The following is a 113,613-nucleotide window of genomic DNA, read 5'->3' as shown; positions in this document are numbered from 1 at the left end:
TCCAGGTTGCTTAAGCGTGCGTCGTTATCGGTTGGCCAACGTTCACTCTTGGTAAATACACGGTTGTTCTCGCCCAACAGAATCATGACGGTGGAGCCCATGCCCAACAGCTTTATCTCGAAATCATCCAGGCGCTGGTCAATCGTGCCTGACGAATCGGCTGTCGAATCGGGCGTCGAATCAACGTGCTCGTCAGCGTCACCTTTTTTGGGCGGGCTGCTGGCGCCGGGCAAAAACGGTGGCGGCAATACACCAGGGGCGTAAGAAGACTTGATCCGCTCTCCGGCGGCCACGGAGCCTGCATAGGCTGCTACGTTGATCGGCGCGCTGACCATCCCGGTGATACCGGCACTGATAGCCGCATCACGAGCAACGCGCAGGGCGCTTGGCCCGGTATCAATCACACCGGCCTTGACCAGTCTGTCGGCATCAAAAACTCGCTTGGCAGCCTCCGCCACACTGATAGGCGCCTGCTTGCGCAAATTGGCCATCATCAACTCGTCATTGGCCTTGATTTTATTGATCTGCATGACAGTGCTCCCCGCGTCCTTGAACCCACCGCCCTGGGGCTTGGGTGCAGGCCCGGGCTTGCCCGGCGGCGCGGGTTTAGGATCTGGTTTCGGCTTGGGCGGCACTGGCGGACGTGGGCGCGGTGGTAACGGCGGCGGCACAGGAGCAGGAGCAGGTGGTGGAGATGGAGGTCTCGGCCCAGTACTTCTCTATGCCAATCAATCAGCGGCGATAGCGCTATGCGCAAAATCAGCAGAAACCGGAAGCACTCACATAAGCACGTCATAAAAAATTACTTCACCCGCAAGAAAAGCCCGCACTCTTCAATCAGAGTGCAGGTCAATCTGAGTGCAGGCGTTCAGCGCAGCGTCGACCTCGTTCCCGCCAATCGCCTAACCCGTGACACGCGCCGGCCTACTAGTTGGCACTGCCCGATACTTTCCCCTTTAAGACACCGAACAGTGCCGTCAGGGCCGCCAGCCTGGAATCGATGACAGCTGTGCGGGTCTTTATATCGTCGCTATCACCGCCCGAGGTAGCAGGTTGAAACTTAACGCCGTAATTTTGTGCATCCTTAACCAGTTCGGGCTCGCAATAGTCAAGTATTGCATCGAGAGAATCCAAACGTTCCTCATCGGTTTGCGCTGCCCATTTGTCCGATGGCCCAACATGCCCTTCGCCCCGCAGATTGGCTAAGGTATTGGCCACTTGAAATACACTTGTCTGTTTACGATCGACGAGCTTTCCTTCATCAACGGGGGCGCCCTCAGCAACGGTGACACCCTCAGCAACGGTGACACCCTCAGCAACGGGGGCACCCTCAGCAACGGGGGTTGCACTGAGGTGAGGCTTAATAGTTTCATTGATAGCTCCGATGGTCACAAAAGCAACTATCGTAACTGGCAAAGTAATCGATGAAGTCACCAGTGCATTTTTATACGCCTTACCCAGCTCAAACTTGGACTCAGCCCCTGAGGCTTTGCTTAAATCCGCCGCATTTTCCTCAAGCGCTCGAGAAGAGAACGGTGGAACCTCTTGCCCATCGACTCGACCCGGTGTGGGCTGACCGAACAACTTGTCACGGGCTTCAGCATCTTTTTGCGTTTGCCACTTTTTCCTGTTCGCTTCTCTATAGTCAACCACTTGCGAAGCAGTGGCATTTGTATCAGGGGCCTCCCCCGGCTGTCGTTGGCCACTGGCGTGCCCCGGACCTTCGAGGGATATCACTTGCTTATCGATGAACCCCTGATCAAAACCGTTATTGCTACCGTCTGCGGGTTTGGCCGCTGCCGCGCCCTCTATCTTGGGAGCATCAGGTGTTCTTACAGGGCCAGGCGTCTCGCTTCTGGTCCATCCGCCACTGAAAAAACTCGAAATCTTTGAGCATACCAATGGCCGTTCAACTGCATTTGCAAATATCATAACGTTCTGCCTAATAATTAGTTTTAATTAGAAAGCCATCCATTTCCTTCAGCCATTAGGTGACACAAATACCTCATACAGTTCCAGGTTATAAAAAATACACACCCGCCACTGACCTACAACAACGTCGGCAAAAACGATCCAGGCACACAGGCACAGTGCGTCAGCCGCACGGATACTAAAAATCGCAGCCCGACGACTCAACCAAACGCGAACTTATTAACAACTCAGACGGGCGCGGCGACTTTTTTCGCTAAGCCGCGCCCGTTAAAACCATTATGGTTTATCCGAAGGCGTCAGTGCATTCAGCACTCCAAACTGTGCTAACTGAGGGCCAAAGGGTGTATTGGTAACAGTACTGTATGCATACCAAGCGCCCTTTTTAAATAGCGCAACTACTGGCCTGCTTACACCGTCCGACTCCACCTGATAGAAGCCCTTGACAATATCACCCTCCTTGTAATTTCCTGTCACCTCATAAAATCTGTAATTCCCTTTCAGTCGAGCAAGCACCTCATCTGAATGTTTGCGTACCGTCTTTAAATCCTTACCTAAGGCGACTATCCCCCGTTTAAAATTTTTCGGCAGATCAACGATATCGGTAACACCCACAGAAGCACCGATCCCTGCAAAAAAAGACCGTTTGAGCACCTTGCCTGCTGACTTACCAAGCTTCAAGGCCCTATTCGCGGCACTCGCCCCAGGGAGAAAAAACCCTAAAAAATCGAACCCGATATTAAAAGCTGCGCCCGCAACATTGCCGTCGATCGCATCTTTAATACCATCATAGAAGGGAATAAGCGAAAGGAGAAAATTGTTGACAGCTTGATTAGCCCTGGTGTTCTTTTCAATCCTCGTTTCACCGAAAAGCTTTGTTTTTAAATAATCATAATCCTTGGTAAAAAAATCACCCACCACGGCACCCAGCGAACCGTTCCGTTGAGAAAAATACGGCGTTCTTGCTTCACCGATTACATCAGGCGAATCACGCTCATTATTGGTGGCAAATTCTGTAAACACATTGTACGTGCCAGGGACTCGTGCCTCGTAACCCGAAGAAAAATACCTGCGATCGTCAAAGTTTGGCTGCTCTGCCGGCACTCCCTTTTCCTTAACGATTTTTCCCAGGGCTGGAAAATAACTAAAGTACTCAACCGCCCCCTCCCCGCCCTCAACTTTCATAAGCAAGCCTTGCCCCCCTTCCAACTCTTTGAGTTCGTGTGGAGTGGGCTTTCGGGGTTGGCGTCCGGGGTAAAGCTGTCGGCTGTTCGTTTCCTCTGTGCCCAAAAAAGGACGGGACACTCGCATGAACGTTACAGTTGATTGACTTATACGATCCTGTTCAGCCATAGACAGCAAAGACGCCTGATATTTGAACTGAATTGCCCACCCCGCGGCCTGAGTCTTTTTATAGCCCTCAAACTTCTCAGCAAACGTTTGGCCGATATTGTTATCAAGCTCAGAAAAGCGAGACTTCATCTGCGTCCAAGGCAACTCTTTTTCATCACGTGACTTCCACCTGTCTGGCTCAAAAGGTTTCGTCATATAGACATCAAGTGGCGATACGATATAACGGCTATCCATGACACTGCATAAGGTTGTCTTGGTCGGATCAACATCCGGGTACACCCGTTTGAACTCAGACAGCGCCTCCGACTCCCGCGTCGGTGGCGGCTTCAACAACTCAGTGCGTGCCCATTCCAGTTCCCTTTTCTGCTTCTTTAACACGCGCTGTGATTGCTCAACTTCCTCGGGCGTATATTGACCGTCGGGGCTGTATTTTATCACCTTGTTAGCGACCCCCCACGCCCTAAGCGGATTGATCGACATGCTTGCTAACGCGTCCTCATCCTCAAGGATATTAAGTTGCACATCGGCATAGTCCACTATTTGACGAAACGTCATGTTTCCCGATGCGCCGCCGCGATCTTCCTGCTCTACCAGTGCAACCGCTATTGAAAATTCCGCCCACGTATAAGACCCAAAAACAAGTTCGGGAGGAATATTTTTTACTTTGAGTTCAGGGGCGACGGCGGACAGTAATAGCTGCGCAGCAAGAGGGGCCACATCCGCGCCCAGTTTAGTCTCAAGATAAGTCGTAAAACGTTTAACGATCTCAGAAGCGCTAGCCCCCATATTGTCACGCTGATAGAGGTTATAACCCGCCACGTTGAAGCATGACTTATCTGGGTTAGGATCAAGGTCCTGCAAGAGTGCCGCAGTCAATGCCTCAATCGCACCGGTCGGCGACTCTGCTGAGCTGATTCTTTTTTGTATGTCCAGGCCCAACGTCTGTGCATCGGGCGTCCGAATGAGCTGGTCCAATGCCAATGAGGGATTGTCCAGAATCATCTTCTGGGCAGGCGCCCCAGGCCTGTTCATCAGGCTACGTATAAAACTGCCTGCTCCTGCGTGAGAATCAGGAGCCGGGCTTGCATGTTTCAACTTCCACGGATCCACTACCGCCTTCATCTTGCGCAACGCAGTTTTATTCAGCAGTCCAGCAATATGCCTGACGCCCCCACCGTCGGCCCCAGGCATCCGATGGGCAAGGTCAAAGGAGAGTGCGTTCGCCAAGCCAAGCGCCTGCGCACGGTTGCCAGGTAGCTTATGCCCCTTATTTTCGAGCATCTGAGCAACACTTATCTCCCGGCGCTGCTCCTCGATAAACAAACTTGAACGTCGGTCAATCGGGACCATAACGTTATTCAGATCTATTTTCCCTTCAGCATCGTCTACCTGGGCGTTCAGCGCAGCGATTAGTGCATGACGATTAGCGTCATCACCCAGCGCCTTGCCCTGCTCCACTAACGCCTCGACAGATCGCTGGGACGCATGACCCACAGGTGCGAACTCAAACGCTGACCCGGCCTTCAATTTCTCTCGATGCGCGGCGGCTTGCGAAGGCGAGAGATCGATAGGTTCTGCGTAAAATCGACCCACCGTGTACAGCGGCACCTTACCGTCCGGCCAAGGATAACTGAACGCCTGCCCAGGCTTTGGAGCGATCACCCTGGCAATCGACAACAGCACCCTGGAGATGTCCGACCAACCCGAATTGTCTTCTAAGGAAAAAGTGTGGATCTTGCCATTTACAATTCCAGTCAATTCCCCGGCGAACGGATCCACTTTGAGGCTTTTGCTATCAAGGCCCTGTTCTTTCGCCCACGATAAAAACCCCCGGCTTTTAAAGGCGTCGTCCAATTGGGTCCGCCAACGACCGAGTGTGGACTGCGCAGGCACTTGAACATCCATTGGCCCCATTGAGGTGTGAAAGGAGCGCGTCGCTAATGCTAACGCGTAGGGCCTCGCCAACTGAGCGTCAGCCACCGCCCGGGTCTCGGGGGTGTCAGGCACCTGAGCATCCGTGTTGCGTTCATCATGTGCTTTATCGGCGCTAACCCTGGCGCCAGCCGCAGGAGGCTCATCGGCCCCTGTACTGGATAAGATGGGTGATACTTTCACTGCTTCAATATTTGTCATTTCCACACCCGAACCCGAATAAAAACAAGTAACTATTCCGAGACTGAGTGGTTCACAACTGTACAAATCACACAAAAAACATCAGGCAAGGTTTATCCAAACGTTTCAACCCACTTCTCTCATCGGTGACTAAAAGCGGGCACTATGAGGGCTGCAGTAACAACGCGCAGATCACGCGTGTGAACAACGTTCAATTCCGTGCCGGCGTAACTTCCTGTAAAGCGTATTCCGGCTCACGCCTAAACTTTCTGCCGTGCGGGACATGTGCCAATGTTGCTGTTTGAGTGCATTGAGTAACGCTACACGCTCTGCATCGTCCAGAACGCCCCCCTGCTGGGGCTCTAAAGCCCTCACGGGGCGCGGTTGGCGAATGATGGGCGGCAGGTCTTCAACGCTGATTTTCCCGTCCTCGCACAACGCCGCCAAAGTACGCAACACGTTGCGCAATTGCCGAATGTTTCCCGGCCAGGCGTAGTCCAGCAAAGCGCGGCGCGCTGGCTCATCAAGCACCACCGCTTGCCCTGCGGCTTCCTCCGCCAGCAAAAACGCCAGTAATTGCGCTTTGTCGCTACGGTCGCGCAAGGGCGGCACGGCAATCTCAAGGCCGTTGAGGCGATAGTAAAGGTCTTCGCGGAAGCTACCGTCGGCAACACGCGCTAACAGGTCGCGGTGGGTCGCGCTGATGATTCTGACGTCCACCGCCTGCGGCGCGCCCCCGATGGGCACCACCACGCGGTCTTCCAGCACCCTTAAAAGACGGGTTTGCAACGCGAAAGGCATGTCGCCTATCTCATCGAGAAACAGGGTGCCGCCATCGGCCTGCTGTAATTTACCGCGCATGCCTTCTTTCAGCGCGCCGGTAAAGCTGCCGCCGCGATAACCGAACAACTCGCTTTCAATCAGGTTTTCCGGGATGGCGGCGCAATTAAGCGCAACGAAAGCCTTGTCGGCGCGCTGGCTGGCTTGATGCACCGCCTTGGCGAAGGCTTCTTTACCACAGCCGGTTTCGCCGTTGATCAACAGGGGCACGTCGCGCTCGAATACCCTGAGGGCCTTGCGAAAATCACTCTGTAACACCGGGTCGCCGAGGCAGATGCCCGGCAGGCGCGGTGCCTCGGGCTTGGCCATCGGCGCCGGCGGTGTACTCCGTGCCTGACCACGCAACGCAGCGAACAAATGCCGGCCATCGCGCGTACGCAACGGCCAACTGGCGGTGGCATTGGCACTGGCGCGGCCGAGCAACTGGTCCAGCGAGCATTCGAAAAACGCTTCCACCGGCTGCCCCAGCAAACCGCCCCGCGCCTGGCCCAGCAGGTTCAGGGCGCTCTGGTTGACCGCACAGATACGTCCGTCACCATCGAAGGCCAGCAGCCCTTCGCTGAACAACCCCACAGATTCCGCCTGCAAGTGAAAGCGCAGCAGCCAGTGCTTTTCAAAATGGCGCAGGAAGTAACAACTTTCGATCATCTTGGCCGACAAGTTCACCAGCGCCATGGTGTGGAACTGGCTTTGGCGCGACACCGCCTCACGTGCAGAAGACACATCCAGCACGGCCAGCAGTTCTCCATGGGGATCGAACACCGGGCTCGCTGAGCAGGTCAGACCGGTGTGGCGGCCGCGAAAATGCTCATCGCGGTGAATGGTCAGCGACTGGCGCTCCACCAGGCAGGTGCCGATGCCATTGGTGCCCTCGCACGCCTCGCTCCAGTCGGCCCCCAGCCATAGCCCCGCACGCTCGAACACCTTGCGCTCGGCCGGCGCGGTAACGCAGTTGAGGATCACCCCACGCGCATCGGTGAGCAGCACCGCATGGCCGGCGCCGGAAAGTTGTTGATGCAGGCTGTTCATCTCACTGCCGGCAATGCGCAGCACTTGCTGCAAGCGCTCGCGACTTTCCAGCAGGCGCCCGTGTTCCAGCACGGTGGGCGCCATGGTCAGCGCGGGGTCGAGGTGATAGTCCTCCAGGCACCGCAACCAGGACCGGGCGATGGACGGGTCGCTGCCGGGGCCGTGGGCGAGGTCTTGCCCACGGGTGACGGTGAGGACCTGTTGAGCATGGCGACTGAAATGATCGTTGTGCATGTTCTTATTATTCTCCCTGCGTGAGAGCAGCCAGCATCCCCCAGCCATCCGGCCATTGCAATCCCGCGCCGACCCACCGGTCACAGGGTGTATCGCTTATGGCACAAACTGTCACACCGACTGTGCCAGCCTTGTCACCGTAACGCCTCGCAACAAAGCTCAAACCCTTGATTTAACAGGTGTGTAAAGCGATGGCCCAACCTTTGCTCTACGCTTTATCACGCGCAACACCGCTGTACTCCAATAAACATAAAAGCAGGAGATACCCACCATGCGTTACGCACATCCCGGCACCGAAGGCTCGATCGTTTCCTTCAAGGCCAAGTACGGCAACTTCATCGGCGGCGAGTTCGTTGCGCCGGTGGACGGCAACTATTTCACTAACACCTCGCCGGTCAACGGCAAGCCCATCGCCGAATTCCCGCGCTCCACTGCCAAAGACATCGACAAGGCACTGGATGCCGCCCACGCTGCCGCTGACGCCTGGGGCAAGACCTCAGCCCAGGACCGCTCGCTGGTGCTGCTGAAAATCGCCGACCGCATCGAACAGAACCTCGAACTGCTGGCCATCACCGAGACCTGGGACAACGGCAAGGCCGTGCGTGAAACCCTCAACGCCGACATCCCGTTGGCCGCCGACCACTTCCGCTATTTCGCCGGTTGCATCCGCGCCCAGGAAGGCACCAGCGCCGAGATCAACGAACTTACCGCGTCCTACCACTTCCACGAGCCGCTGGGTGTGGTCGGCCAGATCATCCCGTGGAACTTCCCGCTGCTGATGGCCGCCTGGAAACTCGCACCGGCCCTGGCCGCCGGTAACTGCGTGGTACTTAAACCCGCCGAGCAAACCCCGCTGGGCATCAACGTGCTGATGGAGTTGATTGGCGACCTGCTGCCGCCTGGCGTGCTGAACGTGGTGCACGGCTTCGGTAAAGAAGCGGGCGAAGCCCTGGCCACCAGCAAGCGTATCGCCAAGATCGCCTTCACCGGCTCCACGCCAGTGGGCTCGCACATCATGCACGCGGCGGCGGAGAACATTATTCCGTCGACCGTCGAGCTGGGCGGCAAGTCGCCGAACATCTTCTTTGCCGACATCATGAAAGCCGAACCTTCGTTTATCGAAAAAGCCGCTGAAGGCCTGGTGCTGGCGTTCTTTAACCAAGGCGAAGTGTGCACCTGCCCATCCCGTGCGCTGGTTGAAGAGTCGATCTACGACGACTTCATGAAAGTGGTGATGAAGAAGGTCGAGCAGATCAAACGCGGCGACCCGCTGGACACCGACACCATGGTCGGCGCCCAGGCGTCCGAGCAGCAGTTCGACAAGATCCTGTCCTACCTGGAAATCGCCAAGGGCGAAGGCGCGCAACTGCTCACCGGCGGCAAGGTTGAGCAACTGACCGGCGACATGGCCGGTGGTTATTACATCCAGCCGACCCTGCTCAAGGGCACCAATGAGATGCGCGTGTTCCAGGAAGAAATCTTCGGCCCGGTGGTGAGCATCACCACCTTCAAGGACGAAGCCGAAGCCCTGGCGATTGCCAACGACACCGAGTTCGGCCTCGGTGCCGGCGTATGGACCCGCGACATCAACCGCGCCTACCGCATGGGCCGTGCGATCAAGGCGGGCCGTGTGTGGACCAACTGCTACCACCTGTACCCGGCGCATGCCGCGTTTGGTGGCTACAAGAAGTCCGGTGTGGGCCGTGAGACCCACAAGATGATGTTGGATCACTACCAGCAGACCAAGAACCTGCTGGTGAGCTACGACATTAATCCGTTGGGCTTTTTCTAACTAACACCCGCTCCCCCACTTGAAATGCAATCAAGTGTGGGAGCTGGCTTGCCTGCGATAGCGGTGGTTCAACCAGCAAAAGTGGTGACTGCCTTCCCGTCATCGCAGGCAAGCCAGCTCCCACATTTGAATCTTCGCAAGTACTCGCAACTCACGTTCGACACAAAGAGGTCGAGCTAAAACAATAACAATGGACGGTACTTCCCCATGCCTAGCGAACCCACTGGCTCTTCCGTCGACTTCGAAAAAGTCGGCACCGACTATTTCCAACAACGCGAACTGAAAAAAGGCGCCGCCGGCTGGGTGCTGCTGGTCGGCCTTGGCGTTGCCTATGTGATCTCCGGCGACTACGCCGGTTGGAACTTCGGCCTGGCCCAGGGCGGCTGGGGCGGCATGTTCCTCGCCACCTTGCTCATGGCCACCATGTACCTGTGCATGTGTTTCTCCCTGGCCGAACTGTCTTCCATGATTCCTACCGCTGGTGGTGGCTACGGCTTTGCCCGCAGCGCGTTTGGCCCTTGGGGCGGGTTCCTCACGGGCACCGCCATCCTTATCGAGTACGCGATTGCTCCTGCCGCCATCGCGGTGTTTATCGGCGCCTATTGCGAGTCGTTGTTCGGCATCGGCGGCTGGATGATTTACCTGGCGTTCTACATCATCTTTATCGGCATCCACATCTTTGGCGTGGGTGAAGCCTTGAAGCTGATGTTTGTGATCACCGCCATCGCAGCGATTGCCTTGGGCGTGTTCCTGGTGTCGATGGTGCCGCACTTCAACGTCGCCAACTTGCTCGATATTCCGGTGACCGAGGCCAAGGGCGCCAGTACCTTCCTGCCGTTTGGCTATGTTGGCGTGTGGGCGGCGATTCCCTACGCGATCTGGTTTTTCCTCGCCGTTGAAGGCGTGCCCCTGGCCGCCGAAGAAACCAAGAACCCCAAGCGCGACCTGCCCCGCGGATTGATCGGCGCCATTGTGGTGCTGACCAGTTTTGCCCTGTTGATTCTGGTGATTGCGCCCGGCGGCGCCGGCACCTACGCGCTGATTAAATCGGGTAACCCGCTGGTTGAAGCGCTGGCCTTGTCGTACGGCGGCTCGACCTGGATGGGCAGCTTCGTCAATCTGGTTGGCCTGGCCGGGCTGATCGCGAGCTTTTTCTCGATTATCTACGCCTATTCGCGGCAGATCTTTGCCTTGTCTCGCGCCGGCTACCTGCCGCGCAAGCTGTCGCAGACCAACAAAAGCAAGGCGCCGGTGCTGGCGTTGGTAATCCCCGGCATCATCGGTTTCGGCCTGTCGCTGACCGGCCAGGGTGATTTGTTGATTCTGGTGGCGGTGTTCGGCGCGACCATTTCCTACGTGCTGATGATGGCCGCGCACATCACGTTGCGCATCCGCCGCCCCAAAATGGAGCGCCCGTACCGCACGCCGGGTGGCATTTTCACTTCCGGCATCGCCCTGGTACTGGCCTGCGTGGCCGTGGTAGCGGGCTTTCTGGTGGACCCACGGGTGGTGATTGGCGCTGCGATCATCTATGGAGTATTAATTGCTTACTTTGCTTTCTACAGCCGGCATCACTTGGTAGCAGGCACGCCCGAAGAGGAATTCGCGGCGATCCAGGCCGCAGAGGCCGCCTTGCACTAACTGCCGTAAACCTCGATGCGGGCGCCTTACTCACGGGCAGCCCGCGTCGCCAAGGAGACACTGTATGGCAAGCTTTTCCCACGCGGTAGGTACACAGACCTACCGCTTCGACAGCCTCAAAGACGTGATGGCCAAGGCCAGCCCGGCGCGTTCCGGCGACTTCCTGGCCGGTGTGGCGGCGCAAAACGACGGCGAGCGCGTCGCGGCGCAAATGGCGCTGGCGAATATTCCGTTGAAACACTTCCTCGAAGAAGTGCTGATCCCTTACGAAAGCGACGAAGTCACCCGGCTGATCATCGACACCCACGATAAACAGGCGTTCAGCGCCGTCAGCCACCTGACCGTCGGTGGCCTGCGCGACTGGTTGCTCAGCGATGCGGCCGACGAACATTCCCTGCGTGCCTTGGCACCCGGGCTGACCCCGGAGATGGCCGCCGCCGTCTCCAAAATCATGCGTGTGCAGGACCTGGTGCTGGTGGCGCAGAAGATTCGCGTGGTCACCCAGTTTCGCGGCACCATGGGCCTGCGCGGGCGCCTGTCGACCCGCCTGCAACCCAACCACCCGACGGATGAACCGGCAGGCATCGCCGCCAGCATTCTCGACGGCCTGCTCTACGGCAACGGCGACGCGATGATCGGCATCAACCCGGCCACCGACAGCATCGCCTCGATCTGCGCCATGCTGGAGATGCTTGACGCGATCATCCAGCGCTACGAAATCCCCACCCAAGCCTGCGTGCTCACCCACGTGACCACCTCCATCGAAGCCATCAACCGTGGCGTGCCGCTGGACCTGGTGTTCCAGTCAATTGCCGGCACCGAAGCGGCCAACGCCAGTTTCGGCATCAGCCTGAGCGTGCTGCAAGAAGGCTACGAAGCAGGTTTGAGCCTGAATCGCGGCACGTTGGGCCAGAACCTGATGTATTTCGAAACCGGCCAGGGCAGTGCCTTGTCGGCCAACGCGCACTTTGGCGTCGACCAGCAAACCTGTGAAACCCGCGCCTACGCCGTGGCGCGGCATTTCAAGCCGTTTTTGGTCAACACGGTTGTAGGCTTTATCGGCCCGGAGTACCTGTACAACGGCAAACAGATCATCCGCGCCGGCCTCGAAGACCACTTCTGCGGCAAGCTGCTCGGCGTGCCGATGGGCTGTGATATCTGCTACACCAACCACGCCGAGGCCGACCAGGATGACATGGACACGCTGCTGACCCTGCTGGGCGTGGCCGGGATCAACTTCATCATGGGCATTCCCGGCTCCGACGACATCATGCTCAACTACCAGACCACCTCGTTCCATGACGCCCTGTACGCTCGGCAAACATTGGGTTTAAAGCCGGCGCCGGAGTTTGAGCAGTGGCTGGCGAAAATGGGCATCTTCACCCAAGCCGACGGCAAGGTGCACTTTGGCAACAGCCTGCCACCGGCGTTTCGCCACGCCTTGAAGCAATTAGGATGAAGGAGCCGCCTGTGCAACTCGACCTGCCTGACAACCCGTGGCTGGAACTGCGCCGCCTCACGCCTGCGCGCATTGCCCTGGGCCGCACCGGCACCAGCATCCCCACCAACGCGCAGCTGGATTTTCAATTCGCCCACGCCCAGGCGCGCGATGCGGTACACCTGCCCTTCGACCATGCGGGCCTGAGCAGTCAAATGGCCGAGCGCGGGCGTGACAGCCTGTTGCTGCACAGCGCTGCGCTGGACCGGCACATGTACCTGCAACGCCCGGATTTGGGCCGACGCCTGAGTGATGAGTCAGCCCAGAGCCTGCGCGACTATGCCGCCGCCAACCCAGGTGGCGTGGATTTGGCCGTGGTGGTGGCCGATGGCCTGTCGGCGCTGGCGGTGCATAAACATACGCTGCCGTTTCTTACACGCATGGAGGAACAGACCCAGGCTGAAGGCTGGTCTTTATCGCCAGTGATTCTGGTGGAACAGGGCCGCGTGGCAGTGGCCGATGAAGTCGGCCAATTGCTCGGGGCCAAGATGGTGGTGATTCTGATCGGCGAACGACCGGGCCTCAGCTCGCCCGACAGCCTGGGGCTGTATTTCACCTACAACCCCAAGGTCGGACTCACCGATGCCTACCGCAACTGCATCTCCAACGTACGACTGGAGGGCCTGAGTTACGGCATGGCCGCCCATCGCCTGCTTTATTTGATGAAAGAGGCGTGTCGTCGGCAGCTGTCGGGGGTCAACCTCAAGGACGAGGCGCAGGTTCAGACCATTGAATCGGATGATCCTGACCTGATGAAAGGCAATTTCCTGCTCAGCCCACCCAATGACTGATAGCTGCACGATTGCGCTTTTTTGCGTCATTAGGCAGCATCGAGTCACGGCCGCTTGTGTGGTCATACACCCATTTGGAAGTTGAGGCCTGGCATGCGGATTACTCAAGCGACCCTGGAACACCTGGACCTGCTGACCCCGTTGTTCGTCAAGTACCGTGAGTTTTATGGCGCGCTGCCCTTCCCGGATTCGTCGCGGGCCTTTCTGGAAAAGCGCCTGCGCCGCAAAGAGTCGGTGATCTACCTGGCCCTGGCGGATGATGACGACAAAAGGTTGCTGGGATTCTGCCAGCTGTACCCGAGCTTTTCGTCGCTGTCGCTTAAACGCGTGTGGATCCTCAACGACATCTACGTGGCCGAAGATGCCCGCCGGCAGCTGGTGGCCGACAACCTGATACGCACCGCGAAGAAGATGGCCAAGGAGACCCAGGCCGTGCGGCTGCGGGTGTCGACCAGCAGTGACAATGAAGTGGCGCAGAAGACCTATGAGTCGATCGGCTTTCGGGAAGATACGGAGTTCAAGAACTACGTGCTGCCGATCAGTGAGGACTGAGAAAACACCAGCGCTCCACTGTGGGAGCTGGCTTGCCTGCGATAGCGAAGTATCAGCGGATGCATCATTTGCTGGCCCACCGCTATCGCAGGCAAGCCAGCTCCCACATTTACATCTGAGCAACATTTAGGTCGGTGTGGGGCCTTGCTACCAGCGACACTCCCCGCTACAAAACCAACACGCTTTTCACCTCTTAATCCGTATAATGCGGACCTCTCAGAGTTGTAAGAATCGCGACATAACCTTGTAGCCTAACTTACCCGTAGCTTCCGCACAGGCCCGCTGAGTCGGGCCATTCACACAGGTACCATCCATGGATTTCAACCCGCTCGACCTTATTCTGCATCTCGACGTTTACCTCGACATGCTGGTAAGAAACTACGGAGTGTGGATCTACGCCATTCTGTTCCTGGTTATCTTTTGCGAAACCGGTTTGGTGGTCATGCCCTTCCTGCCCGGTGACTCCCTGCTGTTTATCGCCGGCGCCGTCGCCGCAGGCGGCGGCATGGACCCGGTCCTGCTGGGCGGCCTGTTAATGCTGGCAGCCATCCTCGGCGACAGTACCAACTACGTGATCGGACGAACGGCCGGGGAACGCTTGTTCAGCAACCCGAATTCAAAAATCTTCCGCCGCGACTACCTGCAAAAAACCCACGACTTCTACGACAAGCACGGCGGTAAAACCGTGACCCTGGCGCGCTTCCTGCCGATCCTGCGCACCTTTGCGCCATTCGTGGCCGGTATCGCCAAAATGCCTTACCCGCGCTTCTTTGGGTTCAGCGTGTTCGGCACCGTCCTGTGGGTTGGCGGCCTGGTCACCCTGGGTTACTTCTTCGGCAACGTGCCGTTTATCAAAAAGAACCTCTCGCTGCTGGTAGTGTTCATCATCCTGCTGTCGCTGGTGCCAATGATCATCGGCGTGGTCCGCAGCCGTTTCGGCCGCAGTTCCGAAGCCAAGCCGCAGTAACCCGCGATGTGGTCCCTCAGCGCCTGGCGTCGCCGGCGCCTGCTGGCCAAGCACCCGATTGCCGATGACACCTGGCAGCGGGTGCGCCACCACCTGACCTTCCTCGACGGCATCAGCGCCGAGCAGGACCAGTGGCTGCGCGAAGCCTGCGTGGTGTTCCTGAATGAAAAGCACCTCACCGCCCTGCCCGGCGTCGAGCTGCATCAGGAACAGCGCCTGCTGCTCGCCGCCCAGGCACAATTGCCGTTGATGAACCTGGGCGACCTCGACTGGTATCAGGGTTTTCACGAAATCGTGCTGTACCCCGACGACTTCCTCAGCCCCCAGCGCCATCGCGATGCCAGCGGCGTCGAGCACGAGTGGGACGGTGAACACAGCGGCGAAGCCTGGCAGCAAGGCCCGGTGATCCTCGCCTGGCCCGGCGTTCTGGCCAGCGGCCAGTGGGAAGGCTACAACCTGGTGATCCACGAGCTGGCGCACAAGCTGGACATGCTCAACGGCGACGCCAACGGCCTGCCGCCGCTGCACCACGACATGCGCGTGCAGGAATGGGCCAGTGTGATGCAAAGCGCCTTTGACGACCTCAACCGCCAGCTGGATGCCAACCCGGACGCCGAGACCGACATCGACCCCTACGCCGCCGAAAACCCGGCGGAGTTCTTTGCCGTCACCAGCGAATATTTTTTCAGTGCCCCGGATTTACTGGTCGGTACTTACCCCCAGGTGTACGCGCAACTGAGCCGCTTCTATCGCCAGGACCCGCTGGCCCGCCTGCACCAACTGCAAACCGGCGATGCCCGCTACCAGACTGAACCGCTGGCGCCACACGACGTCTGACGCATGGCATCGGCGTCAGAATATGCCTATAATCGCCGCCACTTTTAGGCCAATCCGGCCATGTTTAATGGCCAACTACGGGGGCACCGCCCAATGAGCTACAGCAAGATTCCGGCTGGCAAAGACCTGCCGAACGACATCTACGTCGCCATCGAAATTCCGGCCAACCACGCGCCGATCAAATACGAAATCGACAAAGACAGCGACTGCCTGTTCGTTGACCGTTTCATGGCCACCCCGATGTTCTACCCGGCCAACTACGGTTTTATCCCTAACACCCTGGCTGACGACGGTGATCCCCTCGACGTGCTGGTAGTAACCCCTTACCCGGTTACCCCAGGCTCGGTGATTCGTGCGCGCCCAGTCGGTATCCTGAACATGACCGACGACGGCGGCGGCGATGCCAAAGTTATCGCGGTGCCACACGACAAGCTGTCCCAGCTGTACGTGGACGTGAAGGAATACACCGACCTGCCGCCATTGCTGCTGGAACAGATCAAGCACTTCTTCGAGAACTACAAAGACCTCGAAAAAGGCAAATGGGTGAAGATCGACGGTTGGGGCAACGCAGACGCCGCCCGCGCCGAGATCATGAAGTCGGTCGCTGCCTACAAAGGCTGATACCCGCTCCTCATTGCCCCGGCAATCAAAAAAGCCCCGACGATTCGGGGCTTTTTTTGTGGGAAAAATTAAACGCCAAGTTCAATGTTTAATTCGGAGCGTTTAACAAGATTATATAACTGACATATCAGACTACAACTAAGCAAATCCCTACACGCGAAACTCAACGCATAGTTTATTTGATGTATTTTTCCGGCCAGTAAACTCTGCGTTTATGAATACATCAGGTGATCGACTAAAAGCGTTACTGCGGGAAGTTCATCTTTCCGCCTCCGACTTCGCCAAGAACCGTGGTGTCACGCCTCAACACGTGAACAACTGGTTCAAGCGCGGCGTGCCCATGGGCCGACTCAACGAGATCGCAGAACTGCTCTGCGTCTCGAGCCGTTGGCTGCGCACCGGCGAAGGCCTCAAACACCCGCCGGCCAACTTCCTGCTGGAAGGCCCGGACCCAAGAAAAGGCATCGCCACCCGCGAAGAAAGCGGCAAGTACCTCACGGGCCCCGTCCGTCTCCCAGAAAAAATCGACGTGGAGATCGCCCTCCACCCCACCTTCACCTCAACCGAGCGCATCCGCGTCTCCCTGCACACCCTCGAAACCCTCAACGTACACCCCGACCGCGCGGTAGGCGCCTACATGGTCGACAACAGCATGACCGACATCATCCAACAAGGCGCCACCCTCGCCATCGACCGCGGCCGCAGCCAAATCACCGACGGCGAAATCTACGCCGTCGAACACGACGGCATGCTCCGCATCAAATACCTCTACAACCGCCCCGGCGGCGGCCTGCGCATGCGCAGCCACAACGCCAGCGAACACCCGGACGAATACCTCACCCACGAACAACGCTTTGAACAGAACTTCGGGATCGTCGGCTGGGTGTTCTGGTGGTCCACTCTGAACAACCGCAGACCCGTCCCACTGGACGAACACCTGCTGGGCTGGGAAGGCTCTAAATCGGACCCGGAGGTAGGCATATGAGGTGAATGTGGGTATCATGCCGCCCACATTTGGCAGGGGGTGGCTTTGCGCTACCTATTCTGCCTGGCGATGCGGAGGAGTTCCCGCAGATGCCCCTACTATTCAGCCCGACGCGATGTGGGCTGAGCGATTTGAAGGCTGGTGAGGTTTGTCAAAAACAAGCTGAGGCAGTCCCCGAGAAGCCGGCCACAAGCCGGCTTTTTAATGTCTGTAAGAATTCACAATCCAGTAGTCCAACAATTGTTGGACTACTGGGGCCGCTTATTGCCTCACCCGCCTCTCTGGTGCGTTATCCAGGCTGCAAACACTCCACAGCCCGATCCGCCACCATCTTCGCCATCTCCACCAAATGCATTACCGCCCGATGCGGCGCACCCAGCGGTTCACCAAGCGCCTGCGATGTAGCCACCGCACACTGCAGCAGCTCGGCCACGCGCACCCAGGCATCTTCAAAGCTCAGTTCTTCATTAACAGTAAATGGCTTAGTCGCAGCCGACGCTGGCGAATCCGAGACAACGTTATCCATAGCAAAACTCCAATCGATAATTTGGAGCTGCCAAGATCCGCGACTAAACGAAAGGCGGCAGCTGTACGCAGGTTAGTCGACCGGTCGATTGGGAACCCGGCGCACCCGGAGGTGCCCTGCGCACAGCCACCATAAGATGCAGGCGAAGGGGTGCCTGACTCATGAATTGCTTATGCGCCAATCGAATCCGGGCGACTAAACCCGATCACTGAAAAAGCAGTGACGGAACGCAGCCTAGTCGCGAGATTTTGCTGACGCAAGCGGCTGGGATTCTCTAGGAAACGTCCCGCAAATGAAAGGGATTCGCCCTGCTGGCCTTTGAAAATCACCCCTAATTTTCGACCGTTTCCCCCCCACCCATCTGTTTCCCCGGGTGACACGCTTTCACCCTCCCCCCAGTCAACATCGCCCCAACGAAGCTTCCTACAAACACATCTAAACAGCCCGCTTAAAAACCGCTTGCCGCCGCGTTTAATATTTGGCCCAAAACCTGCTTATTGCACACCGTACAATAAAATCCGGTCTGAGCCGGGTCACCTCACTACTGCTGTGCAATACAGCTTGGGGAATGCAGATGTCTACACCACCGCTTCACTCTTCCAACCATGGCTTGGCGCGGTCGCTCAAGGAGCGTCATGTGATGTTGATTGCTATCGGCGGCATTATTGGGGCCGGTTTGTTTCTGGGTTCGGGCAAGGCAATTGCCACGGCGGGGCCAGCGTTGTTGCTGGCGTATGCGCTGTGTGGGGGGATGGTTTATTTGATTGCGCGGGCGCTGGGGGAGTTGTCGTTGTATCGGCCCGGTAGCGGGTCGTTTGCGACGTATGCGGAGGAGTTTTTGGGGCCGCGGGTGGCGTTTATTACGGGCTGGTCGTATTGGTTGATCTGGATTCTGGTGGGGGTGCTGGAGGTTACGGGGATCGGCTTGTTGATGAAATATTGGTTCCCGGAGTTGGCGCAGTGGATTCCAGCGTTGGTCACCACGGTGGTGTTGATGGTGATCAACTTGTTTGCGGTGAAGACGTTTGGCGAGGTGGAGTTCTGGCTGGCGTTGATCAAGGTGGTGACGATTGTCGGGCTGATTGCTGCAGGCTTGGCGATTCTGATATTCGGGCTGGATACATCGTCGCAAACCACCCCTTCAATCACCAACCTGTGGCGGCACGGCGGGTTTTTCCCGAATGGCTGGAGTGGCTTTTGGTACGCGATACCGTTGGCGGCGTTTACCTTTGCCGGGGTCGAGGTGATTGGCTTGGTGGCGGCGGAAACGGCCAACCCGGAGCGCACATTGCCGCGGGCGATCAATAGCATCATCTGGCGGATGGCAATTTTTTATATCGGGTCGATCGCGGTGATCATGGCCCTTTATCCCTGGAACCAGATCGATACCTCACAAAGCCCGTTTGTGAGGGTGTTCGACAGCATTGGCCTGGGGATTGCGGCCGGGTTGATCAATTTTGTGGTGATCAGTGCGCTGGCGTCGTCGTGCAATACCGGGTTATTTGCCACCAGCCGGATGTTGTTTGCGCTGTCGCATATTCAGCAGGCACCCCGTCAATTGCAGGTGTTAAGCCCGCGCCAGGTGCCGGCGCGTTGCTTGATGGTGTCGACCGCGATTTTGCTGGTGGGGGTATTGCTGAACTATTTGATGCCGGAACGTATTTTCAACCTATTGATCACCGGCATTCTGGGCCTGTTGATTTGGGTATGGGCGGTGATCATCACCACGCATATGGCGTATCGGTACAAGGTGCAGCGCGGTGAGTTGCCGCTGATGGCGTATCGCTTGCCATGGGCTCGGGGCAGCAGCGTGTTGGTACTGTTGTTTTTGGCTGGGTTGACGGTGCTGGTGATTCGCGACCCGGAGACGCGCACGGCGTTTTATGTGGCGGCGGCCTGGTTTGCGCTGTTGCTGCTGGTGTATCCGAAGCGCAACGCATCCAAGGAGGTGAGCGATGTTCACAGCGCCTGATAGGTCCGTGTTGCAGCGCTGCATCAACCGCTATACCCACGCCAACCCCAACAGCGCCCGGCAACTGGACGTGGCCGCGCGGGTAATGCCGGGTGGCAATACGCGCTCAGTGCTGTTTTATGAGCCGTTTCCGTTGGTGATGTCGGGCGGGGCGGGCTGTTTTCTAGATGACCTGGACGGGCATCGTTATGTCGACTTTCTCGCCGAATATACCGCAGCGCTGTATGGGCACTCCCACCCGGTGATCACCCAGGCGCTGACGACGGCGATGGCAAACGGGCTGAACCTCAGCGCCCCTACGCAACTGGAAGCGCGGTTGGCAACGCTGATCGTGGAGCGCTTTGGTTGTATCGAACAGGTGCGCTTTACCAATTCCGGTACCGAGGCGAATCTGCTCGCGCTGGCGGCGGCACGGGCCTACACCGGGCGCGACGGCGTCATCGCGTTTAACGGCGGTTATCACGGCGGCGTGCTGAGTTTTGCCGGGCCAGGCACGCCGATGAATGTGCCCCACCGCGTGTACCTGGCGGATTACAACGATCTACGCAGTGTCGAGCGTTTGCTGTTTGAGTACCCAGGCGCGTGTGCGGCGATCCTCGTGGAGCCGATGTTGGGCGCTGGTGGCTGTATCTGCGCCGCGCCGGGCTTTCTCGAGGGTTTGCGCGCGTTGAGCCGTGCGCATGGGGTACTGCTGGTGTTCGATGAGGTGATGACTTCACGCCTTGGCCCAGGCGGTTTACAGGAAAAACTCGGCATAACGCCTGACCTGATGACCCTGGGCAAATACCTCGGCGGTGGGATGCCCTGTGGAATGCTGGGCGGCCGACGAGACATCATGGCGCAGTTCGATCCGCGCCATGGCAGCCTCTCTCACGCAGGCACCTTTAACAACAACGTACTGACCATGGCGGCGGGTATCGCTGGATTGGAGCAGGTGTATACCCGTGAGCAAGCCCTTGCGTTGAATGCAAGGGGCGACCGGTTGCGCGAGCAACTGAACGAGGTGCTCGCCTGCATGCCGATGCAGTTTACCGGGCAGGGTTCAGTGATGAACCTGCATCCCACAGGCTTGCCGATTCTTCGGCCCACGGATATCCCAACGGACCGAAACCGCCTACGGGACCTGTTCTTTTTTCACCTGCTTGAGTGTGGGATCTACAGTGCACGGCGCGGGCTGTTTGCGTTGAGCCTGCCGCTGACCGAGCACGAAATGAATCGGCTGGTTAACGCTACACAGGCTTTTGTAGAATGCTATGGAGGCATGTTGACCAGAGACTGACGCCGCGCCTGGAAGAGCGACAGCGAATCGACGACCGGCTATCCTTTCGCCGTCGCTCAACCGGAACAACGTCCATGACCAGCAAAACCGCAAACCCACGAGGCAGGCGTAAAAAAACTGTTGGCGAAGACCCGCAAAACCAACTGAATAAAGACACGATTATCGCCGCCGCATTGGCGTTGATCGACCGCGAAGGCCTGGAAAAATGCAGCCTGCGCAACTTGGCAAATAGCCTGGGCGTGTACCCCACGGCCATTTACTGGTACGTCTCGTCACGTGAATTGCTGTTGAGCGAAGTGTTGGCCAAAGTCCTCGAACAGGTGGCACCGCAGCCTCAGGAGCGCTGGCAGGACTACCTTCGCGCCACTCTGGTTAATTGCCATAACGCTGTGCACCAGCACCCGAATGTGGCGCCGTTACTCGGTGCGCAACTGGTCTCCAACACCCGCACCGACTTCAAGTTGGTGGAAGGCGTATTGGCAGCGTTGCAGCAAGCGGGTTTCAGCGGGCCTTCATTGGCTGGCGCCTACAACACGTTTATCGCCGCCCTTGCCGGTTTCACCACCTTGGAGTTCGCCCCGCTGCCGGAGAACACCGAGGCGTGGCAGCACCAAGTACAGGAAAGCCTGCAGGCCGTTGACGCCGAGCAGCACCCGACCCTTGCGCAGAACATGGACCAGCTCAGCAACCGAGGTTTCAGCCTGCGCTGGCAAAATGGTGTGCACGCGCCGCTGCATGAGAGCTTTGCGTTTTATGTCGACACCTTCCTCTGCGGCCTGGAAACCCTGGCATCGCGTCGCTGAAAAATCGCACAACATAATCAGAAAGCCCATCAATTGTACGTCGTACAATTTATCGCTACAGTCCGTCACGCATGAATACCCCATGACCCTAAAAACAAAAACGTCAGAGGTCTTTAATCGTGGCGACTGCATTCAACGAAGTGGTCCAGGGCCAACGGCTTTGGCAGCCCTCCCCTGAACATATCCAAACTACCCGCCTCACGCATTACCTGGCTTGGCTCAAACGCGAGCGCGGGCTGAGTTTTGTCGACTACCACGGGCTATGGCAGTGGTCGGTCGATGATCTGGACGCTTTCTGGCAATCGATCTGGGACCACTTCAAGGTGCAGACCAGTAGCCCCTACCACGCGGTGCTGGGTGATCGTAGGATGCCGGGTACTGAGTGGTTTCCCGGCGCGCAGCTGAATTTTGCCGAACACATTTTGCGCAACGAACGGCAAGGCGATGCGCTGCTCTACCTGAGCGAATCCGCCGCCTTGCAGGGCTTGCCATGGGTCGAGTTCTGCGACCAGGTACGCACGTTCGCCAGCTATCTGCGAGAGCTCGGCGTAGTGCCCGGTGATCGCGTGGTGGCTTACCTGCCAAACATTCCCGAGGCGATGATTGCGCTATGTGCCTGCGCAGCCATCGGTGCGATCTGGGCCAGTTGCTCGCCGGATTTCGGCAGCGAGGGTGTGCTGGATCGGGTGCGGCAATTAGCGCCGAAAGTGCTGTTGGCGGTGGACGGTTACCGGTATGGCGGCAAGGTGTTTGACCGGCGCGACCAGGTCCGGCAGATCGTCGGCGAGTTGGGCAGTATCCAACAGGTGATTGTGCTGCCGGCGCTGTTTGCTGATGAGCCATTGACGCTGCCTAACGCCATCGACTGGCACAGCTTGCGCCTGCGCCCCAGCGTGCCCGCCGCCGATTTCCAGTGCGAGCAAGTCCCCTTCGATCATCCGTTATGGGTACTGTTCTCGTCCGGCACCACGGGGGTGCCCAAAGCCATCGTTCACAGCCATGGCGGGGTTCTGCTGGAGCAGCTCAAAGCACTGCATCTGCACCTGGATTTCCGTGCGGGTGACACCGCCTTCATTTTCACCACCACCGGCTGGATGATGTGGAACACCTTGTTCAGTGCCTTGCTCTGCGGTGTACGCCCGGTGCTTTACGACGGCCATCCCACCTGGCCAGGCACCGATGCGCTGTGGCAAATCCTGCAAGACAGCCGCGCGAGTTTTTTCGGCACCAGCCCCACCTACATTGAACTGATGCAACGCGAGGGCGTGGTGCCCGGCGAGCGTTTTGACCTGCACGCACTGCGCACGGTGATGCCGGTGGGGTCGCCGGTTTCACCGCAGTGTAATGCATGGTTTTACAGCAACCTGAACACGGCGGTGTGGGTCAACACGGGCAGCGGCGGTACGGATATCTGCACCGGTTTGGTCAGTGGCGTACCGACCTTGCCGGTGTATGCCGGCGAGATCCAGGCGCGCGCCCTGGGGGTGGATGCCCATGCGTTTGATGCGCACGGCCAACCGGTGATCGATCAAGTCGGCGAGCTGGTGGTGAGGTCGCCCATGCCGTCGATGCCGGTGTATTTCTGGAATGACCCGACGGGCGAGCGCTATCGCGACAGCTACTTTCAGCCGTGGCCGGGCGTGTGGCGCCATGGGGATTTCTTTTTGCTCAATGCTCGCGGCGGCTGCCAGGTGCTGGGGCGTTCCGATGCGACGCTGAACCGCTTTGGCGTGCGGATCGGCACGGCAGAGATTTACCGGGCGCTGGAGCACATCGCAGAAATCGAGGATGCACTGATCGTTAACCTTGATTTGCCCGAGGGCGGTTTCTTTATGCCGCTGTTTGTACAGCTGCGTGCCGACGCGGTGTTGGATGAGCCTTTGCAGCAACGCGTGAACGACTGCCTGCGCCTGGCGTGCACACCTCGGCATGTGCCGGACTGCATCCTGGCTGTACCGCTGATTCCCACCACCCTCACCGGGAAAAAAATGGAAGTGCCGGTACGCCGGATCCTGATGGGACACGACCCGCAGAAAGTCGCCAACCCCAGCGCCATGCGTGCCCCGCAGGCGCTTGAGTTCTTTATCGAATACGCCGCCCGGAGCCGTCAGCCATGAGGGGTAAAGCTTATATCGTGGGTGCCTATGAACACCCTACCCGCCACGCCACGGACCGCTCCCTGGCGCAGTTGCATGCCGATGTGGCACGCGGCGCCCTGGAGGATGCGGGGTTGAGCCTCAGTGATGTCGACGGCTATTTCTGCGCCAGTGATGTGCCGGGCTGGGGAGCGCCAGGCGTAGGGCCGTTCTCCATGGTCGAGTACCTGGGCATCCAGCCACGGCACCTGGATACGACGGAAAGTTGGGGCTCGTCCTACATGCATCAAGTCGCCCAGGCTACACGCGCCATCGCCGATGGGCGCTGCCGTGTCGCCTTGATCACCCAGGCCGGGCGCCCGCGTGCCGAGCGCCAACGTCCGCAAAGCAGCGCATTAGACCCAGCGTACAGCGCCTGTGAAGCACCGTTTGAAACGCCCTATGGCGCTGCCGTGGTCAACCGCTACGCGATGTGCGCCATGCGCCATCAGTACGAACACGGCACCACGGCCGAGCAATTGGCCTGGATAAAAGTCGCGGCATCGCACCATGCCCAGCACAACCCGCAGGCCATGTTGCGCAATGTGGTAACGGTGGAAGACGTTCTGAGTTCACCCTGGGTCGCCGCCCCTTTGCGGCGCTTGGACTGCTGCGTGATCAGCGACGGCGGCGGTGCCCTGGTGCTGGTGCATCCAGCCATTGCGCGCTCGCTCAAACGGCCGCTGATTACGCCTATCGGTTCGGGCTATGCGATTAACCATCTGAACGGCGGTTACTTCGACCTGCTGACCTCAGGTGGCGCGCAATCCGGCGCCGATGCATTCGGCGAGGCGCGCCTCACACCTGGCGATATTGACTACGCCTCGCTGTACGACAGCTTCACCATCACCGTATTGATCCAGCTGGAAAACCTCGGTTTTTGCGCCCCAGGCCAGGGCGGCGCCTTTGTCAGCGACGGCAAGTTGATCAGCGGTGTCGGCCCCTTGGCGGTAAACACTGACGGCGGCGGCCTGTGCAATAACCACCCCGGCCATCGCGGCGGCATGGCCAGGCTGATCGAGGCTGTGCGCCAGTTGCGCGGCGAAGCACACCCGGCCGTTCAACGGCCTCATTGCGCACTGGCTCTGGCCCACGGCACCGGCGGCCTGCTGGGTTCACGCCACGGCAGCGCCACACTCATACTGGAGCGCCTTTGATATGCCACTGACCTCACCGCACATCACCGCGGAAAGTGCGCCCTTCTGGGCTGCCGCCAATCAAGACCAACTGTTGCTACGCCGTTGCCTGGACACCGGCAAGGCCTACTACTACCCCCGCGATCACAGCCCGTTCACCGGCAGCACCGCAACCGATTGGATCGTCGCCAGCGGTGGCGCCACCTTGTACAGCTTCAGCTATAGCGGGCGCGCAGACGACGTGCATTGCATTGCCTACGTGACGCTCGACGAAGGGCCAACGATGTTGTCGGTCATCCAGTGTGAGGCTGCGCACCGCTTGCGCATCGGGCAACGGCTCAAGGTGGCGTTTGCGCCCACGCCGAGCGGCCAAAAAGTCCCCGTGTTTGTTCCGTCAGTTTGATTGTCCTTTTTAAGTTGACGGTAAGACACATGCCAGCCGATTTATCACGTCCAACCCACCCATTAATCTGTGCCCATGTTGAACGCAACGCCAAACCAACCCAACCAAAAAAGGACTTCAACCATGAGCACGCCAACCCTCAGCCGCTTGAACAAAGACGACGCCATTGTTCTGCTGATCGACCACCAAACCGGCCTGATTTCGCTGGTGCAGGACTTCTCCCCCAACGAGTTCAAGAACAACGTGCTGGCCCTGGCGGACGTCGCCAAGTTCTTCAACTTGCCGACCATCCTCACCACCAGTTTCGAGCAAGGCCCTAACGGCCCGTTGGTGCCGGAGTTGAAGGAGATGTTTCCGGATGCGCCTTATATCGCTCGCCCTGGTCAGATCAATGCGTGGGACAACGAGGATTTCGTCAAGGCGGTCAAGGCGACTGGGCGTAAGCAGATTGTCATTGCGGGTGTGGTGACGGATGTGTGTGTGACGTTCCCGACGTTGTCGGCGCTGGCGGAGGGGTTTGAGGTGTTTGTGGTGACGGATGCGTCGGGCACGTTTAATACGACGGTGCAGCAGGCCGCGTGGAGCCGGATGGTGCAAGCGGGGGCGCAGATGATGAATTGGTTTTCGGTGGCGTGTGAGTTGCAGGGTGACTGGCGCAACGATATTGAGGGGCTGGGGAATTTGTTGTCGCAGCGGATTCCTAATTATCGGAACTTGATGAACAGCTATTCGGTGCTGGCGGCGCGTCAGGGGTGAGATTGAGCGGCTTTAACCTGTGGGAGCGGGCTTGCCCGCGATGGCGGTGAATCAGTCACTACATTCGGTGGCTGACATACCGTCATCGCGGGCAAGCCCGCTCCCACATTTGGGCTTTGCTGCGTTGCAATTGGGGTGGCTCAGTCAAGAATCAGGTGCGGTAGAAACCGGCTTGAGTCCTTGGTGATCAGGCTGTTGTCTTCGCGCACGCCGATGCCTGCGGCTTGGTCAGCGATGACCCAGGAGCCGATCAGTGTGTAGCTGTCGCCAAACCTCGGCAGCGGCGCAAATTCTTGAAGGATAAACGGCGCGTCCGTGTAGGGACCGTCTTCTTTTACGATCAGGCCGTCGGCGGTTTGCAGTTCGATGTTGGCGCCTTCGCGGGAGAAGAACGGTTTGCGCACCCAGCCCTTTGGCACGGCTTTGCCGGGGTCGGGGTCCAGGTGGGAGGCAAGCAGGTTCGGGTGGCCTTTATTGAACTCCCACAGCAGCGGCAGGATGCCTTTGTTGGAGAGGATGGCTTTCCACGCGGGCTCGAAGAACTGGGTGTCGCTCTGGGCAATCGCGGCGCCGAAGGGTTCGTGGAAGATGAACTCCCAGGCGTGCAGTTTGAACAGGTGGGGAATCCAGCGATCCTCAAGGTCGACGAAGCGGCCTTCGCTGGTGAGGCCGATGTCTTCGATGTCGATGTGGCGCGATTCGATGCCGACTTTTTCGGCGACCAGGCGCAGGTAGTCGGTGGTGCCTTTGTCTTCGATCGAGTCTTTCATCGAGGCAAAGTAGAACGGCTGGTTGAGCTGCAATTGGGCGAAGGCTTGATGCAGCTTGGTGTCGATGCTGTTGAACTGGTCGGCGTGCTTGGGCAGCAGGCCGCGTTCGATGCATTGTTCCAGCCAGCCCCACTGAAACGCCGCCGCTTCGTAGAGGCTGGTGGGTGTGTCGTAGTTGAGTTCGAGCAGTTTGGCTGGGCCGCTGCCGTTGTAGGAGAAGTCCATGCGCCCGTACAGGTGCGGGTGGCCTTCGAGCCAAGAAGTGCGGATCATGTCGAAGAACGGCGCGGGAATGCTCAGGCGTTCCAGCAGCTCCTCGTTTTGCACCACGCGGGCCACGAGGTCCATGCACATGTCATGGATCTCGGTGGTCGGGTCTTCGAGGTCGCGTTCGATTTGCTGGAGCGTGAACTGGTAGTACGCGCTTTCATCCCAGTAGGGTTCGCCGTCGATGGTGTGGAACAGGAAGCCGAGGCTGTCGGCGGTCTGTTTCCAGTCATGACGTTCTGCGCAGTGGATCTTCTTCATGAACTGGCTTCCTTAACTGCTCGACCCGCCGCCGCCCCAGCCGCTACGGGCGCTGGCTTTGCTGCCGAAGCCGCCACGGGAGGTGGACGACGCAACGTTCACCGGCTTGCTGGAGGAGCGCAGCGTGTTGGAGTAGTTGCTGCTGCCGTATCGGGCCTGGTTGGAACGGCCAAAGGTCGCCCCGTTGGAGACACGCTGGTTGAGCGTCGAGTTGCCGTAATTGCCACGATCATCGCGGTAGCGGTACACCGGCTCGGAGCGGTAGCTGTTGCGATTGTTGCTGAGCATGTTGCCGATCAACAGGCCGGTCAGCAGGCTGCTGGTGGAGAAACCTGAGCCACCGCTGTTGGCTTGCGAACCGGCGACTTGGGCATTGGCCGCATCGACCTGGGATTGGGTCACCTGGCCTTCGGCGGTCAGTTCGAAACCGCCCAGCCTTGGGATGAACTTGCCGGAGGAGTCTTGCTGGCACCAGTCGGCGACAAAGTCAGCATCGCAATCGGTCTGGCTGTCGTACACCGGCGCGATGCGGCGGTGCTCGGCCATGGCGGTCATGTAGGCGTCGGAGCAGACGTCGACCGGCAGCTTTTCATCGGCGCACTGCTGTACCGACTGGAAGTTGTACTTCTTCTGCAAATCGTAGGTTTTTTCGGTCGGCCCGCAGCCGGATATCGCCATGGCGACCGACGCTGCCAGCGACAGCTGGACGTATTTGCTTCGTTTCATCGAGAGCTCCGTGCGCAATCAGTACTGGGTGGGCGTCATGCACGCGGCGTTCAGCATGCCGACGCTGATAGCCACGGCGGCCACGTAGATGCCGGCCGCAACTTCGCCATTCTTGATGCGCTCGGACGTGCCTTTGAGCACCAGGCTGGTCAGCAGAAACGCCAGCAACTGGACGACGGCGGCGATCACCGACCAGACGACAAAATCCAGCAGGCTGATGGAGTAGGCAATCACATTGCTGGCCGGAATGGCGAAGCCAATGATCGCGCCGCCCAGGGCGACCGACGCCGACACGTTGCCGGCGCGGATCAGTTCGAACTCCTTGTGCGGAGTGATGCGGGTGTAGATGAACTGGAACAGCGCGAACAGCACCGCTGCCCCCAGGATGTAGATGACAAAGCCGAGCACAGCCGCTTTGTTCAGGGAAATGGAGAGAGCTTCTAGCATGGATGGCTTCCTTTTTTAGAGCGCAGTCAGGTCAGTTGTGTACAGCGAAATGCCCAGCGACGTGCTCAGGCTGATGCCACCCTCGGCATCTTCTTCGACGGAAAACAGCAGGAACTCGCGGCGATCGGTCAGGCCGGTGTCACGGGCGTACAGCATCGAACGGTGCTCAACGTTGTAGGCGTCTTCCGGGTTTACCACGCGCTCGCTCATCGCCACCAATTCGGTCTGGCCGGCTTCGCTGCCCCAAACACGGGTGTATTCGACGCCGTTGCGGGTGTAAGTCGGTAGCCCGATCAGGCTTTGTGGGCCTGCCAGCCGACGCAGTTCCGCTTCGCTGCTGAGGGTGACGTAGCTCAAGTAGTTGAACAGGATCACCGACTCGACCTGCCCGGCGACTTCGCCGGTGGTGTGTACTTGCAGCCAGTAATCTTCGTCGTTCATGTAGTAGCGCGACAGCCAGGTCGATTGCCCGAGGTCAACGGTGCCGTTGGCCCAGACTTCCTGGGAGCCGGGGATCACCACCGAGGTTTTCCCATCGAGCAACAATTTCAGGGTGGTGTCGAACATCACGCCTTTGCCGGGCGCCAGGCCTAGCGGGCCGGTGGTCGGCAGCGGCGATATTGACTCGGCATTCGTTTGTGGGGCCTCAAGCCCCATCAACTGTTTAAACCATCCCATTGGAGAGTTCCTTGAGGTGGGTGGAAGCGATAGAGAAGGGAATAGATGAGAAACAATAAAAGCGGAAGATGGCGCCCGAGCGCCACACAAGAAAATTCGACATGTCGCCCCTGACTCCCTGGGTATTTGATTCCTGACGCCATCGCCTCAGCGTCGGTAGGCGCACGTTCACCCGGCATTAAACCTGCTGCGCGGTGTTGAGAGAAGTACCTTGGCAGCAATAAAGCCGGCGAGCGCACCAAACAGATGCCCTTCGAAGGAAATCCCCTGGCGCGGCACAAACCCCATGATCAACCCGCCATAAAACACCGCCACCACACCGGCGATTAACAGGTTGCTCCAGCTCCTGTGGAACCAGGCGCGCGACAAGAGGTAGGCCCATAGCCCAAAGACCCAGCCGCTGGCACCGACGTGTACGCCGGTAAACCCGAACAGCCAGACCAGCGAACCGCCCAGCAGGATAATAATCGCGCTGACGGTTATGAAACGGTTGAGCCCTTCGGCCATGACCAGGGTGCCCAGCACCACAAACGCAATCAGGTTTGCGCTCAGGTGGGCAAAGGAGGCGTGCAGAAACGGTGAGGTGAGGATGCCGAACAGGCCCTGCACGGTCCTCGGGATCAGCCCGAATGCCATGAGGCTGTAACCGGTGGCGACATTGAGCAGTTGCAGCGCGACCATGAACACGGCCAGGCCTGCGATTGTCTTGAAACCCTTCAGGGCGTCCATCCTGACCTCGACGTAAAAAGGGCACAGTCAATGCCCGCCCGCTAAGAAAGAACACGGTCACTGTGGCGAGGGAGCTTGCTCCCGCTGGGCTGCGCAGCGGCCCTAAAAATGGGACTGCTACGCAGTCCAGCGGGAGCAAGCTCCCTCGCCACGGGTCGGGCAGTGGAAGCGCTACTCGGCCGACTTTTGCTTCAGACGCTCCAGAATCGCATTAGCGCTGCCGGTGTCCGGGGTGATGCCGGCTTCACGCAGTTTGCGTTCCAGGTCGGTACCGGTCGATGCCTCGGCCAGTTCGTCCTGGGCTTGCAGTTCAGCGGCGCGTTGCTGCTGTTTGGCTTGCAGGCGGTTGAGTGTACCGACGGCGGTTTCCAGCTTGCCGTTGGCGCCGCCGCTGGCGACGGACGCGCTGACCTGGGCCTTTTGCACGCTTTCGCGGGCCTTGGCCATGTCCACTTGCTGGCGCAGGCTTTTGATCCGGCTTTCGGCCTTGGTGATGTCCTTGCGCATGCTGTCGGCGTAGCCACCGAACTCGGCGGTCTGCTTTTGCTCGGCGTCGCGCTCGTTGGTCAGGGTCGAAATGGCTTCGGCCACTTCCAGGGCCAGGTCTTCACGGTTGGCCTGGATAGCGGCCATCGCCTTGGATTCAAGGTCTTTGATCTTGGCGTCGTACTCGCCTACGCGATCCGCTGCCAGCTTGTGCTTGGCCATGATGCTCACCAGCTCACGCTTGGCGTTGGCCAATGCTGTGTCGGCGTCGCGAATTTCTTGATCAAGGATGCGCAGGGCCTGTTGGTCGACGATCGATTCGCCGACTTCGCTGGCACCGCCACGCAGCGCGGTGAACAATTTGCTCCAGATGGACTGAGTCATTGGATACTCCCGAATACTTAATTGAAGAAACGTTCGAAGGCTTCGCTGGCGCGCTGCACGTTATCGACCAGGGTTTTCACCTCGGTCACGATGTTGGTCAGGCTGGAGTCGGAACTCAGCGCACCAAACATGTTGTAAACAACCTGCCCGTTCGGCATGGACTCGATACCGATCGACGACAACGGGAACATCTCCCGGCTGCGCAGCACGGCGTCATTGAAGGCGGTTACGTCGTTGATGGACTCGACGTCGACCAGCACGGTATCGACGATGATCTGCTCGCCCACCACCGCGATGTAAATCGGCAAGCCCCCGAAGTCGTTCATTTCCAGTTTGATGCTGGACTCGGAACCTTGAACCAGAGAAAGCGTAATGTCTTTGGCGACCACTTCGTCCAGGGCTTGCAGCGCGCTGAAGAGGCGGTCGATGTTCCAGTTGGTACCTGCGCTCATGAAATTCTCCGACATGAATGAGCCAGCCAGAATCGGTTGGCGAAGCTGTTTCTCCATTTGCTTGAGCAGGCTTCGGTTTTCGGGAAGCACCCAAGTCTCGTGTTTCACATAACCGGCGGCCGCCAGCCCCGCGCGCATCTGCTTCATGTAAAAGCTCGACGGCTTTTTAACCGGCGGTTTCAAGCGCTCTCCCTTGCGGCTTGCTGAATCGGTATCGGGCTCTGCGGGCGGGCTCGATGGAGAGCTGCTTTTCATGGTACTGGCCTCGTTGTGAAAATCTCACGCGTGAGAAAATCTACAGGCAATTTTTGCAATGCTCAATAGCTCACGCGTGAGATTTTTTGTCTCACTTTTCCCGAACCGCTCAGCGCGCCCATCGAAGGCTGAGGTTCCACTTCCCAACCTGATGAACTGAAGCGCCGTTGTTGGCGCGGACATGGATACGGGAAAGAAGGAAAGCGCCTGCTTTATCCATCCAACCATTGCAGCCTGCCCTGAACGGCAAGCTGTCACGGTTGAATGCACCCCGCCAGCTCCCGCTCAATCTGCTCAATGCTTGGCAAACTGGTTTGTAGCTCTGCCGGTAAAGACTCCACCAACTGATACTCCGCCACGCCGATCGGCCGGTTGTTGTCGCGCAATGCGTATTCAGCCACCACTTCATTTTTGCTCTTGCACAACAACAGGCCGATGGTGGGCCCGTCCTGTGGGTGTTTAAGCTGGGCATCCACTGCCGACAGGTAAAAACTCAGCTTGCCGAGGTGTTCGGGCTTGAATTTGCCTGTCTTGAGTTCGATCACCACGTAGCAGCGCAGCTTCAGGTGATAGAACAACAGGTCGACGAAAAACTCATCACCACCTACATCCAGTAATACCTGCTGGCCGACAAAGGCGAAACCGGCGCCCAGTTCAAGCAGGAAGTCGGTGACGTGCTTGATTAACGCGTTTTCTATATCGCGCTCCTGCGCATCCAAAGCCAGGCTGAGAAAGTCGAAACGATAAGGATCCTTGAGCGATTCGCGCGCCAGGTCGGATTGGGGCTTGGGCAAATGGTCTTCAAAATTGCTGACGGCCTTGCCACTGCGCTCCAGCAGGCGATGCTCGATTTGCATCACGAGCGTGCTACGTGACCAGTTGTGTTCAATTGCCTGGGCGATGTACCACCGGCGCGTTTCGGGGCCGGGGAGTTTGTCTAGAAGCACCACATTGTGGCCCCACGGCAATTGTGCAGCAGCCTGTTGCACAAATTCGGCATTCGGCCACGCCTCGGCAAAAGCGCGCATATATTTGAGGTTGCGCGGCGAAAAGCCCTTCATCTTGGGGAAGGCCGCGCGCAAGTCTTGGGCAAGGCGATCAACCACCTTGCTGCCCCAACCCTGCGCGGCCTGGCGGGTCAGAATATCGTGGCCGATCTGCCAGTAAAGCAGCACCAGTTCGCGGTTCACCGCCAGCGTTGCTCGCTGCTGGGCCGTATGGATGCGCAGTTTAAGGTCGCTCAACCAGTCGCTGTAGCCCACAGGAGGCGTGATCAAGCCGATGGAGGTTTCGCTCATGCCCGTTTCACTCTTGACTGGAGAGGCACAGGCTAGTCAGTGGTTTTTACCGTCACAAGGGGCCGCGAGCGCTTCAGGAAGGGCCTTGCACAGATCACAGAAACGTCCTGCTGGCCTTTGCAAATCGACGCATTGCTGGGCCGTGCCTTGACTCTCCCCTATACAGCACACCCTACCCTGAAAGGTCCACTTTCAGGCTTCGGCACCATGACTCAGCGCATCCTGCTCATTCTCGGCCACCCCTCCAGCACCAGTTTCTGCTCAGCCGTCGCTGATACCTACATCCACGCGGCGACAATCGCCGGCCACGAGGTACGCGTCCTGCGGCTAGGCGAACTGGCTTTCGACCCGGTCCTGCATAACGGCTATGCCCTGCCCCAAGCCTTGGAACCCGATTTGCTCAGCGCCCAAGCCGATATCCTCTGGGCGACTCATCTGGCGTGGGTTTTCCCGATCTGGTGGGGCGGCATCCCGGCATTGATGAAAGGCTTCATCGACCGTATTTTCCTACCCGGCTTTGCCTTCAAATACCGTAAGGGCAAGGCTTTCCCGGATAAGCTGCTGCAGGGCCGCACCGCCCATTTGTTGGTGACCCTGGACACGCCGCCGTGGTATTACCGCTGGGTCTATCGCATGCCGGGGATTCATCAGATGCGCAGCACGACCCTGGCCTTTTGCGGCATCAAGCCGACCAAGACGCTGATGTTCGGACCTGTACTGGGATCAACCGCAACGCAGCGCGACACGTGGCTCAAACAGGTCGGCGCACTATTTGAAAAAAGGAGTTTTCATGTACATCGGCAAAGCCGCGCAGTTGTCGGGCACGACCATCAAGGCGATTCGCCATTATGAAGCGATTGGCCTGCTGCCAGCGCCACAGCGTGCGGGGCGTTATCGGGTTTACTCGGCGCAGAGTGTCGAGTTGCTGACGCTGATCAAATGCGCCCAGCAGTTGGGGTTCAAGCTCAAGGAGTTGCAGGGGATTTTGCACGGGCACGAGGGCGATGCGTTGCCTTGGGAAAGGGCAGACCAGGCCATCGCCAGCAAGAAGTGCGAACTGGCCGGGCAGATTGCCGGGCTGCAGAAAATGCAGGCCGGGTTGATGGCATTTGAAGCGCAGCTCAAGGACGCACAGGGGCAATACTGCGGTATGCGCTGAGCCGAATAAAATGCCTAATCGGCTCACGAAATGAGCCGAATAAGCATTTTATTCGGCTCAACGGCAGACCAGTGACAGCCCCGCTCATTTGCCCAGAATCCCCATGTCTGCTAGTGTCGCGCCGGTTTACCGTCTACCGGATTAGCCGCCATGGCCCGCAAAAAAGTTGCACTCGATTTCGAACAATCCCTCGCCGACCTGCAAACCCTGGTTGAGCGTCTGGAGAACGGCGAGTTGTCGCTGGAAGACTCGTTGACGGCGTTTGAGCAAGGCATCGGCCTGACGCGCGACTGCCAGAGCGCGTTGGCGCAGGCAGAGCAGAAGGTGCAGGTGTTGCTGGAGCGCGACGGGGAGTTGGCCGAAGAACCTTTCGATGCGGAACAGCCCGAATGATCGATGCGTATCAGGCCAGCAGCCAGGCCCGGGTTAATGCGGCGCTCGAACCTTTGTTCGTAGCGCCAGGCCCGGAGATGAAGCGCTTGTATGAAGCCATGCGCTACAGCGTGATGAACGGCGGCAAACGTGTGCGCCCGCTGCTGGCGTATGCGGCCTGTGAAGCCCTGGGTGCGCCGGCCGAGCACGCCAATGGCGCGGCGTGTGCGGTTGAGCTGATTCATGCCTATTCCCTGGTGCATGACGATTTACCGGCCATGGACGATGACGATCTGCGTCGCGGCCAGCCCACCACCCATAAAGCCTTTGACGAAGCCTACGCGATCCTCGCCGGTGACGGCTTGCAGAGCCTGGCGTTCAGCGCCTTGCTGGACCCGCGCCTGAACAGCGTGAATGCCGAGATCAGCCTGCGCATGGTCACGGCCCTGGCCTTGGCCGCAGGCCCGGCCGGTATGGTCGGCGGGCAGGCCATCGACATGGGTTCGGTCAGCCTCAAGCTCGACCAAAAAGCCCTCGAACATATGCACCGTCACAAGACCGGCGCGCTGATCGAAGCCGCCGTGCACTTGGGCGCCCTGGCCAGTGGCCGCGCCGAAGCTGCGCAATTGGCGGCCCTGCAGACCTATTCCCGGGCCATCGGCCTGGCGTTTCAGGTGCAGGACGACATTCTCGACGTGGAAAGTGACACCGCCACCCTGGGCAAACGCCAAGGCGCGGATATCGCACGAGACAAACCGACTTATCCGGCGTTGCTGGGTCTTGATGCCGCCAAGGCTTACGCCCTGGAACTGCGCGACCTGGCCCTGGACGCCCTGCGACCTTTCGACGCGGCGGCCGAGCCACTGCGCGACCTGGCGCGGTATATCGTCGAACGCCGCCACTGATAACCGCGGCCTTTCGCGCCGCATATCGGCCAAGTTCGGCGCCCTGCGTGGGCAGTTTGCACCGCTTGAGGTAAACTGCCGCCTCTTCTATACCTATAACGATTCGCCTGATGCCCACGACGTTTCAAGAGATTCCCCGCAAGCGCCCGTCCACGCCCCTGCTCGACCGTGCTGTCACGCCGGTTGGCCTGCGTCGACTGGGTGAAGCCGAGCTGGAAACCCTGGCCGATGAGTTGCGCCTGGAATTGCTCTACACGGTCGGCCAGACCGGTGGGCATTTCGGTGCCGGGCTGGGCGTCATCGAGCTGACCATCGCCCTGCACTACGTGTTCGACACCCCGGACGACCGGCTGGTGTGGGACGTGGGCCATCAGGCGTATCCGCATAAAATCCTAACAGGCCGCCGCGAGCGCATGGGCAGCCTGCGCCAGAAGGACGGCCTGGCCGCCTTCCCGCGCCGGTCCGAGAGCGAGTACGACACCTTTGGCGTCGGCCACTCCAGCACCTCCATCAGCGCCGCGCTGGGCATGGCAATTGCCGCCCGCCTGCAAGGCAGCGATCGCAAGGCGATTGCGGTGATTGGTGATGGCGCGCTGACCGCCGGCATGGCCTTTGAAGCACTGAACCACGCGCCGGAAGTGGACGCCAATATGTTGGTGATCCTCAACGACAACGACATGTCGATTTCGCGCAATGTGGGTGGCCTGTCCAATTACCTGGCAAAAATCCTTTCGAGCCGCACCTACGCCAGCATGCGCGAAGGCAGCAAGAAGGTGCTCTCGCGCCTGCCCGGCGCGTGGGAAATTGCCCGGCGTACCGAAGAATATGCCAAGGGCATGCTGGTACCCGGCACCCTGTTTGAAGAGCTGGGCTGGAATTACATCGGCCCGATCGACGGCCATGACCTGCCGACCCTGATCGCCACGCTGCGCAATATGCGTGACCTCAAGGGCCCGCAGTTCCTGCATATCGTCACCAAAAAAGGCAAAGGCTTCGCTCCGGCAGAAGTCGACCCGATTGGTTACCACGCCATCACCAAGCTCGAACCCGTGGATGCGCCCGCCGCTGCGCCGAAAAAAGCCAGCGGGCCGAAGTATTCCGGCGTGTTTGGCGAATGGCTGTGCGACATGGCCGCCGCCGACCCGCGCCTGGTGGGTATCACCCCGGCGATGAAGGAAGGCTCCGACCTGGTGGCATTCAGCGAGCGTTTCCCGCTGCGCTACTTCGATGTGGCAATTGCCGAGCAACACGCGGTGACCTTCGCCGCCGGCATGGCCTGTGAAGGCGCCAAGCCGGTGGTCGCGATCTACTCCACCTTCCTGCAACGCGGCTATGACCAGCTTGTTCACGATGTGGCGGTGCAGAACCTCGACGTGCTGTTCGCCATCGACCGCGCAGGTTTGGTCGGCGAAGACGGCCCGACTCACGCCGGCAGCTTCGACTTGTCCTACCTGCGCTGCATCCCCGGCATGCTGGTGATGACCCCGAGCGACGAAAACGAGCTGCGCAAGATGCTCAGCACCGGCCACCTGTACAACGGCCCGGCTGCCGTGCGCTACCCGCGCGGCAACGGCCCGAATGCAGTAATCGAGAAAAACCTCGAGCCGATCGAGATTGGCAAAGGCATCGTGCGCCGCCAGGGCAGCAAGGTCGCGTTTCTGGTGTTCGGCGTGCAAGTGGCCGAAGCCCTGAAGGTCGCCGAGAAAATCGACGCCACCGTGGTCGACATGCGCTTCGTCAAACCGCTGGATGAGACCTTAGTGCGTGAAATCGCCGCCAGCCATGAACTGCTGGTGACCGTCGAAGAAAACGCCATCATGGGCGGTGCTGGCGCGGCAGTCAGTGAGTTCCTGGCGCGGGAGAACATCCTCAAGTCGGTGCTGCACCTGGGCTTGCCGGATGTGTATGTGGAACACGCCAAACCGGCGCAGATGCTGGCCGAATGTGGCCTGGATGAGGCGGGGATCGAGGCTTCGGTGCGCGCGCGCATGGCGCTGCTGGGCCTGTAAAACACTCATAACATGTGGGAGCTGGCTTGCCTGCGATAGCATCACCTCGGTCTTACTGAAAAACCGAGGTGACCGCATCGCAGGCAAGCCAGCTCCCACATTGTTTTTGTATTGCTGCTCAATGCTATGGACAGCCCATGAATCGCCTTCGTTTTGCCCTGCCCCTGCTGTTGCTCCCCGCCACTGACGTGCTGGCCGACAGCTTCGAGCGCGACGACGCCCTCAAACTCCCCAACGTGGTGATCAGCGCCAACCGCCAGGTGCAGGCGCGTAACGACAGCAGCGCCGCCAACAGCGTGTTTACCCGCGATGACATCGACCGCTTGCAGCCCACCAGCGTGAGCGACTTGCTCAGCCGTGTGCCCGGTGTGCAGGTGGCGCAAAGTGGTGGCCGTGGCAGCGTGACCAACGTGTATGTGCGCGGCACGTCCACCGCCCAGAGCCTGGTGTTGGTGGATGGCCAGCGCATCAGCAGCTCCACCACCGGCACCAGCAACCTGCAATACCTCAACATCGACCAGATCGAACGCGTAGAAGTGCTGCGCGGCTCGCGCTCGGCGATCTACGGCAGCGATGCGGTTGGCGGGGTGATTCAGATCTTCACCCGGCGCAACACCGAGTCGGGCCTGTAACCGCGCCTGCACGTGGGCTTTGGCAGCAATCAGACGTGGGAGCGCAGCCTGGGACTGTCCGGCGGCGACCAGCAAACCCGCTTCAGCCTTGGCGCCAGCCTGGATGACACGGCGGGGATCAACCGCACACGCACGTCGTACCCGAGCGATGGCGACCACGATGCTTATCGCAATAAAGCCATCAGTTTCAGCCTGAGCCATGCCTTCACTGATGACATCGACGCTGGCGTGAATGTGCTGGATAACCGTGGCAAAAGCGAATTCGACAACCCTTTTGGTCGCTATGACTCGCTCACCTACCAGAGCTTCCAGCAAAAACCCTATACAGACTTCACCGTCAGCAGCGTCAGCAGCTATGTCGACGCGCGCATCAACGATGCGTGGAAGTCTCGCCTAGAGCTGGGTCACAGCGAAAACCGCGAAAAAACCCTGGATAAACTCAGCGACGACCGCAGCGTGTTCAACACCTACCGCGACTCGCTGACCTGGCAGAACGACTTGACCCTCAATGATCAGAACAGCCTGATCCTGGGCGGCGACTGGTACGAAGACCGGGTCAACAGCAGTACGGTGCTCGCCGAAGACAGCCGCTGGAACCGCGCCGCGTTTATCCAGCACCGCTTTGAAGCACAGTATTTTTCCACCGAGCTGGGCCTGCGCCGCGACCAGAACCAGCAATTCGGCGGTCACAACAGCTGGAGCGGCACCCTGACCCTGCCGGTGAACCCGTATAACGACCTGTTGTTCAGTTACAGCGAAGGTTTCCGCGCACCGACCTTCAACGACCTTTATTACCCGGACGAATACGGCTTCAAAAACGCCAACCCAAACCTGAAACCCGAAACCTCCAAAAGCTATGAACTGCAATGGCGCAGCCAGCTCAGCGACACCAGCCGCCTGGAGGCGTCGCTGTACCGCACCGATATTCAGGACGCCATCGTGTTCGGCAGCGACGGCCCACAAAACGTCAGCTCGGCCCGCATCAATGGCTTTGAAGCAGCGCTCAAGCAAGAACTGTTCGGCTGGCAAGGCAGCCTCGGGCTGGCGATGATTGACCCACGCGACCGCGACACCGGCCGCACATTGGCCCGCCGCGCCAGACGCACGGTGAGCCTGGATCTGGATCGCCAATTCGATCAGTTTGGCGTCGGCGCCAGCTGGCAAGCGGTAAGCAGCAGCTACGATGACCCGAAAAACCAGCAACGGTTGGGTGGTTACGGGTTGCTGGGGCTTCGCGCCAGTTGGGCGGTGAACCGTGAAGTAACATTGAACATGAAGGTCGATAACCTGCTGAACAAAGACTACAGCCGGGCGCTGTATCAGTATCAAGGCCAACAATACGGCTACCGGGAAGAAGGCCGGGCGCTGTTGTTTGGAGTGACCTGGACGCCGGAACTGTAACGCCAGCGCGCACTATCAATGGTCAGTACTGCCTCTTGATCCGCTCGTTAGACGTCAGGCCGCCTGCTGCCACCTGCTTGCTGCACGTTGAGTAGCCCCAGGCATTTGCCCAACCGTGGGAGGTGAACGAGACGAAATAATCGGCTCTTTTACCATCGCGCTCCAACGCGTAATCAAAGCACTGGGAGGTGCCGCCACGGATCGAGGTGATTTTCGCAGGCTTCTGGATAGTGAGGAGGTCTTGCTGGGTGCTGTCCACCGTTGCGGTCCTGTCCACCACCGGATGATTACCAAAGGTCCTCAGTTCGGAAAGTCTTTGGGAAATATCGCACCCGCTTATAAGCGCCAATGCGAAAGCGGCGCCGGCCATCGCCAATAGATAACGCATGATGTGTCCTTGATCAGCTCGAATGGGAGAGCCGCGAAACTAGCACTCCTAGGCGGGTAGATCGCCAGGCAAAATCCGATGGTTTTGACAGACTAATCGCACCGCAGCAGACGAAAACACAGCGACTCTCAGCGCTGGGCAGCCATTGCCTGACAGAGCTTCGCGATGGCCTCAACCATCTGCCCGCTGGGCCGCTCCAGCCCCTTGTCGGGCACGACCTGCAAACGACCTTCAGCCACCGCCGCGATCTGAGGCCAGGCCTTCCACTCGTCGAGTTGCGCCTGATCACCCGCCAGGATCAGCTGGGGATTGCGCTGCAACACTGACTCGACGCTGACCTGCGGCGCGGGCAGCTTGAGGTCGGCAAACACGTTGCGTGCGCCACATACCTCCAAGGCATCACTGATGATCTGCCCGCCGCCCACGGTGTACAGCGGCTGGTTCCATACCTGATAAAACACACGTAACGGTTCGGCGCGCTGATAGCGTTGGCGCAGTTCGGCCAAGCGTTGGCGTAACTGCGCGGCCAGCGTGCGCCCCGCCGCTTCGCGGCCCAATTGTTGAGCGATGGCTTGTACCTGGGCCGTCAGCTGTTCAAGGCTATGGGGTTCAGCCACATAAACCGGGATATTCAGGCGCTGCAATTGCTCGCGCTGGGCCGGGCCGACACTGCCGGGCCAGAGCAGAATGAGGTCGGGCTTGAGGCTGAGCAAGCGCTCCATATTCAGTTGGCCGTATTGCCCAACCGACGGCACTTGGGCCAATGCCGCCGGGCGCTCGCCGCCATCGAGCACGCCCACCAGCAGGTCGGCGGCGCCCAGTTCGACCACGATTTCGGAGAGAGACGGCGCCAGGCTGACGACACGTTCAACCGCAATCGCCTGGGCACTGAATGCCAGCACCAGAAGCGACAGCCAAACACGCATCATCCCAGCTGACGCGGGATGCGATAGAGATAGAACAGCACCAGTGTCGACAGCGCCAGCAGGCACAGCGGCACCGCTTCCAGGCCGACGAACACGGCCAACGCGCCGATCCAGGCCGGCAGTGCGGCTACCAACAAAGCCGCACGCCGACGGGCCGCGAGGGTAATCCACGCAGCCGGTTCTTCGGGCGTATCGAGAACTTTGGAAGTGGCGATCAGTGCGTGTTTATAGCCATGAAAATAACGCAGGCTCAGAAACATCGAGGCCACGCCGGCAATAAAGAGCGGCATGGCCAACACAGGAAGCAGGGATTGGGCTTGCCCGAACACCAGGTTAAGCACGAACAGCGGGAGCAATGCCAGGGCCAGGTACTGCCACCAGTTGAAGGACAGTCGCCGTTTTACCTGGCCACGGGTCACGCGCGGTCGACCTCGCCCAGATGCTCGTTACCCATCATGTGGTCGAGCTTGCTGGCTTTGGTGGCCAGGTAGAGCTTGTTGTGCGGGTTTTGCCCGGTGTGCAGCGGCACGCGCTCGGCCACGGTGATGCCCATCTCGGTCAAGGCTTTGACCTTGCGCGGGTTATTGGTCATCAAACGCAGGGATTTGACGCCCAAATGCTCCAGCATCGGCAGGCAGATCGCGTAGTCGCGCTGGTCGGCGGCAAAGCCCAGGCGTTCGTTGGCTTCGACGGTATCGGCGCCACCATCTTGCAGCTCGTAGGCGCGAATCTTGTTCATCAGGCCAATGCCGCGGCCTTCCTGACGCAAGTACAGCAGCACACCACGGCCTTCACGGGCGATGGCGCGCATCGCTGCTTCCAGTTGCGAACCGCAGTCGCAGCGCTGGCTGAACAAGGCGTCGCCGGTCAGGCATTCGGAATGCACGCGGCCGAGCACCGGCGCGCCGTCGGCGATATCACCCAGGCTGAGCACGACGTGCTCGCGGCCAGTGGCCTCTTCGAGAAAGCCGTTCATGGTGAACGTGGCAAAAGGGGTAGGCAGCTTGGAAGCGGCGACGAAAACGACGGGCACCGTGTGCTCCTGATTTCAGATTTCACAGAGGGCGTCATTGTAACAGCAGGTTCCTACAGACGCTTAAGCTGAATTATCGCTGATAAAGATCAATAGGTTCGATTGGCCTTCGTCCTGGTTCTATGCAGGTCAGAACGGGTACGGTTGTTTCCAGTGCTCGAAAATCGCTTTCAACTCGCCGCTCTTCACCAACGTGGCCATGCGTTGCTCATAAACCCCCATCAATGCCCGCCCACGCTCGGTGTCGGCAAAGCCTATGTAGAGCGGCAGTTCGGCTATATGAGTGAGCTTGAATTGCGCCGGGTCATCCGACTGGCTGAGCACGTATTTGGCTTCAGTGAGGGCATCAATATAGAAGTCGGCGCGGCCGTGTTGCAGCATCGGCAGGATGCCACTCCGACGTTCTATCGGGTTGAAGCGGCGCACATTCGGCAGGTATTCCTCGTACTTGTAGCCGCGCACCCAGGCCAAACGATAATTGCCCAGCGTGGCGATGCTCGGTGCAGGTGTGGCTGCCAGCCCTAGGGCGTAGATGTGGTCGGAGTCGAAATTCCAGTGCGGGTACAACACGCCACTGGCTTCGTCGCGATAGGAACCGACCCAGCCATCCACCTCGCCACGCTGGGCCAGGCCGACCGAACGGGTATAGGGCACGCTGCGGGTTTGCACGGTAATGCCCACCGGTTCGAAGATCTTTCGCAACACATCCCAGGCCAGGCCGCTGCCATCTTTGTTGGTGTAGTCGTTCCACTGCTCACTGGCCAGCATGATCTTGCCAGGGACAGGTGCTTCATCGGCGAGAATCTGGGTTGCGAGAGCGCACAACACTATCAGCAGCCAACGGCGCACACCCATGGTGACTACCTCCTGTACAGGGATAACCGTATAGAGGGTAGCGCAGGTCTGTCGCTTACGGCGTGTCGCGAAAATGCTGATAGCCGCGCACGGCTGGCGTGATGTCTTGCCCGGCGGCGTCAATCAGCGTCACGCCCTGCCCCGCCGTGACCCGGCCGATCACGTGAATCGGCCAGCCGTCCGCCAACAGCGGCGCCAGCTCGGCCGGTGGCAGGGTGAACGCCAACACATAGTCGTCGCCCCCGCTCAACGCGGCCACACGGGCATCGTCATCGCCAACAAACGCCAGCAACGCCTGGGATAACGGCAGTTTCTCACGCTCAATGACCAGCCTGACAGCCGATGCCTTGGCGATATGCCCACAATCGGCCAGCAGGCCGTCGGAGATGTCCATCGCAGACGTGGCCTTACCCCGAAGCGCGAGGCCCAGCGCCAACTGCGGTTGCGGCGACCAGTAATGGGCGAGCAGCGGATCAGCGATAGCTGCGTCCGCCGTGCGTTGCCCCAATACCAGCGGCAAAGCGCCGGCAGCGTTACCCAGCTCACCACCCACACACAGCAAATCACCCGGCTGCGCACCGCTGCGAACCAGCGCCTGCCCGGCCGGCACACGGCCAAACACGGTCAGGGTCAGGCTAAGCGGCCCGCGCGTGGTATCGCCGCCCACCAGCCCCACGCCGCAGCTTTGCGCCATGGCGTTCAAACCCTGGGCGTAGCGTTGCAGCCAATCGGCATCGACGGTGGGTGTGGTGAGTGCGAGGGTGAAGGCCAGAGGATGGGCGCCCATGGCGGCCAGGTCGCTCACTGCCACGGCCAACGAGCGCTGGCCGAGCAGGAACGGGTCACAGGGGTCGGCGAAGTGCACGCCAGCCACCAGCGTATCGGTGGAGATTGCCAACTGCTCCCCGGCAGGGAGCGCCAGCAGGGCGCAGTCGTCGCCGATCCCCAAGGCAATGCCTTCACCGCCCTGCGCACAGGGCGCAGCGGCGAAGTAATTGCGGATCAGCTCGAACTCACCCATTCAGGACTCAAGCGACTTAGCGCTTGTGTTCCTTCACTTCAGCTTCGCGCAGGCGCGGGGCCAGCTTGTCGAGCACGCCGTTGACGAACTTGTGGCCGTCGGTCGAACCGTAGACTTTCGCCAGCTCGATACCTTCGTTGATCACCACGCGGTAAGGCACGTCGACGCGCTTGAGCAACTCCCAGGTGGACAGGCGCATCACGCACAGTTCAACCGGGTCGAGTTCTTCAATGGTCAGGTCCAGGCATGGTGCCAGAGCCGTGTCGATCTCGGTCAGGTTGGCATGCACACCGTGCAGGATATCGTGGAAGTAGCTCTGGTCGGCAAACGTGAAGTCGTTGTCGACGCGAAACTGCGCTTCGATTTCGTTCAGCGAGGCACCGGCCATCAGGCGCTGGTACAGCGCCTGGGTCGCGAGTTGACGCGCCTTACGGCGCTTCTCGCTTTTGGATGGCTTGCCGGCATCGGCTGGACGCGGATCCTGTGGGTTGAACTGATCGCTCTCGTCGGAAATCACTTGGCCTCCAACTGCGACAGCAGGCTAACCATTTCCAGTGCGGACAAGGCAGCTTCTGCGCCCTTGTTACCGGCCTTGGTGCCGGAGCGCTCGATGGCTTGCTCGATGGAATCTACGGTCAGTACGCCGAAAGCGACTGGCACGCCGAACTCCATGGACACCTGGGCCAGGCCCTTGGTGCATTCGCCAGCCACGTATTCGAAGTGCGGAGTACCGCCCCGAATGACCGCGCCCAGGGCGATGATCGCCGCGTATTCACCCTGCTGTGCAACTTTTTGCGCAACCAGTGGAATTTCGAAGGCGCCAGGGGCGCGGATGATAGTGATGTCGCTCTCGCTCACACCGTGGCGAACCAGGGCATCCACGGCACCGCTTACCAGGCTTTCAACCACGAAGCTGTTGAAGCGGCCAACCACCAGGGCATAGCGGCCTTTGGGGGCGATGAAGGTACCTTCGATGGTCTTCAGGGTCATTCGACAAATCTCTTAAAGAGCCGGGACGCGAAAAGTGCGTCCCTCAGTGATGATTTAACCGCGAACAAGGGGCAGAAAACGCCAGCCTTTATTCGGAGGGCACGTATTCTACAACTTCCAGGTCGAATCCGGATATCGCATTAAATTTCATCGGTGCGCTCATCAGGCGCATTTTGCGCACACCGAGGTCACGCAGAATCTGCGAACCGGCACCGACGATGCTGTAGGTGGTCGGTGTTTTGACCTGGGTGTGCTCGGCGGTTTCACGAATATGCGCGAGCAATACGTCGCCATCCACCGGGTTGCCCAGCAGCAACACCACACCGCTGCCTGCCTCGGAAACCGCGGCCATGGCGGCGCGCAGGCTCCAGCGGCCCGGCTGCTTGACCATCAGCAGGTCGCGCAGCGGGTCCATGTTATGTACGCGCACCAGGGTCGGTTCTTCAGCGCAAATGCTCCCCAAGGTGAGGGCCATGTGCACATCGCCTTCGACTGAATCACGGTAGGTCACCAGGTTGAACTGGCCCAGTTCGCTGTCCAGCGGCTGCTCGGCAATCCGCTGAACGGTACGTTCGTGGATCATGCGGTAGTGAATCAGGTCGGCAATGGTGCCGATCTTGATGCCGTGTTCGGCAGCAAACGCCTCGAGTTCGGCGCGACGGGCCATGGTGCCGTCGTCGTTCATCACTTCGCAGATCACGCCGCTTGGCTCGAAACCGGCCATGCGCGCCAGGTCACAGGCCGCCTCGGTGTGGCCGGCGCGAGCGAGGGTGCCGCCCGGTTGGGCCATCAGCGGGAAAATGTGGCCGGGGCTGACGATGTCTTCGGCCTTGGCGTCTTTGGCCGCAGCGGCTTGCACCGTGCGGGCGCGGTCGGCGGCGGAAATGCCGGTGGTGACGCCGGTGGTCGCTTCAATCGATACGGTGAACTTGGTACCAAAACCCGAGCCATTGCGCGGCGCCATCAACGGCAGCTTGAGCAGCTCGCAGCGCTCGCGACTCATGGGCATGCAGATCAGCCCACGGGCGTGCTTGGCCATAAAGTTGATGTGCTCGGGCTTGCACGCCTCGGCGGCCATGATGATATCGCCTTCGTTCTCGCGATCTTCGTCATCCATCAGGATGACCATCTTGCCTTGGCGGATGTCTTCAACCAGTTCTTCGATGCTATTGAGCGCCACGCGGCACCCCCTTGGTCAGGATTTCAGGTAGCCGTTAGCGGCCAGAAAACTTTCAGTGATGTTCCCGGATGCTGGCTCTGCGGCCTTATCGCCCATCAGCAGGCGCTCCAGGTAACGGGCAAGCAAGTCGACTTCCAGGTTCACCCGGCGACCTGGCTGGTACGACGCCATGATGGTTTCGCTCAGGGTGTGCGGGATGATGGTCAGTTCGAATTCGGCGCCATTCACGGCGTTCACAGTCAGGCTGGTGCCGTCGACGGTGATCGAGCCTTTGTGGGCGATGTACTTGGCCAGCTCTTTCGGCGCACGAATGCGAAATTCCACGGCGCGCGCGTTTTCGCTGCGTGCAACCACCTCGCCGACGCCGTCAACGTGGCCGCTGACCAGGTGTCCACCGAGTCGGGTGGTCGGGGTCAGCGCCTTTTCCAGGTTGACCGGGCTGCCGGCTTTGAGGTCGTTCATCGCGGTGCAGTCCAGGGTTTCCCGGCTGACGTCGGCGGCAAAGCCGTTACCCGGCAACTCGATGACGGTCAGGCACACGCCGCTGACAGCGATGCTATCGCCCAGCTTGACGTCGCCGAGGTCGAGCTTGCCGGTTTCAACCAGCAGGCGTACGTCGCCGCCCTTTGGGGTCATGGCGCGGATGCTGCCGATGGATTCGATAATGCCGGTGAACATGGCCTTCTCCTGGAAAACGGGACGGGCGCTGGAGCGCCCGGTCGGAATTATACGCTCGCTGGTGGTAGCGGGATGGCAGTGACTCGCCAGTCGTCGCCTACAGCGCGCATTTCAGTGATCTTGAGTTGGGGGGCGTCGGCCAGTTTCTCAAGCGGCCAGTCGAGCAAAGGCCGGGCGGCGGAGCCCAGGAACTTGCCGGCGACGAAAATCACGTATTCGTCGACCAGGCCTTGCTGGGCAAACGCGCCCGCCAGGCTTGGGCCGGCTTCCACCAGCACTTCGTTGACGCCACGGGCTGCCAGCGCCAGCAGCGCCGAACGCAGGTCGACCTGACCTTCAACGCCCGGCACCACCAGGCATTCCGGGCCACGCGGGAACTGGTTTTCCGGGGTGACGCAGGTGATGACCAGCGCCGGGCCGGCCTTGAAGAACGGCGCGTTGAGCGGCACCCGCAGGCGACCGTCGATCAACACGCGCAATGGTGGGCGCGACATGGCCAGAGCGGTGGTTTCTTCGTCCAGACCAAGCTCAGCGGCGCGCACAGTAAGGCGCGCACCGTCGGCCAGCACCGTGTCGGCGCCGGTCAGCACTACACTGGCCTCGGCGCGCAGGCGCTGCACGGCGGCGCGGGCAGCCGGCCCGGTAATCCATTGGCTTTCGCCGCTGGCCATCGCAGTACGGCCGTCCAGGCTCATCGCCAGCTTGACCCGCACAAACGGCAGGCCGTGTTCCATACGCTTGAGGAAGCCGGGGTTCAGCGCGCGCGCTTGTTGTTCGAGTACGCCGCTGTGGGTTTCGATGCCGGCTTGAGCCAAGCGCTGCAGGCCGCGCCCGGCCACTTCCGGATTCGGGTCCTGCATCCCGGCCACTACGCGTGCCACACCGGCGGTCACCAGCGCATCGGCGCAAGGCGGCGTGCGCCCATGGTGGCTGCACGGCTCGAGGGTCACGTACACCGTGGCGCCACGGGCCTTGTCGCCGGCGGCGCGCAGGGCGTTCGGCTCGGCATGGGGCTCGCCGGTGCGCTCATGCCAGCCTTCGCCGACAATCTGCCCATCCCGCACAATCACGCAGCCCACTCGTGGGTTGGGGTGGGTGGTGTACAGGCCTTTGCGCGCCAATTCGAGGGCGCGGGCCATGTAATGGGCGTCGAGGACGGCTTGTTCGGCAGACGGTGGGTTCATTCTTTGGCAGGCTCACGGGCCAGGCGGTCGATCTCTTCGCGGAACTCATTGAGGTCCTGGAAGCGTCGATACACGGAGGCGAAACGGATATAGGCGACTTCGTCGAGCTTTTGCAGCTCGCCCATCACCAGTTCTCCAACCACCAGGCTCTTGACCTCGCGCTCGCCGGTGGCGCGCAGCTTGTGCTTGATATGCACCAGCGCCGCCTCCAGTCGCTCGACACTCACCGGGCGTTTTTCCAGGGCGCGCTGCATACCGGCGCGCAGTTTTTCTTCGTCGAAAGGCTGGCGGCTGCCGTCGGACTTGATCAGACGTGGCAACACCAGTTCGGCGGTTTCGAAGGTGGTGAAACGTTCACCGCAGCCAGAGGCCAGGCATTCGCGCCGGCGGCGTACTTGATCGCCCTCGGCGACCAGACGCGAGTCAATGACCTTGGTGTCGTTGGCACCGCAGAAGGGACAGTGCATGGTTGGCAGGCAACAAAAAATGGGAGGGCCATGGTAGCGCATCCCCGTGGCAAGACAAGCCATAGCCTTTACGGTATATAGGCTGACTATTATGTTTCATATTTTTTAAGCCACGGATTTTGTCCTTTCTGGAGCCGTACATGCAGTTACGACCACTTGTTTTACTCGCCCTGTTCAGTTTTCTGGTCGCCTGTAGCAGCGAAGCCCCAAAACCGTCGATACCACAACCCGCGCCTGCCCAAGAGAAAAAAGTCCCCGGCATTGAAGACCTCGGCCCCTTGCCGGCTTACCAGCGGGAAATCAACGGCACTCTGAGTGGCGTGCCAGCCAATGCCGAAGTCGAACTGGCCCTGCTGGTAATCGATGAGCGCAACCGCCCGCAACAACTGCTCGCCAGCAGCGTACTCACCGGCAACGGCAAGCCCCTGGCCTTCCGCTTGCGTTTTAACCCAGAGGCTTTCCCAGCCGGTGCACGGGTTGAACTGCGCGGTCGCGCCAGCCAGTCCGGCCAGTTGATCCTGCACCTGCCTGCGGTGCGTATCACCCAGGCGATCACCCAGACCACCGGCCCTCTGCAACTCGTCCGGGCACCATGACGCCACCGCTGGGCCTGCAACGTGCCCTGAGCGAACTGATCGGCGACGCACAACTGGTGCCCTGCCCGCTGCCGGGTACCGAGCTGTCGTTGTGGCTGCTGGACGCAGGCAACATGGACCGTGCCTTCAGCCAGGAAGAGACCCGGCGCATCCTGCATGAACCGCCGTACTGGAGTTTTTGCTGGGCCAGCGGTTTGGCACTGGCGCGCTACCTGGCAGCGAATCCCGAGTGGGTGGCGGGCAAACGCGTGCTGGATTTTGGCGCAGGTTCCGGTGTGGCTGCGATTGCTGCGGTTAAAGCGGGCGCGCTGGAAGTGGTGGCCTGCGACCTCGACCCGCTGGCTTTGGCCGCTTGCCGGGCAAACGCCGAACTCAATGGTGTAGCGCTGAGTTATTCAGCCGACTTTTTTGCCGAGGCCGACCGCTTCGACCTGATCCTGGTGGCCGACGTGCTCTACGACCGCGCCAACCTGCCGCTGCTCGACCACTTCCTGACGCGTGGCCATGAAGCGCTGGTGGCCGACTCCCGGGTGCGCGACTTCCAGCACCCGGCGTATCAGCGCCTGGACATCCTCGATGCGCTGACGCTGCCGGACCTGGCCGAGCCTTGGGAGTTTCGCAAAGTGAGCCTGTACCATTCGCGGCGCGCTTGAGGCCATCGCGGCATAGGTATCTACACAACCGGTTAACACGAAGTCTGTTGTAAGTGGGCTGTTGTGGCGAGCAGGCTTGTCGAATCGTCGCACCGCCTGCGTTGGGCTGCGAAGCGGCCCCAGTAAAGGCACTGCATTTTTCCTGAAAGAACTCAGCGACTGGGTTTGGGGCTGCTTCGCAGCCCAACGCAGGGCAAGCCCGCTCGCCACAGTTGAGCGCATTCTCCAGTAGGGGCTGGCTTGAACTCATCATGCTTTCAGCCAACCTCGCCAGCCCTTATAGTTGCCCCATTCCCGCTTTATTCGAGACGCCCCATGAGTGAGCCCACGCCGTACATCTTCGACGCCACCACTGCTACGTTCGACCAGGCAGTGATTCAGAACTCATTCGAAAAACCCGTGCTGGTGGATTTCTGGGCCGAGTGGTGCGCGCCGTGCAAGGCATTGATGCCGATGCTGGCGAAAATCGCCGAGAGTTATCAGGGCGAGTTGCTGCTGGCCAAGGTCGATTGCGAGGCCGAGCAGGACATCGTCGCGCGTTTTGGCATTCAAAGCCTGCCCACGGTGGTGCTGTTCAAGGACGGCCAGCCGGTGGATGGATTTGCCGGGGCGCAGCCGGAGTCGGCCGTGCGAGCGATGCTCGAGCCCCACGTGAAGATGCCGCCACCGAAGGCGGCTGACCCGCTGGAACAGGCCCAGGCGTTGTTTGCCGAAGGCCGTATCAGCGATGCAGAGGCCGTGCTGGTGGTGCTGCTGGGTGAAGACAACACTAACGCCGCCGCGCTGATTTTGTACGCACGCTGCCTGGCTGAGCGTGGCGAACTGGGCGAAGCCCAAAGCGTGCTCGACGCGGTGAAAAGCGACGACCACAAAGCCGCCCTCGCCGGCGCCAAGGCGCAAATCACCTTCCTGCGCCAGGCCGCCGACCTGCCGGATGCCGCCGACTTGAAAAGCCGCCTGGCGCAAGACCCGCAGGACGATGAAGCAGCCTATCAGTTGGCGATTCAACAACTGGCGCGCCAGCAATACGACGCCGCGCTGGAAGGCCTGCTCAAGCTGTTTATTCGCAACCGCAGCTACAGCGAAGGCCTGCCGCACAAGACCTTGCTGCAAGTGTTCGAACTGCTCGGCAATGACCACCCGCTGGTCACGGTGTACCGTCGCAAGCTGTTCGCCGCGCTGTATTAATCGCCGATCCAGCTGTACAGCGGCGTATCCCCGCCGCTGGCCACTTTCACACTGGCACTGTGGCGCAGCCTTACCAGCAGGCGTTTGCCTGAGGCTGCATCACCGGCCAAGCCTTCAAGCTGATCAAGCAACTCAAGCCCATTGAGTTGCCCGGCCTTGCGCAACAGGTCCTGGGCGTGCTGCCACAAATCATCGTTGTGTTTGACCGGCGCAACAGCCGGCGCGCTCGGCGCCGGTGTTGCCTGCAAGTGCTCGCCCAGGCGCGCCCAATCGCCGTCATCGAGTTCCAGGGTCAAATCCACCGGCAAGTCACCGACGGTTCCACGAATTCGCAACATCGCTCTTACTCCCGCAGTTTTCCGACCCGCATGCTCCCACGCGACTTGCGCAACGCCAAGCGGGCGTTCAAACTGGCGTTAATATTGTTATAAGATCACATAACAAAACTTTCATCTTATGGAGCCTTCTCATGCGCCGTCTGCTGCTCGCCTTGCCGTTTGCCCTGCTGCCCCTGGCCATCGCCCACGCCGCCGATGAACACGATCATGAGCATGAACACGCCAGCCTCGGTGCCCACGAGCATGGTGTCGGCCGCCTCAATGCGGTACTCGACGGCCAGGCGCTTGAGCTGGAATTCGACAGCCCGGCCATGAACCTTGTGGGCTTTGAACACAAGGCCACCACGCCTGCCGACAAAGCCAAGGTCGCCGCCGCGCGCAAGCAGCTGGAAAACCCACTGGCGCTGTTCAACCTGCCCAAATCTGCCGGTTGTGTGATCAGCACCCAGGAACTCAACAGCCCGTTGTTTGGCGATAAGCCTGAAGCCGACCATGATGAAGACGATGACGACCACGCCACCGACGGCAAAGGCGCTGCCGCCCACGAACATCATCACGACCACAGCGAAATCCACGCGCACTACCAGTTCACCTGCGCCACGCCGACCGCGCTGAGCAACCTCGACCTGACCCAAGTGTTCAAGACCTTCCCTGCCACCCAGAAGATTCAGGTACAACTGATCGGCCCAAGCGGCCAGCAAGGTGTTGAAGCGACGGCCGCCGCAGCCACCCTGAAATTCTGATTTGAAACACGGTCAATGTGGGAGCTGGCTTGCCTGCGATAGCGGTATAACAGACACATCGATATTGAATGTGCCGCCGTCATCGCAGGCAAGCCAGCTCCCACATTGGATCGGCGCCACGCTCTACAACCAGGCGATATTGATTTCACATGACCCAAGCACTGATCGAACTGTCTGACCTGGGCTTCAACTGGCCCGGCCACCCGCAGTTGCTGGACATCCCCGCGTTCCGCCTGGAAGCGGGGGAAACCTTGTTTCTCAAAGGCCCGAGCGGCAGTGGCAAAACCACCTTGCTCGGGCTGTTGGGCGGCGTACAGAAACCCAGCCGTGGCAGCATTCGCCTGCTCGGCCAGGAGCTGACCGAACTCTCGGCCGGTGCCCGCGACCGCTTCCGCGTCGATCACACCGGCTATATTTTTCAGCAATTCAACCTGCTGCCGTTTCTCTCAGTGCGCGAGAACGTCGAGCTGCCGTGTCACTTTTCCAAACTGCGTGCGCAGCGGGCAACTCAGCGTCACGGCAGCGTCGACCAGGCCGCCGCGACCTTGCTGGCGCATTTGGGCTTGAAGGACAAAGACCTGCTGGAACGCCGTGCCGACTCGCTGTCCATCGGCCAGCAACAACGCGTGGCCGCCGCCCGCGCCTTGATCGGCCAACCGGAACTGGTGATCGCCGACGAACCCACCTCGGCCCTGGATTACGACGCCCGCGAAGCGTTCATTCAGCTGCTGTTCGCCGAATGCCGCGAAGCAGGCGCCAGTCTGTTATTCGTCAGCCATGACCAGAGCCTCGCGCCGCTGTTCGACCGCCATCTGTCGCTGGCCGAACTCAATCGCGCCGCCACGCCCGCAGAGGTTTGAGATGTATCTGTTCCGTCTAGCCATGGCCAGCCTGGCTAACCGCCGCTTTACCGCGATTCTCACTGCCTTCGCCATCGCCCTTTCGGTGTGCCTGTTACTCGCCGTAGAGCGCGTGCGTGTTGAGGCGCGCAACAGTTTCGCCAGCACCATCAGCGGCACTGACCTGATCGTTGGCGCCCGCTCCGGCTCGGTCAACTTGCTGCTGTATTCGGTGTTCCGCATCGGCAACGCCACCAATAACATCCGTTGGGACAGCTTCGAGCACTTCGCCGCCAGCCCGCAGGTGAAATGGGCGATCCCGATTTCCCTCGGCGACTCGCACCGTGGCTATCGCGTGATGGGTACCAACGCGTCCTACTTCGAGCATTACCAATATGGCCGCAAGCAGAACCTCGAACTGGCCAGCGGCCGTGCTTTCGCCACTGACCCATTTGAGGTGGTGCTCGGCGCCGAAGTGGCGGATGCGCTGCACTACAAGCTCGGCGACAAGCTGGTGCTGGCCCACGGTGTAGCAGTGGTTAGCCTGGTCAAGCACGACGACAAACCGTTTACCGTGGTCGGCATTCTCAAGCGCACCGGCACGCCGGTGGACCGTACGCTGCACATCAGCCTCGGTGGCATGGAGGCGGTTCATATCGACTGGCACAACGGCGTGCCGGCCCAGGGCAAAGGCCGTATCAGTGCTGATCAGGCACGCAACATGGACCTCACGCCGCAAGCGATCACTGCGTTTATGCTCGGCCTGAACAACAAGATTTCCACCTTCGCGCTGCAACGCGAGATCAATGAGTTCCGTGGCGAGCCGATGCTGGCGATCCTGCCGGGCGTGGCGCTGCAAGAGCTGTGGAGCATGATGGGCACGGCCGAAAAAGCGCTGTTCGTGATCTCGCTGTTCGTGGTGCTGACGGGCTTGATCGGTATGCTTACGGCGATCCTCACCAGCCTCAATGAACGCCGCCGCGAGATGGCGATTTTGCGTTCGGTGGGCGCACGGCCGTGGCACATTGCGACACTGCTGATCTTCGAAGCCTTCGCGCTGGCTTTGTCGGGCGTCGTGGCGGGCGTGGGTCTGCTGTACGTGTGCATCGCCGCGTCGCGCGGGTATTTGCAGGCCAACTACGGCCTGGACCTGCCGATGTCGTGGCCGAGTGAATATGAATGGACCTTGCTCGCCGGTATCCTCGCCGCAGCGCTGTTGATGGGCAGCGTGCCCGCGTGGCGCGCCTATCGGCAATCGTTGGCCGATGGCCTGTCGGTCAGGCTGTAAACAGCCGCTGCAGGCTTCAAGCTTTAAGCCGCAAGCGAAGCGGCTTCTACTTGATGCTTGCCGCTTTCAGCTAGCAACTAAGGAGTCTTTATGCATCGTGCCCTGTTTGCGCTGTTGCTGCTGGTGGTGGTGCCCGCCTGGGCCGACGAGCAGCCCAAGGACCTGTCGTGGCAGGAAATGATCCCGCCGGACGCGCCGCCGGAAGTCCCCAATATGAAACCGCTGCACGACCTGTCGAACATGGCCGATGCGCTCTCGGTGGAAGCGGCGCCTGCGGCCAAACAGGAACTGCCCAACGCGCCGGTGGTGCAGAGCCTTAACGGCAAGCACATCCGTTTGCCGGGCTATATCGTGCCGCTGGAAGTCAACGAAGAAGGCCGCACCACCGAGTTTTTGCTGGTGCCGTATTTCGGCGCGTGCATCCACGTACCGCCGCCGCCGTCGAACCAGATCGTGCATGTAAAAAGCGAAGTCGGCGTGAAGCTTGATGAGCTGTATCAGCCGTATTGGATCGAAGGTGCGATGCAGGTCAAGCCGTCTTCCAGTGAGCTGGCCGACGCCGGTTACCAGATGGATGCCGAGAAGATTTACGTCTACGAACTGCAGGAGTAACGCTGATCGAGCTTTCATTGAGCTGAGTCAAAAGATCGGACGGAACGATCTTTACCATTGGACGTACAACTTTTAAACGTCCTTTTGGAGCTCCCATGAACAAGTCTCTGCTCGGCGCGTCCCTCTTCGCGCTCGCCCTCGCCGCCCCTGTCGCACACGCTCACGAAGCCGGCGATATTCTGATTCGCGCCGGTGCAATCACCGTGAACCCGAAAGCAGACAGCGGCCATGTGAAGGTTGACCAGGGGCCATTGGCCGGCACCAACCTGGGCGGCAAGGCGACCATGAGCAGCGACACCCAACTGGGCCTCAACTTCGCCTACATGATCACCAACCACATCGGTATCGAACTGCTGGCCGCCACGCCGTTCGAGCATGACGTGAAGATCAAGAACACCGCCCTGGGCGCCGCCAACGGCAAGCTCGGTACGCTCAAGCACCTGCCGCCGACCTTGAGCGTCGTGTACTACCCGCTGGACAACAAGTCCGCGTTCCAGCCGTATGTAGGCGCCGGTATCAACTACACCTGGATCTACGACGAGCACGTTGGCAGCCGCGCCGAACAAGCTGGCTTCAGCAACTTCAAGGCTGAAAACTCCTGGGGCTGGGCCGCGCAGATCGGCGCCGACTACATGATCAACGACAAGTGGATGATCAACGCCCAGGCGCGTTACATCGACATCAGCACCAAGGCGACTGTGGATAACAATGCGCTGGGCCAAGGCACACGCGCCAAGGTCAATGTGGATGTTGACCCGATGGTTTACATGGTGGGTATTGGTTACAAGTTCTAAACAACACGGCATAACCCAATGTGGGAGCTGGGCTTGTGTGGGAGTCGGGCTTGCCCGCGATACAGGCACCTCGGTGTATCAGTGATACCGGGGTGATGCTATCGCAGGCAAGCCAGCTCCCACACAAGCCCAGCTCCCACATTTTTTGTGTTGCCTTCAGCTATGTCGGTAGAACCGATCCAGCAACGCCGGCAACCCCGCCCGCCACGCCCGTGGCTTGATGCCGAAGGTGTGGAGGATTTTCTTGCAGGCCAGCACCGCGTGCTGCGGCTCGTCCGCCGCATCCGGCCGGGCCGCGTGGGCCTGGGCGGTGGGAGATTCGATCGCCAGCGGATGGAAATTGCGCGCTTCAGTAAGGATCGCCTGCCCCAGCGCCAACGGCGTGGTCGCTTCGTGGCCGGCGTAATGATAGGTGCCCCACAGCGGCGCCGCGCAATCAAGTTGCTTGAGCACTGAAATGATCACCCGCGCCGCGTCGTCCACCGGCGTCGGGTTGCCGCGCCGGTCATCGGCCATCAGCAATTCATCCGGCTTCTCGGCACGGGCCAGGAAGCGCCCGAGGGTGCCATCGACACTGTCATCCAGCAGCCAGCCAAAGCGCAGCAGCACATGTTGCGGGCAGGTGGCGCGCACGCTCTGCTCGATCCGCCATAACGCCTGGCCGCGCAGGCCCAGGGGCACCGGCTCGTCTTTTTCGCTGTAGGCGGTGGCGCGGGAGCCATCGAACACGCGGTAGCTGGACGGTTGCAGCAAGGTGATGTTGTGGTGCTGGCACAGTTCGGCCAGGCGTTCGATGGCGAACTCCTGCGCGGCCAAACGTGTTTCGCTGACCGCTTCGGCCTGGAACCAGTCGAAATAGTAGGCGAGGTTGATCAGCGCATCGGGACGGGTGTCGTCGAGCAATTGGGTGAGGCTCGCGGCATCCCAGCCGTCTTGGGGCGGTTTAGGTGCGAGGAAACCGATGTCTTCCTCTGCACCGAGGCGAATCAGCGCCTGCCCGAGGGCATTCCCGCCGCCCAGTAACATAAGGCGCATTCGCATAGATTGAGCAGGCCCGGTCTGTTTGGAACGATGGTTATTATCGGCAGGCGTGTGCGCCTTGCCGTAGGTTGTTGCCAGAATCGTTGCATTTTGCGGGTTTGTAGCGCAACCGTCACGGACAAAGTACCTGATTGCAACTTGTTGGCATGGGCAGTATCAATCAATAGATGAACCTTCCTGAATCAACCGACACGGTATTGGACGGCTTCCACCCCGCCGTCAGTGCCTGGTTTGGCAACACCTTTCCCTCGGTGACCGGCGCCCAGGCCCAGGCGTGGCCGCTGATCCGCCAACGCCGCTCAACCTTGATCGCCGCGCCCACAGGCTCCGGCAAGACCCTGACCGCGTTCCTGGCGGTGCTCGATGACCTGGTCCACCAAGGCCTGGCCAACGGCGGTCAACTGCCGGACGAGACGTTGGTGGTGTACGTGTCGCCGCTCAAGGCGCTGTCCAACGATATCCAGATCAACCTGCAAAACCCGCTGGCCGGCATCACCGCGCAATTACAGGCGCAGGGCTTGCCGCCGTTGACTATTCGCACCGCCGTGCGCACCGGCGACACCCCGCAAAAAGACCGCGCACAAATGCGCAAACGGCCGCCGCATATCCTCGTCACCACGCCGGAATCGCTCTACGTGCTGCTGGGCTCGGACTCCGGTCGGCAAATGCTTTCCAGCACGCGCACGGTGATCGTCGACGAAATCCACGCCATCGCCGCCGGTAAACGTGGCAGCCACCTGGCCCTGAGCCTGGAGCGCCTGCAAGGTTTATGCAGCGAGCCGTTGACCCGCGTCGGCCTGTCGGCCACGCAAAAGCCTATCGAGGCGGTGTCGCACTTTTTGGTCGGCAGCGGGCGTGAATGCGCCATCGTCGATATCGGCCACGCGCGCCCCCGCGACCTGGATATCGAAGTACCACCAGTGCCGCTCTCGGCGGTGATGGCCAACGATGTGTGGGAATTGGTCTACGACCGCCTCGCCACGCTGGCCCGCGAACACCGCACGACGCTGGTGTTCGTCAACACCCGGCGCCTGGCCGAACGCTTGGCCCGGCACTTGAGCGAGCGTTTGGGCAAGACCGCTGTGGCCGCGCACCACGGCAGCCTGGCCAAAGAGCTGCGCCTGGACGCCGAGCAACGGCTCAAGGCCGGTGAACTGCAAGTGCTGATCGCCACCGCGTCGCTGGAGTTGGGGATTGATATCGGTGAGGTCGACCTGGTGTGCCAGATCGGCTCGCCCGGCTCCATCAACGGTTTTCTGCAAAGGGTCGGGCGTTCCGGTCACCAGGTCGGCGGCACGCCCAAGGGGCGATTGTTCGCCACCACCCGTGATGATTTGATCGAATGCGCCGCCCTGCTCGACTGCGTGCGGCGCGGCGAACTGGACACCTTGCACATCCCCATCGCCCCGCTGGACGTGCTGGCCCAACAAATCATCGCCGAAGTCAGCGCCCGCGAATGGCCGGAACAGGCATTGCTGGACCTCATCCGTCGCGCCTCGCCCTACGCCGCACTCGATGAACGCCACTACCAGGCACTGCTGCACATGCTCGCCGACGGCTATAACGGCCGCCAGGGCATCCGCAGTGCCTACCTGCACCGTGACGCCGTGACCCACACCCTGCGCGCCCGCCGTGGCGCCAAACTGACCGCCGTGACCAGCGGCGGCACCATCCCCGACAACGCCGACTACAGCGTATTGCTGGAGCCTCAGAGCCTGAACATCGGCAGCGTCAACGAAGACTTCGCGGTGGAGAGCATCGCCGGGGATATCTTTCAGCTCGGTAATACGTCCTACAGAATCCTGCGGGTAGAAAGCGGCAAGGTGCGCGTCGAAGATGCCCACGGCCAGCCGCCGACCATCCCCTTCTGGCTGGGTGAAGCGCCGGGGCGCAGCAACGAGTTGTCGTCGGCAGTCGCACGTTTTCAGGGGCAGTTGGACGCTCTGCTCAGCACCACGCCCGGTGACCTGCAACCCGCGCAAGACTGGCTCACCGCCAGCCTTGGCCTAAACCGCGCCAGCGCCGAGCAGATCCTTGATTACCTGGCCCGTGCGCGCCTGGCGCTGAGCGCATTACCGTCCCAGGACACATTGATCATGGAACGGTTTTTCGATGAGTCCGGCGGCACTCAGTTGATCATCCACACGCCGTTCGGCAGCCGCATCAACCGTGCGTGGGGCCTGGCGCTGCGCAAGCGTTTTTGCCGCACGTTCAACTTTGAATTGCAGGCAGCCGCCAGTGAGAATGCAATCGTGCTGTCGCTGTCCACCAGCCACAGTTTTGAGCTGGATGAAGTGTGGCGCTATGTGAACAGCAACAGCGCCGAACACCTGCTGATTCAGGCCGTATTGGATGCACCGCTGTTTGGCGTGCGCTGGCGCTGGAATGCCGGTGTGGCCCTGGCGTTGCCGCGCTACACCGGCGGGCGCAAGGTGGCGCCGCAGATCCAGCGCATGAAAAGCGAAGACCTGATCGCCAGCGTGTTTCCCGACCAGATTGCCTGCCTGGAAAACCTCGCCGGTGAACGCGAAGTACCCGAACACCCGCTGGTTGAGCAAACCCTCGACGACTGCCTGCACGAAGCCATGGACAGCGAGGGTTGGCTGACACTGTTGCGGCGCATGGAGCGCGGCGAAGTGCGCCTGATCAGCCGCGACCTGCCTGCGCCCTCGCCCATGGCCGCCGAAATTCTCAGCGCGCGGCCCTACACTTTTCTCGACGACGCACCGCTGGAGGAACGCCGCACCCAGGCCGTGCTCAACCGTCGCTGGAGCGACCCTCACAGTACCGACGACCTCGGCGCGCTGGACGCCGAGGCCATTGCCGGCGTGCGTGAAGAAGCCTGGCCCGCGCCCAATGGCCTGGATGAAATGCATGAAGCGCTGATGAGCCTGGCCTGTATCGCCGACAACGAAGTCACGCCGCAATGGGCCGAGTGGTTGCATGCCTTGGCCAAGGGCGGGCGCGCCCATCAACTGGACAATGGCCTGTGGGTGGCGGTGGAACGCCTGAGTTGCCTGCAAGCAATCTATCCAAATGACTTGCCGTTGTTGCCAGGCTTCGATGAACCGTGGGCCTTTGACGATGCGCTGGCTGAAGTGTTGCGCGCGCGCCTCGGCGGTTTCGGCCCGTTGAGCCTGGCCGAGATCGCCACGCCGTTGGCCCTGCCAGCCGCGGATATCAGCCAGTCACTCGCGCGCCTGGAGCGGGAAGGCTACGTACTGCGCGGCCGTTTCAGCCCCGGCGCCACCCAGGAACAATGGTGCGAGCGGCATTTGCTCGCGCGTATCCATCGCTACACAGTCAAGCGCCTGCGCCGGGAAATCGAGCCGGTGGCGCTGCAGGACTTCATGCGCTTTCTGTTCGATTGGCAGCACCTGTCCGACGGCACCCGTGGCCAGGGCAGCGCAATGTTGCCGCAGATTGTCGGGCAGTTCGAAGGTTACGCCGCCGCCACCTCGGCCTGGGACAGCGACTTGCTCAGTGCGCGGCTCAAGGACTATTCCTCCACCTGGCTCGACGAGCTGTGCCGCAGCGGCAAACTGGTATGGACGCGCCTGAGCCACAAGGCCGGCGCCCTGGCATTGCGCAGTACGCCGGTGGTGCTGCTGCCGCGCAGCCAGGTGCCGTTGTGGAGCGGGCTGACCGAACCGACCGACAGCACCACGTTGTCGCCCAAAGCGCAAAAGGTCCACCTGGCGCTGCGTGAACACGGCGCGCTGTTCTTCGACGAACTGGTGCACGAAGCCCATCTGCTGCGCAGCGAACTGGAAACCGCCTTGCAGGAACTGGTGGGCGCAGGGCTGGTGAATGCCGACAGCTTTGCCGGGCTGCGGGCCTTGACCACGCCCGCCAGCAAACGCCAGGCACGCAGCAGCCGGCGTGGGCGCGGGGCGTTTATCGGTGGCATGGACGACGCCGGGCGCTGGGCGCTGTTGCGCCGCTCGCCCAGCGCCGCCGGCCCGCATTCGGCCGAGACCCTGGAGCATGTGGCCATGACCCTGCTGCGCCGTTATGGCGTGGTGTTCTGGCGGTTGCTGGAGCGGGAGGCCGACTGGCTGCCGAGCTGGCGCGAATTGCTGCGCACCTTCCATCGCCTGGAAGCGCGGGGTGAGATTCGCGGCGGGCGGTTTGTGAGTGGTTTGGCGGGGGAACAGTTTGCGTTGCCGGAGGCGATTCCCCTGTTACGCGAGGTACGCCGTCGCCCACATGACGGCAGTTTGATTGCGGTGTGCGGGGCGGACCCGTTGAACCTGGTGGGCACCTTGCTACCGGGCAGCAAAGTGCCTGCGGTGAGTGGTAACCGGATTGTGTATCGGGATGGTTTGCCGGCGGCGGTGATGGTCGCGGGTAAGCAGCAGGTGTTGCTGGAGGAGGACTTGCAGGCGGTGCAGGAGAAGTTAATCAGGCGCTGATACCTGTATGGACCTTGCCGGCCTCATCGCGGGCAAGCCCGGCTCCCACAGGGGGATGCATTCCAACTGTGGGAGCTGGCTTGCCTGCGATGAGGCCGGAACATTCATTACATCATTGAGGCCTGTGCTGCTCGGTCACCACCACCGCACCCGGCACCTCCTCACCCGCCTCATCCACATGCGCCGAACGCTTGGGCAACCAAACCTGCTGTGGATAAGTCTGCGCGAAGTGCACCTCATCACAGTTATCCACAAGCTTTTTCAGGCGCTGGTTAAACGCGCGGCTCACAGCATATTGCCCACCCGACACGGTACGGAACTGCGCCGTCAGCACCACGCCGTTGAGGTCCATCTTGTCGACCCCAAACACTTCCAGCGGACCTTGCAGGTTGTACTTGAGGAACACGTCATCGCGGATCGACTGCCCCGCCTCACGGATCAGCTCCACCGCCTTGTCCACGTCGGTGTCGTAGGTGAACTGCACCGAGAAGAACGCATAGGCAAACTGCCGCGACTGGTTGGTGACCGCCTTGATCTGCCCGAACGGCACCGAGTGCACAAACCCCTTGCCGTCTCGCAGGCGCAGGGTGCGGATGGTCAGGCCTTCCACGGTGCCGGCATGGCCGGAGTCGAGCACTACCCAATCGCCGATCGACAGCGTGTCTTCAATGATGATGAACAGGCCGGTGATCACGTCCTGCACCAACTGCTGGGAGCCAAAACCGATGGCCAGGCCGACCACACCGGCACCGGCCAGCAGAGGTGCGACATTGATGCCCAGGTTGGCCATGGTGGTGATCGCGCAGATCACCACCAGCACGATCTTCACCGCATTGCGCAACAACGGCAGGATGGTTTTGACTCGCGTGCTGGGCTGGCGACTGGAGCGCTTGTTGACCGGCGGCTTCAAGGCTTCCTGGATCGCCGTGTCGAGCACCACCCAGAACAGCCAGGTCACCAGCAGGATCAGGCCAATGCTGCTGAGGGAATCGCTGATCGCCCGGCCTACCGAGTTACGCTGGGCAAATTCGAACAGCGATACACCCCAGATACGCCCGAGAATTTCGATAAACGCGATGGCCATGGCGATGCGCAGTATTGCGTGCAGCAGGCTGAGGAAGCGCTCTTTGTAGGCACTGCTGCGCTGGATCGCCACCTGGCTGCGGGACTTGAACAGGTGTTGCAACACCGTGCTGAGAAACACTGTGCCGATCAACAGAATCGTGGTGAACAGCGCGCAACGCAAAGCCTTCTGGTTATCGTCGCCGGCGCCGATCAGGTTGATCGCCGAGACCAGCACCATCAACAGAATCGGCCAATACCACAGCCCGGAAAACACTCGCAGCGATTGCTGCAGCGCCGGGTGTTTGAGGCGCTGGGCCAGCGGCCGATTGCGGATCAGGTGCGCGACTGGGCGGCGCAGGCGCACCACCAGCACGCCGAAAATCACCGCCGCGAACAGGCCGGTAAACACTGCGATGCTGCTGGTGATATTGCCGCCCAACTGGCGCGCGATCTGCGGACTGGTCAGGGCATCGCTGAGAGCGGCGAGAAAGCCGATCAGGAACAGCGGCTTGGGGCAATAGTTGCGAATAATCTGCACAGCCGGGCGTTTGTGGCCGACGTTGAACATGACGATGACGCACAACAGCATCGACGTGGAGAAGATGCCGCTGCTGGTGGCATAGGCAAAACACAGCGCCAGCGCACGGCCTATGGAGCTGGGTAAAAAGTGGCTGACGTAAAGCGTCAGCGGCAGGCAGATCAGGGCTGGAATCGTGTAGGGCACCACGTAGCCCAGTACGCCCTGCAGACGCTCGCGCTGTGCAACGAAACGCCGCCGACCGAGGCGCTGCACGCTAAAGCGCCCGAGCAGTGTGAGTGCCGCAAAGGCACCGACCCACACCCCGGACAGCAGCAGGAAGTCACCGGCCACGCTCCAAGGCGAGCGTTGGGCGGTTTGATCGACCAGCCGCCCGACCTCATCCGCCGCACGGTCGGCGCGCAGGCGCCAGGCGTCGATGAGGTTCTGGTTGAGGTCGAGTTTGTCTTGCACATCGTCAATGCTGGAGCTGATGGCGCCGAGCAAGCCACCTTCGACCAACAACTCCGGCTTGGCGGGAGCCTCAGCTGCCGCAGGCGCCGCGGCCGCGGCTTGCAGCGCGCCATTGCCACACACCAACAGCACAACGAGCAGTAATGCAGTCTTTAGATTCAGCAAAACACCGGGCTCCTTCAGCAGGGTCTGTAAGGAACTGACGGGTTTGAGCGCTGATCGTTCCCGCGCTCTGCGTTCAAGGGACGCGGAGCGTCCCGGGCTGCGTTACCACGCGGAGCGTGGGAACGATCGGTTAACAGCACCGCCTGTAGGTCATTCGAAACTTTCTCCCAACACTCGCAGTCAGCCAATAAGACAGGCTTCGCCCTTCACTTATCCACAGGAGCGATCATGGCTGCGATTGCCGACTGGGTGCCCGTTACGCCCAGCACCGCCATCACCCGCTTCACCGTGCTGACGGTCAATATCCATAAGGGTTTCACCGCGTTGAACCGACGCTTCATCCTGCCCGAGTTGCGTGAGGCGGTGCGCAGCGTGGGCGCCGACATGGTGTTCCTGCAGGAAATCCACGGCACCCATGAGCGGCACCCGCAGCGTTACAGCGACTGGCCGAAGATGCCGCAGTATGAGTTCCTCGCCGACAGCATCTGGCCCCAGTTCGCCTACGGCCGCAACGCGGTCTACCCGCATGGCGACCACGGCAACGCGCTGCTGTCCAAATTCCAGATCATCCGCTACGACAACCTCGACATCTCCCAGAGCGGCCATGAAAGCCGTGGCCTGCTGCATTGCGTGCTGCGCTTGCCGGGCAGCGGCCAAGAGGTGCATGCGATCTGCATGCACCTGGGCCTGCGTGAGGTGCATCGCCAGCAGCAATTGCGTTTGCTGGAGCAGCGCATTGCCGAGATTCCGGCTGACGCGGCGCTGATCGTCGCCGGTGATTTCAATGACTGGCGCCACAAGGCCGACCTGAGCCAAAGCGGGCTCAGGGAAGTGTTTATCGAAGCCCATGGCAAACCGGCGCGCACCTTTCCGGCGCGCCTGCCATTGCTGCCTTTGGATCGCATCTATGTGCGTAACCTGAAGGTGCATAACCCCAGGGCGCTGACGACGCGGCCCTGGTCTCACCTGTCAGACCACGTGCCGCTGTCGGTGGAGATCGAACTATGAATGTCGCCGTGGAACACATTGCCACCGACCAGCCACCGGATGATGCCAAGGCCCGCGACCTGGATTACGGCTGGCAACCGGGCAACCGCATTGAGCTGCTGGAGAACGGCGAGGCGTACTTTCCCGCCGTCTTCGAGGCCATGCGCCAGGCGCAGCGGGAGATCCTGCTGGAAACCTTTATTCTGTTCGAAGACAAGGTTGGCCATGAACTGCAAGGCATCCTGATCGAAGCGGCGCAGCGCGGCGTAAAGGTGATCGTCAGCCTCGATGGCTTTGGCTGCGGCGAACTGAGCCCTGCCTTTCTCAGTGAGCTGGCCGAGGCCGGGGTGACGGTGCAAATGTTTGACCCGGCAGCGAAGATAGTGGGCATTCGCACCAACTGGTTCCGTCGCCTGCACCGCAAGATTGTGGTGGTGGACGCCGCCGTGGCGTTTATCGGCGGGATCAATTTTTCTGCCGACCACTTGGGTGATTTCGGCCCCGAAGCCAAGCAGGATTATGCCGTGCAGGTAAGCGGCCCGGCCGTGGCGGACCTGCATCATTTCGCCCTCGCCCAAAGTGGCCGCCAGGTGCGCACGCGACGCGGCTGGCGACGGCGCCAGCAACGGCCATCGCTGTGGCCGACGCACACCGACGACGGCCTGGTGCGCCTGATTTATCGCGATAACCTGCAACACCGCGATGATATCGAAGAGGCCTATATACACGCCTTGAGCAAGGCGCAAAAACGCGTGGTGATTGCCAACGCCTACTTCTTCCCAGGCTATCGCCTGCTGCGTGAAATCCGCAATGCCGCGCGACGTGGCGTACAGGTGCAACTGATCATGCAAGGCCAACCCGATGTGCTGCTGGCCAAGCTCGCCGCGCGCATGCTGTATGACTATTTGCTCAAGGATGGCGTAGTGATTCACGAGTATTGCCAACGCCCGTTGCATGGCAAAGTGGCCTTGGTGGATGACGACTGGAGCACTGTGGGTTCGAGCAACCTGGACCCGTTGAGCCTGTCGCTGAACCTGGAAGCCAACGTGCTGATTCGTGATCGCGCGTTCAATCAACAGCTGTACGAAAGCCTGGAAACACTGGCGCGCAATCATTGCCGGACCATGCCGGAAAACCGCAAGCCACGCCTGTGGTTATGGCGATTGACCGTGGGCTTTTTGGTGTTCCATGTCATGCGGCACTTCCCCGCGCTGACGGGCTGGCTGCCAGCACACAAACCGCGCCTCAAGCCATTCGAGAGCCACACCCATGAGCACTGAAAGCGGCGGCTCGCGGTTCAAGCGCTGGAAGAGACCGCTGACGTTCGCGTTTTTTCTGCTGCTGATTGTGCTGTTCACCCTGCTCGCACGGCGCATCGACTGGAGCGAAGTGCTGCAAACGCTGGCGGCCTTCAAGCTGCGCACGCTGTTGATCGCCGGTGGGCTGACGCTCTGCAGCTTTCTTGTCTACGCCAGCTTCGACCTGATCGGCCGTACCTACATTCGCCAGGATTTGCGTTGGAAGCAGATCCTGCCGGTCGGGATCATCAGCTATGCCTTTAACCTCAACCTGAGCGCGTGGGTTGGCGGCATTGCCATGCGCTATCGGCTGTATTCGCGGCTCGGGGTGAGCACCAGCAATATCGCCAAGATTCTTGGGCTGAGCCTGGCCACCAACTGGTTTGGCTATATGGCCGTGGCCGGAGGGGTATTCAGCAGTGGGCTGGTGAGCATGCCGCCGGGCTGGAAGGTCAGCAGCGGCGCGTTGCAAGGCATTGGCGTGCTGCTGGTGCTGGCCAGCCTGGGTTACTTGGCGGCGTGCCAGTTTGCCAAGAAACGCGCGTGGTCGGTCAAGGGTATCGAGATCAACTTGCCGTCGTTGCGCATGGCCTGTTTGCAGCTGGCGCTGGGTGCGTTGAACTGGTCGTTGATGGCGGCGGTGATCTTTACGTTGCTGCCCGCCAAGCTGGACTACCCGCTGGTATTGGGCGTGCTGCTGATCAGCGCGATTGCCGGGGTGATCACCCATATCCCAGCCGGGCTCGGTGTGCTGGAGGCAGTGTTTATCGCGCTGATGCAGCATGAGGCGTCGCGGGGCAGTTTGCTTGCAGGGCTGATTGCCTACCGGGCGATCTACTTTATTTTGCCGCTGTTGGTGGCGGTGGTGATGTACCTGGCGGTGGAGGCCAAGGCCAAGGCGTTGCGGGTCAAGAAAACACCGGCGTGAACGGTGTCGGCAGTTCGATCGCCATCGCGGGCAAGCCCGCTCCCACACTTGGTATGCATTCCAACCTGTGGGAGCGGGCTTGCCCGCGATGAGGCCCTAAAGGGCACCCCACTATCGTGACTGAATAATGCTCAACCGCTCCCCCACCACCATCTCGGTAATCCAGTCCACCAGAATGGAGGTATAGGCCTGCTGTGACACCGGGTCGCTCAACGAGTGGTCGGCGCCATCGATGATCCGATGGGTCAGCGAATGGGTGTTCTGGCACGCCGCGCGGTAACTCATGATGGTGGCATGGGGCACGTGGTCGTCGGTTTCCGACTCGACGATCAGCACATCACCGCTGAACTTGGCGCAGGCATGCAGGGCGCGATTGGTCTCGGCGTGTACCAGGGTGCTGCGGTAATCCATCAGGTCGGCCTTATCCAGGTCGCGCTTGGGCTTGAGCCACTCCTGGTCGCGATACAACGCCGGCACCCGCAGCGCCAACCAGCGTACCGGGCGCAATGAGGTGAGAATCGCCGCCAGATAGCCGCCATAACTGGTGCCCACCACGGCCACGGCCGAGGTGTCGATGGCGGGGTGTGAGAGCAGCCGATCATAGGCCGCCAGCAAATCGCGCAGGTTGTCTTCACGGGTGACGCGGGACAAGGGAATGCCGGTGCCGGCGTGGCCGCGCAGGTCGAAAGTCAGGCATACGCAGCCTAAACCGGCGATGCCCTTGGCGCGCTCCAGGTCGCGTTCCTGGCTGCCGCCCCAGCCGTGCACAAACAAAACGCCGGGGACTTTGGATTTTGGACTCAGGAAGGTGCCGCTCATCTGTTCGTCGTCGATATCGATCGCAATGCTTTCGCTTCTAGCCGTCATAAGATTTAACCGTCACATACTTGAGAAGAAAGTCGCTGTTTTCGGCCGGGCCGCGATACACCTCAATAGCGTGCGCCGGCAGCGGTTGGTCCACATAGGTCTCTACCGAGGACACATGAATCGCCCGCAGGCCGGGGTTATTGATAAAGCTTTGCAGCGCCGCGACTTCCGCGCTGCTGGCCCCACCCATGCGCCAGGATTGTTCGAGCACGCCACTACGGCGTTGGCCGTCACTGTCCAGGCCTTGGGCAATGTCGTAATTGCGCCGCGAGGCATAGAAACCAGGGTAGGCCTCATCGGCGGCACTGTCGAAGACCTGGGCTTGTTGGATGGCTTCGCGCACATCGTCGGGCAAATCGAGCTCAAGCAGGTCGTCATAACCACCAGGCACCACCAGCAAGGTCGAGCCGCCGTAAACCTCTTCGCCGTGCCCGTCCTGGGTGAGAAATTGCTCGCCGCAGTAGCTGATCACGTGATCGCCGATAAAGCTCTGGCCTACGCTATGGGTGGTGACGTCGTGCAGATCCTGCTCCAGCACTACGCCGTCGTTGAACAGCTGCGCCGCTTCGGGTCGCGCCAGCAAAGCCTCGAATGCATCGAGGCTGTGGATAACTTCCTGGCCGCGTCCGGCACAGGCATGCACCGGTTTCATGCGAATCGGCCCGCTGTAGAGCAAGCGCGTGGCGGCAGGCAATGCGTCTTCAAGGGCAAACACGCTGAGCCCGTCGAGAACAACCGTGCGCACACGCTCACAGAACGCTGGCGACCAGCCGTCAGGCGCCGTGGCGTCAGGACTTGGCAGGCCGTGGGTGATCGCTTTGGTACAGATGAATGCGTGATCGACATAACCGCCCCACAGATCTTCCGGCCCTTTGATATTAAGCGGCCGCGCTTGAGCGGGGCCGACCAGGGTTTGGGTGGGCAAGACATATAAGTCGAGGCCATCATGTAGCTGCGGGTCATAGCTGCCGCCGAATTTTAGCCCAAGGATCTGCGCCAGCCAGCGCGCGAGGGCGCGATTGGTTTCGACTTCATGCTGCGGCGCCCCTTCTCTTGTGGAGTGGGCGACTACGCGTTTTTTGCGTTGAATCGGGGTCATGCGTCCCCCTTGGCGATCCTGCCATGTGTGTGCAAGGACGGTTGCATGGATCACGCCAAGGCATAGTTGGGGAGGATGGCCGTTAAATCAAACAGTTACTGACACAGCGATGGCACTAGGCCTGTTTTATTCTGCACGACAGGGGTTTAAACGGACGGTGTTCTGCACGACGCCTCCATCAAAGCAGCTGCGTGGATGGCGACGGGCCAGCTAAGATGCAAGGCACTGCCAACCATCATAAGGACACCCATGGCCAAGCAAGCGCTCATCCTCATCGATATCCAGAACGATTACTTCCCCGAGGGCAAGTGGCCGCTCGATGGCGTGGAAGCCGCGGCGGACAAGGCCGCGCAGGTGCTGCAGGCGTTTCGCCAGGCGGGCAACGCCGTTGTCCATGTGCGCCATGAGTTCACCAGCGAAGACGCGCCCTTCTTCACGCCAGGCTCCGAGGGCGCGCACCTGCATGCCAAGGTACTCAACGAGGGTAATGAGCCGGTGGTACTTAAACACTTTGTGAACGCGTTTCGCGGGACAAACCTGCGCACCGTGCTGGAACAACGCGCCATCACTGACGTGGTGGTGGTCGGCAACATGAGCCATATGTGCATCGACGCCGTGGTGCGGGCTGCGGCAGACCTGGGCTACCAGGTCACGCTGATTCATGACGCCTGCGCGACCCGCGACCAGGTATTCAATGGCCAGGTGATTGCGGCGGCGCAGGTGCATGGCGCTTATATGGCATCGCTGGCCTTTGGGTACGCCAGCGTGGTGTCGACGGATGAATACTTGAAGGCGCAAGCGGCGGCGCAATGACCACCGCTTGTTTGCGGCCCTCAGCGGGTTGCGATGATGAACAGACGCGGAAAAGGCAGTAATACAGTGCCGTCAGCCAGGGCCGGGTAAGCCTGGGTAATACGCGCCTGGTATTGCTGTAGGAATGCGGTTTTTTCGCTATCGGTCAACGGTGCAAGAAACGGCCGCAATGCAGAAGCCTTGAACCACTCCACCACCGCCCCGTGATCGGCGAGCGGGTGTTGATAGGTGGTGCGCCACACGTCGACGGTGCTGCAATGTTTGCTCAGCAGCTCGTAGTAGTAACTCGCGGTGTGCCGCTCATTGTGTTTGACCGCTCCGATCTTGGCCGCCCACGGGCCATCTGCCGCCACTTCGCGGGCCAGCCGGTGGGCAGGTTCGTCGAGGTTGTCCGGGGTTTGTACGGCGAGGGTGCCGCCGGGTGTCAGTTGGTCGACCAGATGCGGATAAAGCGTGGCGTGGTCAGGTAACCATTGCAGGGACGCGTTGGCGAGGATCACATCGAACTTCTGGCCTGGGTTCCAGGCGGCGATGTCTGCCAGCTCGAAACTCAGTTTCGGCAAACGCTTGCGGGCGTCGACCAGCATGTCGTCGGAGCTGTCCATGCCCGTAACGTGCGCCTGCGGGAAACGGTCGGCCAACACTTCAGTGGAATTGCCAGGGCCGCACCCCAGGTCGACGGCGCTACGCACATCGGTATTAGGAATGGCCGCGACCAAGTCACGGACCGGGCGGGTGCGTTGCTGTTCAAACATCGTGTATTGCTTGGCAGACCAGGTCATCGCGGCTTTCCTTCTTTGTTAGCGGTGACCACAGCCTAAGTCTTGTGAGCCATGAGAACAAATGCCAGGATTGGCAAACTCCCATACCTTGAAAGTATCCTTATGTTGGAGCTTCGCCAGCTTAAAGCCTTCGTGGCTATTGCCGAGGAAGGCTACATCACTCGCGCTGCGGAACGCCTGGGCATGCAACAACCACCCTTGACGCGCTTGCTGCAGAGTCTTGAAACGCAATTGGGTGTGGTGTTGATGGAGCGCCTGCCCCGCGGCGTGCGCCCAACCACTGCCGGCCTCGCGTTGTTGGACGAGGCGCGTGACATCCTGGCGCGGGCCGAGGGTGTGGCCGACGTGGTGCGCCGTGCCGCCCGTGGTGAACGGGGCCGACTCGCTATCGGCTTTACCAGCTCGGCGGCGTTGCACCCGTTTGTGCCCAGCGTGCTGCGGCGGTTTCGCGAGGCCTTTGTGGGGGTCTCGGTGGTACTGGAGGAAGCGGGAACCGGCGAACTGCTGGACGCGCTGGTGCAGGAAAAACTGGATGCCGCGTTTATCCGCTCACCGCTCAGTGGCACGCAACAGTTGCAGGACGAACCGATCCTGGTGGAGCCGATGCTGCTGGCGCTGCCGACCGATCATCCCTTGGCACTCGATGCGGGGCAGCCGTTACCCTTGGCAGCATTGGCTGATGAGGCTTTTGTGCTCTATCGCCGGCGCGTGGGGTTGGGTTTGTATGACGCCATTCTGGTGGCCTGCCGTGAAGCGGGGTTCAGCCCGCAAGTGGTGCAGGAGGCACCACGCATGACAGCGACCTTGAGCCTTGTGGCTGCAGGGCTTGGGGTCTCCATCGTGCCCGCCTCCATGCAGCGGCTGCGCGGCGATGGCATTATTTATCGCGAGCTGATCGAGTGCCAGAGCCTGGTGGCGCCGCTGCATTTGGCCACGCGTATTGGCGACAGCTCAGCGGTTTTGCGCAGGTTTAAGGAGATGGTGGTCACAGAGGCGGCGACAGATGCTTGATCACAGGCATTAAAAAACCCCCGAGGCTTTCGCCTGCGGGGGTTTTGCTCGTTCCGGGCCTGGGACCTTAGAACGGGATATCGTCATCAAAGCTGTCGAAATCCGGAGCCGGCTGTGGCGCGGCCTGCTGTGGAGGCGGTGCCTGGCGCGACTGTTGCGGAGCCGACTGCTGCGGGCGCGGAGCCTGCTGGCGTGGGGTCGGAGCGGACTGCTGGTAGTTATTGCCCCCGCCTTGTTGGTCGCCCTGCTGTGGACGGCCGCCCAGCAGCTGCATGGTGCCTTGCATGTCGACTACGATTTCAGTGGTGTAACGCTTGATGCCGTCTTTTTCCCACTCGCGGGTTTGCAGCTTGCCTTCGATGTAGACCTGCGAACCTTTGCGCAGGTACTCACCGGCGATCTCTGCAACCTTGCCGAACATCGACACGCGGTGCCATTCGGTTTTCTCGACCTTCTGGCCGGTCTGCTTGTCGGTCCACTGTTCGCTGGTTGCCAGACTCAGGTTGGTCACGGCGTTACCGTTAGGCAAGTAGCGAACTTCGGGATCCTGGCCGCAAGTACCGACCAATATGACTTTGTTAACCCCACGGGCCATAACGTTCTCCTAGGCTGGGCGCGCTGTCGGCACTGGGTTGACCAGTTGCTCGAGCGTCGCGCGATCCAATAATTCGGTGTCTAATTTGATGTAGATGGCGGCTTCTTCTGCAATAACCACGGCATCTGTAACCCCGGTAACGGCCTTGAGGCGCTCAACCAGACCGGCTTCGCGGATCGCTTCTGGCGATAACGGCAAACGCAGGCTCGTCACATAGGGAGGTTCGCGCATGGTAACAGCAAAGGCCAACCAAAGTGCAGCCAGCCCGGCGCATCCGAGGAACACAACCGACAAACCGCCATGCTGGAACATCCAGCCGCCCATGATGCCGCCAAGCGCGGAGCCGAGGAACTGGCTGGTGGAATACACCCCCATCGCCGTGCCCTTGCCACCGGCCGGTGAAACTTTGCTGATCAGCGAAGGCAGCGAAGCCTCCAGCAGGTTGAACGCGGTGAAGAACACCACCGTGCCGATTACCAGTGCCCGCAGGCTGTCGCCGAACTTCCAGAAGAATAGCTCAGTGAGCATCAGCGTCGCGACGGCGCCGAGCAAAACTCGTTTCATTTTGCGTTTCTTCTCGCCGTAGATGATGAACGGGATCATGGCGAAAAACGAAATCAGCAGTGCGGTGAGGTACACCCACCAGTGCTGTTCCTTGGGCAAACCGGCTTTTTCGACCAGTGCCAGGGGCAACGCAACGAAGCTGCACATCAGCATTGCGTGCAACACGAAGATACCTAAATCCAGACGCAGCAGGTCCGGGTGCTTGAGCGTCGGCAACAATGCCTTGCGTGCGACGCCGGACTCACGGTGCTGCAAGGTGCCGGTGGAGCGCGGCACCATGAAGGCCACGATCACGATGCCGAACAACGCCATGCCGCCGGTGGCGAGGAACAGCCCGTGCAAACCGAAGGCACGGGTCAGCAAGGGGCCGACGACCATCGCAACGGCGAATGAAAGGCCGATGGTCATGCCGATCATGGCCATGGCCTTGGTGCGGTGTTGTTCGCGGGTCAGGTCCGAGAGCAGCGCCATCACCGCTGCGGAAATCGCCCCGGCGCCCTGTAGGACGCGCCCGGCAATCACACCCCAAATAGAATCGGACTGGGCCGCGACCACACTGCCGAGGGCGAACACGATCAGCCCCAGGTAGATGATGGGACGACGGCCGATACGGTCGGAAATGATCCCGAACGGGATCTGAAAAAGCGCCTGGGTCAGGCCATAGGCGCCAATCGCCAGGCCGATCAGTGCGGGGGTCGCTCCTGCGAGATCCATTCCATAGGTCGCCAGCACCGGCAACACCATAAACATGCCTAGCATACGGAACGCGAACACCAGGGCCAGACCGCTTGCTGCTCGGGTCTCGCCGCTACTCATGCGTTCGCTGTGGGGATCGTGCATGGAAAAACCTCGTGTGAACCGGCGGCGATTCTACCAGTCCCATCGATTGAGAGGGTATATGCGGCGCTTTGCCGCGCAGCTTTCATGTAAGGCTGCACCCGGCACTTTGGCAGTGTATATTCATCCAGTCTTTAGCCGTATACTCCTGCATTATTTACGCCCGCCGTGCGAGGCCATCTTGGACAAGATCCTGATTCGTGGGGCTAGAACCCACAACCTGAAGAACATCGACCTGACCCTGCCCCGGGACAAACTGATCGTCATCACCGGCTTGTCCGGCTCGGGCAAATCGTCCCTGGCGTTCGACACGCTGTATGCCGAGGGCCAGCGCCGCTATGTGGAATCGCTGTCGGCCTATGCGCGACAGTTCCTGTCAATGATGGAAAAACCCGACGTCGACACCATTGAAGGCCTGTCGCCGGCGATTTCCATCGAACAGAAGTCGACCTCCCATAACCCGCGTTCCACCGTGGGCACCATCACTGAAATCTACGACTACCTGCGCCTGCTGTATGCGCGCGTAGGTATTCCACGTTGCCCGGACCACGACATTCCGCTGGAAGCCCAGACCGTCAGCCAGATGGTCGACCTGGTGCTGGCCCAGCCGGAAGGCGCCAAGCTGATGCTGCTGGCGCCGGTGATTCGCGAGCGCAAGGGTGAGCACCTGTCGGTGTTCGAAGAGCTGCGTGCCCAGGGCTTTGTGCGGGCGCGCATCAACGGCAAGCTGTATGAGCTGGACGAAGCGCCGAAGCTCGACAAGCAGAAGAAGCATTCGATTGATGTGGTGGTCGACCGCTTCAAGGTACGCGCCGACTTGCAGCAGCGTTTGGCGGAATCGTTCGAGACCGCGCTGAAGCTGGCCGATGGTATTGCCCTGGTCGCACCGATGGATGACGAACCGGGCGAAGAGATCATCTTCTCCGCACGTTTTGCCTGCCCGATCTGCGGCCATGCGATCAGCGAGCTGGAACCCAAGCTGTTTTCCTTCAACAACCCGGCCGGGGCCTGCCCGACGTGCGATGGCCTGGGGGTGAAGCAGTTCTTCGACATCAAGCGCCTGGTCAACGGTGACCTGACCTTGGCGGAAGGTGCCATACGCGGCTGGGACAGGCGCAACGTCTATTACTTCCAGATGCTGGGGTCGCTGGCGTCGCACTATAAATTCAGCCTGGAAGTGCCGTTCAACCAACTGCCAGCCGAGCAGCAGAAAGTCATCCTGCACGGTAGCGGCTCGCAGAATGTCGATTTCAAATACCTGAACGACCGCGGCGATATCGTCAAACGCTCGCACCCGTTCGAGGGCATCGTGCCCAACCTGGAGCGGCGCTACCGCGAGACCGAATCGGCGAGCGTACGCGAAGAGCTGGCGAAATTCCTCAGCACCCAACCGTGCCCCGACTGCCGCGGCACGCGCCTGCGTCGTGAGGCGCGGCACGTATGGGTAGGCGAGAAGACGTTGCCGGCAGTAACCAACCTGCCGATCGGCGATGCCTGTGAATACTTCGGTGTACTCAAGCTGACCGGCCGCCGTGGGGAAATTGCCGACAAGATTCTCAAGGAAATTCGCGAGCGCTTGCAGTTCCTGGTCAACGTCGGCCTGGACTACCTGTCGCTGGATCGCAGCGCGGATACCTTGTCCGGTGGTGAGGCCCAGCGGATTCGCCTGGCCAGCCAGATTGGTGCCGGCTTGGTGGGCGTTCTGTACATCCTTGACGAGCCGTCGATCGGCCTGCACCAACGTGACAATGATCGCCTGCTGGGTACGCTGAAACACCTGCGCGATATCGGCAACACGGTGATCGTGGTTGAGCACGACGAAGACGCGATTCGCCTGGCCGATTATGTGGTCGACATTGGTCCTGGTGCGGGCGTGCATGGCGGGCATATTGTCGCCGAGGGCACGCCTGCCGAAGTGATGGCTCACCCGGACTCGTTGACCGGCAAGTACCTGTCCGGTCGCGTGAAAATCGAAGTGCCAGCCAAGCGCACGCCGCGTAACAAAAAAATGGCGCTGCACCTCAAGGGCGCGCGCGGAAATAACCTGCGCAATGTCGACCTGGAGATTCCGCTGGGCTTGCTGACCTGCGTGACCGGTGTTTCCGGCTCGGGCAAATCGACGCTGATCAACAACACGCTGTTCCCACTGAGCGCCACCGCCCTGAACGGCGCGACCACCCTGGAAGCAGCTGCACACGACAGCATCAAGGGCCTGGAGCACTTGGACAAGGTGGTCGATATCGACCAAAGCCCGATTGGCCGCACACCGCGCTCGAACCCTGCGACCTATACCGGGTTGTTCACGCCGATACGCGAACTGTTTGCCGGCGTGCCAGAGTCGCGCTCACGGGGCTATGGGCCTGGCCGGTTCTCGTTCAACGTCAAGGGTGGCCGCTGCGAAGCTTGCCAGGGCGATGGCCTGATCAAAGTGGAAATGCACTTCCTGCCGGACATCTACGTGCCGTGCGATGTGTGCAAGAGCAAGCGCTACAACCGCGAAACCCTGGAGATCAAGTACAAGGGCAAGAGCATCCACGAAACCCTCGAGATGACCATCGAGGAAGCGCGGGTGTTCTTCGACGCAGTTCCAGCATTGGCGCGCAAGCTGCAGACGTTGATGGATGTGGGCCTGTCGTACATCAAGCTGGGGCAGTCAGCGACCACGCTGTCGGGTGGCGAGGCGCAACGGGTGAAGTTGTCTCGTGAGCTGTCCAAACGCGACACGGGCAAGACCCTGTATATCCTCGATGAGCCAACCACGGGCCTGCACTTCGCGGACATTCAGCAATTGCTCGACGTTTTGCACCGCTTGCGCGACCACGGCAACACGGTGGTAGTCATCGAACACAACCTGGATGTGATCAAAACGGCCGACTGGCTGGTGGACCTCGGACCGGAAGGCGGTTCCAAGGGTGGCCAGATCATTGCGGTGGGCACGCCGGAGCAGGTATCCGAGATGCCACAGTCGCATACTGGTTACTACTTGAAGCCACTGCTGGCACGCGACAGAGCCTGATTTATCGGGCTCATGAAAAAGCCCCTGTCACTTTGCGGTGACAGGGGCTTTTTTGCAGCCGCAAATCAGAACTGCGATTGCAGGTAATTCTCCAGACCGACCAACTTGATCAACCCCAACTGCTTTTCAAGCCAGTAGGTGTGATCTTCTTCGGTGTCATTCAACTGCACGCGCAGAATTTCGCGAGTGACATAGTCGTTGTGCTGTTCACAGAGCTCGATGCCCTTGCAGAGCGCGGCACGCACCTTGTACTCGAGACGAAGGTCGGCAGCGAGCATGTCAGGTACCGTGGTGCCCACGTCCAGGTCGTCGGGACGCATGCGCGGCGTGCCTTCGAGCATCAGGATACGGCGCATCAGCGCGTCGGCGTGCTGTGCCTCTTCTTCCATTTCGTGGTTGATACGCTCGTAGAGCTCGGTAAAGCCCCAGTCTTCGTACATACGCGAATGGATGAAATATTGGTCACGAGCTGCCAGTTCGCCCGTCAGCAACGTGTTGAGGTAATCGATTACGTCGGGGTGACCTTGCATCGCCCTACATCTCCCTGCTTGAAAGTCTGTAGTTTGAACCATGCTGACTCGAAGGTCACGGGACAAACGGCAGAAAAGCGAAGATATTCAGAGAAAAGTAGCGAAAATAACGCAAAAACCGCCCGAATGAGGGCGGTTCTGCTTCTCGTTTAGAGTCAGCTAAGCGTTACGCCCAATGCAGTTGCAATGCCCTGGCCGTAAGCTGGGTCAGCCTTGAAAAAGTGCTGAAGCTGGCGCTGAACCACATCACTGCTGACGCCGGCCATCGCGCCGGCGATGTTGTTAATCAGCAGCGCTTTCTGAGCGTCGTCCTGCAGGCGGAACAACGCACCGGCATGGCTGTAGTAGTCCGTGTCTTCACGTTGATCATAACGGTCAGCAGCACCGTTCAGCGCCAGAGGCGGCTCAGCGTACTGTGGCGCCTGCTTTGGTGTATCCGCCACGCTGTTGGGCTCATAGTTAGGAGCCGCACCACCGTAACCAAAGGACATGGAACCATCGCGCTGGTTGTTATTGACCGGACTCAATGGGGAGTTGATCGGCAACTGCTGATGGTTGGTGCCAACGCGATAGCGGTGGGCGTCCGCATAAGCGAAAACACGGCCTTGAAGCATACGGTCTGGCGACAGACCAACACCCGGAACCATATTGCTTGGGCCGAAGCATGCCTGCTCGACTTCAGCAAAGTAATTCACTGGATTACGGTTCAGCTCCAGCTCACCCACCTCGATCAACGGAAACTCCTGCTGCGACCAGGTCTTAGTCACGTCGAACGGGTTTTCATAGTGAGCAGCGGCCTGAGCCTCGGTCATGATCTGGATATTGACGCTCCACTTCGGAAAGTCACCGCGCTCAATCGCATCAAACAGGTCACGCTGCGCGTAATCAGGGTCGGTACCGGCGATACGTGTCGCCTCCTCGGGTGTCAGGTTTTTGATCCCTTGCTTGGTTTTATAGTGCCACTTGACCCAATGGCGCTCGCCTTTAGCGTTGATAAGGCTGTAGGTATGGCTCCCGAAGCCGTGCATGTGACGATAGCCGTCTGGAGTGCCACGATCCGAGAACAGAATGGTGATCTGGTGCAGCGCCTCTGGGGACAATGACCAGAAGTCCCAGACCATCTGTGCACTTTTGAGGTTGGTTTGCGGCAACCGTTTCTGGGTGTGGATAAAATCTGGAAACTTGAGCGGGTCGCGAATGAAGAACACCGGGGTGTTGTTACCAACGATGTCCCAGTTACCTTCCTCGGTGTAAAACTTCAAGGCAAAGCCGCGCGGGTCACGCGCAGTATCTGCCGAGCCACGCTCACCACCCACCGTGGAAAAACGCAGAAACGTTGGAGTCTGCTTGCCTACGGACTCAAACAGCTTGGCGCGGGTGTATTGGGTAATATCCCGAGTCACTGTAAACGTACCGTGTGCACCTGAGCCTTTGGCGTGCACACGACGCTCAGGAATGTTCTCACGGTTGAAGTGCGCAAGCTTCTCGATGAGATGAAAATCATCGAGGAGCAGTGGCCCATGCGAGCCGGCAGTGCGGGAGTTCTGGTTATCTGCGACGGGAGCGCCGCTGGCGGTGGTCAGAATTGTACTCATGCTCAATCTTCCTCAGGTCAGGCTTAGAACTGCCGGCTAATCGGCTGGAGGGAGTATTGACCATCAAGATGACACCATCAAATGCATTAAATTATGGACTTTGATAGAAAATAACTAATAACCCGTCAGGGCGAATAGAGTTTGGATTAATAAGGGAACCGGCAGCGACTTGAGGAATATAGACGAGTTTCCTATCGCCCACAAAAAACCGGGCACTAGGCCCGGTTCTTCGTTGCAGCGTGTCGTCTTACTCGGCGCTTACAGCTTCGCCGGCAGTAGCACGATCAACCAACTCGACATACGCCATAGGCGCGTTGTCGCCAGTGCGGAAGCCGCACTTGAGGATGCGCAGGTAGCCACCCTCACGGGTAGCGTAACGCTTGCCCAGGTCGTTGAAGAGCTTACCAACGATAGCTTTCGAACGAGTACGGTCGAAAACCAAACGGCGGTTAGCCAGGCTGTCTGTCTTGGCCAAAGTGATCAGCGGCTCAGCAACGCGACGCAGTTCTTTAGCTTTCGGCAGGGTAGTTTTGATCAGCTCGTGCTCGAACAGCGACACCGCCATGTTTTGAAACATGGCCTTGCGGTGCGAGCTGGTACGGCTCAGGTGACGACCACTTTTACGATGACGCATGGTTCATTCCTTACCAAACTCACGTTCGGTGATTACGACGATCAGGCAGTCGCCTTGTCGTCCTTCTTAAGACTTGCAGGCGGCCAGTTGTCGAGGCGCATGCCGAGGGACAGACCGCGGGAGGCCAGAACGTCCTTGATTTCAGTCAAGGATTTCTTGCCCAGGTTCGGAGTCTTCAACAGTTCTACTTCGGTACGCTGAATCAGGTCGCCGATGTAGTAAATGTTTTCCGCCTTAAGGCAGTTAGCCGAACGTACAGTCAGTTCCAGATCGTCAACCGGGCGAAGCAGGATCGGATCGATCTCGTCTTCCTGCTCGATTACCACTGGTTCGCTGTCACCTTTGAGGTCGACGAACGCAGCCAACTGCTGTTGCAGAATGGTTGCAGCGCGGCGGATAGCCTCTTCAGGATCCAGAGTACCGTTGGTTTCCAGATCAATAACCAGCTTGTCCAGGTTAGTACGCTGCTCGACACGGGCGTTTTCCACCACGTATGCGATACGGCGAACCGGGCTGAACGAAGAGTCAAGCTGCAAGCGACCAATGCTGCGGCTTTCGTCTTCATCGCTCTGACGCGAGTCGGCCGGTTCATAACCACGACCACGAGCTACAGTGAGCTTCATGTTCAGGGCGCCGTTAGACGCCAGGTTAGCGATTACGTGATCGGGATTAACGATCTCGACATCATGATCCAGCTGAATATCGGCAGCGGTAACCACCCCCGAACCCTTCTTCGACAAGGTCAGCGTAACTTCGTCACGGCCGTGCAGCTTGATAGCCAGACCTTTAAGGTTCAACAGGATTTCAATTACGTCTTCCTGTACACCTTCGATGGCGCTGTACTCGTGGAGCACACCGTCAATCTCGGCCTCGACTACTGCACAGCCGGGCATTGAGGACAACAGGATGCGGCGCAGCGCGTTGCCCAGGGTGTGGCCAAAACCACGCTCGAGAGGCTCGAGAGTGATCTTGGCGCGGGTTGGACTGACAACCTGCACATCAATGTGGCGGGGTGTCAGGAACTCATTTACCGAAATCTGCATGGATGCACCTATTTTCTAGCCCTTACTTGGAGTAGAGCTCGACAATCAGGCTTTCGTTGATGTCGGCGGACAGATCACTGCGAGCAGGAACGTTCTTGAAAACGCCCGACTTCTTCTCAGTGTCTACTTCTACCCATTCTACGCGGCCACGTTGGGCACACAGATCGAGAGCTTGGACAATGCGAAGTTGGTTTTTTGCTTTCTCGCGAATCGCGACCACGTCACCAGCACGAACCTGGTAGGACGGAACGTTAACGGTTTGGCCGTTTACGCTGACGGATTTGTGCGATACCAGCTGACGGGATTCGGCACGAGTCGAACCAAAGCCCATACGGTATACAACGTTGTCCAGACGGCATTCGAGCAGTTGCAGCAGGTTTTCACCGGTTGCACCTTTCTTGCCAGCAGCTTCTTTGTAGTAGCCGCTGAACTGACGCTCGAGAACGCCGTAAATACGACGGACCTTCTGCTTTTCACGCAGTTGGGTGCCGTAATCGGACTGGCGACCGCGGCGTTGGCCGTGGATACCAGGTGCTGCTTCAATGTTGCACTTCGATTCGATCGCGCGCACGCCGCTCTTCAAGAAGAGATCGGTGCCTTCGCGACGAGCGAGTTTGCATTTTGGACCAATGTAACGAGCCATTCTTTACAATCTCCTGGATTACACGCGGCGCTTCTTCGGCGGACGGCACCCGTTGTGCGGGATTGGCGTCACGTCGGTGATGCTGGCGATCTTATAGCCACAGCCGTTCAAAGCACGGACAGCAGACTCACGACCTGGACCTGGACCTTTGACGTTAACGTCGAGGTTTTTCAGGCCGTATTCCAGCGCAGCTTGACCAGCACGTTCAGCAGCTACTTGAGCAGCAAACGGGGTGGACTTGCGGGAACCGCGGAAACCCGAACCACCAGAGGTAGCCCAAGACAGCGCGTTACCTTGACGGTCGGTGATGGTCACGATGGTGTTGTTAAAAGATGCATGGATGTGGGCGATGCCATCAACCACTGTCTTTTTAACTTTTTTACGAGGACGAGCAGCAGGTTTTGCCATGATAATTTTCCTGTCGATTCGCGTGGGCGATTACTTGCGGATCGGCTTACGCGGACCTTTACGGGTACGCGCGTTAGTCTTGGTACGCTGACCGCGTACTGGAAGACCACGACGATGACGCAGACCACGGTAGCAACCGAGGTCCATCAAACGCTTGATTTTCATGTTGATTTCGCGACGCAGGTCACCTTCAGTGGTGAACTTCGCCACTTCGCCACGCAACAGCTCAATCTGCTCGTCGCTCAGATCTTTGATCTTTGCGGCTGGGTTTACCCCAGTGTCTGCGCAAATTTTCTGCGCAGTAGTGCGACCAACACCATAGATGTAGGTCAGCGAGATAACAGTGTGCTTGTTATCTGGAATGTTAACGCCTGCAATACGGGCCATTCAGTGGGACTCCAATTGACAGCTACCTACGCCCCGGAAGCCAAGAAATAGGGCGCGAGATAATATCGCTGTAATAACAAATAATCAACCCGGCAGCGCACTAGCTGCCGGGCTTCAAGCGGATCACACTCAGCCTTGGCGCTGTTTGTGACGCGGTTCCGCGCTGCAAATTACTCGAACAACACCTTCGCGGCGAATAATCTTGCAGTTACGGCACAGCTTTTTCACCGATGCACGAACTTTCATCACCAACTCCTCGAACCTTATGGGGTACTCAGCGCAACATGCCGCTGCCGTAGCCCTTCAGGTTGGCTTTCTTCATCAGGGATTCGTACTGGTGCGAAACGAGGTGCGATTGTACTTGGGACATGAAGTCCATCACAACCACGACCACGATCAGCAACGAGGTCCCGCCAAGGTAGAACGGAACGTTTGCTGCAACCACCAGGAACTGGGGAAGCAAGCACACGGCCGTCATATATAGAGCACCGAACAGGGTCAAACGAGTCAGAACGCCATCAATGTAGCGTGCCGACTGCTCACCTGGACGGATACCCGGAATAAAGGCACCGGACTTCTTCAGGTTTTCCGCTACGTCTTTCGGATTGAACATCAACGCCGTATAGAAGAAGCAGAAGAAAATAATCCCTGCACTAAACAGCAGAATATTCAACGGCTGACCAGGAGCGATCGACTGAGAGAGGTCCTGCAGCCAGCCCATATTTTCAGACTGACCAAACCAGGTACCCAACGAAGCCGGAAACAGCAAAATGCTGCTCGCGAAAATTGCCGGAATAACACCGGCCATATTCACTTTCAGCGGCAAGTGGCTGGTCTGCGCAGCAAACACCTTACGGCCCTGCTGACGCTTGGCGTAGTGAACAGCAATACGACGCTGGCCACGCTCAATGAACACCACAAAACCGATAATCGCTACTGCCAGCACACCGATGGCAACCAGGGCGAAGATATTGATATCACCCTGACGTGCAGACTCGAAAGACTGCCCGATTGCTCTCGGAAGACCGGCGACGATACCTGCGAAAATCAACATCGAGATACCGTTGCCAACACCACGCTCAGTAATCTGCTCACCCAGCCACATCATGAACATCGCGCCAGCCACAAACGTGGATACCGCGACGAAATAGAAGCCAAAGTCACCAGTGAACGCAACGCCCTGCCCCGCCAGGCCAACGGACATGCCGATAGCTTGAACCAGGGCGAGAACGACAGTGCCGTAGCGGGTGTACTGGCTAATCTTGCGACGGCCAGCTTCACCTTCCTTCTTCAACTGCTCCAGCTGCGGGCTCACGGCGGTCATCAACTGCATGATGATCGATGCCGAAATGTACGGCATGATCCCCAATGCAAAGATGCTCATCCGTTCCAGCGCGCCGCCGGAAAACATGTTGAACAAGCTAAGAATGGTCCCCTCATTCTGTCGAAACAGGTCTGCGAGTCGGTCCGGGTTGATACCTGGAACCGGGATGTGTGCGCCTATTCGGTAGACGATAATCGCCAGGAACAGAAAACGCAGACGAGCCCAAAGTTCAGACATACCGCCTTTGCCGAGCGCTGAGAGAGCACCTTGCTTAGCCATTTATTCCTCGAACTTGCCGCCAGCTGCTTCGATAGCCGAACGCGCACCTTTGGTGGCGCCGATTCCCTTGCCGATAGTGACAGCGCGAGTCACTTCACCGGACAACATGATTTTCACACGTTGTACGTTGACGTTGATCACGTTGGCATCTTTCAGGGTCTGCACAGTAACGATGTCGCCTTCCACTTTAGCCAGCTCGGACAGACGCACTTCTGCGCGATCCATGGCTTTCAGGGATACGAAACCGAACTTAGGCAGGCGACGATGCAGCGGCTGTTGACCGCCTTCAAAGCCAGGAGCAATGGTGCCACCGGAGCGGGAGGTTTGACCTTTGTGGCCACGGCCACCAGTCTTACCCAAACCGCTACCGATACCACGGCCCGGACGATGCTTTTCGCGACGGGAACCCGGCGCTGGACTCAGATCATTGAGTTTCATCGATTAACCCTCTACACGCAGCATGTAGTAAGCCTTGTTGATCATCCCGCGATTCTCGGGAGTATCCTGGACTTCTACAGTGTGACCGATGCGACGCAGACCCAAACCTTTAACACACAGTTTGTGGTTAGGGATGCGGCCGGTCATGCTTTTGATCAGCGTTACTTTAACGGTAGCCATGATCAGAAGATCTCCTTGACAGTCAGACCACGCTTGGCAGCGATGGACTCAGGAGATTGCATAGCTTTCAAACCCTTGAAAGTGGCGTGAACCACGTTTACCGGGTTAGTCGAGCCGTAGCACTTGGCCAGAACGTTCTGAACGCCAGCAACCTCGAGGACAGCACGCATAGCGCCGCCAGCGATGATACCGGTACCTTCAGAAGCGGGCTGCATGTACACCTTCGAAGCGCCGTGAGCGGACTTCATTGCGTACTGCAGCGTGGTGCCGTTCAGATCAACTTGGATCATGTTGCGACGAGCAGCTTCCATTGCCTTCTGGATCGCGGCAGGCACTTCACGTGACTTGCCACGGCCGAAGCCAACACGCCCTTTACCATCACCTACCACGGTCAACGCGGTGAAAGTGAAGATACGGCCGCCTTTAACGGTTTTGGCTACGCGGTTAACTTGAACCAGCTTCTCAATGTAGCCTTCGTCGCGCTTTTGGTCGTTATTTGACATAACTTAGAACTCCAGCCCAGCTTCACGAGCAGCATCAGCCAGCGCTTTCACGCGACCGTGGTACTTGAAGCCAGAGCGGTCGAAAGCCACTTGCGAGACGCCCACGGCCTTAGCACGTGTAGCGACCAGCTGGCCAACCTTTGTGGCCGCGTCGATGTTGCCGGTGGCACCATCACGCAGTTCTTTATCCAAAGTCGAGGCGCTGGCCAGGACTTTGTTGCCGTCGGCCGAGATGACCTGGGCGTAGATGTGCTGCGACGAGCGGTACACGCAGAGACGCACGACTTCGAGTTCGTGCATTTTCAGGCGTGCTTTGCGAGCGCGACGCAGTCGAGTAACTTTTTTGTCGGTCATTTGCTATGCCCTACTTCTTCTTGGCTTCTTTACGACGGACGACTTCGTCCGCGTAGCGCACACCTTTGCCTTTGTACGGCTCTGGTGGACGGAAGTCGCGGATCTCAGCGGCCACCTGACCTACCAGCTGCTTATCAATACCCTTGATCAGGATATCGGTTTGGCTAGGGGTCTCAGCGGTGATGCCTTCCGGCAGTTCGTAATCCACTGGGTGCGAGAAGCCAAGGGCCAGGTTCAAAACCGTGCCTTTTGCTTGCGCTTTGTAACCAACACCGACCAGCTGGAGCTTACGCTCGAAGCCTTGGCTTACGCCTTGGACCATGTTGTTTACCAACGCACGCGTGGTACCGGCCATTGCGCGAGTTTGTTGATCGCCATTGCGAGCAGCGAAACGCAGCTCACCAGCTTCTTCAACGATCTCAACGGACGAATGGATGTTCAGTTCAAGAGTGCCCTTGGCACCCTTCACCGAAAGCTGTTGGCCTGCGAATTTTACTTCGACACCGGCTGGCAGCTTAACGGGGTTCTTAGCGACGCGAGACATGCTTATCCCCCCTTAGAACACAGTGCAAAGAACTTCGCCGCCGACACCGGCAGCGCGCGCAGCACGATCCGTCATCACACCTTTGTTGGTGGAGACGATAGACACGCCCAGACCGCCACGAACTTTCGGCAGATCTTCAGCGGACTTGTACTGACGCAGGCCTGGACGGCTAACGCGCTTCACTTCTTCAATGACCGAACGGCCTTCGAAGTACTTCAGCTCGATGGACAGCAGTGGCTTGGTTTCGCTGCTGATCTGATAACCCGCAATGTAGCCTTCGTCTTTCAGGACTTTGGCAACAGCTACCTTCAACTTGGAAGATGGCATGCTTACGACGGACTTTTCAGCCATCTGGGCATTACGGATACGAGTTAGCATGTCCGCTAACGGGTCCTGCATACTCATGGGCTAGACGCTCCTAATACAAAAAAATTAGCCTTGCGGCTACATATGTCGCCGAGAATCTCCGGCCATAAAAAACACGGGCTCAGGCGAGCCGCGTATTTTAGACATACTCCGGAAATGAAACAAGCCCCAAAAGGGGCTTGATCCAGATTCAAGGTCACCGGCGGTCAGTATCTTGCGATTCTGCCCACCTGGACGTTGAAAGTACTTACCAGCTGGCTTTAACCAGACCTGGTACGTCACCACGCATTGCCGCTTCACGCAGTTTGTTACGGCCGAGGCCGAACTTGCGGTAAACGCCGTGTGGACGACCGGTCAGGCGGCAGCGGTTACGCATGCGCGAAGCGCTTGCGTCACGTGGCTGCTTCTGCAGAGCAACTGTAGCTTCCCAGCGCGCTTCTGGACTTGCGTTCAGATCAACGATGATTGCTTTCAGTGCTGCACGCTTCTTGGCGTACTTGGCAACCGTGAGCTGACGCTTCAGCTCGCGGTTTTTCATGCTCATCTTGGCCATGGTCCTACTCCAATCAGTTGCGGAACGGGAATTTGAAAGCACGCAACAGGGCGCGACCTTCATCATCGTTCTTGGCAGTGGTGGTCAGGGTGATGTCCAGACCGCGGAGAGCATCGATCTTGTCGTAGTCGATTTCCGGGAAGATGATCTGCTCTTTCACGCCCATGCTGTAGTTACCACGACCATCGAAGGACTTGGCATTCAGGCCGCGGAAGTCGCGAACCCGAGGCAGGGAGATCGACAGCAGACGATCCAGGAATTCATACATACGCTCACGGCGCAGAGTCACTTTGACGCCGATCGGCCAACCTTCACGGACTTTAAAGCCAGCGATGGATTTCCGAGCGTAAGTCACAACGACTTTTTGACCGGTGATCTTTTCCAGGTCAGCAACAGCGTGCTCGATGACTTTTTTGTCACCGACCGCTTCGCCCAGACCCATGTTCAGGGTGATTTTGGTAACGCGTGGAACTTCCATCACGTTCGAAAGCTTAAGTTCTTCCTTAAGTTTCGGTGCGATTTCTTTCCAGTAAATCTCTTTTAGTCGTGCCATGGTCTTCTACCTAGCAGTGTTCAAGCATCAACCGCTTTTTGGGTCGACTTGAAGACACGAATTTTCTTGCCGTCTTCTACTTTGAAACCAACGCGGTCAGCCTTGTTGGTTTCGCCGTTGAAAATGGCGACGTTAGAAGCGTCCAGTGGAGCTTCTTTTTCGACGATACCGCCTTGTACGCCCGACATCGGGTTAGGCTTGGTATGACGCTTAACCAGGTTCAGACCGCCGATAACCAGACGGTTATTAGCGAGAACCTTAAGCACCTTACCGCGCTTACCTTTGTCTTTGCCGGCGATCACGATGATCTCGTCGTCACGACGAATCTTTTGCATGTCGGATCTCCTTACAGCACTTCTGGGGCGAGCGAGACGATCTTCATGAACTTCTCAGTACGAAGTTCACGGGTCACTGGCCCAAAGATACGGGTGCCGATCGGCTCTTGCTTGTTGTTCAGAAGAACAGCAGCGTTGCCATCAAAGCGGATAATGGAGCCATCAGCACGGCGTACGCCGTGACGAGTGCGGACTACAACAGCAGTCATCACTTGGCCTTTTTTCACTTTACCGCGAGGAATTGCTTCCTTCACGGTAACTTTGATGATGTCACCGATACCAGCGTAACGACGATGGGAGCCACCCAGCACCTTGATGCACATAACACGGCGAGCGCCGCTGTTATCGGCCACATCGAGCATGGATTGAGTCTGAATCATATAATTTCTCCGACCCCTAGTCCTTAGACTTCCACAGCGCGTTCGAGAACATCAACCAGTGCCCAAGACTTGGTCTTGGCCAGCGGACGAGTTTCACGAATAGTGACTTTGTCGCCGATGTGGCACTGGTTGGTTTCGTCGTGCGCGTGCAGCTTAGTCGAACGCTTAACATATTTACCGTAGATCGGGTGCTTAACGCGACGCTCGATCAGTACGGTGATGGTTTTGTCCATCTTGTCGCTGACAACACGGCCAGTCAGCGTACGGACAGTCTTTTCGGCTTCAGCCATGATCACTTACCTGCCTGCTGGTTGAGCACAGTCTTCACGCGAGCGATGTCACGCTTAACTTGCGAGAGCAGATGAGACTGCCCCAACTGGCCAGTTGCTTTCTGCATACGCAGATTGAACTGGTCGCGCAGCAGGCCGAGCAGTTGCTCGTTCAGCTGCTGTGCGGATTTTTCACGAAGTTCATTCGCTTTCATCACATCACCGTCCGTTTAACAAAGGCGGTGGCGAGCGGCAGCTTTGCAGCAGCCAGGGCAAAAGCCTCACGCGCCAGCTCTTCAGTTACACCCTCGATTTCATACAGGACTTTGCCTGGCTGAATCTGGGCTACCCAGTATTCCACGTTACCCTTACCTTTACCCATCCGAACCTCGAGAGGCTTTTTGGAGATCGGCTTGTCCGGGAATACACGGATCCAGATCTTGCCGCCACGTTTAACGTGACGGGTCAGTGCACGACGCGCTGACTCGATCTGACGAGCGGTGAGACGACCACGAGCTACAGACTTCAGCGCGAACTCGCCGAAGCTGACTTTGCTACCGCGCTGAGCCAGACCACGGTTGTGGCCTGTCATCTGCTTGCGGAACTTCGTACGCTTAGGTTGCAACATTTGGCGTACCCCTTACTTAGCAGCTTTTTTACGAGGCGCTGGTGCTTGTGGTTTCAGTTCTTCTTGGCGACCACCAATTACTTCGCCCTTGAAGATCCAAACCTTTACACCGATCACACCGTAAGTGGTGTGAGCTTCGTAGTTGGCATAGTCGATGTCGGCACGCAGGGTGTGCAGTGGCACACGACCTTCGCGATACCATTCAGTACGTGCGATTTCAGCACCGCCGAGACGACCGCTCACTTGGATTTTGATGCCTTTGGCACCAATGCGCATGGCGTTCTGTACAGCGCGCTTCATAGCGCGACGGAACATTACACGACGCTCCAGCTGCTGAGCTACGCTCTGCGCAACCAGCATACCGTCGAGCTCCGGCTTACGGATCTCTTCGATATTGATGTGCACAGGCACACCCATTTGCTTGGTCAGGTCCTGACGCAGTTTCTCAACATCTTCACCTTTCTTCCCGATAACGATACCTGGACGAGCGGTGTGGATGGTGATACGTGCAGTTTGTGCCGGACGATGGATATCGATACGGCTTACGGACGCGCTTTTTAGTTTGTCTTGGAGATACTCACGCACCTTCAGATCAGCGAACAAATAGTCCGCATAAGTCCGACCGTCTGCGTACCAGACGGAGGTGTGCTCCTTGACGATTCCCAGGCGAATGCCAATGGGATGTACTTTCTGACCCATCTCTTCGACTCCGTTACTTGTCAGCAACCTTGACAGTGATATGGCAAGACCGCTTGACGATGCGATCAGCACGGCCTTTGGCACGTGGCATGATGCGCTTCAGCGAACGCCCTTCGTTGACGAAAACGGTACTGACCTTAAGGTCATCAACGTCTGCGCCTTCGTTATGCTCGGCGTTGGCTACGGCCGACTCCAGCACTTTCTTCATGATCTCGGCGGCTTTCTTACTGCTGAAAGCCAACAGGTTGAGCGCTTCGCCCACCTTCTTCCCGCGGATCTGGTCGGCGACCAAGCGGGCTTTCTGGGCGGAGATTCGAGCGCCCGACAACTTAGCGGCTACTTCCATTTCCTAACCCCTTAACGCTTGGCTTTCTTGTCTGCCACGTGCCCACGATAAGTGCGGGTACCGGCAAACTCGCCCAGTTTGTGGCCGACCATGTCTTCGTTAACGAGAACTGGGACGTGTTGGCGACCGTTGTGTACTGCGATGGTCAGACCGACCATTTGTGGCAGGATCATCGAACGACGCGACCAGGTCTTAACTGGTTTGCGATCGTTCTTTTCCGCCGCCACTTCGATCTTCTTCAGTAGGTGAAGATCAATAAAAGGACCTTTTTTCAGAGAACGTGGCACTGTCGTATCCCTCTATTTACTTGCGACGACGGACGATCATTTTGTCGGTACGCTTATTACCACGAGTCTTCGCGCCCTTAGTCGGGAAGCCCCATGGCGATACCGGATGACGACCACCAGAGGTACGACCTTCACCACCACCGTGTGGGTGGTCAACCGGGTTCATGGCAACACCACGAACGGTTGGGCGAACGCCACGCCAGCGTTTGGCACCAGCTTTACCCAGCGAACGCAGGCTGTGCTCGGAGTTCGAGACTTCGCCCAAGGTCGCGCGGCATTCAGCCAGCACTTTACGCATCTCACCAGAACGCAGACGCAGGGTCACGTAGACACCTTCACGAGCGATCAGCTGAGCCGAAGCACCAGCGGAACGAGCGATTTGCGCGCCTTTACCTGGCTTCAATTCGATGCCGTGTACGGTGCTACCAACTGGAATGTTACGCAGTTGCAGAGCGTTGCCCGGCTTGATCGGTGCCAAAGCACCTGCGATCAGCTGGTCACCAGCACTCACGCCTTTAGGGGCGATGATGTAGCGACGCTCGCCATCTGCGTACAGCAGCAGAGCGATGTGAGCAGTACGGTTTGGATCGTATTCGATACGCTCGACAGTGGCAGAGATGCCATCTTTGTCGTTGCGGCGGAAATCGACCAGACGATAATGCTGCTTATGGCCACCACCGATGTGACGAGTGGTAATACGACCATTGTTGTTACGACCACCAGTCTTCGATTTTTTCTCGAGCAGCGGTGCGTGAGGAGCGCCTTTATGCAGCTCCTGGTTGACCACCTTGACCACAAAACGGCGGCCAGGGGAAGTCGGTTTGCATTTAACGATTGCCATGATGCACCCCTTCCTTACTCAGCACTGCTGCTGAAATCGAGATCTTGGCCTGGCTGAAGGGAGATAACTGCCTTCTTCCAGTCATTACGCTTGCCCAGACCGCGAGCAGTGCGCTTGCTCTTACCCAGAACATTCAGGGTAGTAACACGCTCTACTTTCACGCTGAACAGGCTTTCGACGGCCTTCTTGATTTCCAGCTTGGTTGCGTCAGTTGCAACCTTGAAAACGAACTGGCCTTTCTTGTCAGCCAGAACCGTAGCCTTTTCGGAAACGTGCGGGCCAAGCAGAACTTTAAATACGCGTTCCTGGTTCATCCCAGCAGCTCCTCGAATTTCTTCACGGCCGACACGGTGATCAACACCTTGTCGTATGCGATCAGACTAACTGGATCGGAACCTTGCACGTCACGTACATCAACGTGTGGCAGGTTGCGAGCAGCCAGGTACAGGTTCTGATCAACAGCTTCCGACACGATCAAAACGTCGGTCAGGCTCATGTTGTTCAGTTTGCCCAGCAGATCTTTGGTTTTTGGACTTTCAACAGCGAAGTCTTGAACCACGACCAGACGATCAGTACGCACGAGTTCAGCAAGGATGGAGCGCAGTGCTGCGCGATACATCTTCTTGTTGAGCTTCTGAGTGTGATCCTGTGGACGAGCTGCGAAAGTGGTACCGCCGCCACGCCAGATTGGGCTACGGATAGTACCGGCACGAGCACGGCCAGTACCTTTCTGACGCCAAGGGCGCTTACCGCCACCACGTACGTCGGAACGGGTCTTTTGCTGCTTGCTACCTTGACGGCCGCCGGCCATGTAGGCCACGACTGCTTGGTGAACCAGCGTCTCGTTGAATTCGCCGCCAAATGTCAGTTCGGAAACTTCGATCGCTTGAGCGTCATTTACATTTAATTGCATGTCAGCTTCCCCTTAACCGCGAGCCTTGGCCGCTGGACGTACAACCAGGTTGCCGCCAGTAGCGCCAGGAACAGCACCCTTGACCAACAACAGATTGCGTTCAGCGTCGACGCGCACTACTTCGAGGGACTGCACGGTCACGCGCTCAGCGCCCATATGACCGGACATTTTTTTGCCCTTGAATACACGACCAGGAGTCTGGCACTGGCCAATAGAGCCCGGGACGCGGTGGGAAACGGAGTTACCGTGAGTGTTGTCTTGGCCACGGAAATTCCAACGCTTGATCGTACCCTGGAAGCCTTTACCCTTGGACTGACCGGTTACATCAACCAGTTGACCAGCGGCGAAGATTTCAGCGTTGATCAGATCGCCAGCCTGGTAGTCGCCGTCTTCGAGACGGAACTCCATAACAGTGCGACCAGCTGCAACGTTTGCTTTAGCGAAGTGACCTGCTTGAGCAGCAGTCACGCGCGAAGCACGACGCTCGCCGACAGTGACTTGCACTGCACGATAGCCATCGGTTTCTTCAGTTTTGAACTGGGTGACGCGATTCGGCTCGATCTCAATGACCGTGACCGGAATGGAGACACCTTCTTCGGTGAAAATACGGGTCATACCGCATTTACGACCGACTACACCAATAGTCATGTTGTAAACCTCATGAGTGTACGGGGCTTTCACCCGCTATGGCCGCCCATTTCAGAGCGTTACACGACTAAGACCCAAGTCTTAGCCGAGGCTGATCTGTACTTCCACACCGGCCGCCAGATCAAGCTTCATAAGTGCATCAACGGTTTTATCCGTTGGCTGGACGATGTCCAGTACGCGCTTATGAGTACGGATCTCGTACTGGTCACGCGCGTCTTTGTTGACGTGCGGGGAGACCAGAACGGTGAACCGCTCTTTACGGGTAGGCAGTGGAATTGGACCACGCACTTGAGCACCAGTACGTTTCGCGGTTTCCACGATTTCCTGGGTGGATTGGTCGATCAGGCGATGGTCAAAAGCCTTCAACCTGATACGGATTTGCTGATTTTGCATTGGATTTCAGACTCCGGCTGCTATTCCCAGCGAGCGCAATACGCCCGTTAAAAGGAGGCGCAATTCTATAGACGGCCCTGATAGGTGTCAACCCAATAAAAAAGGCCCCCGCTGAGCGGGGGCCTTTTCAAAACATCAGAGCTATCTCAGAAGAGATAATTACTCGATGATTTTAGCTACAACGCCAGCACCAACGGTACGGCCGCCTTCACGGATTGCGAAACGCAGACCGTCTTCCATAGCGATGGTTTTGATCAGGGTGACAACCATTTTGATGTTGTCGCCTGGCATTACCATTTCTACGCCTTCCGGCAGTTCGCAGTTACCGGTTACGTCGGTAGTACGGAAGTAGAACTGTGGACGGTAGCCTTTGAAGAACGGAGTGTGACGGCCGCCTTCTTCTTTGCTCAGCACGTACACTTCAGCTTCGAACTTGGTGTGCGGCTTAACCGAACCTGGCTTAACCAGAACCTGGCCACGCTCAACGTCGTCACGCTTGGTACCACGCAGCAGAACGCCGCAGTTCTCGCCAGCACGACCTTCGTCGAGCAGTTTACGGAACATTTCAACACCGGTGCAGGTGGTGACGGTAGTGTCACGCAGACCAACGATTTCCAGTGGATCTTGAACCTTGACGATACCGCGCTCGATACGACCAGTTACAACAGTACCGCGACCAGAGATCGAGAATACGTCTTCGATTGGCATCAGGAACGGCTTGTCGATAACACGAACTGGATCTGGGATGTAGCTGTCCAGAGTCTCAACCAGTTTACGAACGGACGTGGTGCCCATTTCGTTGTCGTCTTTGCCTTCCAGAGCCATACGAGCAGAACCGATGATGATCGGAGTGTCGTCGCCTGGGAAGTCGTAAGTGCTCAGCAGATCGCGCACTTCCATCTCAACCAGTTCCAGCAGCTCAGCGTCGTCTACCAGGTCGGCCTTGTTCAGGTAAACCACGATGTACGGAACGCCTACCTGACGGGACAGCAGGATGTGCTCACGGGTTTGTGGCATCGGACCATCAGCGGCCGAGCAAACCAGGATCGCGCCGTCCATCTGGGCAGCACCGGTGATCATGTTCTTCACATAGTCAGCGTGACCTGGGCAGTCAACGTGAGCGTAGTGACGGATCAGCGAGTTGTATTCAACGTGCGCGGTGTTGATGGTGATACCACGAGCTTTTTCTTCTGGCGCGCTGTCGATTTTATCGAAATCAACGATTGCGGAACCGAATACTTCGGAGCAAACGCGAGTCAGAGCAGCAGTCAGAGTGGTTTTACCGTGGTCAACGTGACCGATGGTGCCAACGTTGACGTGCGGTAGGGAACGATCAAATTTTTCTTTAGCCACGACAATTAACTCCTTGCCTAAAGGACTGAATCAGCCTTGTTTTTTGGATACAGTTTCAGCGATGTGCGCCGGAGCTGTGTTGTATTTTTTGAATTCCATAGAGTAGCTTGCGCGACCCTGGGACATGGAGCGAACGTCGGTCGCATAACCGAACATCTCACCCAACGGAACCTCGGCGCGAATCACTTTGCCGGAAACCGTGTCTTCCATACCCAAGATCATGCCGCGACGACGGTTAAGGTCGCCCATGACATCACCCATATAGTCTTCAGGTGTAACAACTTCTACCGCCATGATTGGCTCAAGCAACTCACCACCGCCCTTCTGGGCCAGTTGCTTGGTTGCCATGGAAGCAGCCACCTTAAACGCCATCTCGTTGGAGTCGACGTCGTGGTAAGAACCGTCAAAAACGGTTGCTTTCAGGCCGATCAGCGGATAGCCGGCAACAACACCGTTCTTCATCTGCTCTTCGATACCCTTCTGGATAGCAGGGATGTATTCCTTAGGAACAACACCACCCACTACTTCGTTCACGAATTGCAGACCTTCCTGACCTTCGTCAGCAGGAGCAAAACGGATCCAGCAGTGACCGAACTGACCACGACCGCCGGACTGACGAACGAACTTGCCTTCGATTTCACAGTTCTTCGTGATGCGCTCACGATAGGAAACCTGAGGCTTACCGATGTTGGCTTCGACGTTGAACTCACGGCGCATCCGGTCAACCAGGATGTCCAGGTGCAGCTCGCCCATGCCGGAGATGATCGTTTGACCAGTCTCTTCATCAGTCTTGACGCGGAAAGATGGATCTTCCTGAGCAAGTTTGCCCAAAGCGATACCCATTTTTTCCTGGTCATCCTTGGTCTTAGGCTCTACGGCAACCGAAATAACCGGCTCCGGGAAGTCCATGCGAACCAGGATGATTGGCTTGGCAGCGTCGCACAAAGTCTCACCAGTGGTGACGTCCTTCATGCCGATCAGGGCCGCGATGTCACCAGCGCGTACTTCCTTGATCTCTTCACGGGCGTTTGCGTGCATTTGCACCATACGACCCACGCGCTCTTTCTTGCCTTTAACCGAGTTGATCACGCCGTCGCCGGATGCCAACACGCCCGAGTAAACACGGACGAAGGTCAAAGTACCCACGAATGGGTCGGTAGCGATCTTGAACGCCAGGGCCGAGAACGGCTCGCTGTCGTCTGCATGACGCTCCATTTCTTCTTCCTCGTTATCAGGGTTGGTACCCTTGATAGCAGGAATATCGGTTGGAGCAGGCAGGTAGTCGATCACAGCATCGAGAACCAGGGGAACGCCCTTGTTCTTGAACGAGGAACCGCAAACAGCCAAGACGATCTCACCAGCGATAGTACGCTGACGCAGAGCGGCCTTGATTTCCACGTTGGTGAGTTCTTCACCCTCGAGGTACTTGTTCATCAGCTCTTCGCTGGCTTCGGCCGCAGCCTCAACCATGTTGTTGCGCCACTCGTCAGCCAGTTCCTGCAGTTCTGCAGGGATAGGCTTACGAACAGGAACCATACCTTTGTCGGAGTCATTCCAGTAAACAGCTTCCATGTTGATCAGATCGATCTGACCCTGGAAGTTGTCTTCGGAACCGATTGCCAATTGAATTGGCACCGGAGTGTGACCCAGGCGCTGTTTGATCTGACCGATCACGCGCAGGAAGTTGGCACCAGCACGGTCCATCTTGTTTACGTAAACAAGACGTGGAACGCCGTACTTGTTGGCTTGACGCCATACGGTTTCCGACTGAGGCTCAACACCCGAGGTACCGCAGAACACAACGACAGCGCCGTCGAGTACGCGCAGGGAACGCTCAACTTCAATGGTGAAGTCTACGTGGCCTGGTGTATCGATTACGTTGAAGCGATGCTCGTCTTTGTACTGCTTCTCGGAACCCTTCCAGAAGGCGGTAATAGCAGCAGAAGTAATGGTAATACCACGCTCCTGCTCCTGAACCATCCAGTCTGTGGTCGCGGCGCCGTCATGCACCTCGCCCATTTTGTGACTTTTGCCGGTGTAAAACAGTACGCGCTCGGTGGTGGTGGTTTTACCAGCATCCACGTGAGCAACGATACCGATGTTACGGTAGCGGCTAATCGGAGTAGTACGAGCCATAAAGCCCTCGCAAAATTAGTGAAGCTAAGATTAGAAGCGGTAGTGCGAGAAAGCTTTGTTAGCTTCAGCCATACGGTGCACGTCTTCACGCTTCTTAACAGCAGCACCTTTACCTTCAGCGGCGTCCAACAGCTCGCCGGCCAAACGCAGAGCCATAGACTTCTCGCCGCGCTTACGGGCGAAGTCTACCAACCAGCGCATTGCCAGAGCGTTACGACGGGACGGACGAACTTCGACCGGAACCTGGTAAGTAGCACCGCCTACACGGCGCGACTTCACTTCGACCAGCGGAGCGATGGCGTCGAGAGCTTTCTCGAAGATTTCCAGGGGGTCGCTGTTCTTGCGTTCTTTAACCTTTTCCAGCGCGCCATAAACGATACGCTCGGCAACGGCTTTCTTGCCGCTTTCCATCACGTGGTTCATGAACTTGGCCAGAATTTGGCTTCCGTATTTTGGATCGTCAAGCACTTCGCGCTTGGCTGCTACGCGTCTTCTTGGCATGGATAAGCCCTCAAACGGTCTTCAGGTTCGCTCGGAATCGGTGCCCTTTCGGGACGCCTCCGACCTTACTCTTATCGACTCAGAAAATAAGATGATTCAGTTTTACAAAAAGCCGCTACTACTTAGGCTTCTTGGTACCGTACTTCGAACGACCCTGGTTACGACCTTTAACGCCGGAAGTATCCAAGGAGCCGCGTACGGTGTGGTAACGAACACCTGGCAAGTCTTTTACACGACCGCCGCGGATCAGTACCACGCTGTGCTCTTGCAGGTTGTGGCCTTCACCGCCGATGTACGAGGAAACCTCGAAACCGTTGGTCAGACGCACACGGCATACTTTACGCAGTGCCGAGTTAGGTTTTTTCGGCGTGGTGGTATACACACGAGTGCATACGCCACGACGTTGCGGGCAGTTCTGCAGCGCAGGTACGTCGGATTTCTCGACGATACGCTTACGCGGCTGACGTACCAGCTGGTTGATAGTTGCCATCTACTAGCTCCACTGTTGTCTTGCGACGCTATTGTCTTGCAAGAAAAGCAAAATGGCAGGAACGAATTCCCGCCAAATTTAGGGGTACAAGAGTCTAAAGAGGATCTTGCCCCCAGTCAAGGCAAGGCCCCGACCTCCCCTCTCATCGAACCGGGACAAAAATGCCTCGATCCGACGAATGGGGGCTGCCAGGGCCCAGACTTATTTATCGCAGAACTCAGTTACCGCTTGAGTTCAGCGCTTCGGTCAGTGCAGCTTCCACTTCACTGGCGCTTACGCGCAGCGGCTTGTCAGCATCACGGCGGCGCTTGCGCTCGCTGTGGTAAGCCAAACCGGTACCTGCCGGGATCAAACGACCCACGACTACGTTTTCTTTCAGGCCGCGCAGGTAATCGCGCTTGCCGGTTACCGCTGCTTCGGTCAGTACGCGAGTGGTCTCCTGGAAGGAGGCCGCCGAGATGAACGACTCAGTGGACAACGACGCCTTGGTGATACCCAGCAACACACGAGTGAACTTGGAGACAAATTTGTCTTCCGCGCCCAGACGTTCGTTTTCTACCAGTACGTGAGTCAGTTCCATCTGGTCGCCCTTGATGAAACTGGAATCGCCGGATTCAGCGATTTCAACTTTACGCAGCATCTGACGCAGGATGGTCTCGATGTGCTTATCGTTGATCTTCACGCCTTGCAGACGGTAAACGTCCTGGATCTCGTTAACGATGTACTTGGCCAGCGCACTCACACCCAGCAGACGCAGGATGTCGTGTGGATCGCTCGGGCCGTCGGAGATAACTTCGCCGCGGTTTACCTGTTCGCCTTCGAAGACGTTCAGGTGACGCCACTTCGGAATCAGCTCTTCGTACGGATCAGTACCATCGTTCGGAGTAATGACCAGACGGCGCTTGCCTTTGGTCTCTTTACCGAACGCGATGGTGCCGCTGACTTCAGCCAGAATCGACGCTTCTTTCGGACGACGAGCTTCAAACAAGTCGGCAACACGCGGCAGACCACCGGTGATGTCGCGAGTCTTCGAAGTTTCTTGCGGGATACGCGCGATAACATCACCGATCGCGATCTTCGCACCATCCGCTACACCGACCAGGGCGTTGGCTGGCAGGAAGTACTGAGCAATTACGTCAGTGCCTGGCAGCAACAAGTCCTTGCCGTTGTCGTCGACCATCTTAACGGCAGGACGGATGTCCTTACCGGCAGCTGGACGATCTTTCGCGTCGAGTACTTCAATGTTGGTCATACCGGTCAATTCGTCAGTCTGACGCTTGATCGTGATGCCTTCTTCCATGCCCACGTAGGTCACGGTACCTTTCATTTCGGTAACGATTGGGTGAGTGTGCGGATCCCACTTGGCCACGATTGCGCCAGCGTCGACCTTGTCACCTTCTTTAACCGAAATCACAGCACCATACGGCAGCTTGTAACGCTCACGCTCACGACCGTAGTCATCAGCGATTGCCAGCTCACCGGAACGGGACACAGCAACCAGGCAACCATCCACTCGCTCAACGTGTTTCAGGTTGTGCAGACGGACAGTACCGCCGTTCTTCACCTGAACGCTGTCAGCTGCGGAGGTCCGGCTTGCCGCACCACCGATGTGGAACGTACGCATGGTCAGCTGGGTACCCGGCTCACCGATGGACTGGGCAGCAATTACGCCAACCGCTTCACCGATGTTCACCTGGTGACCACGAGCCAAGTCACGGCCGTAGCACTTGGCGCAAATGCCGTAGCGGGTTTCGCAGCTGATCGGCGAGCGAACAATCACTTCGTCGATGCTGTTGAGTTCGATGAACTCGACCCACTTTTCATCCACCAGGGTGCCAGCAGGAACGATAACTTCCTCGGTACCTGGCTTGAATACGTCACGGGCAATTACTCGACCCAGTACGCGCTCACCCAACGGTTCTACAACGTCGCCGCCTTCGATGTGCGGAGTCATCAGCAGACCGTGTTCGGTGCCGCAGTCAACTTCAGTCACAACCAAGTCTTGCGCAACGTCTACCAGACGACGAGTCAGGTAACCGGAGTTAGCCGTTTTCAACGCGGTATCCGCAAGACCCTTACGAGCACCGTGAGTGGAGATGAAGTACTGAAGTACGCTCAAACCTTCACGGAAGTTCGCAGTAATCGGCGTTTCGATGATGGAGCCGTCCGGCTTGGCCATCAGGCCACGCATACCGGCGAGCTGACGGATCTGCGCAGCAGAACCCCGTGCGCCCGAGTCGGCCATCATGTACATCGAGTTGAACGACTCTTGATCGACTTCTACGCCATGACGGTCGATAACCTTCTCTTTCGAGAGGTTAGCCATCATCGCCTTCGACACTTCGTCGTTGGCCTTGGACCAAAGGTCGATCACTTTGTTGTACTTCTCGCCCTGGGTTACCAGGCCGGAGGCGTACTGGCTTTCGATTTCTTTCACTTCATCAGTTGCAGCATTGATGATCTGGGCTTTTTCATCCGGGATAACGAAGTCGTTAACACCGATGGAAACGCCGGAAATGGTCGAATAAGCAAAGCCGGTGTACATCAGCTGGTCAGCGAAGATCACGGTCTCTTTCAAACCAACCACGCGGTAGCACTGGTTGATCAGCTTGGAGATCGCCTTTTTCTTCATCGGCAAGTTGACGACGTCGTACGACAGGCCTTTTGGCACAACTTGATACAGCAAGGCACGGCCGACAGTGGTGTCGACAATACGGGTGCCGCTCACGCTGCCGCCATCACGGTCGTTGACGGTTTCGTTGATCCGCACTTTGACCTTGGCGTGCAGTGCGGCTTCGCCGGCACGGAACACACGGTCAACTTCTTGCAGGTCAGCGAACACACGACCTTCACCTTTGGCGTTGATCGCTTCACGAGTCATGTAGTACAGACCCAATACAACGTCCTGCGACGGAACGATGATTGGCTCACCGTTGGCTGGCGACAGAATGTTGTTGGTCGACATCATCAACGCGCGCGCTTCCAACTGGGCTTCCAGTGTCAGCGGTACGTGCACGGCCATTTGGTCGCCGTCGAAGTCGGCGTTGTACGCAGCACAGACCAGAGGGTGCAGCTGGATAGCCTTACCTTCGATCAGTACTGGTTCAAACGCCTGGATACCCAGACGGTGAAGGGTCGGTGCACGGTTGAGGAGAACCGGGTGTTCGCGAATCACTTCAGCGAGAACGTCCCAAACCTCTGGCAGTTCGCGCTCGACCATTTTCTTGGCCGCTTTGATGGTGGTCGCGAGACCGCGCATTTCCAGCTTGCCGAAGATGAATGGCTTGAACAGCTCAAGTGCCATCTTCTTGGGCAGACCGCACTGGTGCAGACGCAGGGTCGGGCCTACGGTAATTACCGAACGACCGGAGTAGTCAACACGCTTGCCGAGCAAGTTCTGACGGAAACGACCTTGCTTACCCTTGATCATGTCAGCCAAGGATTTCAGAGGACGCTTGTTGGAACCGGTGATAGCGCGGCCACGACGGCCGTTGTCGAGCAAGGCATCGACAGCTTCTTGCAACATACGCTTTTCGTTTCGCACGATGATGTCCGGAGCGGACAGATCGAGCAGGCGCTTCAAGCGGTTGTTACGGTTGATCACGCGGCGGTACAGGTCGTTGAGGTCGGACGTCGCGAAACGACCACCGTCCAACGGTACCAGCGGACGCAGGTCTGGCGGCAGAACCGGCAGAACGGTCAGCACCATCCACTCTGGCAAGTTGCCGGAACCCTGGAAGGCTTCCATCAACTTCAGACGCTTGGACAGCTTCTTGATCTTGGTTTCGGAGTTGGTTTGCGGAATTTCTTCGCGCAGACGGCCAATCTCGTGCTCCAGGTCGATAGCGTGCAGCAGCTCGCGGACAGCCTCGGCACCCATACGGGCATCAAAGTCGTCGCCGAATTCTTCCAGCGCTTCGAAGTACTGCTCGTCGTTCAGCAGCTGACCTTTTTCAAGGGTGGTCATGCCTGGATCGATAACGACATAGCTCTCGAAGTAGAGAACGCGTTCGATATCACGCAGGGTCATGTCCATCAGCAAGCCGATACGGGACGGCAGCGATTTCAGGAACCAGATGTGGGCAACCGGCGAAGCCAGTTCGATGTGCGCCATGCGCTCACGACGAACCTTGGCCAGTGCAACTTCAACGCCGCACTTCTCGCAGATCACACCACGGTGCTTCAAGCGCTTGTACTTACCGCACAGGCACTCGTAATCCTTTACCGGGCCAAAGATCTTGGCGCAGAACAGGCCGTCACGCTCAGGTTTGAACGTACGGTAGTTGATGGTTTCCGGCTTTTTAACTTCACCGAACGACCACGAACGGATCATCTCAGGCGATGCCAACCCAATACGGATGGCGTCGAACTCTTCGACTTGACCCTGGTTTTTCAGCAAATTCAGTAGGTCTTTCAAGGCCTTTCCTCCTGGCGGAGCAGAGAGCGGGCTAAACAACCCCGCTCTCGATTCGCGTCACGTGTTATTCGGTTTCCAGATCGATATCGATGCCGAGGGAACGAATTTCTTTGATCAACACGTTGAAGGACTCGGGCATGCCCGGCTCCATACGGTGATCGCCGTCCACGATGTTTTTGTACATCTTGGTCCGACCGTTCACATCGTCCGACTTCACTGTGAGCATTTCTTGCAGAGTGTATGCAGCACCGTATGCTTCCAGTGCCCAGACCTCCATCTCCCCGAAACGCTGACCACCGAACTGAGCCTTACCACCCAGCGGCTGCTGGGTAACCAGGCTGTACGAACCGGTAGAACGAGCGTGCATCTTGTCGTCTACCAAGTGGTTCAGCTTCAGCATGTACATGTAGCCAACAGTAACCGGGCGCTCAAACTTGTTGCCGGTACGGCCGTCGAACAGCTGCATCTGGCCGCTTTCCGGCAGGTCTGCCAGTTTCAGCATGGCCTTGATTTCGCTTTCCTTGGCACCGTCGAACACCGGGGTAGCCATTGGAACGCCGCCGCGCAGGTTCTTCGCCAGGTCCAGGATTTCCTGGTCGGAGAAGGTGTCCAGCTCTTCGTTGCGACCGCCGATCTCGTTGTAGATCTCGTGCAGGAACTTACGCAGGTCAGCAACCTTGCGCTGCTCTTCGATCATACGGTGGATCTTCTCGCCCAGACCTTTGGCCGCGAGGCCCAAGTGGGTTTCGAGGATCTGACCAACGTTCATACGCGAAGGTACGCCCAACGGGTTGAGGACGACGTCGACCGGGGTGCCATTGGCATCGTGCGGCATGTCTTCAACCGGCATGATCACGGAGACCACACCTTTGTTACCGTGACGACCGGCCATCTTGTCGCCCGGCTGGATGCGGCGACGGATTGCCAGGTAAACCTTGACGATTTTCAGCACGCCTGGAGCCAGGTCATCGCCCTGCTGCAGTTTGCGCTTCTTGTCTTCGAACTTGTCGTCCAGCAGACGGCGGCGATCAACGATGTAGGCCTGGGCCTTCTCGAGCTGCTCGTTCAGAGCATCTTCAGCCATGCGCAGTTTGAACCACTGGCCGTGCTCAAGACCGTCGAGTACTTCGTCGGTGATGTCCTGACCTTTCTTCAGACCTGCGCCGCCTTCAGCCTTGTGGCCTACCAGAGCGGAACGCAGACGTTCGAAGGTCGCGCCTTCAACGATACGGAACTCTTCGTTCAGGTCCTTGCGGATCTCGTCGAGTTGAGTCTTCTCGATGGACAGTGCACGAGCATCACGCTCAACGCCGTCACGGGTGAAGACCTGTACGTCGATAACAGTACCCTTGGTACCGGTAGGTACACGCAGGGAGGTGTCTTTAACGTCGCTGGCTTTTTCACCGAAGATGGCACGCAGCAGCTTCTCTTCCGGAGTCAGTTGGGTCTCGCCTTTCGGAGTGACCTTACCTACCAGGATGTCGCCTGCGCCAACTTCAGCACCTACGTAAACGATACCGGCTTCGTCCAGCTTGTTCAGTGCAGCTTCACCCACGTTCGGGATGTCTGCAGTGATTTCCTCTGGCCCAAGCTTGGTATCACGTGCCACACAGGTCAGTTCCTGAATGTGGATCGTGGTGAAACGGTCTTCTTGAACAACACGCTCGGACAGGCAGATGGAGTCTTCGAAGTTGAAGCCGTTCCATGCCATGAACGCGATGCGCATGTTCTGACCCAGAGCCAGTTCACCCATGTCGGTGGACGGGCCGTCGGCCATGATGTCGCTACGCTGAACGCGGTCACCCTTGCTCACCAGCGGACGCTGGTTGATGCAGGTGTTCTGGTTCGAGCGGGTGTATTTGGTCAGGTTGTAGATGTCGACACCGGCTTCGCCAGTTTCAACTTCATCATCGGCAACACGAACCACGATACGGCTGGCATCAACGGAGTCGATCACGCCGCCACGACGGGCTACGACGCAAACGCCGGAGTCACGGGCTACGTTACGCTCCATGCCGGTACCTACCAGCGGCTTGTCAGCGCGCAGGGTTGGTACAGCTTGACGCTGCATGTTGGAACCCATCAACGCACGGTTGGCGTCATCGTGTTCCAGGAACGGGATCAGCGACGCTGCAACCGAAACTACCTGCTTCGGCGAAACGTCCATCAAGGTGACGTCTTCCGGCGCCTTGACGGTGAACTCGTTCAAGTGACGAACAGCTACCAGCTCGTCGATCAGGACTTTCTTGTCGTTCATCGTGGCCGAAGCCTGAGCGATCACGTGATCAGCTTCTTCGATGGCGGACAGGAATACGATCTCGTCGGTGACCAGCGCGTCTTTCACCACGCGGTACGGGCTCTCGAGGAAGCCGTACTGGTTGGTGCGCGCATAAGCTGCCAGGGAGTTGATCAGGCCGATGTTCGGACCTTCCGGCGTTTCGATCGGGCAAACACGACCGTAGTGCGTCGGGTGTACGTCACGAACTTCAAAGCCAGCACGCTCACGGGTCAGACCGCCCGGGCCCAGTGCAGAAACACGGCGCTTGTGGGTGATCTCGGAGAGCGGGTTGTTCTGGTCCATGAACTGGGAAAGCTGGCTGGAACCGAAGAACTCTTTCACTGCCGCAGCCACTGGCTTGGCGTTGATCAGGTCTTGCGGCATCAGGCCTTCGCTTTCAGCCATCGACAGACGCTCTTTGACCGCACGTTCAACACGCACAAGGCCAACGCGGAACTGGTTTTCGGCCATTTCGCCTACGCAGCGAACACGACGGTTACCCAGGTGGTCGATGTCATCGACGATGCCTTTACCGTTACGGATGTCGACCAGAGTCTTCAGTACCGCGACGATATCTTCCTTGCACAGCACGCCCGAACCTTCGATCTCGGTACGACCGATACGACGGTTGAACTTCATCCGGCCGACCGCAGACAGGTCATAACGCTCAGGGCTGAAGAACAGGTTGTTGAACAGGGTCTCGGCAGCGTCTTTGGTCGGTGGCTCACCAGGACGCATCATGCGATAGATCTCGACCAGCGCTTCCAATTGGTTGCTGGTGGAGTCGATCTTCAGTGTGTCGGAGATGAACGGACCGCAGTCGATGTCGTTGGTGTACAGGGTCTCGATGCGAACAACCTGGGCCTTGGCGATTTTTGCCAGGATTTCGGTGTTCAGCTCGGTGTTGCACTCAGCCAGGATTTCGCCTGTAGCCGGGTGAACGATAACCTTGGCGGTGGTGCGACCCAGGACGTAGTCCAGAGGCACTTCCAGCGACTTGATGCCGGCTTTTTCGATCTGGTTGATGTGGCGCGCAGTAATACGACGACCCGCTTCAACGATCACTTTGCCGTTTTCGTCCTGAATGTCCAGAACGGCAATTTCACCACGCAGGCGCGAAGCAATCAGCTCCAGGCTGAGGGTTTCATCCTTCAGGCTGAATACGTTGGTGGTGTAGAAAGCGTCCAGCACCTGCTCAGTGGTGTAACCGAGCGCGCGCAGCAGTACCGAGGCCGGCAGCTTGCGACGACGGTCGATACGCACGAACACGCAGTCTTTCGGGTCGAACTCGAAGTCCAACCACGAACCGCGGTACGGAATGATCCGCGCGGAGTACAGGAGTTTACCGGAGCTGTGCGTCTTGCCGCGGTCGTGGTCGAAGAACACGCCCGGGGAACGGTGCAGCTGGGAAACAATAACACGCTCGGTACCGTTGATTACGAAGGTACCGTTTTCAGTCATCAGTGGGATTTCGCCCATGTAGACTTCTTGCTCTTTGATGTCCTTGATCGCTTTGTTCGACGATTCTTTGTCGAAAATGATCAGGCGGACTTTTACCCGCAAAGGTACGGCGTACGTAACACCGCGCAACACGCATTCTTTGACATCAAATGCCGGTTCGCCCAGGCGATAACCCACGTACTCCAGCGCAGCATTGCCGGAGTAGCTGATGATCGGGAAAACGGATTTGAAGGCCGCATGCAGGCCCACGTCGCGGAACTGATCTTTGGTCGCTCCCGCCTGCAAGAATTCACGATACGAATCCAGCTGGATAGCCAGAAGGTACGGGACATCCATGACGTCCGGCAACTTGCTAAAGTCCTTGCGGATACGTTTTTTCTCAGTATATGAGTAAGCCATCAGCGTTCCCCAGCTTGGTCACCTGCTTGTTTGGCCCCTCCGACGGGAGCAGCCAGAAAATCTTGCAAACCCCATGGTTTGCACCACCGCATCGGGTGGTTACAGCGCGTAATTGGCGGCGACCGAGTCGACAGCCAAGAACGGAAAAAGGCCGGTGGCAAGAGCCACCAGCCATCAGCCTTCAGCTTAACGCTTGGGCTGGAGACGCAAGGTCGATGCTTACTTCAGCTCGACTTTAGCGCCTGCTTCTTCCAGCACTGCTTTAGCTTTGTCAGCGGCGTCTTTCGACACTGCTTCCAGAACCTGGGCAGGAGCGCCGTCAACTACAGCCTTGGCTTCTTTCAGGCCCAGACCGGTCAGTTCACGAACTGCCTTGATCACGTTTACTTTCTTCTCGCCAGCTTCCAGCAGCATGACGTTGAATTCGGTTTGCTCTTCAGCAGCAACAGCAGCAACAGCTGGGCCAGCGGAAGCAGCGGCAGCGGAAACGCCGAATTTTTCTTCGAAAGCTTTGATCAGCTCAACAACCTGCAGAACCGACATTTCAGCTACGGCGTTGAGGATATCTTCTTGGGAGATAGACATTACTGTATTTCCTGAATTGGGGGACGGCCTACGCGGCCATCGAAATAAACAAAAATACGCGAAAGGAGGTGCTCAGCCTTAGGCTGCGGCAGCTTCTTTTTGCTCGCGAACTGCGGCCAGAGTACGAGCCAACTTGCTGGTAGCGCCTTGAATCACGCTCATCAGCTGAGAAATAGCTTCGTTACGGGTCGGCAGTGTTGCCAGTACGTCGATTTGGTTAGCTGCGAGGAACTTGCCCTCGAACGCAGCTGCCTTGATCTCGAACTTATCCTGACTCTTGGCGAATTCCTTGAACAAACGGGCAGCAGCACCCGGGTGATCTTTGGAGAACGCGATCAGAGTCGGGCCGGTGAACACGTCGTTGAGAACACTGTATTCAGTGTCAGCAACAGCGCGCTTGAGCAGGGTGTTACGTACAACACGTACGTATACGCCAGCTTCACGAGCCTCTTTACGGAGTCCGGTCATAGCGCCTACTGTCACACCACGGGCATCAGCCACGACAGCGGACAGAGCAGCTTTGGCAGCCTCGTTGACTTCAGCGACGATGGCCTTCTTGTCTTCGAGATTAATTGCCACGGGTTTAACTCCTGCTTGTTACCGTTTCATCTGGCCGAAGCCGGATGTCGTTTTGGTGTCTGATTCGGTAAGGAACCGGGAGCACCATCTGCGTAGGCTTGAGGTTTAAGGCTTGCGCCGCCTACGGTCTTGGATAGCCCCCGCCAGGCAGGGACCCCAATTTTTTCAATTGGCGCGATCTCTCGCACCAACGTATTTCTTATACGTCCAGCGAGCCTTGGTCGATGACCAGACCTGGGCCCATAGTGGTGCTCAGGGTAACGCGCTTGACGTAGATACCTTTCGAGGAAGCTGGCTTGATACGCTTCAGATCAGCGATCAGGGCTTCAACGTTTTCCTTCAGCTTGACGGCATCGAAGCCGACTTTGCCAACGGAGGTGTGAATGATGCCGTTTTTGTCGGTGCGATAACGAACCTGACCAGCCTTGGCGTTTTTAACCGCGGTAGCTACGTCTGGCGTTACGGTGCCGACTTTAGGGTTAGGCATCAGACCACGTGGACCGAGGATCTGACCCAACTGACCTACAACGCGCATTGCATCCGGGGAAGCAATAACTACGTCGTAGTTCAGGTCGCCGCCTTTCATTTCGGCAGCCAGGTCGTCCATGCCAACGCGATCAGCGCCGGCGGCCAGAGCAGCTTCAGCTGCCGGGCCTTGGGTGAAGACAGCAACACGTACAGTCTTGCCAGTACCGTGTGGCAGCACAGTAGCGCTACGAACGACCTGGTCGGATTTACGTGGGTCAACACCCAGGTTTACAGCAACGTCAACGGACTCGCTGAACTTGACAGTCGACAGCTCGGTCAGCAGGGCAGCGGCGTCTACAAAGTTGTAGGCCTTGCCTGCTTCGATTTTGCCGGCGATAGCCTTTTGGCGCTTGGTCAGCTTAGCCATTACACACCCTCCACGTTAAGGCCCATGCTACGAGCAGAACCGGCGATGGTACGCACGGCTGCATCCATATCAGCTGCAGTCAGATCCGCGTTTTTGGTTTTCGCGATTTCTTCCAGCTGAGCACGAGTTACGGTGCCAACCTTAACGGTGTTAGGACGAGCGGAACCGCTAGTCAGACCAGCAGCTTTCTTCAGCAAAACCGAAGCCGGGGTCGACTTGGTTTCGAAAGTGAAGCTACGGTCGCTGTATACAGTGATGATCACTGGAGTCGGCAGACCTGGCTCAAGACCCTGAGTACGGGCGTTGAAGGCCTTGCAGAATTCCATGATGTTCACGCCGTGCTGACCCAGAGCCGGGCCGACAGGTGGACTTGGGTTGGCCTGAGCGGCCTTCACTTGCAGCTTGATGTAAGCGGTAATCTTCTTGGCCATGAGGCACTCCAATTACGGGTTCAAACGCCTCGAAAGGCTCCCCGGTTACTTGCGCGTTTATCCCAGTGACGACAAAACCCCACAGCCTAAGGCTGCGGGGTTGGGATGCTTGCTCAGCTAGACCTTCTCGACCTGGCTGAACTCCAACTCTACCGGAGTAGAGCGACCGAAAATGAGCACTGCCACTTGGATCCGGCTCTTTTCGTAGTTAACTTCTTCGACGGTGCCGTTGAAATCAGCAAACGGACCATCTGTGACACGAACAACCTCACCCGGCTCGAACAACGTCTTCGGCTTGGGCTTGTCGCTACCGTCAGCAACGCGACGCAGAATTGCTTCCGCCTCTTTGTCGGTGATCGGAGCAGGCTTATCAGCAGTACCGCCGATGAAACCCATGACACGAGGAGTGTCCTTGACCAAGTGCCAAGTACCTTCATTCATGTCCATCTGAACCAGCACGTAGCCAGGGAAGAACTTGCGTTCGCTTTTGCGCTTCTGACCATTCCGCATTTCAACCACTTCTTCAGTGGGAACCAGAATTTCGCCGAAGCCATCCTCCATGCCTGCAAGCTTTACGCGCTCTAGCAAAGAGCGCATAACATGCTTCTCGTAACCCGAGTAAGCATGCACAACGTACCAACGCTTAGCCACGGGACACCCTTAGCCAACAATCAAGGAAACAAGCCAGCCGAGCAGGGAATCAAGCCCCCACAACAGCAACGCCATAACCAGAACAACAGCCACAACAATCAACGTGGTCTGCGTGGTTTCTTGGCGAGTCGGCCAAACGACTTTACGAATTTCGGTGCGAGCTTCCTTTACCAGGACCGCGAAAGACTTGCCTTTGGCAGTCTGCAGCCCTACAAAGGCAGCTACAGCAGCAAGAGCGAGCAAAGCGAGTACGCGGTACAGGATCGGCGAAGCAGAGTAGTACTGATTGCCAACAACGCCTACGACCACCAACGCGACCACAGCGAGCCACTTGACGAGATCGAAACGAGAGCTTTGAGCTTCAGCCTTAGGAGTCATCTATGAAGATCCTGTGAAAAGAAAGCCAGACACACCACGTGAATCTGGCAGGTCAGGAGGGAATCGAACCCCCAACCTACGGTTTTGGAGACCGTCGCTCTGCCAATTGAGCTACTGACCTAAAACAAAATCAGGCCGACCATTATGCAGGCCTGAAAAAGACTTTACAACAACCAACCCCACTAGACCTGAAATCACCTGACAACAAAGCCAAATGCAACACCAACAAGCCGAGGCAGCTGTTAAAACAAAGGCAGATATTTTCATATCTGCCTTGTTATATGGAGCTCTTGAGCGGATTTGAACCGCTGACCTCACCCTTACCAAGGGTGTGCTCTACCAACTGAGCTACAAGAGCAAAACACATTGCACAACCTGCAAACTTGGAGCGGGTAGCGGGAATCGAACCCGCATCATCAGCTTGGAAGGCTGAGGTTCTACCACTAAACTATACCCGCGGAGCTTGCAGCTCACGCTAAAAATGGTGGAGGGGGAAGGATTCGAACCTTCGAAGTCGTAGACGTCAGATTTACAGTCTGATCCCTTTGGCCGCTCGGGAACCCCTCCTAAGCGAGCCGGCATTCTACATCACGCCGGCCTTCTGTCAAGCATTTTCTCATTAAAAATATGAGGTTAGCTGCGTTGACCTTCGCTTCACGCTGTAGACCGTAAAGGTCTTCACTGCGAAGCGGGCGCCATTCTATGCAAACTATTCGACAGTTGCAACGCCTTCGCACAACATTATTTTATGTTTTAACTCATTGAATTCCTTAGCAAGGTTTTCAAACGGCAGATCCTCAGCCAACCTCCTGCTTTCAGGGGCGACACGAAGCCAATAGCCGGAGGCATCAGGCGTATTGAGGAGAAGCACTTTGACCTTTATATCCAGGCTTATGAGGCGCTGCTCTACCGACTGGGCCTGGCGCTGATCAGCGAAACCACCGATGTATAGACACGTACTTTGTGCGTCAGGCGCTTTTGCCCGGTCGCGCCGAACCATGGGGTCAGAGGATTCACTCAATAGGCGAATATCCTGCTGAGAGCCCTTATAGAGACTCAGTGGCGTTACATCTTTAGCACGCAATGGGGCTTCCTGTTGATGCCAGATGTAATAGAAGGCATTGAGAACGAGCAAAAGCAAAAACAGCCAACGCATAAATACCTCAGGACAAAGGGCACGCCATCGCCAGACCAACAAAAACCAGATCAGGAACAAAACGAGCGTGAGGCACGGCATCGGAGACCAGGTCAGCATCCCCGCCAGTCAGAAAAACCGTGAAGTCATTCCCCCAATAGCTCCGAGCCAACTCAAGCTGTGTCAAAACAAACCCTCTGAGCATCAGCGTACAACCCCGCTCAACGGCTTCCACAGTCGTCCGCCCCGGCGAGAGGCGTGCCAGGGCCTGCTCTGCCGCAATATCGTCGTAGCGGATTTTGCGCGTGTGCGTTCGCAACTGGCTGCGCATGAGGGGCATTCCCGGGCAAATGAAGCCGCCAAGGTGCTCACCATCGGCAGCAATAAAGTCTGCAGTGGCTGCGGTACCGAAATCGAGTACCAGGCAGGCACCTGATGCCAGCTTGAAACCACCGAGCATTGCCAACCAACGATCCAGCCCAAGACGCTCAAACTCTTCGTAGCCGTTACGTACACCCGCCGCCTCCCTCGCTGAGACAGCACAAGACACAACAACCCCAAATGCCCCCTGCAATGCCTCAACCAACTGCCCGGTCTCTTCGGAGGCCCGAACACTTACCAGGCGGCAGCGCGTCAATGACAACCCCGGGATTGCCTTCAGGCCCTCGATCAACTCAAGGTCCGAGCCGACAACACCCTCAGCGGACGCCCTGGCCATAGGCGAATCGAGCACACGCCACTTGATAAAGCTATTCCCACAGTCGAGCTCAAGAATCATCACGCAACCTCAGGCTTAACTCACCGCCGCTGTATATTTTCTCGACACCCTCGACACTCAGCCGCAGCGCGCCCTGGTGATCAACACCCAGCACCACACCATCAATCTGGTTAACACCCGCGATAAGAGATACGGCCTTACCCTGCCACAAATGATTTCGCTCCCACTCTTCCTGAAGCGCAGCAAAACCGAAAGCCTTATGTCGCTCCAGGTGACTTTGCAACTGCTGTCCAAGGCGTGCGACCAAGTGATTTCGGTCGACAGGGGAGCCCGTCTCCAACTGCGCCGACGTCCACTGCTGATCGACCTCTGCCGCCTTCTGCATATTTACGTTGATCCCTATACCGAGCACAACATGGCAAACATCAGCGGGATCTCCAACCAATTCCAGCAAGATACCGGCAATTTTTTTCTGCCCAACCAGGACGTCATTCGGCCATTTCAAGGCGGCGCCCTGGACACCCAACTCACGCAGGGCCTGCATGACTGCCAATCCGACGACAAGGCTAAGCCCTTCCAACTGCCTCAGCCCGCCGTCAATGCGCAATACGAGGCTGTAATACAGGTTTTGAGCAAACGGACTGACCCACTTGCGGCCCCGCCTCCCTCTTCCCGCCGTTTGCTGCTCCGCAAGCACCAGAAATGGCGCCGCGCAACCTGTGCCGACGAGGCGCAAAGCCTCGGCATTGGTGGAGTCTATGGAGTCAGAGATGTAAACAGGCCACGCCAAAGCAGGAGCGCGCTCTTGAATTTCTTCCGCACTCAAGAACACCAATGGAGATGCTAGCTGGTACCCCCTGCCGCGAATTTTATGAATGGGCAGGTTCAATTCAGACTCCAGATGCTGGAGCTGCTTCCAAACAGCACTGCGGCTGACACCCAGGGCAGCACCGAGCGCCTCTCCGGAGTGGAATCGACCATCTTTGAGAAGTGTTAACAACGTCAGCATGCAAGCATCGCCTCACAATGAGGCACGCATGATAGCCATGCGCAAGGTCATTGCATAGAAAGGACAGGATTTAGCACTGGAGGCGGCTGCAAAGCAGGCTTACGTGGCATCTCAGCCTGGACGCGTTGTGATTAACGCCACTCGTGAGCGAGATTTACGCCTAAACGAGCGCCCAAAACAAAACCCCTGATTGCGTTAGCAATCAGGGGTTTCGGAATTTAATCTTGACGATGACCTACTCTCACATGGGGAAACCCCACACTACCATCGGCGATGCATCGTTTCACTACTGAGTTCGGGATGGGATCAGGTGGTTCCAATGCTCTATGGTCGTCAAGAAATTCGGGTACTGAGTCGTAGCCAGATGGCTTCGCTTCAGCAAATTGGGTATGTGACAGCTTTCGGTGTTTTGTGAGCGTCGAACTTTCGGTTCATCTCGTCTTCACACACCGCAATCTGATGCTCTTTCGAGTAGTCAAATTGCTTGGGTGTTATATGGTCAAGCCTCACGGGCAATTAGTATTGGTTAGCTCAACGCCTCACAGCGCTTACACACCCAACCTATCAACGTCGTAGTCTTCGACGGCCCTTCAGGGAACTCAAGGTTCCAGTGAGATCTCATCTTGAGGCTAGTTTCCCGCTTAGATGCTTTCAGCGGTTATCTATTCCGAACATAGCTACCCGGCAATGCCACTGGCGTGACAACCGGAACACCAGAGGTTCGTCCACTCCGGTCCTCTCGTACTAGGAGCAGCCCCTCTCAAATCTCAAACGTCCACGGCAGATAGGGACCGAACTGTCTCACGACGTTCTAAACCCAGCTCGCGTACCACTTTAAATGGCGAACAGCCATACCCTTGGGACCGGCTTCAGCCCCAGGATGTGATGAGCCGACATCGAGGTGCCAAACACCGCCGTCGATATGAACTCTTGGGCGGTATCAGCCTGTTATCCCCGGAGTACCTTTTATCCGTTGAGCGATGGCCCTTCCATACAGAACCACCGGATCACTAAGACCTACTTTCGTACCTGCTCGACGTGTCTGTCTCGCAGTCAAGCGCGCTTTTGCCTTTATACTCTACGACCGATTTCCGACCGGTCTGAGCGCACCTTCGTACTCCTCCGTTACTCTTTAGGAGGAGACCGCCCCAGTCAAACTACCCACCATACACTGTCCTCGATCCGGATAACGGACCTGAGTTAGAACCTCAAAGTTGCCAGGGTGGTATTTCAAGGTTGGCTCCACGCAGACTGGCGTCCACGCTTCAAAGCCTCCCACCTATCCTACACAAGCAAATTCAAAGTCCAGTGCAAAGCTATAGTAAAGGTTCACGGGGTCTTTCCGTCTAGCCGCGGATACACTGCATCTTCACAGCGATTTCAATTTCACTGAGTCTCGGGTGGAGACAGCGCCGCCATCGTTACGCCATTCGTGCAGGTCGGAACTTACCCGACAAGGAATTTCGCTACCTTAGGACCGTTATAGTTACGGCCGCCGTTTACCGGGGCTTCGATCAAGAGCTTCGCGTTAGCTAACCCCATCAATTAACCTTCCGGCACCGGGCAGGCGTCACACCCTATACGTCCACTTTCGTGTTTGCAGAGTGCTGTGTTTTTAATAAACAGTCGCAGCGGCCTGGTATCTTCGACCGGCATGAGCTTACGGAGCAAGTCCTTCACTCTCACCGGCGCACCTTCTCCCGAAGTTACGGTGCCATTTTGCCTAGTTCCTTCACCCGAGTTCTCTCAAGCGCCTTGGTATTCTCTACCCAACCACCTGTGTCGGTTTGGGGTACGGTTCCTGGTTACCTGAAGCTTAGAAGCTTTTCTTGGAAGCATGGCATCAACCACTTCGCTAACTAAAAGTTAGCTCGTCATCAGCTCTCGGCCTTAAGATCCCGGATTTACCTAAGATCTCAGCCTACCACCTTAAACTTGGACAACCAACGCCAAGCTGGCCTAGCCTTCTCCGTCCCTCCATCGCAATAACCAAAAGTACAGGAATATTAACCTGTTTTCCATCGACTACGCTTTTCAGCCTCGCCTTAGGGACCGACTAACCCTGCGTCGATTAACGTTGCGCAGGAAACCTTGGTCTTTCGGCGTGGGTGTTTTTCACACCCATTGTCGTTACTCATGTCAGCATTCGCACTTCTGATACCTCCAGCAAGCTTCTCAACTCACCTTCACAGGCTTACAGAACGCTCCTCTACCGCATCACTTACGTGATACCCGTAGCTTCGGTGTATGGTTTGAGCCCCGTTACATCTTCCGCGCAGGCCGACTCGACTAGTGAGCTATTACGCTTTCTTTAAAGGGTGGCTGCTTCTAAGCCAACCTCCTAGCTGTCTAAGCCTTCCCACATCGTTTCCCACTTAACCATAACTTTGGGACCTTAGCTGACGGTCTGGGTTGTTTCCCTTTTCACGACGGACGTTAGCACCCGCCGTGTGTC

The 113,613-nt window shown here is 58.5% G+C and carries 114 protein-coding genes, 4 tRNA genes, 2 rRNA genes and 1 pseudogene (2 of these 121 cut by a window edge); 37 read left to right on the top strand and 84 right to left on the bottom strand.

Going from position 1 to position 113,613, the window contains the following annotated elements; genetic code table 11:
- The 4 genes from ACQY47_RS18230 to ACQY47_RS18215 form a co-directional block, all read right to left on the bottom strand.
- Positions 1 to 491: the 5' portion of a hypothetical protein gene (locus ACQY47_RS18230; protein WP_428550764.1), read on the bottom strand. It extends 226 nt beyond the left edge of the window; 491 of the gene's 717 nt are visible here — the first part of the coding sequence; the start codon lies at positions 489 to 491; its stop codon lies beyond the left edge, outside the window.
- 436 nt (positions 492 to 927) lie between these two features.
- Complete coding sequence (locus tag ACQY47_RS18225) at positions 928 to 1,932, bottom strand: hypothetical protein (RefSeq protein ID WP_428550761.1); 1,005 nt, start codon at positions 1,930 to 1,932, stop codon at positions 928 to 930.
- Between the two features lie 276 nt (positions 1,933 to 2,208).
- Positions 2,209 to 5,415: a hypothetical protein gene (locus ACQY47_RS18220; RefSeq protein WP_428550758.1), complete on the bottom strand. Its 3,207-nt coding sequence runs from the start codon at positions 5,413 to 5,415 to the stop codon at positions 2,209 to 2,211.
- Positions 5,416 to 5,586: 171 nt separating this feature from the next.
- Entirely contained in the window at positions 5,587 to 7,497 is a 1,911-nt protein-coding gene (locus ACQY47_RS18215) for a sigma-54-dependent Fis family transcriptional regulator (RefSeq protein WP_169987403.1), read from the bottom strand.
- A 271-nt stretch (positions 7,498 to 7,768) separates the two neighbouring features.
- Between ACQY47_RS18215 and exaC the strand changes: the two genes are divergently transcribed.
- The 9 genes from exaC (at position 7,769) to ACQY47_RS18170 (ending at position 17,181) form a co-directional block, all read left to right on the top strand.
- Positions 7,769 to 9,289, top strand: coding sequence for an acetaldehyde dehydrogenase ExaC (gene exaC, locus ACQY47_RS18210; RefSeq protein WP_058420203.1), 1,521 nt, complete (start codon positions 7,769 to 7,771; stop codon positions 9,287 to 9,289).
- Positions 9,290 to 9,496: 207 nt separating this feature from the next.
- Positions 9,497 to 10,930 (top strand): ethanolamine permease, encoded by a 1,434-nt coding sequence (gene eat, locus ACQY47_RS18205; protein ID WP_058420204.1) that lies wholly within the window; start codon positions 9,497 to 9,499, stop codon positions 10,928 to 10,930.
- Between the two features lie 64 nt (positions 10,931 to 10,994).
- Positions 10,995 to 12,389, top strand: a complete 1,395-nt coding sequence (locus ACQY47_RS18200; RefSeq protein WP_177033929.1) for an ethanolamine ammonia-lyase subunit EutB — start codon at positions 10,995 to 10,997, stop codon at positions 12,387 to 12,389.
- Complete coding sequence (gene eutC / locus ACQY47_RS18195) at positions 12,386 to 13,219, top strand: ethanolamine ammonia-lyase subunit EutC (RefSeq protein ID WP_428550752.1); 834 nt, start codon at positions 12,386 to 12,388, stop codon at positions 13,217 to 13,219. The genes ACQY47_RS18200 and eutC overlap by 4 nt, the downstream gene beginning before the upstream one ends.
- 93 nt (positions 13,220 to 13,312) lie before the next feature.
- Positions 13,313 to 13,771: a GNAT family N-acetyltransferase gene (locus ACQY47_RS18190; RefSeq protein ID WP_099547578.1), complete on the top strand. Its 459-nt coding sequence runs from the start codon at positions 13,313 to 13,315 to the stop codon at positions 13,769 to 13,771.
- A 313-nt stretch (positions 13,772 to 14,084) separates the two neighbouring features.
- Entirely contained in the window at positions 14,085 to 14,738 is a 654-nt protein-coding gene (locus tag ACQY47_RS18185) for a DedA family protein (protein WP_099547577.1), read from the top strand.
- Positions 14,739 to 14,744: 6 nt separating this feature from the next.
- Positions 14,745 to 15,575, top strand: a complete 831-nt coding sequence (locus tag ACQY47_RS18180; protein WP_099547576.1) for a zinc-dependent peptidase — start codon at positions 14,745 to 14,747, stop codon at positions 15,573 to 15,575.
- A gap of 93 nt (positions 15,576 to 15,668) precedes the next feature.
- On the top strand, positions 15,669 to 16,196 hold the full coding sequence (gene ppa / locus ACQY47_RS18175; protein WP_003176323.1) for an inorganic diphosphatase: 528 nt from the start codon (positions 15,669 to 15,671) through the stop codon (positions 16,194 to 16,196).
- Positions 16,197 to 16,410: 214 nt separating this feature from the next.
- Positions 16,411 to 17,181, top strand: a complete 771-nt coding sequence (locus tag ACQY47_RS18170) for a LexA family transcriptional regulator (protein ID WP_428550745.1) — start codon at positions 16,411 to 16,413, stop codon at positions 17,179 to 17,181.
- Positions 17,182 to 17,470: 289 nt separating this feature from the next.
- Here the strand turns inward: ACQY47_RS18170 and ACQY47_RS18165 are convergent, their stop codons facing one another.
- Entirely contained in the window at positions 17,471 to 17,707 is a 237-nt protein-coding gene (locus ACQY47_RS18165) for a DUF6124 family protein (protein WP_428550742.1), read from the bottom strand.
- A gap of 640 nt (positions 17,708 to 18,347) precedes the next feature.
- On the opposite strand from ACQY47_RS18165, the gene ACQY47_RS18160 reads away from it, so the two are divergent.
- From ACQY47_RS18160 to ycaC, 7 genes are all read left to right on the top strand, one after another.
- Positions 18,348 to 19,679 carry an amino acid permease gene (locus ACQY47_RS18160; protein WP_225933013.1) on the top strand — a complete coding sequence of 444 codons (1,332 nt, stop codon included), beginning with the start codon at positions 18,348 to 18,350 and terminating at the stop codon, positions 19,677 to 19,679.
- Positions 19,663 to 20,958 carry an aspartate aminotransferase family protein gene (locus tag ACQY47_RS18155; RefSeq protein ID WP_428550738.1) on the top strand — a complete coding sequence of 432 codons (1,296 nt, stop codon included), beginning with the start codon at positions 19,663 to 19,665 and terminating at the stop codon, positions 20,956 to 20,958. The genes ACQY47_RS18160 and ACQY47_RS18155 overlap by 17 nt, the downstream gene beginning before the upstream one ends.
- Before the next feature lie 74 nt (positions 20,959 to 21,032).
- Positions 21,033 to 21,761, top strand: coding sequence for a TetR family transcriptional regulator (locus ACQY47_RS18150; RefSeq protein WP_428550735.1), 729 nt, complete (start codon positions 21,033 to 21,035; stop codon positions 21,759 to 21,761).
- A 119-nt stretch (positions 21,762 to 21,880) separates the two neighbouring features.
- A complete protein-coding gene (locus ACQY47_RS18145; protein ID WP_428550732.1) occupies positions 21,881 to 23,878 on the top strand; it encodes an acetoacetate--CoA ligase in 1,998 nt (665 codons plus the stop codon).
- Positions 23,875 to 25,053, top strand: coding sequence for a thiolase domain-containing protein (locus tag ACQY47_RS18140; RefSeq protein ID WP_017136018.1), 1,179 nt, complete (start codon positions 23,875 to 23,877; stop codon positions 25,051 to 25,053). Before ACQY47_RS18145 ends, ACQY47_RS18140 begins: the two co-directional genes overlap by 4 nt.
- 1 nt (position 25,054) lies before the next feature.
- A complete protein-coding gene (locus ACQY47_RS18135) occupies positions 25,055 to 25,435 on the top strand; it encodes a Zn-ribbon domain-containing OB-fold protein (protein ID WP_017136017.1) in 381 nt (126 codons plus the stop codon).
- Between the two features lie 123 nt (positions 25,436 to 25,558).
- Entirely contained in the window at positions 25,559 to 26,191 is a 633-nt protein-coding gene (ycaC, locus tag ACQY47_RS18130) for an isochorismate family cysteine hydrolase YcaC (RefSeq protein WP_065911274.1), read from the top strand.
- A 140-nt stretch (positions 26,192 to 26,331) separates the two neighbouring features.
- On the opposite strand, the gene ACQY47_RS18125 is transcribed toward ycaC, so the two are convergent.
- The 8 genes from ACQY47_RS18125 to ACQY47_RS18090 form a co-directional block, all read right to left on the bottom strand.
- Complete coding sequence (locus tag ACQY47_RS18125; RefSeq protein WP_170038040.1) at positions 26,332 to 27,489, bottom strand: glutathionylspermidine synthase family protein; 1,158 nt, start codon at positions 27,487 to 27,489, stop codon at positions 26,332 to 26,334.
- A 12-nt stretch (positions 27,490 to 27,501) separates the two neighbouring features.
- On the bottom strand, positions 27,502 to 28,215 hold the full coding sequence (locus ACQY47_RS18120) for a DUF1190 domain-containing protein (protein ID WP_017136014.1): 714 nt from the start codon (positions 28,213 to 28,215) through the stop codon (positions 27,502 to 27,504).
- Between the two features lie 18 nt (positions 28,216 to 28,233).
- Entirely contained in the window at positions 28,234 to 28,662 is a 429-nt protein-coding gene (locus ACQY47_RS18115) for a DUF350 domain-containing protein (RefSeq protein ID WP_017136013.1), read from the bottom strand.
- Positions 28,663 to 28,677: 15 nt separating this feature from the next.
- Positions 28,678 to 29,340 (bottom strand): DUF2491 family protein, encoded by a 663-nt coding sequence (locus ACQY47_RS18110; RefSeq protein WP_428550725.1) that lies wholly within the window; start codon positions 29,338 to 29,340, stop codon positions 28,678 to 28,680.
- 168 nt (positions 29,341 to 29,508) lie between these two features.
- Positions 29,509 to 30,069: a rhomboid family intramembrane serine protease gene (locus ACQY47_RS18105; protein WP_017136011.1), complete on the bottom strand. Its 561-nt coding sequence runs from the start codon at positions 30,067 to 30,069 to the stop codon at positions 29,509 to 29,511.
- 171 nt (positions 30,070 to 30,240) lie between these two features.
- Positions 30,241 to 30,939, bottom strand: coding sequence for a PspA/IM30 family protein (locus ACQY47_RS18100; protein WP_017136010.1), 699 nt, complete (start codon positions 30,937 to 30,939; stop codon positions 30,241 to 30,243).
- 17 nt (positions 30,940 to 30,956) lie between these two features.
- Positions 30,957 to 31,538, bottom strand: a complete 582-nt coding sequence (locus tag ACQY47_RS18095; RefSeq protein ID WP_032865490.1) for a YjfI family protein — start codon at positions 31,536 to 31,538, stop codon at positions 30,957 to 30,959.
- A gap of 362 nt (positions 31,539 to 31,900) precedes the next feature.
- Positions 31,901 to 32,944 carry a PDDEXK nuclease domain-containing protein gene (locus tag ACQY47_RS18090; RefSeq protein WP_428550721.1) on the bottom strand — a complete coding sequence of 348 codons (1,044 nt, stop codon included), beginning with the start codon at positions 32,942 to 32,944 and terminating at the stop codon, positions 31,901 to 31,903.
- Between the two features lie 207 nt (positions 32,945 to 33,151).
- Between ACQY47_RS18090 and ACQY47_RS18085 the strand changes: the two genes are divergently transcribed.
- The 6 genes and pseudogenes from ACQY47_RS18085 to ACQY47_RS18060 all read left to right on the top strand — a co-directional run bounded on the left by ACQY47_RS18085 (position 33,152) and on the right by ACQY47_RS18060 (position 39,422).
- Complete coding sequence (locus tag ACQY47_RS18085) at positions 33,152 to 33,796, top strand: NAD(P)H-dependent oxidoreductase (protein WP_138452001.1); 645 nt, start codon at positions 33,152 to 33,154, stop codon at positions 33,794 to 33,796.
- A complete protein-coding gene (locus ACQY47_RS18080) occupies positions 33,735 to 34,103 on the top strand; it encodes a MerR family transcriptional regulator (protein ID WP_017136005.1) in 369 nt (122 codons plus the stop codon). Before ACQY47_RS18085 ends, ACQY47_RS18080 begins: the two co-directional genes overlap by 62 nt.
- A 150-nt stretch (positions 34,104 to 34,253) precedes the next feature.
- Positions 34,254 to 34,496, top strand: coding sequence for an exodeoxyribonuclease VII small subunit (locus ACQY47_RS18075; RefSeq protein WP_003176346.1), 243 nt, complete (start codon positions 34,254 to 34,256; stop codon positions 34,494 to 34,496).
- The gene (locus ACQY47_RS18070; protein WP_428550715.1) at positions 34,493 to 35,380 is read left to right on the top strand and encodes a polyprenyl synthetase family protein; all 888 of its coding nucleotides are present in this window, start codon (positions 34,493 to 34,495) and stop codon (positions 35,378 to 35,380) included. The genes ACQY47_RS18075 and ACQY47_RS18070 overlap by 4 nt, the downstream gene beginning before the upstream one ends.
- A 110-nt stretch (positions 35,381 to 35,490) precedes the next feature.
- Positions 35,491 to 37,389, top strand: coding sequence for a 1-deoxy-D-xylulose-5-phosphate synthase (gene dxs, locus ACQY47_RS18065; protein ID WP_017136004.1), 1,899 nt, complete (start codon positions 35,491 to 35,493; stop codon positions 37,387 to 37,389).
- Positions 37,390 to 37,526: 137 nt separating this feature from the next.
- Positions 37,527 to 39,422 (top strand): annotated as a pseudogene (locus ACQY47_RS18060) (TonB-dependent receptor domain-containing protein).
- A gap of 22 nt (positions 39,423 to 39,444) precedes the next feature.
- On the opposite strand, the gene ACQY47_RS18055 reads toward ACQY47_RS18060, so the two are convergent.
- The 12 genes from ACQY47_RS18055 to nrdR form a co-directional block, all read right to left on the bottom strand.
- Positions 39,445 to 39,810: a hypothetical protein gene (locus tag ACQY47_RS18055; RefSeq protein WP_395600566.1), complete on the bottom strand. Its 366-nt coding sequence runs from the start codon at positions 39,808 to 39,810 to the stop codon at positions 39,445 to 39,447.
- Positions 39,811 to 39,938: 128 nt separating this feature from the next.
- Complete coding sequence (locus ACQY47_RS18050) at positions 39,939 to 40,739, bottom strand: cobalamin-binding protein (RefSeq protein ID WP_138451027.1); 801 nt, start codon at positions 40,737 to 40,739, stop codon at positions 39,939 to 39,941.
- Positions 40,736 to 41,155: an MFS transporter gene (locus ACQY47_RS18045; protein WP_428550710.1), complete on the bottom strand. Its 420-nt coding sequence runs from the start codon at positions 41,153 to 41,155 to the stop codon at positions 40,736 to 40,738. Before ACQY47_RS18045 ends, ACQY47_RS18050 begins: the two co-directional genes overlap by 4 nt.
- Positions 41,152 to 41,769 carry a GTP cyclohydrolase II gene (ribA, locus tag ACQY47_RS18040; protein WP_428550707.1) on the bottom strand — a complete coding sequence of 206 codons (618 nt, stop codon included), beginning with the start codon at positions 41,767 to 41,769 and terminating at the stop codon, positions 41,152 to 41,154. The genes ACQY47_RS18045 and ribA overlap by 4 nt, the downstream gene beginning before the upstream one ends.
- 129 nt (positions 41,770 to 41,898) lie before the next feature.
- Positions 41,899 to 42,624 carry a substrate-binding periplasmic protein gene (locus tag ACQY47_RS18035; RefSeq protein ID WP_099547555.1) on the bottom strand — a complete coding sequence of 242 codons (726 nt, stop codon included), beginning with the start codon at positions 42,622 to 42,624 and terminating at the stop codon, positions 41,899 to 41,901.
- 55 nt (positions 42,625 to 42,679) lie between these two features.
- A complete protein-coding gene (gene thiL / locus ACQY47_RS18030) occupies positions 42,680 to 43,645 on the bottom strand; it encodes a thiamine-phosphate kinase (protein WP_428550704.1) in 966 nt (321 codons plus the stop codon).
- Positions 43,646 to 43,661: 16 nt separating this feature from the next.
- Positions 43,662 to 44,162 (bottom strand): transcription antitermination factor NusB, encoded by a 501-nt coding sequence (gene nusB / locus ACQY47_RS18025; RefSeq protein WP_017135996.1) that lies wholly within the window; start codon positions 44,160 to 44,162, stop codon positions 43,662 to 43,664.
- Entirely contained in the window at positions 44,159 to 44,635 is a 477-nt protein-coding gene (ribH, locus tag ACQY47_RS18020) for a 6,7-dimethyl-8-ribityllumazine synthase (RefSeq protein ID WP_003176356.1), read from the bottom strand. The genes nusB and ribH overlap by 4 nt, the downstream gene beginning before the upstream one ends.
- A gap of 88 nt (positions 44,636 to 44,723) precedes the next feature.
- Positions 44,724 to 45,815, bottom strand: coding sequence for a bifunctional 3,4-dihydroxy-2-butanone-4-phosphate synthase/GTP cyclohydrolase II (gene ribBA / locus ACQY47_RS18015; RefSeq protein ID WP_017135995.1), 1,092 nt, complete (start codon positions 45,813 to 45,815; stop codon positions 44,724 to 44,726).
- 15 nt (positions 45,816 to 45,830) lie between these two features.
- The gene (locus ACQY47_RS18010; RefSeq protein WP_017135994.1) at positions 45,831 to 46,493 is read right to left on the bottom strand and encodes a riboflavin synthase; all 663 of its coding nucleotides are present in this window, start codon (positions 46,491 to 46,493) and stop codon (positions 45,831 to 45,833) included.
- Between the two features lie 47 nt (positions 46,494 to 46,540).
- Positions 46,541 to 47,677, bottom strand: a complete 1,137-nt coding sequence (gene ribD / locus ACQY47_RS18005; protein ID WP_017135993.1) for a bifunctional diaminohydroxyphosphoribosylaminopyrimidine deaminase/5-amino-6-(5-phosphoribosylamino)uracil reductase RibD — start codon at positions 47,675 to 47,677, stop codon at positions 46,541 to 46,543.
- A complete protein-coding gene (gene nrdR / locus ACQY47_RS18000; RefSeq protein WP_015886108.1) occupies positions 47,674 to 48,144 on the bottom strand; it encodes a transcriptional regulator NrdR in 471 nt (156 codons plus the stop codon). The genes ribD and nrdR overlap by 4 nt, the downstream gene beginning before the upstream one ends.
- Before the next feature lie 140 nt (positions 48,145 to 48,284).
- On the opposite strand from nrdR, the gene ACQY47_RS17995 reads away from it, so the two are divergent.
- From ACQY47_RS17995 to trxA, 3 genes are all read left to right on the top strand, one after another.
- The gene (locus tag ACQY47_RS17995) at positions 48,285 to 48,740 is read left to right on the top strand and encodes a YbaY family lipoprotein (RefSeq protein ID WP_428550697.1); all 456 of its coding nucleotides are present in this window, start codon (positions 48,285 to 48,287) and stop codon (positions 48,738 to 48,740) included.
- Positions 48,737 to 49,393, top strand: coding sequence for a class I SAM-dependent methyltransferase (locus ACQY47_RS17990; RefSeq protein ID WP_017135990.1), 657 nt, complete (start codon positions 48,737 to 48,739; stop codon positions 49,391 to 49,393). Before ACQY47_RS17995 ends, ACQY47_RS17990 begins: the two co-directional genes overlap by 4 nt.
- Before the next feature lie 315 nt (positions 49,394 to 49,708).
- Positions 49,709 to 50,581 (top strand): thioredoxin, encoded by an 873-nt coding sequence (gene trxA, locus ACQY47_RS17985; RefSeq protein WP_428550694.1) that lies wholly within the window; start codon positions 49,709 to 49,711, stop codon positions 50,579 to 50,581.
- On the opposite strand, the gene ACQY47_RS17980 is transcribed toward trxA, so the two are convergent.
- The gene (locus ACQY47_RS17980) at positions 50,578 to 50,919 is read right to left on the bottom strand and encodes a hypothetical protein (RefSeq protein WP_200432060.1); all 342 of its coding nucleotides are present in this window, start codon (positions 50,917 to 50,919) and stop codon (positions 50,578 to 50,580) included. The genes trxA and ACQY47_RS17980 overlap by 4 nt on opposite strands.
- Positions 50,920 to 51,050: 131 nt before the next feature.
- Between ACQY47_RS17980 and ACQY47_RS17975 the strand changes: the two genes are divergently transcribed.
- The 5 genes from ACQY47_RS17975 to ACQY47_RS17955 all read left to right on the top strand — a co-directional run bounded on the left by ACQY47_RS17975 (position 51,051) and on the right by ACQY47_RS17955 (position 55,195).
- Entirely contained in the window at positions 51,051 to 51,662 is a 612-nt protein-coding gene (locus tag ACQY47_RS17975) for a DUF2796 domain-containing protein (protein WP_428550690.1), read from the top strand.
- A gap of 149 nt (positions 51,663 to 51,811) precedes the next feature.
- A complete protein-coding gene (locus tag ACQY47_RS17970) occupies positions 51,812 to 52,522 on the top strand; it encodes an ABC transporter ATP-binding protein (RefSeq protein ID WP_236446717.1) in 711 nt (236 codons plus the stop codon).
- 1 nt (position 52,523) lies between these two features.
- Positions 52,524 to 53,789, top strand: coding sequence for an ABC transporter permease (locus tag ACQY47_RS17965; protein WP_428550686.1), 1,266 nt, complete (start codon positions 52,524 to 52,526; stop codon positions 53,787 to 53,789).
- Positions 53,790 to 53,879: 90 nt separating this feature from the next.
- Complete coding sequence (locus tag ACQY47_RS17960) at positions 53,880 to 54,401, top strand: DUF3299 domain-containing protein (RefSeq protein WP_428550683.1); 522 nt, start codon at positions 53,880 to 53,882, stop codon at positions 54,399 to 54,401.
- Between the two features lie 95 nt (positions 54,402 to 54,496).
- Entirely contained in the window at positions 54,497 to 55,195 is a 699-nt protein-coding gene (locus tag ACQY47_RS17955) for an OmpW/AlkL family protein (protein ID WP_017135983.1), read from the top strand.
- Positions 55,196 to 55,351: 156 nt separating this feature from the next.
- Here ACQY47_RS17955 and ACQY47_RS17950 read toward each other — a convergent pair whose 3' ends face one another.
- Positions 55,352 to 56,236 carry a sugar nucleotide-binding protein gene (locus ACQY47_RS17950; RefSeq protein ID WP_017135982.1) on the bottom strand — a complete coding sequence of 295 codons (885 nt, stop codon included), beginning with the start codon at positions 56,234 to 56,236 and terminating at the stop codon, positions 55,352 to 55,354.
- A 167-nt stretch (positions 56,237 to 56,403) separates the two neighbouring features.
- On the opposite strand from ACQY47_RS17950, the gene ACQY47_RS17945 reads away from it, so the two are divergent.
- The gene (locus ACQY47_RS17945) at positions 56,404 to 60,651 is read left to right on the top strand and encodes a DEAD/DEAH box helicase (RefSeq protein WP_428550679.1); all 4,248 of its coding nucleotides are present in this window, start codon (positions 56,404 to 56,406) and stop codon (positions 60,649 to 60,651) included.
- A 112-nt stretch (positions 60,652 to 60,763) separates the two neighbouring features.
- Here the strand turns inward: ACQY47_RS17945 and ACQY47_RS17940 are convergent, their stop codons facing one another.
- The gene (locus tag ACQY47_RS17940) at positions 60,764 to 62,872 is read right to left on the bottom strand and encodes a mechanosensitive ion channel family protein (protein ID WP_428550676.1); all 2,109 of its coding nucleotides are present in this window, start codon (positions 62,870 to 62,872) and stop codon (positions 60,764 to 60,766) included.
- Positions 62,873 to 63,100: 228 nt separating this feature from the next.
- Between ACQY47_RS17940 and ACQY47_RS17935 the strand changes: the two genes are divergently transcribed.
- From ACQY47_RS17935 to ACQY47_RS17925, 3 genes are read left to right on the top strand one after another with little or no spacing between them, the layout of a single operon-like run.
- Positions 63,101 to 63,880 (top strand): endonuclease/exonuclease/phosphatase family protein, encoded by a 780-nt coding sequence (locus tag ACQY47_RS17935; protein ID WP_138449343.1) that lies wholly within the window; start codon positions 63,101 to 63,103, stop codon positions 63,878 to 63,880.
- On the top strand, positions 63,877 to 65,139 hold the full coding sequence (gene clsB / locus ACQY47_RS17930; protein ID WP_428550671.1) for a cardiolipin synthase ClsB: 1,263 nt from the start codon (positions 63,877 to 63,879) through the stop codon (positions 65,137 to 65,139). The genes ACQY47_RS17935 and clsB overlap by 4 nt, the downstream gene beginning before the upstream one ends.
- On the top strand, positions 65,129 to 66,085 hold the full coding sequence (locus ACQY47_RS17925) for a lysylphosphatidylglycerol synthase domain-containing protein (RefSeq protein ID WP_428550668.1): 957 nt from the start codon (positions 65,129 to 65,131) through the stop codon (positions 66,083 to 66,085). The genes clsB and ACQY47_RS17925 overlap by 11 nt, the downstream gene beginning before the upstream one ends.
- Before the next feature lie 111 nt (positions 66,086 to 66,196).
- Here the strand turns inward: ACQY47_RS17925 and ACQY47_RS17920 are convergent, their stop codons facing one another.
- A complete protein-coding gene (locus ACQY47_RS17920) occupies positions 66,197 to 66,952 on the bottom strand; it encodes an alpha/beta hydrolase family protein (protein WP_017135976.1) in 756 nt (251 codons plus the stop codon).
- On the bottom strand, positions 66,942 to 68,051 hold the full coding sequence (locus ACQY47_RS17915) for a DUF3182 family protein (protein ID WP_428550665.1): 1,110 nt from the start codon (positions 68,049 to 68,051) through the stop codon (positions 66,942 to 66,944). Before ACQY47_RS17915 ends, ACQY47_RS17920 begins: the two co-directional genes overlap by 11 nt.
- A gap of 249 nt (positions 68,052 to 68,300) precedes the next feature.
- Between ACQY47_RS17915 and ACQY47_RS17910 the strand changes: the two genes are divergently transcribed.
- Positions 68,301 to 68,864: a cysteine hydrolase family protein gene (locus ACQY47_RS17910; RefSeq protein ID WP_099547544.1), complete on the top strand. Its 564-nt coding sequence runs from the start codon at positions 68,301 to 68,303 to the stop codon at positions 68,862 to 68,864.
- Positions 68,865 to 68,884: 20 nt separating this feature from the next.
- On the opposite strand, the gene tam is transcribed toward ACQY47_RS17910, so the two are convergent.
- Entirely contained in the window at positions 68,885 to 69,646 is a 762-nt protein-coding gene (gene tam, locus ACQY47_RS17905) for a trans-aconitate 2-methyltransferase (RefSeq protein WP_428550662.1), read from the bottom strand.
- A gap of 102 nt (positions 69,647 to 69,748) precedes the next feature.
- Between tam and ACQY47_RS17900 the strand changes: the two genes are divergently transcribed.
- The gene (locus ACQY47_RS17900) at positions 69,749 to 70,657 is read left to right on the top strand and encodes a LysR family transcriptional regulator (protein ID WP_428550659.1); all 909 of its coding nucleotides are present in this window, start codon (positions 69,749 to 69,751) and stop codon (positions 70,655 to 70,657) included.
- Between the two features lie 67 nt (positions 70,658 to 70,724).
- Here ACQY47_RS17900 and ACQY47_RS17895 read toward each other — a convergent pair whose 3' ends face one another.
- Positions 70,725 to 71,252, bottom strand: coding sequence for a single-stranded DNA-binding protein (locus ACQY47_RS17895; RefSeq protein WP_017135971.1), 528 nt, complete (start codon positions 71,250 to 71,252; stop codon positions 70,725 to 70,727).
- Positions 71,253 to 71,261: 9 nt separating this feature from the next.
- Entirely contained in the window at positions 71,262 to 72,656 is a 1,395-nt protein-coding gene (locus tag ACQY47_RS17890; RefSeq protein ID WP_236445976.1) for an MFS transporter, read from the bottom strand.
- 178 nt (positions 72,657 to 72,834) lie between these two features.
- Here ACQY47_RS17890 and uvrA point away from each other — a divergent pair, with 178 nt between their 5' ends.
- Positions 72,835 to 75,669: an excinuclease ABC subunit UvrA gene (gene uvrA / locus ACQY47_RS17885; RefSeq protein WP_026013597.1), complete on the top strand. Its 2,835-nt coding sequence runs from the start codon at positions 72,835 to 72,837 to the stop codon at positions 75,667 to 75,669.
- A 65-nt stretch (positions 75,670 to 75,734) separates the two neighbouring features.
- On the opposite strand, the gene bfr is transcribed toward uvrA, so the two are convergent.
- The 51 genes from bfr to ACQY47_RS17630 form a co-directional block, all read right to left on the bottom strand.
- Positions 75,735 to 76,199 carry a bacterioferritin gene (gene bfr / locus ACQY47_RS17880; protein WP_015886133.1) on the bottom strand — a complete coding sequence of 155 codons (465 nt, stop codon included), beginning with the start codon at positions 76,197 to 76,199 and terminating at the stop codon, positions 75,735 to 75,737.
- 155 nt (positions 76,200 to 76,354) lie between these two features.
- On the bottom strand, positions 76,355 to 77,794 hold the full coding sequence (locus ACQY47_RS17875) for a catalase (protein WP_428550653.1): 1,440 nt from the start codon (positions 77,792 to 77,794) through the stop codon (positions 76,355 to 76,357).
- A gap of 247 nt (positions 77,795 to 78,041) precedes the next feature.
- Positions 78,042 to 78,428 carry a 50S ribosomal protein L17 gene (gene rplQ, locus ACQY47_RS17870; protein WP_017135967.1) on the bottom strand — a complete coding sequence of 129 codons (387 nt, stop codon included), beginning with the start codon at positions 78,426 to 78,428 and terminating at the stop codon, positions 78,042 to 78,044.
- Positions 78,429 to 78,469: 41 nt separating this feature from the next.
- A complete protein-coding gene (locus tag ACQY47_RS17865; protein ID WP_003176403.1) occupies positions 78,470 to 79,471 on the bottom strand; it encodes a DNA-directed RNA polymerase subunit alpha in 1,002 nt (333 codons plus the stop codon).
- A gap of 22 nt (positions 79,472 to 79,493) precedes the next feature.
- The gene (rpsD, locus tag ACQY47_RS17860) at positions 79,494 to 80,114 is read right to left on the bottom strand and encodes a 30S ribosomal protein S4 (protein WP_003210056.1); all 621 of its coding nucleotides are present in this window, start codon (positions 80,112 to 80,114) and stop codon (positions 79,494 to 79,496) included.
- An 18-nt stretch (positions 80,115 to 80,132) separates the two neighbouring features.
- The gene (gene rpsK / locus ACQY47_RS17855; RefSeq protein ID WP_002555466.1) at positions 80,133 to 80,522 is read right to left on the bottom strand and encodes a 30S ribosomal protein S11; all 390 of its coding nucleotides are present in this window, start codon (positions 80,520 to 80,522) and stop codon (positions 80,133 to 80,135) included.
- A gap of 30 nt (positions 80,523 to 80,552) precedes the next feature.
- Positions 80,553 to 80,909, bottom strand: a complete 357-nt coding sequence (rpsM, locus tag ACQY47_RS17850; RefSeq protein WP_003210063.1) for a 30S ribosomal protein S13 — start codon at positions 80,907 to 80,909, stop codon at positions 80,553 to 80,555.
- A 129-nt stretch (positions 80,910 to 81,038) separates the two neighbouring features.
- A complete protein-coding gene (gene rpmJ, locus ACQY47_RS17845) occupies positions 81,039 to 81,155 on the bottom strand; it encodes a 50S ribosomal protein L36 (RefSeq protein WP_002555468.1) in 117 nt (38 codons plus the stop codon).
- Between the two features lie 28 nt (positions 81,156 to 81,183).
- On the bottom strand, positions 81,184 to 82,512 hold the full coding sequence (gene secY / locus ACQY47_RS17840) for a preprotein translocase subunit SecY (RefSeq protein WP_017135965.1): 1,329 nt from the start codon (positions 82,510 to 82,512) through the stop codon (positions 81,184 to 81,186).
- Entirely contained in the window at positions 82,513 to 82,950 is a 438-nt protein-coding gene (gene rplO / locus ACQY47_RS17835) for a 50S ribosomal protein L15 (protein ID WP_003176407.1), read from the bottom strand.
- 3 nt (positions 82,951 to 82,953) lie between these two features.
- Positions 82,954 to 83,130, bottom strand: a complete 177-nt coding sequence (gene rpmD, locus ACQY47_RS17830) for a 50S ribosomal protein L30 (RefSeq protein ID WP_003176408.1) — start codon at positions 83,128 to 83,130, stop codon at positions 82,954 to 82,956.
- 2 nt (positions 83,131 to 83,132) lie between these two features.
- Complete coding sequence (gene rpsE / locus ACQY47_RS17825; protein ID WP_003176409.1) at positions 83,133 to 83,633, bottom strand: 30S ribosomal protein S5; 501 nt, start codon at positions 83,631 to 83,633, stop codon at positions 83,133 to 83,135.
- A 3-nt stretch (positions 83,634 to 83,636) separates the two neighbouring features.
- On the bottom strand, positions 83,637 to 83,987 hold the full coding sequence (rplR, locus tag ACQY47_RS17820) for a 50S ribosomal protein L18 (protein ID WP_017135964.1): 351 nt from the start codon (positions 83,985 to 83,987) through the stop codon (positions 83,637 to 83,639).
- A 10-nt stretch (positions 83,988 to 83,997) separates the two neighbouring features.
- On the bottom strand, positions 83,998 to 84,531 hold the full coding sequence (rplF, locus tag ACQY47_RS17815) for a 50S ribosomal protein L6 (protein WP_003176412.1): 534 nt from the start codon (positions 84,529 to 84,531) through the stop codon (positions 83,998 to 84,000).
- Positions 84,532 to 84,543: 12 nt separating this feature from the next.
- Positions 84,544 to 84,936: a 30S ribosomal protein S8 gene (gene rpsH, locus ACQY47_RS17810; RefSeq protein ID WP_010566853.1), complete on the bottom strand. Its 393-nt coding sequence runs from the start codon at positions 84,934 to 84,936 to the stop codon at positions 84,544 to 84,546.
- Between the two features lie 208 nt (positions 84,937 to 85,144).
- Positions 85,145 to 85,450: a 30S ribosomal protein S14 gene (gene rpsN, locus ACQY47_RS17805; RefSeq protein ID WP_003176414.1), complete on the bottom strand. Its 306-nt coding sequence runs from the start codon at positions 85,448 to 85,450 to the stop codon at positions 85,145 to 85,147.
- 13 nt (positions 85,451 to 85,463) lie between these two features.
- A complete protein-coding gene (gene rplE / locus ACQY47_RS17800) occupies positions 85,464 to 86,003 on the bottom strand; it encodes a 50S ribosomal protein L5 (protein ID WP_003176415.1) in 540 nt (179 codons plus the stop codon).
- Positions 86,004 to 86,023: 20 nt separating this feature from the next.
- Positions 86,024 to 86,338, bottom strand: coding sequence for a 50S ribosomal protein L24 (gene rplX / locus ACQY47_RS17795; protein ID WP_003176416.1), 315 nt, complete (start codon positions 86,336 to 86,338; stop codon positions 86,024 to 86,026).
- 11 nt (positions 86,339 to 86,349) lie between these two features.
- Positions 86,350 to 86,718: a 50S ribosomal protein L14 gene (rplN, locus tag ACQY47_RS17790; RefSeq protein ID WP_002555479.1), complete on the bottom strand. Its 369-nt coding sequence runs from the start codon at positions 86,716 to 86,718 to the stop codon at positions 86,350 to 86,352.
- A 23-nt stretch (positions 86,719 to 86,741) separates the two neighbouring features.
- A complete protein-coding gene (gene rpsQ / locus ACQY47_RS17785; protein ID WP_003176419.1) occupies positions 86,742 to 87,008 on the bottom strand; it encodes a 30S ribosomal protein S17 in 267 nt (88 codons plus the stop codon).
- A gap of 2 nt (positions 87,009 to 87,010) precedes the next feature.
- Positions 87,011 to 87,202 carry a 50S ribosomal protein L29 gene (gene rpmC / locus ACQY47_RS17780; RefSeq protein WP_002555481.1) on the bottom strand — a complete coding sequence of 64 codons (192 nt, stop codon included), beginning with the start codon at positions 87,200 to 87,202 and terminating at the stop codon, positions 87,011 to 87,013.
- Entirely contained in the window at positions 87,202 to 87,615 is a 414-nt protein-coding gene (gene rplP / locus ACQY47_RS17775) for a 50S ribosomal protein L16 (protein ID WP_003232424.1), read from the bottom strand. The genes rpmC and rplP overlap by 1 nt, the downstream gene beginning before the upstream one ends.
- 12 nt (positions 87,616 to 87,627) lie before the next feature.
- Positions 87,628 to 88,314, bottom strand: coding sequence for a 30S ribosomal protein S3 (rpsC, locus tag ACQY47_RS17770; RefSeq protein ID WP_003176422.1), 687 nt, complete (start codon positions 88,312 to 88,314; stop codon positions 87,628 to 87,630).
- Positions 88,315 to 88,327: 13 nt separating this feature from the next.
- Positions 88,328 to 88,660 carry a 50S ribosomal protein L22 gene (gene rplV, locus ACQY47_RS17765; protein WP_003103908.1) on the bottom strand — a complete coding sequence of 111 codons (333 nt, stop codon included), beginning with the start codon at positions 88,658 to 88,660 and terminating at the stop codon, positions 88,328 to 88,330.
- Between the two features lie 11 nt (positions 88,661 to 88,671).
- On the bottom strand, positions 88,672 to 88,947 hold the full coding sequence (gene rpsS, locus ACQY47_RS17760) for a 30S ribosomal protein S19 (RefSeq protein ID WP_002555486.1): 276 nt from the start codon (positions 88,945 to 88,947) through the stop codon (positions 88,672 to 88,674).
- A 16-nt stretch (positions 88,948 to 88,963) separates the two neighbouring features.
- Complete coding sequence (gene rplB / locus ACQY47_RS17755) at positions 88,964 to 89,788, bottom strand: 50S ribosomal protein L2 (protein ID WP_003176423.1); 825 nt, start codon at positions 89,786 to 89,788, stop codon at positions 88,964 to 88,966.
- A gap of 14 nt (positions 89,789 to 89,802) precedes the next feature.
- Entirely contained in the window at positions 89,803 to 90,102 is a 300-nt protein-coding gene (gene rplW, locus ACQY47_RS17750; protein WP_002555488.1) for a 50S ribosomal protein L23, read from the bottom strand.
- Positions 90,099 to 90,701: a 50S ribosomal protein L4 gene (rplD, locus tag ACQY47_RS17745; protein ID WP_017135963.1), complete on the bottom strand. Its 603-nt coding sequence runs from the start codon at positions 90,699 to 90,701 to the stop codon at positions 90,099 to 90,101. Before rplD ends, rplW begins: the two co-directional genes overlap by 4 nt.
- Before the next feature lie 12 nt (positions 90,702 to 90,713).
- Positions 90,714 to 91,349 carry a 50S ribosomal protein L3 gene (gene rplC, locus ACQY47_RS17740; RefSeq protein WP_003194649.1) on the bottom strand — a complete coding sequence of 212 codons (636 nt, stop codon included), beginning with the start codon at positions 91,347 to 91,349 and terminating at the stop codon, positions 90,714 to 90,716.
- Between the two features lie 81 nt (positions 91,350 to 91,430).
- Positions 91,431 to 91,742, bottom strand: a complete 312-nt coding sequence (rpsJ, locus tag ACQY47_RS17735) for a 30S ribosomal protein S10 (protein WP_003186070.1) — start codon at positions 91,740 to 91,742, stop codon at positions 91,431 to 91,433.
- Positions 91,743 to 91,901: 159 nt separating this feature from the next.
- Entirely contained in the window at positions 91,902 to 93,095 is a 1,194-nt protein-coding gene (gene tuf, locus ACQY47_RS17730; RefSeq protein WP_003176426.1) for an elongation factor Tu, read from the bottom strand.
- Positions 93,096 to 93,125: 30 nt separating this feature from the next.
- Complete coding sequence (fusA, locus tag ACQY47_RS17725; protein WP_010206921.1) at positions 93,126 to 95,231, bottom strand: elongation factor G; 2,106 nt, start codon at positions 95,229 to 95,231, stop codon at positions 93,126 to 93,128.
- A 30-nt stretch (positions 95,232 to 95,261) separates the two neighbouring features.
- The gene (gene rpsG, locus ACQY47_RS17720) at positions 95,262 to 95,732 is read right to left on the bottom strand and encodes a 30S ribosomal protein S7 (protein ID WP_002555493.1); all 471 of its coding nucleotides are present in this window, start codon (positions 95,730 to 95,732) and stop codon (positions 95,262 to 95,264) included.
- Positions 95,733 to 95,850: 118 nt separating this feature from the next.
- Complete coding sequence (gene rpsL / locus ACQY47_RS17715; RefSeq protein WP_002555494.1) at positions 95,851 to 96,222, bottom strand: 30S ribosomal protein S12; 372 nt, start codon at positions 96,220 to 96,222, stop codon at positions 95,851 to 95,853.
- A gap of 217 nt (positions 96,223 to 96,439) precedes the next feature.
- Complete coding sequence (gene rpoC, locus ACQY47_RS17710; RefSeq protein WP_017135962.1) at positions 96,440 to 100,639, bottom strand: DNA-directed RNA polymerase subunit beta'; 4,200 nt, start codon at positions 100,637 to 100,639, stop codon at positions 96,440 to 96,442.
- 64 nt (positions 100,640 to 100,703) lie between these two features.
- Positions 100,704 to 104,777: a DNA-directed RNA polymerase subunit beta gene (rpoB, locus tag ACQY47_RS17705; RefSeq protein WP_428550632.1), complete on the bottom strand. Its 4,074-nt coding sequence runs from the start codon at positions 104,775 to 104,777 to the stop codon at positions 100,704 to 100,706.
- A 219-nt stretch (positions 104,778 to 104,996) separates the two neighbouring features.
- Positions 104,997 to 105,362 (bottom strand): 50S ribosomal protein L7/L12, encoded by a 366-nt coding sequence (gene rplL / locus ACQY47_RS17700; RefSeq protein ID WP_010566858.1) that lies wholly within the window; start codon positions 105,360 to 105,362, stop codon positions 104,997 to 104,999.
- A gap of 78 nt (positions 105,363 to 105,440) precedes the next feature.
- Entirely contained in the window at positions 105,441 to 105,941 is a 501-nt protein-coding gene (rplJ, locus tag ACQY47_RS17695; protein WP_003176433.1) for a 50S ribosomal protein L10, read from the bottom strand.
- A 199-nt stretch (positions 105,942 to 106,140) separates the two neighbouring features.
- The gene (gene rplA, locus ACQY47_RS17690; RefSeq protein ID WP_003232403.1) at positions 106,141 to 106,836 is read right to left on the bottom strand and encodes a 50S ribosomal protein L1; all 696 of its coding nucleotides are present in this window, start codon (positions 106,834 to 106,836) and stop codon (positions 106,141 to 106,143) included.
- Positions 106,836 to 107,267, bottom strand: a complete 432-nt coding sequence (gene rplK / locus ACQY47_RS17685; RefSeq protein WP_003176435.1) for a 50S ribosomal protein L11 — start codon at positions 107,265 to 107,267, stop codon at positions 106,836 to 106,838. Before rplK ends, rplA begins: the two co-directional genes overlap by 1 nt.
- Before the next feature lie 117 nt (positions 107,268 to 107,384).
- Positions 107,385 to 107,918: a transcription termination/antitermination protein NusG gene (gene nusG / locus ACQY47_RS17680; RefSeq protein ID WP_003176436.1), complete on the bottom strand. Its 534-nt coding sequence runs from the start codon at positions 107,916 to 107,918 to the stop codon at positions 107,385 to 107,387.
- 9 nt (positions 107,919 to 107,927) lie between these two features.
- A complete protein-coding gene (gene secE, locus ACQY47_RS17675) occupies positions 107,928 to 108,296 on the bottom strand; it encodes a preprotein translocase subunit SecE (RefSeq protein ID WP_003194658.1) in 369 nt (122 codons plus the stop codon).
- A 45-nt stretch (positions 108,297 to 108,341) separates the two neighbouring features.
- Positions 108,342 to 108,417, bottom strand: a tRNA-Trp gene (locus ACQY47_RS17670).
- A gap of 161 nt (positions 108,418 to 108,578) precedes the next feature.
- A tRNA-Thr gene (locus tag ACQY47_RS17665) sits at positions 108,579 to 108,654 on the bottom strand.
- Positions 108,655 to 108,680: 26 nt separating this feature from the next.
- Positions 108,681 to 108,754 (bottom strand) — tRNA-Gly (locus tag ACQY47_RS17660).
- Positions 108,755 to 108,778: 24 nt separating this feature from the next.
- A tRNA-Tyr gene (locus tag ACQY47_RS17655) sits at positions 108,779 to 108,863 on the bottom strand.
- A 142-nt stretch (positions 108,864 to 109,005) separates the two neighbouring features.
- Positions 109,006 to 109,452 (bottom strand): hypothetical protein, encoded by a 447-nt coding sequence (locus tag ACQY47_RS17650; protein WP_017135960.1) that lies wholly within the window; start codon positions 109,450 to 109,452, stop codon positions 109,006 to 109,008.
- Positions 109,453 to 109,459: 7 nt separating this feature from the next.
- Positions 109,460 to 110,209 carry a pantothenate kinase gene (locus tag ACQY47_RS17645; protein ID WP_017135959.1) on the bottom strand — a complete coding sequence of 250 codons (750 nt, stop codon included), beginning with the start codon at positions 110,207 to 110,209 and terminating at the stop codon, positions 109,460 to 109,462.
- The gene (birA, locus tag ACQY47_RS17640; RefSeq protein WP_428550624.1) at positions 110,199 to 111,158 is read right to left on the bottom strand and encodes a bifunctional biotin--[acetyl-CoA-carboxylase] ligase/biotin operon repressor BirA; all 960 of its coding nucleotides are present in this window, start codon (positions 111,156 to 111,158) and stop codon (positions 110,199 to 110,201) included. Before birA ends, ACQY47_RS17645 begins: the two co-directional genes overlap by 11 nt.
- 222 nt (positions 111,159 to 111,380) lie before the next feature.
- Positions 111,381 to 111,496 (bottom strand): 5S ribosomal RNA (gene rrf, locus ACQY47_RS17635).
- Between the two features lie 157 nt (positions 111,497 to 111,653).
- A 23S ribosomal RNA gene (locus ACQY47_RS17630) occupies positions 111,654 to 113,613 on the bottom strand (it continues 932 nt past the right edge of the window).

Origin of the sequence: Pseudomonas edaphica (assembly GCF_965277385.1) — a bacterium.
GTDB lineage: Bacteria > Pseudomonadota > Gammaproteobacteria > Pseudomonadales > Pseudomonadaceae > Aquipseudomonas > Aquipseudomonas edaphica.
The sequence above is the reverse complement of the archived record's forward strand: the minus strand, read 5'-3'. Positions and strand labels throughout refer to the sequence as shown.

Coding starts and splice junctions, on each gene's coding strand:
- ACQY47_RS18225 (WP_428550761.1), bottom strand. CDS start 1,932: ATGATATTTGCAAATGCAGTTGAACGGCCATTGGTATGCTCAAAGATT.
- ACQY47_RS18220 (WP_428550758.1), bottom strand. CDS start 5,415: ATGACAAATATTGAAGCAGTGAAAGTATCACCCATCTTATCCAGTACA.
- ACQY47_RS18215 (WP_169987403.1), bottom strand. CDS start 7,497: ATGCACAACGATCATTTCAGTCGCCATGCTCAACAGGTCCTCACCGTC.
- exaC (WP_058420203.1), top strand. CDS start 7,769: ATGCGTTACGCACATCCCGGCACCGAAGGCTCGATCGTTTCCTTCAAG.
- eat (WP_058420204.1), top strand. CDS start 9,497: ATGCCTAGCGAACCCACTGGCTCTTCCGTCGACTTCGAAAAAGTCGGC.
- ACQY47_RS18200 (WP_177033929.1), top strand. CDS start 10,995: ATGGCAAGCTTTTCCCACGCGGTAGGTACACAGACCTACCGCTTCGAC.
- eutC (WP_428550752.1), top strand. CDS start 12,386: ATGAAGGAGCCGCCTGTGCAACTCGACCTGCCTGACAACCCGTGGCTG.
- ACQY47_RS18190 (WP_099547578.1), top strand. CDS start 13,313: ATGCGGATTACTCAAGCGACCCTGGAACACCTGGACCTGCTGACCCCG.
- ACQY47_RS18185 (WP_099547577.1), top strand. CDS start 14,085: ATGGATTTCAACCCGCTCGACCTTATTCTGCATCTCGACGTTTACCTC.
- ACQY47_RS18180 (WP_099547576.1), top strand. CDS start 14,745: ATGTGGTCCCTCAGCGCCTGGCGTCGCCGGCGCCTGCTGGCCAAGCAC.
- ppa (WP_003176323.1), top strand. CDS start 15,669: ATGAGCTACAGCAAGATTCCGGCTGGCAAAGACCTGCCGAACGACATC.
- ACQY47_RS18170 (WP_428550745.1), top strand. CDS start 16,411: ATGAATACATCAGGTGATCGACTAAAAGCGTTACTGCGGGAAGTTCAT.
- ACQY47_RS18165 (WP_428550742.1), bottom strand. CDS start 17,707: ATGGATAACGTTGTCTCGGATTCGCCAGCGTCGGCTGCGACTAAGCCA.
- ACQY47_RS18160 (WP_225933013.1), top strand. CDS start 18,348: ATGTTGATTGCTATCGGCGGCATTATTGGGGCCGGTTTGTTTCTGGGT.
- ACQY47_RS18155 (WP_428550738.1), top strand. CDS start 19,663: ATGTTCACAGCGCCTGATAGGTCCGTGTTGCAGCGCTGCATCAACCGC.
- ACQY47_RS18150 (WP_428550735.1), top strand. CDS start 21,033: ATGACCAGCAAAACCGCAAACCCACGAGGCAGGCGTAAAAAAACTGTT.
- ACQY47_RS18140 (WP_017136018.1), top strand. CDS start 23,875: ATGAGGGGTAAAGCTTATATCGTGGGTGCCTATGAACACCCTACCCGC.
- ACQY47_RS18135 (WP_017136017.1), top strand. CDS start 25,055: ATGCCACTGACCTCACCGCACATCACCGCGGAAAGTGCGCCCTTCTGG.
- ycaC (WP_065911274.1), top strand. CDS start 25,559: ATGAGCACGCCAACCCTCAGCCGCTTGAACAAAGACGACGCCATTGTT.
- ACQY47_RS18125 (WP_170038040.1), bottom strand. CDS start 27,489: ATGAAGAAGATCCACTGCGCAGAACGTCATGACTGGAAACAGACCGCC.
- ACQY47_RS18120 (WP_017136014.1), bottom strand. CDS start 28,215: ATGAAACGAAGCAAATACGTCCAGCTGTCGCTGGCAGCGTCGGTCGCC.
- ACQY47_RS18115 (WP_017136013.1), bottom strand. CDS start 28,662: ATGCTAGAAGCTCTCTCCATTTCCCTGAACAAAGCGGCTGTGCTCGGC.
- ACQY47_RS18110 (WP_428550725.1), bottom strand. CDS start 29,340: ATGGGATGGTTTAAACAGTTGATGGGGCTTGAGGCCCCACAAACGAAT.
- ACQY47_RS18105 (WP_017136011.1), bottom strand. CDS start 30,069: ATGGACGCCCTGAAGGGTTTCAAGACAATCGCAGGCCTGGCCGTGTTC.
- ACQY47_RS18100 (WP_017136010.1), bottom strand. CDS start 30,939: ATGACTCAGTCCATCTGGAGCAAATTGTTCACCGCGCTGCGTGGCGGT.
- ACQY47_RS18095 (WP_032865490.1), bottom strand. CDS start 31,538: ATGAAGCAGATGCGCGCGGGGCTGGCGGCCGCCGGTTATGTGAAACAC.
- ACQY47_RS18090 (WP_428550721.1), bottom strand. CDS start 32,944: ATGAGCGAAACCTCCATCGGCTTGATCACGCCTCCTGTGGGCTACAGC.
- ACQY47_RS18085 (WP_138452001.1), top strand. CDS start 33,152: ATGACTCAGCGCATCCTGCTCATTCTCGGCCACCCCTCCAGCACCAGT.
- ACQY47_RS18080 (WP_017136005.1), top strand. CDS start 33,735: ATGTACATCGGCAAAGCCGCGCAGTTGTCGGGCACGACCATCAAGGCG.
- ACQY47_RS18075 (WP_003176346.1), top strand. CDS start 34,254: ATGGCCCGCAAAAAAGTTGCACTCGATTTCGAACAATCCCTCGCCGAC.
- ACQY47_RS18070 (WP_428550715.1), top strand. CDS start 34,493: ATGATCGATGCGTATCAGGCCAGCAGCCAGGCCCGGGTTAATGCGGCG.
- dxs (WP_017136004.1), top strand. CDS start 35,491: ATGCCCACGACGTTTCAAGAGATTCCCCGCAAGCGCCCGTCCACGCCC.
- ACQY47_RS18055 (WP_395600566.1), bottom strand. CDS start 39,810: ATGCGTTATCTATTGGCGATGGCCGGCGCCGCTTTCGCATTGGCGCTT.
- ACQY47_RS18050 (WP_138451027.1), bottom strand. CDS start 40,739: ATGATGCGTGTTTGGCTGTCGCTTCTGGTGCTGGCATTCAGTGCCCAG.
- ACQY47_RS18035 (WP_099547555.1), bottom strand. CDS start 42,624: ATGGGTGTGCGCCGTTGGCTGCTGATAGTGTTGTGCGCTCTCGCAACC.
- thiL (WP_428550704.1), bottom strand. CDS start 43,645: ATGGGTGAGTTCGAGCTGATCCGCAATTACTTCGCCGCTGCGCCCTGT.
- ribH (WP_003176356.1), bottom strand. CDS start 44,635: ATGACCCTGAAGACCATCGAAGGTACCTTCATCGCCCCCAAAGGCCGC.
- ACQY47_RS18010 (WP_017135994.1), bottom strand. CDS start 46,493: ATGTTCACCGGCATTATCGAATCCATCGGCAGCATCCGCGCCATGACC.
- ribD (WP_017135993.1), bottom strand. CDS start 47,677: ATGAACCCACCGTCTGCCGAACAAGCCGTCCTCGACGCCCATTACATG.
- nrdR (WP_015886108.1), bottom strand. CDS start 48,144: ATGCACTGTCCCTTCTGCGGTGCCAACGACACCAAGGTCATTGACTCG.
- ACQY47_RS17995 (WP_428550697.1), top strand. CDS start 48,285: ATGCAGTTACGACCACTTGTTTTACTCGCCCTGTTCAGTTTTCTGGTC.
- ACQY47_RS17990 (WP_017135990.1), top strand. CDS start 48,737: ATGACGCCACCGCTGGGCCTGCAACGTGCCCTGAGCGAACTGATCGGC.
- trxA (WP_428550694.1), top strand. CDS start 49,709: ATGAGTGAGCCCACGCCGTACATCTTCGACGCCACCACTGCTACGTTC.
- ACQY47_RS17980 (WP_200432060.1), bottom strand. CDS start 50,919: ATGTTGCGAATTCGTGGAACCGTCGGTGACTTGCCGGTGGATTTGACC.
- ACQY47_RS17975 (WP_428550690.1), top strand. CDS start 51,051: ATGCGCCGTCTGCTGCTCGCCTTGCCGTTTGCCCTGCTGCCCCTGGCC.
- ACQY47_RS17970 (WP_236446717.1), top strand. CDS start 51,812: ATGACCCAAGCACTGATCGAACTGTCTGACCTGGGCTTCAACTGGCCC.
- ACQY47_RS17965 (WP_428550686.1), top strand. CDS start 52,524: ATGTATCTGTTCCGTCTAGCCATGGCCAGCCTGGCTAACCGCCGCTTT.
- ACQY47_RS17960 (WP_428550683.1), top strand. CDS start 53,880: ATGCATCGTGCCCTGTTTGCGCTGTTGCTGCTGGTGGTGGTGCCCGCC.
- ACQY47_RS17955 (WP_017135983.1), top strand. CDS start 54,497: ATGAACAAGTCTCTGCTCGGCGCGTCCCTCTTCGCGCTCGCCCTCGCC.
- ACQY47_RS17950 (WP_017135982.1), bottom strand. CDS start 56,236: ATGCGAATGCGCCTTATGTTACTGGGCGGCGGGAATGCCCTCGGGCAG.
- ACQY47_RS17945 (WP_428550679.1), top strand. CDS start 56,404: ATGAACCTTCCTGAATCAACCGACACGGTATTGGACGGCTTCCACCCC.
- ACQY47_RS17935 (WP_138449343.1), top strand. CDS start 63,101: ATGGCTGCGATTGCCGACTGGGTGCCCGTTACGCCCAGCACCGCCATC.
- clsB (WP_428550671.1), top strand. CDS start 63,877: ATGAATGTCGCCGTGGAACACATTGCCACCGACCAGCCACCGGATGAT.
- ACQY47_RS17925 (WP_428550668.1), top strand. CDS start 65,129: ATGAGCACTGAAAGCGGCGGCTCGCGGTTCAAGCGCTGGAAGAGACCG.
- ACQY47_RS17920 (WP_017135976.1), bottom strand. CDS start 66,952: ATGACGGCTAGAAGCGAAAGCATTGCGATCGATATCGACGACGAACAG.
- ACQY47_RS17915 (WP_428550665.1), bottom strand. CDS start 68,051: ATGACCCCGATTCAACGCAAAAAACGCGTAGTCGCCCACTCCACAAGA.
- ACQY47_RS17910 (WP_099547544.1), top strand. CDS start 68,301: ATGGCCAAGCAAGCGCTCATCCTCATCGATATCCAGAACGATTACTTC.
- tam (WP_428550662.1), bottom strand. CDS start 69,646: ATGACCTGGTCTGCCAAGCAATACACGATGTTTGAACAGCAACGCACC.
- ACQY47_RS17900 (WP_428550659.1), top strand. CDS start 69,749: ATGTTGGAGCTTCGCCAGCTTAAAGCCTTCGTGGCTATTGCCGAGGAA.
- ACQY47_RS17895 (WP_017135971.1), bottom strand. CDS start 71,252: ATGGCCCGTGGGGTTAACAAAGTCATATTGGTCGGTACTTGCGGCCAG.
- ACQY47_RS17890 (WP_236445976.1), bottom strand. CDS start 72,656: ATGCACGATCCCCACAGCGAACGCATGAGTAGCGGCGAGACCCGAGCA.
- bfr (WP_015886133.1), bottom strand. CDS start 76,199: ATGCAAGGTCACCCCGACGTAATCGATTACCTCAACACGTTGCTGACG.
- ACQY47_RS17875 (WP_428550653.1), bottom strand. CDS start 77,794: ATGAGTACAATTCTGACCACCGCCAGCGGCGCTCCCGTCGCAGATAAC.
- rplQ (WP_017135967.1), bottom strand. CDS start 78,428: ATGCGTCATCGTAAAAGTGGTCGTCACCTGAGCCGTACCAGCTCGCAC.
- ACQY47_RS17865 (WP_003176403.1), bottom strand. CDS start 79,471: ATGCAGATTTCGGTAAATGAGTTCCTGACACCCCGCCACATTGATGTG.
- rpsD (WP_003210056.1), bottom strand. CDS start 80,114: ATGGCTCGTTACATTGGTCCAAAATGCAAACTCGCTCGTCGCGAAGGC.
- rpsK (WP_002555466.1), bottom strand. CDS start 80,522: ATGGCAAAACCTGCTGCTCGTCCTCGTAAAAAAGTTAAAAAGACAGTG.
- rpsM (WP_003210063.1), bottom strand. CDS start 80,909: ATGGCCCGTATTGCAGGCGTTAACATTCCAGATAACAAGCACACTGTT.
- rpmJ (WP_002555468.1), bottom strand. CDS start 81,155: ATGAAAGTTCGTGCATCGGTGAAAAAGCTGTGCCGTAACTGCAAGATT.
- secY (WP_017135965.1), bottom strand. CDS start 82,512: ATGGCTAAGCAAGGTGCTCTCTCAGCGCTCGGCAAAGGCGGTATGTCT.
- rplO (WP_003176407.1), bottom strand. CDS start 82,950: ATGAAACTCAATGATCTGAGTCCAGCGCCGGGTTCCCGTCGCGAAAAG.
- rpmD (WP_003176408.1), bottom strand. CDS start 83,130: ATGGCTACCGTTAAAGTAACGCTGATCAAAAGCATGACCGGCCGCATC.
- rpsE (WP_003176409.1), bottom strand. CDS start 83,633: ATGTCAAATAACGACCAAAAGCGCGACGAAGGCTACATTGAGAAGCTG.
- rplR (WP_017135964.1), bottom strand. CDS start 83,987: ATGACCGACAAAAAAGTTACTCGACTGCGTCGCGCTCGCAAAGCACGC.
- rplF (WP_003176412.1), bottom strand. CDS start 84,531: ATGTCTCGCGTCGCTAAGAACCCCGTTAAGCTGCCAGCCGGTGTCGAA.
- rpsH (WP_010566853.1), bottom strand. CDS start 84,936: ATGAGTATGCAGGACCCGTTAGCGGACATGCTAACTCGTATCCGTAAT.
- rpsN (WP_003176414.1), bottom strand. CDS start 85,450: ATGGCCAAGATGAGCATGAAAAACCGCGAGCTGAAGCGTCAGCTCACG.
- rplE (WP_003176415.1), bottom strand. CDS start 86,003: ATGGCACGACTAAAAGAGATTTACTGGAAAGAAATCGCACCGAAACTT.
- rplX (WP_003176416.1), bottom strand. CDS start 86,338: ATGCAAAAGATTCGTCGTGACGACGAGATCATCGTGATCGCCGGCAAA.
- rplN (WP_002555479.1), bottom strand. CDS start 86,718: ATGATTCAGACTCAATCCATGCTCGATGTGGCCGATAACAGCGGCGCT.
- rpsQ (WP_003176419.1), bottom strand. CDS start 87,008: ATGGCTGAAGCCGAAAAGACTGTCCGTACGCTGACTGGCCGTGTTGTC.
- rpmC (WP_002555481.1), bottom strand. CDS start 87,202: ATGAAAGCGAATGAACTTCGTGAAAAATCCGCACAGCAGCTGAACGAG.
- rplP (WP_003232424.1), bottom strand. CDS start 87,615: ATGTTGCAACCTAAGCGTACGAAGTTCCGCAAGCAGATGACAGGCCAC.
- rpsC (WP_003176422.1), bottom strand. CDS start 88,314: ATGGGTCAGAAAGTACATCCCATTGGCATTCGCCTGGGAATCGTCAAG.
- rplV (WP_003103908.1), bottom strand. CDS start 88,660: ATGGAAGTAGCCGCTAAGTTGTCGGGCGCTCGAATCTCCGCCCAGAAA.
- rplB (WP_003176423.1), bottom strand. CDS start 89,788: ATGGCAATCGTTAAATGCAAACCGACTTCCCCTGGCCGCCGTTTTGTG.
- rplW (WP_002555488.1), bottom strand. CDS start 90,102: ATGAACCAGGAACGCGTATTTAAAGTTCTGCTTGGCCCGCACGTTTCC.
- rplD (WP_017135963.1), bottom strand. CDS start 90,701: ATGCAATTAAATGTAAATGACGCTCAAGCGATCGAAGTTTCCGAACTG.
- rplC (WP_003194649.1), bottom strand. CDS start 91,349: ATGACTATTGGTGTAGTCGGTCGTAAATGCGGTATGACCCGTATTTTC.
- rpsJ (WP_003186070.1), bottom strand. CDS start 91,742: ATGCAAAATCAGCAAATCCGTATCAGGTTGAAGGCTTTTGACCATCGC.
- fusA (WP_010206921.1), bottom strand. CDS start 95,231: ATGGCTCGTACTACTCCGATTAGCCGCTACCGTAACATCGGTATCGTT.
- rpsG (WP_002555493.1), bottom strand. CDS start 95,732: ATGCCAAGAAGACGCGTAGCAGCCAAGCGCGAAGTGCTTGACGATCCA.
- rpsL (WP_002555494.1), bottom strand. CDS start 96,222: ATGGCAACTATCAACCAGCTGGTACGTCAGCCGCGTAAGCGTATCGTC.
- rpoB (WP_428550632.1), bottom strand. CDS start 104,777: ATGGCTTACTCATATACTGAGAAAAAACGTATCCGCAAGGACTTTAGC.
- rplL (WP_010566858.1), bottom strand. CDS start 105,362: ATGTCTATCTCCCAAGAAGATATCCTCAACGCCGTAGCTGAAATGTCG.
- rplA (WP_003232403.1), bottom strand. CDS start 106,836: ATGGCTAAGCTGACCAAGCGCCAAAAGGCTATCGCCGGCAAAATCGAA.
- rplK (WP_003176435.1), bottom strand. CDS start 107,267: ATGGCCAAGAAGATTACCGCTTACATCAAGCTGCAAGTGAAGGCCGCT.
- secE (WP_003194658.1), bottom strand. CDS start 108,296: ATGACTCCTAAGGCTGAAGCTCAAAGCTCTCGTTTCGATCTCGTCAAG.
- ACQY47_RS17650 (WP_017135960.1), bottom strand. CDS start 109,452: ATGCGTTGGCTGTTTTTGCTTTTGCTCGTTCTCAATGCCTTCTATTAC.
- ACQY47_RS17645 (WP_017135959.1), bottom strand. CDS start 110,209: ATGATTCTTGAGCTCGACTGTGGGAATAGCTTTATCAAGTGGCGTGTG.
- birA (WP_428550624.1), bottom strand. CDS start 111,158: ATGCTGACGTTGTTAACACTTCTCAAAGATGGTCGATTCCACTCCGGA.